The organism is Pseudonocardia sp., from assembly GCF_025465255.1.
Lineage (GTDB): Bacteria > Actinomycetota > Actinomycetes > Mycobacteriales > Pseudonocardiaceae > Pseudonocardia.
The window spans coordinates 54,961-147,842 of sequence record NZ_JAODNI010000092.1 but is presented as its reverse complement, the minus strand read 5'-3'; the positions used below and the strand labels follow the sequence as shown (position 1 = coordinate 147,842).

The 92,882-nt window shown below is 73.4% G+C and carries 85 protein-coding genes and 1 tRNA gene (1 of these 86 running past the window's edge); 27 read left to right on the top strand and 59 right to left on the bottom strand.

Annotated elements, in window-relative coordinates:
* Positions 1-137: 137 nt before the first annotated feature.
* Positions 138-1,511 (top strand): site-specific integrase, encoded by a 1,374-nt coding sequence (locus JWP64_RS10575; protein ID WP_297495333.1) that lies wholly within the window; start codon positions 138-140, stop codon positions 1,509-1,511.
* A gap of 79 nt (positions 1,512-1,590) precedes the next feature.
* Here the strand turns inward: JWP64_RS10575 and JWP64_RS10570 are convergent.
* Both JWP64_RS10570 and JWP64_RS10565 read right to left on the bottom strand, forming a co-directional pair.
* Positions 1,591-1,664, bottom strand: a tRNA-Met gene (locus JWP64_RS10570).
* 408 nt (positions 1,665-2,072) lie between these two features.
* Positions 2,073-4,997 (bottom strand): UPF0182 family protein, encoded by a 2,925-nt coding sequence (locus JWP64_RS10565; RefSeq protein ID WP_297495371.1) that lies wholly within the window; start codon positions 4,995-4,997, stop codon positions 2,073-2,075.
* Positions 4,998-5,259: 262 nt separating this feature from the next.
* On the opposite strand from JWP64_RS10565, the gene JWP64_RS10560 reads away from it, so the two are divergent.
* A complete protein-coding gene (locus tag JWP64_RS10560) occupies positions 5,260-6,774 on the top strand; it encodes a zinc-dependent metalloprotease (protein ID WP_297495331.1) in 1,515 nt (504 codons plus the stop codon).
* Between the two features lie 54 nt (positions 6,775-6,828).
* On the opposite strand, the gene JWP64_RS10555 is transcribed toward JWP64_RS10560, so the two are convergent.
* The gene (locus JWP64_RS10555) at positions 6,829-7,413 is read right to left on the bottom strand and encodes a M48 family metallopeptidase (protein WP_297495327.1); all 585 of its coding nucleotides are present in this window, start codon (positions 7,411-7,413) and stop codon (positions 6,829-6,831) included.
* A 138-nt stretch (positions 7,414-7,551) separates the two neighbouring features.
* On the opposite strand from JWP64_RS10555, the gene JWP64_RS10550 reads away from it, so the two are divergent.
* Both JWP64_RS10550 and JWP64_RS10545 read left to right on the top strand, forming a co-directional pair.
* Positions 7,552-8,559 (top strand): hypothetical protein, encoded by a 1,008-nt coding sequence (locus tag JWP64_RS10550; protein WP_297495325.1) that lies wholly within the window; start codon positions 7,552-7,554, stop codon positions 8,557-8,559.
* A complete protein-coding gene (locus JWP64_RS10545) occupies positions 8,556-9,881 on the top strand; it encodes an AarF/ABC1/UbiB kinase family protein (RefSeq protein ID WP_297495321.1) in 1,326 nt (441 codons plus the stop codon). The genes JWP64_RS10550 and JWP64_RS10545 overlap by 4 nt, the downstream gene beginning before the upstream one ends.
* Positions 9,882-10,010: 129 nt before the next feature.
* Here JWP64_RS10545 and JWP64_RS10540 read toward each other — a convergent pair whose 3' ends face one another.
* The 4 genes from JWP64_RS10540 to JWP64_RS10525 all read right to left on the bottom strand — a co-directional run bounded on the left by JWP64_RS10540 (position 10,011) and on the right by JWP64_RS10525 (position 13,341).
* On the bottom strand, positions 10,011-10,241 hold the full coding sequence (locus JWP64_RS10540) for a hypothetical protein (RefSeq protein WP_297495319.1): 231 nt from the start codon (positions 10,239-10,241) through the stop codon (positions 10,011-10,013).
* Positions 10,242-10,309: 68 nt separating this feature from the next.
* Positions 10,310-10,603, bottom strand: a complete 294-nt coding sequence (locus JWP64_RS10535) for a WhiB family transcriptional regulator (protein WP_297495368.1) — start codon at positions 10,601-10,603, stop codon at positions 10,310-10,312.
* Positions 10,604-10,853: 250 nt separating this feature from the next.
* The gene (locus JWP64_RS10530; RefSeq protein WP_297495316.1) at positions 10,854-11,114 is read right to left on the bottom strand and encodes a hypothetical protein; all 261 of its coding nucleotides are present in this window, start codon (positions 11,112-11,114) and stop codon (positions 10,854-10,856) included.
* Positions 11,115-11,274: 160 nt separating this feature from the next.
* Positions 11,275-13,341 carry an ATP-dependent DNA helicase UvrD2 gene (locus JWP64_RS10525; RefSeq protein WP_297495313.1) on the bottom strand — a complete coding sequence of 689 codons (2,067 nt, stop codon included), beginning with the start codon at positions 13,339-13,341 and terminating at the stop codon, positions 11,275-11,277.
* A 123-nt stretch (positions 13,342-13,464) separates the two neighbouring features.
* On the opposite strand from JWP64_RS10525, the gene JWP64_RS10520 reads away from it, so the two are divergent.
* The gene (locus JWP64_RS10520) at positions 13,465-13,707 is read left to right on the top strand and encodes a mycoredoxin (RefSeq protein ID WP_297495310.1); all 243 of its coding nucleotides are present in this window, start codon (positions 13,465-13,467) and stop codon (positions 13,705-13,707) included.
* 84 nt (positions 13,708-13,791) lie between these two features.
* Here the strand turns inward: JWP64_RS10520 and nudC are convergent, their stop codons facing one another.
* The 10 genes from nudC to JWP64_RS10470 all read right to left on the bottom strand — a co-directional run bounded on the left by nudC (position 13,792) and on the right by JWP64_RS10470 (position 24,030).
* Positions 13,792-14,802, bottom strand: coding sequence for an NAD(+) diphosphatase (gene nudC, locus JWP64_RS10515; RefSeq protein ID WP_297495307.1), 1,011 nt, complete (start codon positions 14,800-14,802; stop codon positions 13,792-13,794).
* Positions 14,799-16,193, bottom strand: a complete 1,395-nt coding sequence (locus tag JWP64_RS10510) for a pitrilysin family protein (RefSeq protein ID WP_297495305.1) — start codon at positions 16,191-16,193, stop codon at positions 14,799-14,801. The genes nudC and JWP64_RS10510 overlap by 4 nt, the downstream gene beginning before the upstream one ends.
* Positions 16,190-17,497 carry a pitrilysin family protein gene (locus JWP64_RS10505; RefSeq protein ID WP_297495302.1) on the bottom strand — a complete coding sequence of 436 codons (1,308 nt, stop codon included), beginning with the start codon at positions 17,495-17,497 and terminating at the stop codon, positions 16,190-16,192. Before JWP64_RS10505 ends, JWP64_RS10510 begins: the two co-directional genes overlap by 4 nt.
* A 10-nt stretch (positions 17,498-17,507) precedes the next feature.
* Positions 17,508-18,116 carry a hypothetical protein gene (locus tag JWP64_RS10500; protein WP_297495299.1) on the bottom strand — a complete coding sequence of 203 codons (609 nt, stop codon included), beginning with the start codon at positions 18,114-18,116 and terminating at the stop codon, positions 17,508-17,510.
* Positions 18,117-18,162: 46 nt separating this feature from the next.
* Positions 18,163-19,401 (bottom strand): aldehyde dehydrogenase family protein, encoded by a 1,239-nt coding sequence (locus JWP64_RS10495; RefSeq protein WP_297495296.1) that lies wholly within the window; start codon positions 19,399-19,401, stop codon positions 18,163-18,165.
* A gap of 94 nt (positions 19,402-19,495) precedes the next feature.
* A complete protein-coding gene (locus JWP64_RS10490) occupies positions 19,496-20,119 on the bottom strand; it encodes a class F sortase (protein WP_297495293.1) in 624 nt (207 codons plus the stop codon).
* 4 nt (positions 20,120-20,123) lie between these two features.
* Positions 20,124-20,870 (bottom strand): DUF4142 domain-containing protein, encoded by a 747-nt coding sequence (locus JWP64_RS10485; RefSeq protein WP_297495291.1) that lies wholly within the window; start codon positions 20,868-20,870, stop codon positions 20,124-20,126.
* Between the two features lie 124 nt (positions 20,871-20,994).
* Positions 20,995-22,386 (bottom strand): aldehyde dehydrogenase family protein, encoded by a 1,392-nt coding sequence (locus tag JWP64_RS10480; protein ID WP_297495288.1) that lies wholly within the window; start codon positions 22,384-22,386, stop codon positions 20,995-20,997.
* Between the two features lie 50 nt (positions 22,387-22,436).
* A complete protein-coding gene (locus JWP64_RS10475; RefSeq protein ID WP_297495285.1) occupies positions 22,437-23,279 on the bottom strand; it encodes an exodeoxyribonuclease III in 843 nt (280 codons plus the stop codon).
* A 34-nt stretch (positions 23,280-23,313) separates the two neighbouring features.
* Positions 23,314-24,030: a hypothetical protein gene (locus JWP64_RS10470; RefSeq protein ID WP_297495282.1), complete on the bottom strand. Its 717-nt coding sequence runs from the start codon at positions 24,028-24,030 to the stop codon at positions 23,314-23,316.
* A 90-nt stretch (positions 24,031-24,120) separates the two neighbouring features.
* Between JWP64_RS10470 and JWP64_RS10465 the strand changes: the two genes are divergently transcribed.
* Together JWP64_RS10465 and JWP64_RS10460 are read left to right on the top strand one after the other, a co-directional pair.
* Positions 24,121-24,786 carry a response regulator transcription factor gene (locus JWP64_RS10465; protein ID WP_297495279.1) on the top strand — a complete coding sequence of 222 codons (666 nt, stop codon included), beginning with the start codon at positions 24,121-24,123 and terminating at the stop codon, positions 24,784-24,786.
* Positions 24,783-26,102 carry a HAMP domain-containing sensor histidine kinase gene (locus JWP64_RS10460; RefSeq protein WP_297495277.1) on the top strand — a complete coding sequence of 440 codons (1,320 nt, stop codon included), beginning with the start codon at positions 24,783-24,785 and terminating at the stop codon, positions 26,100-26,102. The genes JWP64_RS10465 and JWP64_RS10460 overlap by 4 nt, the downstream gene beginning before the upstream one ends.
* 24 nt (positions 26,103-26,126) lie before the next feature.
* On the opposite strand, the gene JWP64_RS10455 is transcribed toward JWP64_RS10460, so the two are convergent.
* Positions 26,127-27,125 carry a TrkA family potassium uptake protein gene (locus JWP64_RS10455; protein ID WP_297495274.1) on the bottom strand — a complete coding sequence of 333 codons (999 nt, stop codon included), beginning with the start codon at positions 27,123-27,125 and terminating at the stop codon, positions 26,127-26,129.
* Between the two features lie 160 nt (positions 27,126-27,285).
* On the opposite strand from JWP64_RS10455, the gene JWP64_RS10450 reads away from it, so the two are divergent.
* Positions 27,286-27,678, top strand: coding sequence for a MauE/DoxX family redox-associated membrane protein (locus tag JWP64_RS10450; RefSeq protein WP_297495270.1), 393 nt, complete (start codon positions 27,286-27,288; stop codon positions 27,676-27,678).
* 14 nt (positions 27,679-27,692) lie between these two features.
* Here JWP64_RS10450 and JWP64_RS10445 read toward each other — a convergent pair whose 3' ends face one another.
* The 4 genes from JWP64_RS10445 to JWP64_RS10430 form a co-directional block, all read right to left on the bottom strand.
* On the bottom strand, positions 27,693-28,799 hold the full coding sequence (locus JWP64_RS10445) for a saccharopine dehydrogenase NADP-binding domain-containing protein (protein WP_297495267.1): 1,107 nt from the start codon (positions 28,797-28,799) through the stop codon (positions 27,693-27,695).
* 99 nt (positions 28,800-28,898) lie between these two features.
* Positions 28,899-32,246, bottom strand: coding sequence for an ATP-dependent helicase (locus JWP64_RS10440; protein WP_297495365.1), 3,348 nt, complete (start codon positions 32,244-32,246; stop codon positions 28,899-28,901).
* Positions 32,247-32,284: 38 nt separating this feature from the next.
* A complete protein-coding gene (locus tag JWP64_RS10435) occupies positions 32,285-33,220 on the bottom strand; it encodes a glycoside hydrolase family 16 protein (RefSeq protein ID WP_297495264.1) in 936 nt (311 codons plus the stop codon).
* A 195-nt stretch (positions 33,221-33,415) separates the two neighbouring features.
* Positions 33,416-36,940, bottom strand: coding sequence for an ATP-dependent DNA helicase (locus JWP64_RS10430; RefSeq protein ID WP_297495260.1), 3,525 nt, complete (start codon positions 36,938-36,940; stop codon positions 33,416-33,418).
* Between the two features lie 79 nt (positions 36,941-37,019).
* Between JWP64_RS10430 and JWP64_RS10425 the strand changes: the two genes are divergently transcribed.
* Both JWP64_RS10425 and JWP64_RS10420 read left to right on the top strand, forming a co-directional pair.
* On the top strand, positions 37,020-37,784 hold the full coding sequence (locus tag JWP64_RS10425) for an alpha/beta hydrolase (protein ID WP_297495257.1): 765 nt from the start codon (positions 37,020-37,022) through the stop codon (positions 37,782-37,784).
* Positions 37,777-38,058 carry an MGMT family protein gene (locus JWP64_RS10420; protein ID WP_297495253.1) on the top strand — a complete coding sequence of 94 codons (282 nt, stop codon included), beginning with the start codon at positions 37,777-37,779 and terminating at the stop codon, positions 38,056-38,058. The genes JWP64_RS10425 and JWP64_RS10420 overlap by 8 nt, the downstream gene beginning before the upstream one ends.
* Before the next feature lie 85 nt (positions 38,059-38,143).
* Here JWP64_RS10420 and JWP64_RS10415 read toward each other — a convergent pair whose 3' ends face one another.
* From JWP64_RS10415 to JWP64_RS10375, 9 genes are all read right to left on the bottom strand, one after another.
* Positions 38,144-38,866, bottom strand: coding sequence for a sirohydrochlorin chelatase (locus JWP64_RS10415; RefSeq protein ID WP_297495250.1), 723 nt, complete (start codon positions 38,864-38,866; stop codon positions 38,144-38,146).
* Positions 38,859-40,022, bottom strand: coding sequence for a uroporphyrinogen-III synthase (locus JWP64_RS10410; RefSeq protein WP_297495247.1), 1,164 nt, complete (start codon positions 40,020-40,022; stop codon positions 38,859-38,861). The genes JWP64_RS10415 and JWP64_RS10410 overlap by 8 nt, the downstream gene beginning before the upstream one ends.
* A gap of 46 nt (positions 40,023-40,068) precedes the next feature.
* Positions 40,069-40,413: a nitrite reductase small subunit NirD gene (gene nirD, locus JWP64_RS10405; RefSeq protein ID WP_297495244.1), complete on the bottom strand. Its 345-nt coding sequence runs from the start codon at positions 40,411-40,413 to the stop codon at positions 40,069-40,071.
* Entirely contained in the window at positions 40,410-42,944 is a 2,535-nt protein-coding gene (gene nirB, locus JWP64_RS10400; RefSeq protein WP_297495241.1) for a nitrite reductase large subunit NirB, read from the bottom strand. Before nirB ends, nirD begins: the two co-directional genes overlap by 4 nt.
* Positions 42,945-42,999: 55 nt before the next feature.
* On the bottom strand, positions 43,000-44,358 hold the full coding sequence (locus tag JWP64_RS10395) for a nitrate/nitrite transporter (RefSeq protein ID WP_297495362.1): 1,359 nt from the start codon (positions 44,356-44,358) through the stop codon (positions 43,000-43,002).
* Positions 44,359-44,653: 295 nt separating this feature from the next.
* On the bottom strand, positions 44,654-45,481 hold the full coding sequence (locus JWP64_RS10390; protein ID WP_297495238.1) for a TIGR02569 family protein: 828 nt from the start codon (positions 45,479-45,481) through the stop codon (positions 44,654-44,656).
* A 128-nt stretch (positions 45,482-45,609) separates the two neighbouring features.
* Positions 45,610-48,030 (bottom strand): hypothetical protein, encoded by a 2,421-nt coding sequence (locus JWP64_RS10385; protein WP_297495235.1) that lies wholly within the window; start codon positions 48,028-48,030, stop codon positions 45,610-45,612.
* 443 nt (positions 48,031-48,473) lie between these two features.
* Positions 48,474-49,646, bottom strand: a complete 1,173-nt coding sequence (gene moeZ, locus JWP64_RS10380; RefSeq protein ID WP_297495232.1) for an adenylyltransferase/sulfurtransferase MoeZ — start codon at positions 49,644-49,646, stop codon at positions 48,474-48,476.
* Between the two features lie 92 nt (positions 49,647-49,738).
* On the bottom strand, positions 49,739-50,725 hold the full coding sequence (locus JWP64_RS10375) for an alpha/beta hydrolase (protein WP_297495229.1): 987 nt from the start codon (positions 50,723-50,725) through the stop codon (positions 49,739-49,741).
* A gap of 198 nt (positions 50,726-50,923) precedes the next feature.
* Between JWP64_RS10375 and JWP64_RS10370 the strand changes: the two genes are divergently transcribed.
* The 3 genes from JWP64_RS10370 to JWP64_RS10360 all read left to right on the top strand — a co-directional run bounded on the left by JWP64_RS10370 (position 50,924) and on the right by JWP64_RS10360 (position 54,962).
* The gene (locus tag JWP64_RS10370; protein WP_297495226.1) at positions 50,924-51,856 is read left to right on the top strand and encodes a hypothetical protein; all 933 of its coding nucleotides are present in this window, start codon (positions 50,924-50,926) and stop codon (positions 51,854-51,856) included.
* A gap of 2 nt (positions 51,857-51,858) precedes the next feature.
* Positions 51,859-54,213 carry a heavy metal translocating P-type ATPase gene (locus tag JWP64_RS10365; protein ID WP_297495223.1) on the top strand — a complete coding sequence of 785 codons (2,355 nt, stop codon included), beginning with the start codon at positions 51,859-51,861 and terminating at the stop codon, positions 54,211-54,213.
* A gap of 125 nt (positions 54,214-54,338) precedes the next feature.
* Positions 54,339-54,962 carry a TetR/AcrR family transcriptional regulator gene (locus tag JWP64_RS10360; protein WP_297495221.1) on the top strand — a complete coding sequence of 208 codons (624 nt, stop codon included), beginning with the start codon at positions 54,339-54,341 and terminating at the stop codon, positions 54,960-54,962.
* A 64-nt stretch (positions 54,963-55,026) separates the two neighbouring features.
* Here JWP64_RS10360 and JWP64_RS10355 read toward each other — a convergent pair whose 3' ends face one another.
* From JWP64_RS10355 to JWP64_RS10345, 3 genes are read right to left on the bottom strand one after another with little or no spacing between them, the layout of a single operon-like run.
* Positions 55,027-55,938 (bottom strand): alpha/beta fold hydrolase, encoded by a 912-nt coding sequence (locus JWP64_RS10355; RefSeq protein WP_297495218.1) that lies wholly within the window; start codon positions 55,936-55,938, stop codon positions 55,027-55,029.
* Positions 55,935-56,849: a diiron oxygenase gene (locus tag JWP64_RS10350; RefSeq protein ID WP_297495215.1), complete on the bottom strand. Its 915-nt coding sequence runs from the start codon at positions 56,847-56,849 to the stop codon at positions 55,935-55,937. The genes JWP64_RS10355 and JWP64_RS10350 overlap by 4 nt, the downstream gene beginning before the upstream one ends.
* Positions 56,846-57,748: an SDR family NAD(P)-dependent oxidoreductase gene (locus tag JWP64_RS10345; protein WP_297495212.1), complete on the bottom strand. Its 903-nt coding sequence runs from the start codon at positions 57,746-57,748 to the stop codon at positions 56,846-56,848. The genes JWP64_RS10350 and JWP64_RS10345 overlap by 4 nt, the downstream gene beginning before the upstream one ends.
* 70 nt (positions 57,749-57,818) lie before the next feature.
* On the opposite strand from JWP64_RS10345, the gene JWP64_RS10340 reads away from it, so the two are divergent.
* Genes JWP64_RS10340 through JWP64_RS10330 form a run of 3 tightly spaced genes read left to right on the top strand, consistent with a single transcriptional unit; the run spans position 57,819 to position 59,672 of the window.
* Positions 57,819-58,559, top strand: coding sequence for a TetR family transcriptional regulator (locus JWP64_RS10340; RefSeq protein ID WP_297495209.1), 741 nt, complete (start codon positions 57,819-57,821; stop codon positions 58,557-58,559).
* Positions 58,552-58,896, top strand: a complete 345-nt coding sequence (locus JWP64_RS10335) for a DUF4873 domain-containing protein (protein WP_297495205.1) — start codon at positions 58,552-58,554, stop codon at positions 58,894-58,896. Before JWP64_RS10340 ends, JWP64_RS10335 begins: the two co-directional genes overlap by 8 nt.
* Before the next feature lie 47 nt (positions 58,897-58,943).
* Positions 58,944-59,672: a GntR family transcriptional regulator gene (locus JWP64_RS10330; RefSeq protein ID WP_297495202.1), complete on the top strand. Its 729-nt coding sequence runs from the start codon at positions 58,944-58,946 to the stop codon at positions 59,670-59,672.
* On the opposite strand, the gene JWP64_RS10325 is transcribed toward JWP64_RS10330, so the two are convergent.
* The 3 genes from JWP64_RS10325 to JWP64_RS10315 form a co-directional block, all read right to left on the bottom strand.
* Positions 59,665-60,915 (bottom strand): NRAMP family divalent metal transporter, encoded by a 1,251-nt coding sequence (locus JWP64_RS10325; RefSeq protein WP_297495199.1) that lies wholly within the window; start codon positions 60,913-60,915, stop codon positions 59,665-59,667. The genes JWP64_RS10330 and JWP64_RS10325 overlap by 8 nt on opposite strands.
* Positions 60,916-61,109: 194 nt before the next feature.
* Entirely contained in the window at positions 61,110-61,334 is a 225-nt protein-coding gene (locus JWP64_RS10320; RefSeq protein WP_297495196.1) for a DUF3107 domain-containing protein, read from the bottom strand.
* A gap of 101 nt (positions 61,335-61,435) precedes the next feature.
* Positions 61,436-62,083, bottom strand: a complete 648-nt coding sequence (locus JWP64_RS10315) for a ferritin-like fold-containing protein (RefSeq protein ID WP_297495193.1) — start codon at positions 62,081-62,083, stop codon at positions 61,436-61,438.
* A gap of 460 nt (positions 62,084-62,543) precedes the next feature.
* On the opposite strand from JWP64_RS10315, the gene JWP64_RS10310 reads away from it, so the two are divergent.
* Positions 62,544-64,247, top strand: coding sequence for a DEAD/DEAH box helicase (locus tag JWP64_RS10310; RefSeq protein WP_366889709.1), 1,704 nt, complete (start codon positions 62,544-62,546; stop codon positions 64,245-64,247).
* Between the two features lie 84 nt (positions 64,248-64,331).
* A complete protein-coding gene (locus JWP64_RS10305; RefSeq protein ID WP_297495191.1) occupies positions 64,332-65,567 on the top strand; it encodes a hypothetical protein in 1,236 nt (411 codons plus the stop codon).
* Between the two features lie 18 nt (positions 65,568-65,585).
* Here JWP64_RS10305 and JWP64_RS10300 read toward each other — a convergent pair whose 3' ends face one another.
* The 5 genes from JWP64_RS10300 to JWP64_RS10280 all read right to left on the bottom strand — a co-directional run bounded on the left by JWP64_RS10300 (position 65,586) and on the right by JWP64_RS10280 (position 68,429).
* On the bottom strand, positions 65,586-65,885 hold the full coding sequence (locus JWP64_RS10300) for a hypothetical protein (RefSeq protein ID WP_297495188.1): 300 nt from the start codon (positions 65,883-65,885) through the stop codon (positions 65,586-65,588).
* Positions 65,882-66,688: a PD-(D/E)XK nuclease family protein gene (locus JWP64_RS10295; protein ID WP_297495357.1), complete on the bottom strand. Its 807-nt coding sequence runs from the start codon at positions 66,686-66,688 to the stop codon at positions 65,882-65,884. Before JWP64_RS10295 ends, JWP64_RS10300 begins: the two co-directional genes overlap by 4 nt.
* 77 nt (positions 66,689-66,765) lie before the next feature.
* Positions 66,766-67,629, bottom strand: a complete 864-nt coding sequence (locus JWP64_RS10290; protein WP_297495185.1) for a PHP domain-containing protein — start codon at positions 67,627-67,629, stop codon at positions 66,766-66,768.
* Between the two features lie 52 nt (positions 67,630-67,681).
* Complete coding sequence (locus tag JWP64_RS10285; RefSeq protein WP_297495182.1) at positions 67,682-68,266, bottom strand: PH domain-containing protein; 585 nt, start codon at positions 68,264-68,266, stop codon at positions 67,682-67,684.
* 4 nt (positions 68,267-68,270) lie between these two features.
* Positions 68,271-68,429: a hypothetical protein gene (locus JWP64_RS10280; protein ID WP_297495179.1), complete on the bottom strand. Its 159-nt coding sequence runs from the start codon at positions 68,427-68,429 to the stop codon at positions 68,271-68,273.
* A 237-nt stretch (positions 68,430-68,666) separates the two neighbouring features.
* Here JWP64_RS10280 and JWP64_RS10275 point away from each other — a divergent pair, with 237 nt between their 5' ends.
* Positions 68,667-69,071: an NUDIX domain-containing protein gene (locus tag JWP64_RS10275; RefSeq protein WP_297495177.1), complete on the top strand. Its 405-nt coding sequence runs from the start codon at positions 68,667-68,669 to the stop codon at positions 69,069-69,071.
* Between the two features lie 72 nt (positions 69,072-69,143).
* On the opposite strand, the gene JWP64_RS10270 is transcribed toward JWP64_RS10275, so the two are convergent.
* Positions 69,144-69,647, bottom strand: coding sequence for a MaoC family dehydratase (locus JWP64_RS10270; protein WP_297495175.1), 504 nt, complete (start codon positions 69,645-69,647; stop codon positions 69,144-69,146).
* A 360-nt stretch (positions 69,648-70,007) separates the two neighbouring features.
* Here JWP64_RS10270 and corA point away from each other — a divergent pair, with 360 nt between their 5' ends.
* Positions 70,008-71,075 carry a magnesium/cobalt transporter CorA gene (corA, locus tag JWP64_RS10265; RefSeq protein ID WP_297495354.1) on the top strand — a complete coding sequence of 356 codons (1,068 nt, stop codon included), beginning with the start codon at positions 70,008-70,010 and terminating at the stop codon, positions 71,073-71,075.
* Positions 71,076-71,140: 65 nt separating this feature from the next.
* Entirely contained in the window at positions 71,141-72,136 is a 996-nt protein-coding gene (locus JWP64_RS10260) for a DUF5914 domain-containing protein (protein WP_297495172.1), read from the top strand.
* 2 nt (positions 72,137-72,138) lie between these two features.
* Here the strand turns inward: JWP64_RS10260 and JWP64_RS10255 are convergent, their stop codons facing one another.
* Positions 72,139-73,074 (bottom strand): class I SAM-dependent methyltransferase, encoded by a 936-nt coding sequence (locus tag JWP64_RS10255; RefSeq protein ID WP_366889705.1) that lies wholly within the window; start codon positions 73,072-73,074, stop codon positions 72,139-72,141.
* 70 nt (positions 73,075-73,144) lie between these two features.
* Between JWP64_RS10255 and JWP64_RS10250 the strand changes: the two genes are divergently transcribed.
* Together JWP64_RS10250 and JWP64_RS10245 are read left to right on the top strand one after the other, a co-directional pair.
* On the top strand, positions 73,145-73,792 hold the full coding sequence (locus JWP64_RS10250; protein WP_297495170.1) for a metallophosphoesterase: 648 nt from the start codon (positions 73,145-73,147) through the stop codon (positions 73,790-73,792).
* The gene (locus JWP64_RS10245) at positions 73,792-74,631 is read left to right on the top strand and encodes a chromosome partitioning protein ParB (protein ID WP_297495168.1); all 840 of its coding nucleotides are present in this window, start codon (positions 73,792-73,794) and stop codon (positions 74,629-74,631) included. Before JWP64_RS10250 ends, JWP64_RS10245 begins: the two co-directional genes overlap by 1 nt.
* 117 nt (positions 74,632-74,748) lie before the next feature.
* Here JWP64_RS10245 and ugpC read toward each other — a convergent pair whose 3' ends face one another.
* From ugpC to JWP64_RS10205, 8 genes are all read right to left on the bottom strand, one after another.
* Positions 74,749-75,951 (bottom strand): sn-glycerol-3-phosphate ABC transporter ATP-binding protein UgpC, encoded by a 1,203-nt coding sequence (ugpC, locus tag JWP64_RS10240; RefSeq protein WP_297495165.1) that lies wholly within the window; start codon positions 75,949-75,951, stop codon positions 74,749-74,751.
* A gap of 12 nt (positions 75,952-75,963) precedes the next feature.
* Positions 75,964-76,845, bottom strand: coding sequence for a carbohydrate ABC transporter permease (locus JWP64_RS10235; protein WP_297495163.1), 882 nt, complete (start codon positions 76,843-76,845; stop codon positions 75,964-75,966).
* Positions 76,845-77,726 (bottom strand): sugar ABC transporter permease, encoded by an 882-nt coding sequence (locus JWP64_RS10230; protein ID WP_297495352.1) that lies wholly within the window; start codon positions 77,724-77,726, stop codon positions 76,845-76,847. Before JWP64_RS10230 ends, JWP64_RS10235 begins: the two co-directional genes overlap by 1 nt.
* Positions 77,727-77,830: 104 nt before the next feature.
* Entirely contained in the window at positions 77,831-79,216 is a 1,386-nt protein-coding gene (locus tag JWP64_RS10225; RefSeq protein ID WP_297495160.1) for an ABC transporter substrate-binding protein, read from the bottom strand.
* A 210-nt stretch (positions 79,217-79,426) separates the two neighbouring features.
* A complete protein-coding gene (locus JWP64_RS10220; protein WP_297495157.1) occupies positions 79,427-79,948 on the bottom strand; it encodes a general stress protein in 522 nt (173 codons plus the stop codon).
* Positions 79,949-80,123: 175 nt separating this feature from the next.
* Positions 80,124-81,320, bottom strand: coding sequence for an acyl-CoA dehydrogenase family protein (locus JWP64_RS10215; protein ID WP_297495154.1), 1,197 nt, complete (start codon positions 81,318-81,320; stop codon positions 80,124-80,126).
* A 42-nt stretch (positions 81,321-81,362) separates the two neighbouring features.
* Positions 81,363-82,331 (bottom strand): CoA ester lyase, encoded by a 969-nt coding sequence (locus JWP64_RS10210; RefSeq protein WP_297495152.1) that lies wholly within the window; start codon positions 82,329-82,331, stop codon positions 81,363-81,365.
* Positions 82,332-82,512: 181 nt separating this feature from the next.
* A complete protein-coding gene (locus JWP64_RS10205; RefSeq protein ID WP_297495149.1) occupies positions 82,513-83,382 on the bottom strand; it encodes a PhzF family phenazine biosynthesis protein in 870 nt (289 codons plus the stop codon).
* A gap of 42 nt (positions 83,383-83,424) precedes the next feature.
* On the opposite strand from JWP64_RS10205, the gene JWP64_RS10200 reads away from it, so the two are divergent.
* Complete coding sequence (locus JWP64_RS10200) at positions 83,425-84,759, top strand: CBS domain-containing protein (protein WP_297495145.1); 1,335 nt, start codon at positions 83,425-83,427, stop codon at positions 84,757-84,759.
* Positions 84,752-85,288, top strand: a complete 537-nt coding sequence (locus JWP64_RS10195) for a DUF1003 domain-containing protein (RefSeq protein ID WP_297495142.1) — start codon at positions 84,752-84,754, stop codon at positions 85,286-85,288. The genes JWP64_RS10200 and JWP64_RS10195 overlap by 8 nt, the downstream gene beginning before the upstream one ends.
* Before the next feature lie 11 nt (positions 85,289-85,299).
* Here the strand turns inward: JWP64_RS10195 and JWP64_RS10190 are convergent, their stop codons facing one another.
* Complete coding sequence (locus tag JWP64_RS10190; protein ID WP_297495349.1) at positions 85,300-85,761, bottom strand: MarR family transcriptional regulator; 462 nt, start codon at positions 85,759-85,761, stop codon at positions 85,300-85,302.
* Between the two features lie 223 nt (positions 85,762-85,984).
* On the opposite strand from JWP64_RS10190, the gene JWP64_RS10185 reads away from it, so the two are divergent.
* A complete protein-coding gene (locus JWP64_RS10185; RefSeq protein WP_297495139.1) occupies positions 85,985-87,139 on the top strand; it encodes a P-loop NTPase in 1,155 nt (384 codons plus the stop codon).
* An 82-nt stretch (positions 87,140-87,221) separates the two neighbouring features.
* On the opposite strand, the gene JWP64_RS10180 is transcribed toward JWP64_RS10185, so the two are convergent.
* From JWP64_RS10180 to JWP64_RS10155, 6 genes are all read right to left on the bottom strand, one after another.
* Complete coding sequence (locus tag JWP64_RS10180) at positions 87,222-88,478, bottom strand: aminotransferase class III-fold pyridoxal phosphate-dependent enzyme (protein ID WP_297495136.1); 1,257 nt, start codon at positions 88,476-88,478, stop codon at positions 87,222-87,224.
* Positions 88,479-88,599: 121 nt separating this feature from the next.
* Positions 88,600-89,526 (bottom strand): AEC family transporter, encoded by a 927-nt coding sequence (locus tag JWP64_RS10175; protein ID WP_297495131.1) that lies wholly within the window; start codon positions 89,524-89,526, stop codon positions 88,600-88,602.
* A 150-nt stretch (positions 89,527-89,676) separates the two neighbouring features.
* Positions 89,677-90,399, bottom strand: a complete 723-nt coding sequence (locus tag JWP64_RS10170; protein ID WP_297495128.1) for a GntR family transcriptional regulator — start codon at positions 90,397-90,399, stop codon at positions 89,677-89,679.
* A gap of 7 nt (positions 90,400-90,406) precedes the next feature.
* Positions 90,407-91,138 (bottom strand): maleate cis-trans isomerase, encoded by a 732-nt coding sequence (locus JWP64_RS10165; protein WP_297495125.1) that lies wholly within the window; start codon positions 91,136-91,138, stop codon positions 90,407-90,409.
* 51 nt (positions 91,139-91,189) lie between these two features.
* Positions 91,190-91,975 carry an Asp/Glu racemase gene (locus JWP64_RS10160; RefSeq protein ID WP_297495122.1) on the bottom strand — a complete coding sequence of 262 codons (786 nt, stop codon included), beginning with the start codon at positions 91,973-91,975 and terminating at the stop codon, positions 91,190-91,192.
* A 26-nt stretch (positions 91,976-92,001) separates the two neighbouring features.
* Positions 92,002-92,514: a DUF3830 family protein gene (locus tag JWP64_RS10155; RefSeq protein ID WP_297495119.1), complete on the bottom strand. Its 513-nt coding sequence runs from the start codon at positions 92,512-92,514 to the stop codon at positions 92,002-92,004.
* A 156-nt stretch (positions 92,515-92,670) separates the two neighbouring features.
* Between JWP64_RS10155 and JWP64_RS10150 the strand changes: the two genes are divergently transcribed.
* Positions 92,671-92,882 carry the start of a D-2-hydroxyacid dehydrogenase gene (locus JWP64_RS10150; RefSeq protein ID WP_297495117.1) on the top strand. Its footprint extends 727 nt past the window's final position, so only the first 212 of its 939 coding nucleotides appear in the window; its start codon is at positions 92,671-92,673; its stop codon lies beyond the right edge, outside the window.

The following is a 92,882-nucleotide window of genomic DNA, read 5'->3' as shown; positions in this document are numbered from 1 at the left end:
ATCAGCCGCTCGGCCGCGTACCGGTACACGACCACCGGCGACCTTCCCACCCGCCGCCTCGGCGGACGCGTCTACATCGTGACCGCGCTGCTGGTCGATCTGGTCTCGAGCGCCGACAACGGAAACGAGGCTGCCTGATGGCGGGCACGAGTCGTCGCCGGGTCCCCGGGATCACGGTCTACGCCCGCGGGAGGAAGTGGTCGTACACGATCTACGGCGAGCCGCACATCCTGACCGGCAAGCGCGAGCGGTTCAACGCCGGCGGGTTCGAGTCCGAGGACGACGCGTGGACGGCGGCGCTGCGCAAGCACGGCGAGATGGATCGCGGCCGCAACGTGAAGCCGTCCACCCGGACCGTCGAGCAGTTCCTCACGGAGTGGCTGGCCAGCGTCAAGCACTCGTTGAAGCCTTCCGCGTACGCCAACTACGTGACGAACGTGAAGGCGTACGTCCTCCCGCAGATCGGGCACCGGAAGCTGCAGGACGTCTCCGTGCCGGTCCTGAACGCCTTCTACGTCCACCTGCTCGAAGCCGGCCGGGTCAAGAAGGACGGCAACGGACGGATGTACGAGTACTGGCGCGACCACCGAGAACTCCGCAACGGCCTCGGCCCGGGGCCTATGGAGCTGAGCAAGGCGTGCGGCACCTCGTATCAGTCGGCGAAGGAAGCCGTGACCCGCTACAGGCGGGGGCGCATCCCCGTCGACTACGTTGCCGGCCTCTCCCCGAAGTCGGTCCGCAACGTCCATCGGCTGCTGCATCGCGCGTTGAGCGACGCCGTCGCGTGGGACTACCTCGTGTTCAATCCGGCCGAGCACGCAGCGCTCCCCCGGGCCCGGCGGCGAGGACGCACGACCCCGGAACCGTGGACGATGGACGAGCTCGCGCGGTGGCTGCGCCACGCGCAGCAGGACCGGTTCGCGGCCCTCTGGGTGCTCGCCGCGACAACCGGGATGCGGCGTTCGGAGTTGCTCGGAGTCCGCCGCGACCTGCTCGATCTCGACGCCGGCACCCTGAAGATCGACGACACGTTGATCTCCGTGGGCGGGCGTGCAGAGGAGTCGGACGGCAAGTCCGACGCCGGCGTCCGGGAGGTTTCGCTCGACGCCTTCACCGTGGCCGGTCTGCGGGAGCATCTCGCGATGCTCGACGAGGAGCGGGAGGCGTTCGGCCGCGCCTACGCCCCTGGCGGTTGGCTGTTCGTCTGGCAGGACGGGCGCCGGCCCCATCCGGACTCGGTCACGGACAGGTTCAACCGGCTCGTCGACGCCGCCGGCGCCCGGCGGATCCGTCTGCACGACGTCCGCCACGCGTACGCGACGCTCGCGCTGAACTCGGGTGTCGAGCCCAAGATCCTCAGTGACCGCGTCGGGCACTCGACCCCGGCCGTCACGTTCCAGATCTACACACACCGCTCGACAGGGCTGGACCGGCCCGCGGCGGACCTGATCGGGCGCATGATCGAGGAGGCGGTGAAGCGCTCGCAGGACGACGTCCTCGGCACCGGCTGAGACCGCTCGTACTACCGGTCTTACTACCGAGACATGAGAACGGCCCCCAGGACGATGTCCTGGGGGCCGTTCTTCCTAGTAGCGGGGGTAGGATTCGAACCTACGACCTCTGGGTTATGAGCCCAGCGAGCTACCGAGCTGCTCCACCCCGCGCCGCTGAGTCCCGAAGGACTCTGGTGTTTCTATGTTGTTGTGTTGTTGCTGTGTTGCTCTTGTAGGTAGAACATTACACCCCGGAAAACAGTCCGCGCACGGGGGGTCGGTTTACCGGTTTACCGCCCCTGACCTGCGGCGATGCTCCGCCCGGGACGCCCCTGACGACGTTTCCCCTGGTAAGGCCCCCGACGGAGACTCTCGTGGCGCTGCTCACAGGCCGAAGCATGATCGCGATGCAGGGAGCAGCACCGACACCACGGGTCGCTCCTGCTCCCGACTTCGCGATCACCGCGCCGTGACCACAGCAGGGATCGGTGCGCCTCGGCGGGGCCGCGCCGCCCCGGAAACGCCGAACGGCACCCTCGGGGCGACTAACGCCCCGAGGGTGCCGTTCTCGAGCTGTGATCAGCCCCCCGGCGAGGCGGGGGTGGCCGGGGCCGGCGTCGCCGCGCCCTGGGCCGCCTGGAACTTCTTCACGGCCGCGTCCAGAGCGGCGAGGGCCTGACCCTGGGCCGCGAAGTCACCGGACGACTGGGCCGCCTTGAGCTGTGTCAGCGCGCTCGAGATCTCCGCAGCCGCGGCGGCCTGGGTCGCCGCGCCCCCCGTCCCCGTCGGCACGGGTGTCGTGGGCCTGTTCGGCGTGGTGCCGCCCCGCGGGGGCGTGCCGCTCGCCGCCGCGCCCGCGCCGGGCCCGAAGACCTGGTCCAGGGCCGTCGCCAGGTTGGCGTCGTAGCCGACCCGGCCGCCGAAGCTCACCAGCACGCGGGCCAGCTGCGGGTAGGACGAGTCCTGTCCCGCCCGCTCGATGTACACGGGCTCGACGTAGAGCAGACCGCCGGCCACCGGCAGCGTCAGCAGGTTGCCGTAGTCGATCGTCGTCTGGTTCTGCCGGAGCAGGTTGAGCTCGGACGACACCTGGGGCGAGCCGAGGAACTGCGCCTGGACCTGCTGCGGGCCGAGCGTCTGGGTGTCCGCCGGTAGCTGCAGGACGGTGATCTTGCCGTAGTCGTCCGGTTCGGAGCTGGCCGTCATGTAGGCGGCCATGAACTGGCGTCTCAGGCTGACCAGCGCGCTCGTCAGCTGGAATCTCGCGCCCTGCTGGTTGGGCAGGCCGGTGAGCAGGTAGTACGGGGGCTGGGCGTCCTGCGAGGCGCCGGTGTTGCCCTGCACCGTCGGGTCCGAGGGGACGTCCCAGAACGAGACCGTGGAGAAGAACTCACCCGGGTTGCTGACGTGGTACCGGGTCAGCAGCTCGCGCTGGACCTTGAACTGGTCCTCCGGGTAACGGAAGTGCGCGCGCAGCGAGTCGGTGATCGCCGAGGCCGGCTTCACCGTGTCCGGGAAGGCGCTCATCCAGGTCTTCAGGACCGGGTCGTTCTCGTCGAACGCGTAGAGCGTGACCGTGCCGTCGTAGGCGTCGACGGTCGCTTTCACCGAGTTCCGCAGGTAGCTGACGGTCTCGTTCGGCAGGCGCTGCCCCTGTAGGCCGAGCTGGCTGTCGTTCGTGGTGTCCCCGAGCGGCACCTGCGCGGCGTACGGGTAGTTCTGCAGCGTGGTGTACCCGTCGAGGATCCATTGCACCCGGCCGTCGACGACCGCGGGATACGGGTCGTTGTCCACCGTCAGCCACGGCGCGGCCTTCTCGACACGCTCCCGCGGATCACGGTTGTACATGATCTTCGAGTTGTCGTTGATCGAGCTGTTGAACAGGATGTTCCGCTCGCCGTAGTACAGCGAGAAGGCGAGCCGGCTGAAGATGTTGCCGATGGACACCCCGCCCTTGCCGTTGTAGGTGAACTGGGCGCTGTCCGTGTCGTACTCGCGGGGCGCGTCGCCAGTCCCTGCCCCGACGATCGAGTAGTCCGTGATCTTCTCGCCGTAATAGATCCGCGGCTCGGTGACCGGGATGTCGCCCTGGGTCGTCGTGTCGCTGACCGTGAAGTTGGGCAGGCCGCCCTGGCCGCCGGTGTCCTCGAGCGCGGCGTTGACCTGGTTCGCCGGCGCGGCGACGAACCCGTTGCCGTGGGTGTAGACGAGGTGGCGGTTGATCCAGTCCTGCTGGTTGCCGGTCAGGGCGCTGGAGTCCAGCTCGCGGGCGGCGACGATGTAGTCCTGCTTCGTCCCGCCGACGGTGTAGCGGTCGATGTCCAGCTTGTCCGGGAAGCCGTAGAAGTTCCGTCGCTGCTGGAGCTGGGTGAATGTCTTCGCCAGCTTGCTCGGGTCCAGCAGGCGGATGTTCTGCACCGTCGCGGCGTCGTCCCGGATCTGCGTGGAGGTGGCCGCCGACGTGCCGCTGTAGGGCTGCACGGTGACCTTGTCGTCCGTCAGCCCGAAGGCCGCACGGGTGGCGGTGATGTTGCGCTCGATCGACGGCGCCTCGCGCTCGTTCGCGTTGGGCGCGACGACGAACTGCTGCAGGACGGCGGGCCACGCCGCACCGACCAGAACGCTGGAGAGCACCAGCAGCACCACCGCGATCGTGGGCAGCTGCAGGTTCCGGCGGAACACCGCGCCGAAGAACGCCGCGGCGCAGATGATCGAGATGAAGAGCAGGATCAGCTTCGCCGGCATCACGGCGTTGAGGTCCGTGTAGGTGGCGCCGTTGAAGTTCGGGTTGCGGTCGGAGAACAGCAGCTCGAAGCGGTCCAGGTAGTAGGCGACGGCCTTGAGCAGCACGAAAACGCCCGCGAGGATCGCGAGCTGCGCGCGGGCCGCGGCCGAGACCTGACCGGAGCGGCCGCTGAGCCGGATCCCGCCGAAGACGTAGTGCGTGACGACGGCGACGACGAAGCTCACCGCCACGGTCACGAACAGCCAGTCCAGCAGCAGCCGCAGGAACGGCAGCTCGAAGGCGTAGAAGCTGATGTCGTAGCCGAACTCGGGATCCGTCTGGTTGAACGGTGTGGAGTGCAGGAACATCTGCACCGTCTGCCAGTCCCCCTGCGCGGCGAGCCCGGCGATGATGCCGACGGCCACCGGGATCCCGATGCCGAACAGCTTCAGCCTCGAGATGATCACCGTGCGGTAGCGCGCGATGGGGTCCTCGGGCCCGGTGACCGGCACGAACACCGGCCGGAACCGGTAGCCGATCCACAGGGTGAGCGCGACGGCGCCGCCCATGAGGAGGCCGCCGACGATGAACTCCACGATCCGGGTGAACAGGACCGTGGTGAGGACGCCACGGAAGCCCACCTCGCCGAACCACAGGAAGTCGACGTAGAAGTCGACCACCCGGGAGCCCCCGAGGAGCACCACCACGAGCACGGCGGCCGCGATGAGCAGAATCCTGGTTCGGCGGGAGAGAGACGGGGCTCCCACCGGGGGCCGCATGGCCACGGGCACGCTCCTACAGGTCGGGTCGGACTCGGCCGGACGTCACCGTCGGACCCGGCTACGACGGCGGGAGGAGGCGCACCCGGGTGTCGTCCCGCCTACCGCAACGCCGGGCCCAGTGGCGTGCCCTGCTGGGACAACTCTACGGACGGCCTGTGGAGTTCCCGTGTGAGGGGACCCCGTGACCGGCGCTTTCGCGCCCGGCGAAGCCGGGCCGGGAAGCCGCCGGGACCGTCCGGACCCGCGTACCGTGGACGCCATGAGTGACGTCCCGTTCGGCTTCGGCCCTTCCGACCGCGACCCGGATCGCGACCGCAATCGCCCGCGGGACGAATCGGGCGACAAGGGAGATAACACCCCGGATGGACCCAATGATCCGTTCGGCCTCGGCAACCTGCCTGGTGGCGGCCAGTTCCCGGGTGGGATCCCCGGTTTCCCGGGTGGTCTGCCGGGCATGCCCGGCGCGGGCGGCCCCGGCGGCTTCGACGTCAGCCAGCTCGGTCAGATGCTGACCCAGCTCGGCCAGATGTTGAGCAGCGCGCAGGCCTCCGGCGGCGACGGCCCGGTCAACTACGAGCTCGCCGCGCAGATGGCCTCCCAGCAGCTCGCGCAGACGACGTCGTCGCTCACCGACGCGCAGCGCGCCGCGGTGTCCGACGCCGTCAAGCTCGCGGAGCTGTGGCTGGACCCGGCCACGAACTTCCCCGCCGGCGCCACCGAGACCGTCGCGTGGACGCCGACGGAGTGGGTCAAGGAGAGCATGCCCACCTGGAAGCGGCTGTGCGACCCGGTGGCGCAGCGCGTCTCCGGCGCCTGGGTCGAGGGGCTGCCCGAGGAGGTCCGCGCCGCGGCCGGGCCGATGCTGGCGATGATCGGCCAGATGGGCGGGTTCGCGTTCGGCTCGCAGCTCGGGAGCGGCCTGGGCCAGCTCGCGGCCGAGGTGTTGACGTCCACCGACATCGGCTTCCCGGTCGGGCCGGGCCGCACGGCGGCGCTGCTGCCCGAGGCCGTCGAGAGGTTCACGCAGGGCCTGGACCGCCCGGCCAGCGAGGTCATGATCTATCTGGCCGCCCGCGAGGCCGCGCACCACCGCCTGTTCGCGCACGTCGGCTGGCTGCGGGAGCGGCTGCTCGGCGCCGTCGAGGAGTACGCGCGGGGCATCACCATCGACACCTCACGGATCGAGGAGATCGCCCGGGACATCGACCCGGCGAACCCCGCCTCCATCCAGGAGGCCATGCAGTCCGGCATGTTCGAGCCGCAGACCACGCCCGAGCAGAAGGCGGCGCTGGCCCGGCTGGAGACCCTGCTCGCCCTGATCGAGGGCTGGGTGGACGCCGTCGTCGCCGAGGCCGTCGGCGACCGGCTGCCCGGCGCGGAGGCGCTGCGGGAGACGCTGCGCCGCCGTCGCGCCTCGGGCGGGCCGGCCGAGCAGGCGTTCGCCTCGATCGTCGGGCTGGAGCTGCGGCCGCGCAAGCTGCGCTCCGCCGCCGAGCTGTGGCGTCTGCTCACCGAGGAGCGCGGGATCGAGGGCCGGGACGCCATCTGGGCGCACCCGGACCTGCTGCCCGTCGCGGACGACCTGGACGACCCGGCCGGGTTCGTGTCCCACCGGGACACGAACGACCCGATCGCCGAGCTGGAGAAGCAGTTCGCGGCGGACGCCCGGGCCGCCGCCGAGGCGGAGAAGACGTCGGGCTCCTCGTCGGACGAGCCGAAGGACGCCTCGACGGAGGACGACGGACCGGACGAGCCCCCCGCCCCGCGCAGCTGAGCACGTCACGGACGGGCCGCCGGGATCTCCCGGCGGCCCGTTCGCGTGCGCGGGTCAGGCGGTGACGGCGGACTGCTCGTCGTCCCCGAGCGCCGGCGTGGGCTCGCCGTCCGTGCCGACCATCCCGAGTCCCGCGGCCGCGGAGAGCCCCTCGAGGTAGCCCATGGCCCGCTCGGTGCGCGGGTAGTGGCGCACCAGGGCCCAGAAGGCGCCGTCGTGACCGGGTTCCAGCAGGTGCGCGAGCTCGTGGACCAGCACGTAGTCCACCACCCAGCCGGGCACGTCGCGCAGCTTCTCGCTGATCCTGATGGTGCCGTCCGCGGGCGTGCAGGACGCCCAGCGGGTGCGCATCGGGGGCACCCAGCGGACGGTCGTGGGAGTCGCCTTGCCGCCCAGGTACCGCCGGGACAGCTCCAGGCATCGTCGGCGCAGGGCGTCGTCCCCGTGCCGGCCGGGCGACCGCCGTTTCGCCTCGCTGCGCTCGAGGCGGCGGACCATCTCGTCCACCCAGCGCCGTTCCTCGGACTCGCTCATCCACCCCGGGATGAACACGATCACCGTGTCACCCTCGCGCCGGGCGCTGACCATCCGACGTCGCCGGTCACTACGCCTGACCTCGACGACCGCAGGGCTCGCCATCACCCCACCCTAGGCGTCGCGGCGCCCCGGCGGGCCGTCCGGTCCGCTGTGAGAAGTTGTCCACAACGGTTGCCCACAGGGGGAAGGATCTGTGGACGGACGTTCGCGCCGCGCGACGACGCCGGGGACGGTGGGTCCGTGCTGCCGCCCCGGATCGTCCTCGCCCCGCACCTTCCCCTGCTCACCCACGGCGGTCACGGCCGTCGGATCGGCCTGGACCCCGCGCGCTCGCTCGCCGTCGACGACCTGGCCGAACCGCTGGCCCTGCTGCTCGACGGGCTCGTCGCGCCCGTGGCGACGGAGGCCTGGCTGGCCGGGGCGACGGCCCGGGGCGTCCCGCCGGACGACGCCCGGTCGCTCGTGCGGGACCTGCTCGACGCCGGCGCGCTCGTCGACGCCGCGGAGCCGGAGCGTGTCGCACGACACCGCGCGGCCGGCACGGTCGTCGTCCGCGGCGACGGGCCGCTCGCCGCGGGGATCGCCGGCGCGCTCGCGCGGTGCGGGATCGGCACCGTGCACGTCGCCGCGGCGGGGGTGGTCCCGGGCGCGGACGTGGGGTGCGGGTACGGGGACGCCGACGTCGGCCGGTTGCGGTCCGAGGCCCTCGCCGACGTCGTGCGCCGGGTCGCGCCGGAGACGTGCACGGGGCCGCCGCCGCGCGGCCTCCGCCCGGATCTCGTGGTGCTGGCGGACGCCGTCGTACCCGATCCGCTCGTCGTCACCCGGCTGCTCGCGAACCGCACGGACCATCTCCCGGTGCTGGTCAGGGACGGTCTCGGGCTCGTCGGACCGCTGGTGCTGCTGGGCCGGACCCCGTGCGTGCGGTGCGTGGAACTCGATCGGGCACAGCGCGACGAGGCCTGGCCGGAGATCGCCGCGCAGCTCGCGGGCACATGCGGCAGCGCGGACCCCGCGACGCTCGCGGCCACCGCCGCGCTCGGCGCCGCGCAGGCGCTCGCGGCGCTCGACGGCCCCTCGGGCGGCAGCCCGGCCCCGCCGTCGATCGGGGCCACCCTGGAGCTCAACGCCCGCTCCGGCACCGTCAAGCGCCGGCTGTGGGACGCGCATCCGGACTGCCCCTGCGGGGCGGGTGCGACGTCGGCTACGTGGCCGACTCCGCGGCTTCGGGAGACAATCATGAGGTGAGCGACATACCACGCCGTACGGCGTCACGAACGGCCAAGCTCGCGAGCCTGCCGCTCGGGGCGGCAGGGCGGGCCGCGGCCGGATGGGGTCGCCGGATGGCCGGCGGGGATCGCGAGGAGATCTCCGCGCAGATGATGGCCAAGAGCGCCGAGCAGCTGTTCGCGGTGCTCGGCGAGCTCAAGGGCGGCGCGATGAAGTTCGGCCAGGCGCTGAGCGTCTTCGAGGCCGCGGTGCCCGACGAGATGGCGGAGCCGTTCCGCGAGGCGCTGGTGAAGCTGCAGACCGCGGCGCCCCCGATGCCGGGCGCGGACGTCCATCGGATGCTGGCCGAGCAGTTCGGCCGCGGCTGGCGCACCCGGTTCCGCGAGTTCGACGAGACCCCGGCCGCCGCCGCGAGCATCGGCCAGGTCCACCGGGCCGTCTGGCGCGACGGCCGCGAGGTGGCCGTGAAGGTCCAGTACCCGGGCGCCGAGGCCGCTCTGGTCTCGGACCTGCGGCAACTGTCCCGGATGAGCCGGCTGCTGGCCCCGCTCGCCCCCGGCATGGAGATCAAACCCCTCATCGCGGAGCTGCAGGACCGGATGGTCGAGGAGCTGGACTACCGGGACGAGGCCGCGAACCAGCGGGCGTTCGCCGCGGTGTTCGACGGCGACCCGGAGATCAAGGTGCCGGCCGTCGTCGCGTCGGCGCCGAAGGCCATGGTCAGCGAGTGGGTCACCGGGCGGAAGCTGTCCGACGTCATCCGCTCCGGTACCACCGAGGAGCGGGACCACGCGGGCGCGCGGCTGGCCGCCTTCCACTACTCCGCGCCGTACCGGGCCCATCTCCTGCACGCGGACCCGCATCCGGGGAACTTCCAGATCCTGGGCGACGGGAGGTTGCTCGTCGTCGACTACGGCGCGGTGGCCCGGCTGCCGGAGGGCCTGCCCGGGCCGCTGGTGCAGATGACGAAGTTCGCGCTGGAGAACCGGCCCGAGGACCTGATGGACCTCATGCGGAACGAGGGGTTCGTCCGCGCGGGCACGGAGATCACCGCGGCGGAGGCGCTCGGCTACCTGGCGCCCTTCACCGAGCCGCTGCACACGGAGCGGTTCCGGTTCACCCGGGCCTGGCTGCAGGCACAGGCGGGACGGGTCGGGGACCTGCGCAGCCCGGAGTTCGACACCGGCCGCGCACTCAACCTCCCGCCCCAGTACCTGCTGGTGCACCGGGTCACGCTCGGCACGCTCGGGGTGCTCTGCCAGCTCGAGGCGGACGTGCCGCTGCGCGGGATCGTGGGGCACTGGCAGCCGGAGCTGTTCGAGGCGGACGCCGCGACGTAGTCCGAGGACATGACGACGCCCGCCCGGGCGGTAGCGAACCGGGCGGGCGTCCTCTCGTACCGCGACGGGGCCCCGACGAGGTGGCGCACCACGGCGCCGGGCCACCGGCCGTCGCGGGCCCGGGCGACGTCAGCCGGTCACGCGGGCGCGCTCGGCCCGGCGGGCGGCGTAGGCCGCGAGCCGGGACCAGAGGCGCCCCGCGGTCAGCTCGCGCGCCTGGCGGTACCTGCGCGCGGCCTCCTCGGCGTCGTGCTGTCGTGATCGAGCGAGGGCTTCTTCGAGCAACATGACGTTCTCCAGCGAGGTGTGGGTCGGCACGCGGGTGTCGGACGGGCGGGTGCGGAAGGTGAGGTAGTTCATCGGAGGTCTCCTCAGATCGGTGATCGGCCCCGGGGGGCGGTCGGTGTCGAGCGCGGCTTTCGGGTGGATCAGGCGGATGCGGTCGCGGCCCAGGCCCTGTCCCGGGCGAGGTCGGCCTTGCTCGGCCGGCCCCTCGGCCTCTTCCGAGGGACCACGGCGCCCCGCTCGAAGATCTCGCCGCCCCACACGCCCCAGGGCTCCTCCCTCCGCAGCGCCCCGGCCAGGCACTCGCTCCTGATCGGGCACCGGGAGCAGAGGCCCTTCGCCCGCTCCAGCTCCGCGGGGGACTCCGCGAACCAGAGGTCGGCGTCGCCGCTGCGGCACGGCAGGTCGAGTTCCGTCTCCGGGACCGCGCTCAGCAGGCCGCCGAGGGGTGGGACGAGGTCGTCGTCCTCCAGCTCGGCCGTCGAGCCCCCGCCGTCGAACGGGGTTGATCTGACTAGCACCACTACCTCCTGGGGTGAGAGACGTCCTTGTGGTGGGAGGACTTGCTGTTCCATCTGGTGAACCGGTCCTGTCCGAGCGCAGGGGTGCTGTTCTGAACACAAAAAAGGGGCCGCGGACCCCTTGGTGTGGGTTCCGCGGCCCCGAAACTCGTCGGCCGGTGCGCAGCTACGTTCGATGTCGATGCAGCTGCCCTGGAACGGACACACCTGTGGACTTGTGCGAGAGCGGGGAATCGATCGTCAGCGGCACCCACTTCTGCTCCTCGACCCGACGCACGCCCGCGATGCGGACACGTCCGGTCACGGTGGAGACGCCACCGAGGAGGAGCGCGCGACCGCGAACGACAGCCGTGCCCGCGAAGGCGGAGACGGGGACGACCGCGCACGCGTAGCCGGTGCTGCCGGTGCTCATCGTGTTGGTCTCCATGTCGCCCACCTCCTGTCTGCGGATCGGTGTCGTTCGAGTCGTGTCATGCCGGAGGACGGGCTGCCGTGTTCCGTCCGTGTGAAGAGACTAGAAGGACCGCTCGGAGCGGCACAACCGAATTAATCCGTTGATTTGAGAAGAAGTCTCTGGGCTGGCCGGATCACTCGCTCGCCTCGCTGACCAGCGCAAGGACGGCCCGGCCGTACCGGTCCAGCTTCCGGGCGCCGATCCCGGGGATGCCGACGAGCGCCGCGACGTCCGCCGGCCGGTGCTCGGCGATCGCGGTGAGCGTGGCGTCGGTGAAGACGACGTAGGCGGGGATCCCCTGTCCCCTCGCCTCCTCGCTGCGCCACACCCGGAGCCGGTCCAGCAGCTCCGTGTCCACATCGGACGGACAGTCTCCGCAGCGGCGGAGCTTCATCGCGTCCGTCCCCATGAGGGGGCCGCCGCAGATCCGGCAGCGCGGCTTCACCCCGCCCTCCGACGGCCGCCCGCCCTGCGGGATCCGCGAGGCCGGGTGCTCGTCCGGAATGAGGCCGTAGAGGAAGCGGCTGCGCCGGCGGTGCTTGCCGCGCCCCGGCGAGCGGGACAGCGCCCAGGACAGGCGCAGGACGCGCCGCGCCCGGGTGACGCCGACGTAGAGCAGCCGGCGCTCCTCCTCGATCGCCGCCTCGTCACCCTCCGCGTGCTGGATCGGAAGCGTCCCGTCGACGAGACCGACCAGGAAGACGCAGTCCCATTCGAGGCCCTTCGCCGCGTGCAGCGACGCGAGGGTGACGCCCTGGACGACCGGCGGGTGCGACGCGTCCGCCCGGGTCTGCAGCTCCAGGGAGAACCGGCGCAGGTCCGCCTCCGGCTCGACGGCGACGAGTTCCTCCGCGAGCCCGACGATCGCGAGCAGGGACTCCCACTGCGCACGCTGGCTCGCGCCCTGGGGCGGCTCGTCGCTCAGGCCGATCTGGGCGAGGACGCGGCGGGTGGTGTCCACCAGGTCCGTGTCCTGCCCGCTCGCCCCGGCGGTGCGCAACGCGATCATCGCCCGCCGCACCTCGGGGCGGAGGAAGAAGCGTTCGCCGCCGCGGACCTGGTACGGGATCTTCGCCTCGGTGAGCGCCTGCTCGTAGGCCTCGGACTGGGCGTTGATCCGGAAGAGGATCGCGATCTCGCCGGCCGGGGTGCCGTCGGCGATCAACCGGCGGATCTTGGCGGCGACGGCCGCGGCCTCGGCGGGCTCGTCGTCGTGCTCGGAGAAGTCCGGGTCCGGTCCCGGCGGGAGCTGACCGACGAGTTTCAGCCGGCTCCCGGCGACCCGGCCGCGGGCGGCGCCGATCACGGTGTTGGCGGCGGCGACGATCTGGGGCGTGGACCGGTAGTCCCGGGTCAGCCGCACGACGGTGGCCTCCGGAAAGCGGCGCGGGAAGTCCAGCAGGTACCGCGGGGTGGCGGCGGCGAAGGTGTAGATCGTCTGGTTCGCGTCACCGACGACCGTCAGGTCGTCCCGGTCCCCGAGCCAGGCGTCGAGCACGCGTTGCTGCAACGGCGTGACGTCCTGGTACTCGTCGACGACGAAGCAGCGGTAGCGGTCCCGAAACTCCTCGGCGACGGCGCCGTGCTCCTCGAGGGCGGCGGCGACGTGCAGGAGCAGGTCGTCGAAGTCCAGGGCCTGGGCGCGGTTCTTCAGCAGCTCGTAGCCCGCGAAGACCTGGGCGACCTGCTCGGCCGGGCCCGGCACGTCCCGGCGCAGCCTGGCCACCGCGGCCGGGTAGTCCTCCGGGGTGATCAGGCTGGACTTGGCCCATTCGATCTCGTTCGCGAGGTCCCGCAGCGAGTCCGAGTCCGTGCCGGCCTTCGCCCGCGCGGCGGCCTGGCCGACGAGCCGGAGCTTGCCGTCCAGCAGCTGCCACGGCCGCTCCTCGCCCACGACGCGGGGCCAGAAGTAGCGCAGCTGGCGCAGGGCGGCGGCGTGGAAGGTGCGGGCCTGGACCCCGGAGGCGTCGAGCGCGCGGAGCCGGGTGCGCAGCTCGCCGGCGGCCCGCGCGGTGAAGGTGACGGCGAGGACCTGGCCGGGCGCGACGTGCCCCTGCCGGACGAGGTGCGCGATGCGCTGGGTGATCGTGCGGGTCTTGCCCGTGCCGGCCCCGGCCAGGACGCACACCGGGCCGCGGGGAGCCGTGACCGCCGCCGTCTGCTCCTCGTCCAGTCGGGTGTCCAGCAGCGTCTCGGTCACCCGGCCATCCTGACAGGCGCCCCCGACAGCCGGAGGCAGGGTCTCGAACACGCGTGCGGACGAGTGATCCACGGCACAATGCCGGTCGGAAGGCCGTCCCGGGCGTGGAGCGTTGAGGAGGGTATGGCTCAGCTGACGATGTACTCGACCACGTGGTGCGGCTACTGCCGCCGTCTCAAGCTCCAGCTCGACGAGGCGGGGATCGCCTACCGTGAGATCGACATCGAGCGGAACCCGGACGCGGCGCGTTTCGTCGAGGGTGTGAACGGCGGCAACCAGACCGTCCCCACCGTCCTCTTCCCGGACGAGACCACCGCGACGAACCCGAGCTTCGCCGACGTCAGGAAGAAGCTCACGGTCGTCTGACGGCTGCTCACGCACGAGTTCGCGGGCTCGCGCACATGTTCCAGCATGCGCGTGGGCCCGCGAACTCGTGTGTCAGCCCCTGGGTCAGCCCTGCGCGGCCCAGGACTCGAGCATCGACCGGGCGATCGAGATGCTGCCGGGGAGCAGGACGAGGCGTTGCCCGGGCTCCGGTTGCGCCGCCCAGTCGCCCTTCTCCATCGCCTCCCTGACCTCGGCGCGGGTGACCCAGATGGCCTCCTCGATCTCGCCGTCCGCGGGGCGCAGGGGCTGCGACGGGTCCGCGAGGGCGTGGAAGCCGACCATCAGCGAGCGCGGGAAGGGCCAGCCCTGACTGCCGAGGTAACGGATGTCCGTGACGTCCAGGCCGACCTCCTCGCCGACCTCCCGCACCACGCACGCCTCGAGCGACTCGCCGGCCTCGACGAAGCCCGCCAGCACCGAGTAGCGCCCCTGCGGCCACACCGGCTGCCGGGCGAGCAGGACCTGGTCCGCCCCGTCGTGGACGAGGCAGATGATCGCCGGGTCCGTGCGCGGGTACTCCTCGTGCTGCTCCGCGGTGCACCGGCGCGCCCAGCCCGCGTTGTGCGGGACCGTGGGCGAGCCGTCCCGGGAACAGAACCGGGCGGCGTCGTGCCAGTTCAGGACGGCGACGGCACCGGTCAGCAGGCCCGCGCCCAGCGCGTCGAGCTCGGCGCCGACGGCGCGCAGGTCCGTCCACTCCGAGGGGTCGTCCCCCGCGACGAGGTCCGGGCCGCCGCGCATGGCCCAGTAGGCGACGCCGTCCTCCTCGCCGAGCACCACCGCGTCGGCCGGCGGGGCGTCCGCGACGTCCCGCGCCGCGCGTGTCTTGAGCCGCGCACCCGTCCCGGTGGCGGCGTCCCACGCCGCGGCGTCGCCCTCGCGGAACGCGCTGGGCGGCGGCGTCGTCCACTCGACGGGCGTGCGGCCCTTCTCGTCCACGACGACGACCCGGGCGTTCGGCCAGCCCGCCTTCTGCCGTTCGACGTCCAGACGCAGCGGCTCGTCCCGCGCCACCGTGGAGCGGGACAGCACGGGGGGCTGGACCAGCTTGAAGTCTCCTGCAGCCTTCGTCACGCGATTCCTCCAGTACTGATCCCGCCCAGGGCCCGCAGCCGCGGCCCGACGACCTCGGCATCGCCCACGATCACACCGGTGAACCGGCTGGGCGCGAAGAACTCCAACGCGATCTCCGCGACCTCCTCGGGCGTCACCGCCTCGAGCCGGACCGGGCGCTCGCGGAGCCAGTCGACCGACAGCCCGTCCGCGTCCAGTGCGGCGAGGGTGGAGGCGAGGCCGCCCTGGCTGTCCAGCGAGATCAGCAATGCGCCGATCGCGTAGCGGCGGGCGGCGTCGATCTCGTCGACCGTGGGCGGGACGGCCGTCATCCGGCCCAGCTCGTAGCGGGTCTCGAGCAGCGCGGCGGCCGTGACGTCGCTCGCGACGTCCGTCTCCACCCCGAGCACGGCCCCGCCGGGCAGGAACTCGACGCCCGAGTGCGCCCCGTAGGTGTAGCCCTTGTCCTCGCGGATGTTCTCCATCCAGCGCGAGGAGAAGTACCCGCCGAACACCAGGTTGGCGAGTTGGAAGGCGGCGTAGCGCGGGTCCGCCCTTCGCGGCGCGGGCGCCGAGAGCCGCAGCTGCGACTGCACGGACCCGGCCCGGTGGACGAGCTCGAGATCGCTCGGCGCGGGCATCGGCGGCGCACCGAGCTCGTGGGCCCGTGCGGACGACGTCCAGCCGGCCAGCTGCTCGGTGACGGCGGCGATCGCCGCGTCCGGGTCGATGTCCCCGACGAGCACCAGGGTGGAACCCCGCGGGACGATGCCCGCCCTGTGCAGGGCGCGCACCTCGATGGCCTCGACGGCGGCCACGGCCTCCCCGGTCGGCATCTCCAGGGCGACCGGGTGGGAGCCGAACCGCTTTCGCTGCAGCGCCTCCCGGGCGACGGTGCTCGGCTGGGCGCGGGCGACGCTGATCCGCTCGACGAGCCGCTCGCGCTCCCGGACGACCTCGCGGTCCGGGTAGGCCGCGGCGGTGAGGACGTCCGCGAGCACGCCGACCATCACGGGCAGGCCCGCGGCCAGGCCGGAGCCGTGCACGAGGACCCGCTCGGGATCGACCGCGACTCCGAGGTCCGCGCCGACGGACGCCAGCTCGTCGTCGATGCCCACGCGGTCCCGGGTGGCGGTGCCGGTGAGCATCGTCGACGACAGCAACTCGGCCCGGGCGGTGAACGCCGGGTCCGCGGTGTCCCCGGGCGCGGCGAACGGGACCCGCAGCCGCATCTCGACCATCGGCACCCCGGAGCGGTGTGCGGCGAGCACGCGCAGGCCGTTGGGCAGGGTCGTCGTGGTGACGTCCGGGAGCGGCACCTCACGGGTGTCGCCCAGCGGCGGCAGCGGCCGGGGCCCCGTTCCGGTGCGGCCGATCTCCTCGGCGGTGCGGTGCGTGGTGGGCGCGCTCACGCGTCCCCTTCCTCTCCGGCGGCGGGTTCGACGAGCAGCACGGCGCGTCCGGCCGAGCGCAGTGCCTCGGCGGCGGCCCGGACCTGCTCCGGTGTGACGGCGGCGATCCGGGCGGGCAGCTCGGTGGCGATCTCGGCGCGGCCGTACAGCAGTTCGCGCGCGCCGAGGCCGAGCATCCGGTACATCACCCGGTCGTCCTCGTGGTGCAGCGCGGCGGCCCAGCGGGCGGACTGGCGGGCCAGCTCGTCCGTGCTCGGGCCCTCGGCGGCGAGCTTGTCCAGCTCCTCGTCGATCGCGCCCAGCACCCGGTCCGGGTCCACGGTCCCGGGGTGCACCGCGGTGATCGTGAAGGTGTCCGGGTCCCGGGCGTCGAGCGGGCCGCCCATCAGGCCATTGCTGGCGGAGACGTCCGTGACCAGCCCGTCCGCGTGCACCAGCCGGCGCTGAAGGCGGGCCGCCTCGCCCTCGCTCAGGACCGACGCCAGCAGCGAGTGCCCCAGGTACCCGTCGAGGTCGGTGGTGGGGTCCGGCACCCGGTAGCCGACGGCGAGCGCCGGCAGCGGGGCGTGCGCGTCCGGCACGGACTGCCGCTTCTCGCTGCCCGGGACCGGCTCGCCGAACGACGGCCGCACCGGGGTGGGCCTTGCGGGGATGTCCCCGAAGTGCTTCTCGACGAGCGCCATCACCCCGTCGACCCCGCCGGCCGACCCGAAGTCACCGTGCACGGTGACCATCGCGTTCCCCGGGGCGTAGAAGGTGTCGAAGAAGGAGGCGGCGTCGTCGAGGCTCGCCTGTTCCAGCTCGGAGAAGTCCCCGTAGCCGTTGTGCGCGTTCGGGAACGTGTCGTAGAGGACCGGCGGCAGGAGGATCCACGGAAATCCGCCGTAGGGCCGGTTCAGCACGTTGAGCCGGATCTCCTCCTTGACGACGTCGACCTGGTTGCGCAGGTTCTCCTCGGTCAGCTTCGGTGCGCGCAGCCGGTCCGCCTCCAGGAACAGCGCACGCTCGAGCGCCGCGCCGGGCAGGACCTCGAAGTAGTCCGTGTAGTCCTGGTGGGTGGAGCCGTTGAAGATCCCGCCCGAACCCTGGACGTGCCGGAAGTGCGCCAGTTTCTCCAGGCTCTCGCTGCCCTGGAACATCAGGTGCTCGAACAGGTGCGCGAACCCCGTCCGGCCCTCGGGCTCGGACCGGAAGCCCACGTCCACGTGCACGGCGACACCGACGACGGGGGTGGCGGGGTCCGGGACCAGGAGCACCCGCAGCCCGTTCGGCAGGGTCACGCGGTGAAGTTCTGTCGCTGACACGGATCCGACCCTAGCCCGGCACACCGACGACCCGCCTGCGGACGGGGTGGTCAGCCCGGACGCCGCTCCGCGGACCGGGCACCCCGATCAGCACGACGGCGACGACGGCGACGACGAGCGCGAGGATCCCCGCGGCCAGGACCAGCAGGCCCCCGCGCCCGGCCCGACCGTCTGCTCGATCTCGACGGCGCCCGCCGACCTCGGCGCCGAGCCCCGGAACCGCACGTAGGCGGTGGAGTTGCGCGCGGCGGCGTTGATCGTCAGCCAGATCATGAGGGTGGCGGCACCAGGATCCCTGCGCCCGCCGCGCCCAGGGCCCGAACCACAGTCCCGCCACCACGAGGAGAACCGCGCCGATCACCAGAGGCAGGCCCTGCAGGTTCGAGGTCATCCCGTACCCGCTCGCCGGCTCGACCGTGTCGCGCCACCCGAAGACCGACCCGAGCTCGGGGAAGTTGGCGTGCGCGTAGGCGCCGAGGAACAGCCCGAGGACGAACCAGACCGAGACCAGCGTCATCACGGCGTCGGTCCGCCGGGTGGCGTGAATCCGCGGCTGACCCGAGTCCCGGAACAGCGGCCAGGTCCGAGCCGCCTCGCGGCGTTCCGTCGTGTCCGCCATGGTGGCTCCTCCTCGAGAGAACGCCGCCCTGCGGCCGGGACCGATCCTAGGCGGGCGGCAGCACCACGAACTGGCGCAGCGCCAGGTCCGGGTAGGTGACCGGCCCCCGCGGGCCGGGCGTGTGGTCCACGTTGATCCCGGTCTCGGGCAGGCCGAGCAGCTTGTAGCCGTCGAGCAGGCGGGTCGGGGTGTTCCAGAACGCGCCGGTGCCGGTGTAGGCGTCGAGGAAGCGGTGCGCGACCGCCTCGTCCTCGGCGCAGATGCATGCGGCCAGACCGGACGTCTCGCGCGCTGCGGTGAGGGCCGCGTCGACCGCGCCGTCGACGGGCGCGACCGTCACGTGCGCCTCGTTGCCGGAGTCGAGCGCCCACTCGTGGCCCAGGGCGTGCGCGTGCGGGGGCAGGCTGAGCGCGATCCCCCGGTCCCGCAGCACCTTCTCCGCGACCGGCAGCAGCCGGTCGTAGACGGGCCGGTCGATCAGCAGCAGGTTCAGCCGGTTGCAGACGCCGAGCCGGTCCGTGCTGTCGTGCACCAGGCGCTCGACCACCGCATCGTCCGCGCTGGAGTCCAGGTAGAGCACCCCGCCACCGTCGGCGTGGGCGAGGACGCGGGTGCCCGCGGCGGCGCCGAGCGCGGACAGCTTGCGGGTGACCTCCCCGCTGCCCCGGACGACGACGAGCGGCACCAGGTCCGGCAGCCCGACGAGCGCCTCGGCGCCCGCGTGCCCCGGCAGCGGGACGAGCTGGACGGCCGCGGCGGGGATGCCGTGCCTCTCGAGGGCGGGCGCGATCACGAGCTCGACGAGGGCGGTCGCGCTGCCCAGCGCGGCGGACCCGGTGCGCAGGACGGCGGCGCTGCGGGCCTTGAGGACCTGCGAGGCCACGTCGATCGTCACGTTCGGGCGGGCCTCGAAGACCGCGCCGATCACGCCGACCGGGATGCGCCGCTCGAACACCCGCTCCCCCGACGGCAGCGTGCGGACGAACCGCTCGACGTCCGGTTCGGGGGTGTCCGCGAGGACGTCGAGCTGGGTCGCCATGTCCGCCAGGCGCTCCGGGGTGAGACGGAGGCGGTCCAGCAGGCCGGCGGCCATGCCGGCGGCGGTGGCGGCGCCGACGTCCGCGGCGTTGGCGGCCAGCAGCTCCGGGGCCCGGCTGCGGAGCAGCTCGGCGGCGGTCCGCAGGGCGGCGTCGACGGCCGGTCCCCCCGCGGCGCGAACCCCCGGCGCGGCCGCGGCGGCCCGCTGCGCGGAGGTACGGACGGCCTCGAACTCTTCGGAACTCACGCCCCCAGATTACGGCCCCCGCTCAGGCACGGGTTCACGCGCTCGCGCACAGGTCGGAACCTGTGCGCCGACCCGTGAACCTGTGCGTGAGCGGTCAGGGGACGGGCTCGGCGTAGACGACGATGTTGTCCTCGTAGCTCCGGATCCTGCTGTCGAAGCGGCCGCCGCAGGTGATGAGGACGAGCCTCGGCGCGCCGGTCCGATCGAAGGTGTCCGGCGGCAGCGCGGCCTTGACGAACTCCCGACGCGCGACGACCCGGTACCGCAGCACGGCGCCGCGCTCGCCGGTCAGCACGGCCTCCTCCCCGACCGTCAGGACCGGCAGGACCGCCAGTGCGCCGATCCCCTCGAGCCGGGAGTCCACGTGCCCCGCGACGACGACCGTCCCGGAACCCGAACCCGCCAGCGCTCCCGGTGCCCACCAGCCGACGGTCTGCGGCGGGTCCGGGATGACGAGCGCGCCGTCCGGGCCGGTGCCGACGGGCACGACCGGCGCGGTGACGGCGCGTCCGGGCAGGTCGAGCCGGGCGGGGACCTCGCCGACGAAGGCCCGCGGCGCCGCGGACGCGCTCGTCGTCGCCAGCGGGACGTCGCCGACGGACGTCGCCTCGACGCGCGGGGCCGCCTGGCCGTCCACGAACAGCACGACGCCGGTGACCAGGAGCGCCGCCCCGCACAGGGCGAGGAACGCGGCCGGCCACCGGCGCCGCGGGCTCACCGGGTCAGGCGTCGGAGCGGGAGCGGCGCGTCCATGCGGCGGCGCCACCGATCAGCACGATGCCGAGCCCGCCGACGGCGAGCGGGAGCACCGGGGCGCTCTCCGCGGACGACGCTGCGGCCTGGCCGCCCGTCCCCGCGTTCACCGAGCCGGGCGTCGAGGCCCCCGCGGACGAGGACGCCGACCCGACCTGCGCGGCGAGCGCGTCCAGCCTGGCGAGCGCGTCCCGGGCCGCGGCCTTCGCCTCGGCAGAGGCGTTCGGGTCGTTCAGCACGGTGTTGGCAGCGGTGCGGGCCTGCTCGATGAGCGAGTTCGCGGCCTGCAGCCAAGCGGTGTCGAAGGGCTGCCCCGAGCGCGACTGAAGGTCCGCGACCAGAGCCTGCGTCTGCGCGTCGAGCTGGTCGCCGAGGGCGACACCCTGGGCCGTGGCCGCCTGCTTGATCTGGTCGAGCAGCGCCTGTCCCTGGCTGGTCACGTCCGGCGCGAGGCCCTTGACCTGGTCGCCGACGCCCTTGTCCGTGCCGAGGCCGCCCAGCGCGACGAGCGCGAGCGCGCCCTGGTTGGCCTGGCCGAACGCCTGGCGGGCCGCGTCGGTGGCCTGGCCGGTGGCGTCGCCGGGGTTCGGCGGCGCGACGGCGCCCGGCGTCGGTGCGGCGGGCGCCTGCTCGCCCGACGAGCAGGCCGCGGCCCCGGTCAGCGCGACCGCGACGAGCAGGGTGCCGGCCGTGAGGCGGGCCGAGCGAGTGGTCATGTGGTTCCCCCGAGTTGTGCTCACGGCCGATGGGTACGCGGCGCGACGGCTCCGCGCAACTCCGTGGCCTCCATCGGGTGGACCAGTTGGTCCACCCGTTTGCGCCACCGCCAGGAGGGGTAACTCACGGCCCCGGCGGTGCGATGTGGACGACGGTCGTGGTCGTCATCTCGTCCAGGAGCTCGGGCCCGTAGCCGAAGCCCTGCCCGCTCGCCCGGCGCGGCTGCGCGGCGCCACCGGGAGCGCCCCCGAACGCAGCGTTGATCTTCACCGTGCCGACCGGCAGCTCCCGCCAGGCCCGCTGCGCGTGCCCCATGTCCGGGGTCAGCACCACGGCCGCGAGCCCGTACCGGTCGTCGGCGGCCTCGCGGAGCGCGGTGTCGAAGTCGGGGACGACGCGGACGGGCGCGACCGGGCCGAAGGTCTCCTCGCGCAGCACCGCCATCGAGGGGGTGCAGCCCGTCAGGACGGTCGGCGGGTAGTAGGCACCGGGCCCATCCGGCAGCTCGCCGCCCGTGCGGACCTCGGCGCCCTCGGCCACCGCAGCGCGGACGTGGTCGTGGACGTGGTCGCGCTGCCGCCGGTCCACGAGCGGTCCGATCCGGTCCGCCCACTCCCCCGCCCGGGCGGTCAGCTCGGCGAGGAACGGCTCGGCGACGTCCTGGTGCACGTAGATGCGCTCGACGGAGACGCAGATCTGCCCGGCGTTCGCGAAGGACCCGAGGGCGGCCTGCTCCGCCGCCCAGGCCGGGTCCACCCCGGTGTCGACGACCATCGGGTCGTTGCCGCCGTTCTCCAGCAGCGCGCGGGCACCGGTGCGGGCGCAGGCCTCGGCGATCGCGCGGCCGGCCGCCGTGCTCCCCACGTGCGCGACGACGTCGACCTCGTCGCTGCGGGCGAGGCGTGCGCCGACCGTGCCGTCCCCGTCCAGGATGCGCAGGACGTCGTCCGGCAGGTGGTCCGCGAGGATCTCGGCGAACCGGCGGCCCGTCGCGGGACAGCGCTCGCTCGGCTTGTGGACGACCGTGTTGCCGGTGACGAGCGCGGCGCCGAGCAGACCCGCGGCGACGGCGACGGGGTCGTTCCACGGGGTCAGGACGGCGACGACGCCGCGCGGCACCGGGACCATCAGGTCCGTTGCGCCCCATCCGCCCTGCAGGCTGCGGCCGCGGTGGACCGGTCCCAGCTCGGCGTACTGCTCGAGGGTGCCGGCTCCGGCCTCGATCCCGCCCCGGGCGTCGTCTCGTGTCTTGCCGGTCTCCCGGGTGTTGAGCTCGGCCAGCTCGTCCGCCGCGGCGCGCACCGCGGCCGCCGCGGCCCGCAGCGCCGCACCTCGTTCCGCGGCGGGGGTCCGGGCCCAGCCGGGCTGGGCGGCCCGGGCGGACGCCAGCGCGTCGGCGACGGCGGGCTCGTCCGCGACGGGCAACTCCGTGGCGACCTCGCCGGTGCTCGGGTCGAGAACGGTGAGGACACGGTCGGACGGGTCGGCCAGGGGGCGCTCGGCGATGTCGGTCACGCCAGGTGCTACCCGCTGCCGGGGAGTTCAACCGCCCGGACGGGCCCCGGTCACCGCCGGGCGCTGGGCGGCGGGACGACCGGCCCGATGTCCCCGTCCGGTGCCTCGTCCAGGTCCACGATCACCGGTGCGTGGTCGCTGGGGCCGGTACCCTTCCGCGCCTTGCGGTCGATCCAGGCGGCCTGCACCCGCCCGGTCGCCGCGTCCCCGGTGAGCACCAGGTCGATCCGCATCCCGAGGTCCTTGTGGAAGCGGCCGGCGCGGTAGTCCCAGTAGGAGAAGACGCGCTCGTCCGGCCAGCGGTCCCGCACGACGTCGCGCAGGCCGGTCGCCTGCAGGGCGGCGAGCGCGTCCCGCTCGGGCTTGGTGACGTGCGTGGACTCGACGAACAGCTCCGGGTCCCACACGTCCGCGTCGGTCGGGGCGATGTTCATGTCCCCGGCGACGACCGTGGTCGCGGCGTCGCCGGCCGCGACCATCGTGCGCAGGGCCTCGAGCCAGCGGAGCTTGTAGGCGTAGTGCGGATCCTCGGGGGCGCGGCCGTTGGGCACGTACACCGAGGTCACGCGCAGTCCCCCGCAGGTCGCGGTGACGGCCCGGGCGTCCGGTGCGGCGTCCTCGTCCGGGAACCGGGGCTCGTCCGGGAGGCCGCGCACGACGTCGTCGAGGCCGACCCGGGAGAGCAGCGCGACCCCGTTCCAGCGGCCCTGCCCGTGGTGGGCGACCTGGTAGCCGCGCTCGGCGAGAACCGCGTCGAAGGTCTCCGCGAAGTCCGCGTCGGACAGCTTGGTCTCCTGCAGACAGACGACGTCCGGGGCCCGCTCGTCGAGCCAGGGCAGGAGCCGCGGGAGCCGGGACTTCGCGGAGTTCACGTTCCAGGTCGCCAGACGCACGGTCGTCGACCCTACGGGGTGCGCCGTCCCGCCGTCAGGGAGTGACGGGCAGCGTGCGGGAGGTCTCCGCCTTGAGGACCGTGCCGTTCTCGGTCGGCGTGCCCGTGAAGAGCGCCAGCGTGCCGACGGCGGGCTTGTCGGTCAGGCCGGAGACATCGACCGTCCCGGTGAGCCCGCCCGCCTCGACGACGGTGGCGCGGTCCCCGGTGAGGGCGGTGACGGTGCCGGTCAGCCGGGCCTTCGGGGCCTGGACCGCCACGGCGGTCGCGGTGTCCCCCGTCCCCGTCACCCGGACGACGACCCGCTCGCCCGCGGTCAGGTCGGCGAGCGCGGTGGCCGTGCCGCGGACCCGGGTGCGGTCGTCGGTCCGGACGGTGACGTCCCCGCCGCCGTCCCGGGTGACGACGAGGCTGCCGCTCGCCGTGCTCTTCACGACGCCGACGAGGAGGGTGTCGTCGCCGGTCCCGCGGGTGTCGCGGTCCCGGCCGCCGCCGCGGCGGTCCTCCCCCGGCCCGGTGCCGAGGAGGTCGGAGCCGCCCAGGTCGTCCTCGGCGGCCGTCAGCCCGACGTCACCACCGCGGGGGCCGCCGCGTCCGTGGCCGCCGCCGGGGATCACCAGTGCCGCGACCACCCCGCCGAGGATCAGCACCGCCAGCACCGCGCCGCCACCGATCGACCAGCGCTTCGACGGACGTCGGCGGCGGGCGGCCGGGGCCGCGACCTGTTCGGCGGGTTCGTTCTCACTGCTCATGACCTCAGCGTCGGGCGCCCGCCTGAGCGGAACCTGAAGGCGCGGGTGTCCTTCAGCCGATCTTCAGGAGGGGCAGCGGAGAATGGCCGGGTGGGAGCCCGGGTGCTGGTGGTCGAGGACGCGGAGGCGATCCGTGCCGCCGTCCTCACGGGACTCGCGGAGGCCGGTTTCGACGCCACCGGCCGCCCGGACGGGCGCACCCTGGAGGACGATCTCGACGGCTACCGGCCCGATCTCGTGGTCCTCGACGTGATGCTTCCCGGCCGCGACGGGTTCGCCCTGCTGGAGGTGGTCCGGCGCACCAGCGACGCCGGCGTCGTCATGCTCACCGCGCGCGACGGCGTCGACGACCGGCTGCGCGGGCTGCACGCCGGCGCGGACGACTACGTGGTCAAGCCGTTCGCCCTGGCCGAGCTCACCGCCCGGGTCACCGCGGTCCTGCGCCGGATGGGGCGCACCCCGAGCACCGTGGAGATCGGGGACCTCGTCGTGGACGCCGCGGCCGGATCGGTGCGGCGCGGCGGGCGGCCGGTGGAGGTGACGGCCACGGAGCTGCGACTGCTGGAGTACCTGGCCGCGCAGCGCGGCCGGGTGGTCAGCAAGACGCAGATCCTGACCCGGATCTGGGGGTACACGGACTACGACCCGAACCTCGTCGAGGTGCACGTCTCGGCGCTGCGCCGCAAGCTCGGCGAGCCGCGGCTGCTGCACACCGTGCGCGGCCTCGGGTACGTGCTGCGCACGGACGCCCCGTGAGCAGGCCCTCCGCGCTGCGCACCGTCTCGCTCCGCCGCCGGGTCACCGCGCTGAGCATGGTCGTGCTCGCCGTCGTGCTCCTGGTCGTCGGGGTGCTGACCGACGTCCTCGTGGCCGCCCAGACCAGGTCCGACCTCGACACCCGGCTGCAGGCCCGCGCCGGGGTCGCCGCCCAGCTCGTCGAGCAGGGGGTGCGGCAGGGCGAGCTCGTCCGTCAGGTCGAGAGCCCCGGCGTCCGCGCGTTCGTGACCGGCAGCGACGGCACGATCTACCGGGACGGCCCGGGAGGCGGCGGCCGCGGGCGGGTCCCGGATACGCGCAACGGGGACCGGGTCGTGCGGAGCGCCCTGCCGGACGGTTCCACGCTCACCCTCGTCGGCGACGAGGACGAGGTCTCCACCGTCCAGCGACGGCTGCGCCGCACGTTGTTCCTGCTGAGCGTCGGCGCGCTGGTCCTCGCCGGGCTGATCACCCTCGCGACGACCCGGGTCGCGCTGGCCCCGCTCGACGCGATGACCGGGCTCGCCCGCTCGATCACCCGCGGGGACCGGGGCAGCCGGCTCGCCCCCACCCGCACGGACACCGAGCTCGGCCGCACGGCCGCGGCCTTCGACGCGATGCTCGACGAGCTGGAGGGGGCGGAGGCGACCGCGCGGGCGTCGGAGGCCCGGACCCGCCAGTTCGTCGCCGACGCCGCGCACGAGCTGCGCACCCCGCTGGCCGGGGTGCAGGCCGCCGCGGAGGCGGCCATCGCCCCCGGGCTGGCGGCGGAGGACCGGGACCGGTTGCACCTGCTCCTGCTGCGCGAGACCCACCGCGCCGGCCGGCTGGTCGACGACCTGCTCGTGCTCGCGCGCCTCGACGCCGGGATCGAGCTGCGACGCGAACCGGTCGACCTGCTGGAGCTGGCCCGCACGGAGGTCGAGCGCGTGCGGCTGCTGGCCCCGCAGGTGGCCGTCGAGCTCGAGGGGGATCCGGTGGTCGTGCCCGGGGACGCGCCGCGCCTGGCCCAGGTGCTCGCGAACCTGCTGGACAACGCCCGCCGGCACACGACCGGCCGGATCGAGGTGCGGGTCCGGGCGCCGGGGATCGTGACCGTCTCCGACGACGGTGCCGGGGTGGCCCCCGCCGATCGGGAACGGATCTTCGAACGCCTCGTACGGCTCGACGAGGCGCGCTCGGCGGACGACGGCGGCGCGGGCCTGGGCCTGGCGATCGCCCGCGGGATCGCGCGGGCGCACGGCGGAGATCTGGGGTGCGTCGAGCCGGTCGACGGTCGCGGGGCGGCATTCGCGCTCCGGCTCCCCCGGGCCTGAGGGCTCAGTCCTCGTCGGCGGGGCTCAGTCCTCGTCGGCGGGGCTCGCCTTGCGGACGTAGAGGAGCCGGTCCCCCCGCTCCAGGGCGTCGACGGTGGACGCGTCGACGCGGTGCAGCTTGTCCCCGCGGACCACGCCCAGCACGATGTCACCGAGGTGCCGCGGGGAGCCCCCGACCTCGGACTCCTCGATCTCGCGCTCGCTGATCGCGAAGCCCGCGTCCGGCGTCAGCAGGTCCTCGATGACCTCGACGACGCTCGGCGTGCGCGTCGCGACCCCGAGCAGCCGGCCCGCCGTCTCCGCCGAGACGATCACCGATGTCGCCCCGGACTGGCGCAGCAGATGCACGTTCTCGGACTCCCGCACCGAAGCCACGATCCGGGTCTTGGGCGCGAGCTCGCGGGCGGTCAGGGTGACGAGGACGGCGGTGTCGTCCCTGTTCGTCGCCACGACGATGGCCGACGCGTGGTGGGCGCCCGCGATCCGCAGGACGGACGACCGGGTGGCGTTGCCGGTGACGGTGACCAGGCCGAGCGCGGAGGCGGCGTCGAGCTGGGCGCGGTCGGTGTCCACGACCACGATGTGGTCCGGCTCCGTACCGTCGCCGAGCAGCGTCTCGACCGCGGCCCGGCCCTTCGTCCCGTAGCCGACGACGACGGTGTGGTCGCGCACGCGTGACCTCCAGCGCTGGATGCGGAACGACTGCCGGGAGCGCTCGGTGAGCAGCTCGACGGTGGTACCGACGAGGACGATGAGGAAGAGCAGCCGCAACGGCGTGATCACGATCGTGGTGAGCAGCCGGGCGGTCGCGGTGTACGGGACGATGTCCCCGTAGCCGGTCGTGGAGAGCGACACCGTGGCGTAGTAGAGGGCGTCGTTGAACGAGATCGCGCCCTCGCCGTTGTTGTCGACGTAGCCGTCGCGACCGACGTAGACGATCAGCGCCGCGCCGAAGAGGGCGGCGAGGGCGATCAGCAGCCGCTTGACGAGCGCGAAGACCGGGCCCTCGGCGGAGTCGGGCATGCGGATGACCCCGACGATCTGCTGATCGACGGGAGTACGGCTCGGCCGATCACGCACGGCGCGGAGACTAGCGGCAGTTCGTCCCCCTCGCGTAGTTGACCCGCCCCTCCTCGGAGTCCCTCGGCCGGCACGACGTCGCGGCGGTGACAGCATCGCCGCGATGAGCAGCCGATCGAGATCATTCCGGCCCGCGGCGGCAGCGCTCGCCGGGCTACTGGGCGTCTCGGGGGTCGGGCACTTCGCGCGGCCGGGCTTCTTCGACGCGATCGTGCCGAGGTCGCTGCCGGGCGAGCCACGCTCCTGGACGTACGCGTCGGGGGTCGCCGAGTTGGGCGTCGCCGCCGCGCTCGCCGTGCCGCGCACCCGACGGCTCGGCGGGTATGCGGCCGCGGCCCTGTTCGTCGCGGTGTTCCCGGCCAACGTGTCCATGGCCCTGCGCTGGTCGGGCCGGTTCCCGCGGGAGCGGGCGATCGCCTACGGCCGGCTCCCGCTGCAGGTCCCGCTGGTCGTCTGGGCGCTCCGGATCGCCCGTCCTCCGGAGGGCCGCCGGTAGCGCCGGGGCGCTTCCTAGCCCTCGGGAACGATCCCGGCCTCGGCCGCGCCCTTCTCCAGCACGTCGAGCCCGAAGGCGGCGACCGGGTCGAGCGTGCCGGTACCCTGTACCCCGCCCTCGAGCGCCCGGCCGGCGCCCCACGCGAGCAGGTCCGCGGTGATCGCGTAGGCCTCGGGGGCGACCAGCCGGGTGCGCGCGAGCAGCGCGCCGGTGGCGTCGAAGACCTCGGCGACGAAGTGCGAGGTGCTGCGGGCCAGGTTCTCCGCCGACGGCGCCGCCGAGGCCCGGGACGCCGCGAGCCGGGCCACCCGCGTCGCGGCGCGACCCAGAGCCGGGACCCGGTCCAGCAACGGCGTGATCCGGCTGGCCGCGTGCACCACCGGGCTCGCCGGGCCGAACCAGCCCAGGTAGACGTCGACCGTCGAGAGGCCGGGGGCGAGCGCGGGCAGCGCGAACTGCTCGGTGGCACCGATGGTGACGCCCGGACGCTGCCGGCCGGCGACCTCGAACGAGCGCATCCGGACGCCGGTGGGCTCGGCCGTCAGGCCGCCGTTCCGCCACGCGTACGCCCGCTCCGTCGCGACGCCGATCAGCGAGTCCAGCGTGCCGCGGGAGAACGGCTGGCCGCGGCCGCCGCCGGCGATGAAGTACCCGACGTCGACGCGGTCGGCCTCCGGTCCCGCGTCCCGGAGCGCGAGGGCACCGGCGAGGACCCCGGGCACGTAGTCGTTGCCGAAGGCGGGGATCAGCGCGGCGCCGCTGCGCTCGGCCGCGGGCCCCTGGAGCTCGAACACCTCCCGGATGAACGGCGGCTCGCCCGTCGAGTCCAGGTAGGTGGCGCCCGCCCGGACGACCGCCGCCAGGGCCGCCCCGCCGAGCTCCGCGAACGGCCCGACCGTGCTGACCAGGACGTCCTCCCCGCCGACGAGCGCCCGTACCGACGCGACGTCGGTGACGTCCGCCCGGGCCGTCTCGAGTCCGCCGAGCCGGGCGGCGAGCGCGTCGAGCCTCGCGGGGTCCCGGCCGGCGAGCACGGGCGCGAGGCCCCGGGACACCATGGCTTCCGCGGTGCGGCCACCGGTGTAGCCGGTGGCTCCGAACAGCACGATCTTTCCGGTCACGAGCGCGAGCGTAGGGCTCCCTCGAACCGCGACGCGGTTCGAGGCGGTCGTCCCGGACGGAACCGTGGGATTCGCCGAGCTCCGCGGCCGGGCCGGTGACTATCCCCCGGTCTCCGGAAGGGAACGGAGCAGCGCGTGGAGCCCGGGCGCGTCCAGCATGTCCGCGGGCCGGAGCGTGACGTCCGGGCGGACGTAGTGGAAGGCCGCCCGGACCGTCGACGGGTCCACCCCGGCCAGCGCGGCCCAGGCCAGCCGGTACACCGCGAGCTGCACGCTCACCGCGGGCAGCCGCGCGTCCTCCGGGACCGCCCCGGTCTTCCAGTCCACGACGGTGAAGCCGCCGTCCGGGTCCGCGAACACGGCGTCCATCCGGCCGCGCACCGCGACCCCGGCCAGCACCGTCTCGAACGGGACCTCGGCCTCCAGCGGCACCCGGTCCGACCAGGCGGACGCGAGGAACGCCTCCTGCAGCTCGACGAGGGTGTCGTCCCCCGCGGCCTCCTCGTCCGCCGCGCCGGGCAGCTCGTCGAGGTCCAGCAGGCGTTCGGCGCCGAAGCGCTGCTCCAGCCATGCGTGGAAGGCCGTGCCGCGCCGGGTGTGCGGGTTGGGCGGGAGCGGGAGCGGCCTGCGCAGCCGGGCGGCCAGCGCGTCCGCATCCGCGGCGAGCTCGACGAGCTGGCTCACCGACACCTGCGCGGGCAACGCCACCGACGGCCGGGCAGCCGCGGCGGCGCGCTCGGCCAGCAGCACGTCCACGTCCGCGGCCCAGCCCTCGGGATCCGGCTCCTCCGACGGCTCGAGATCCTCCAGCTCGAAGCTGAGCTGCGGTTCCTCGGGCTCCCGTGAGCGGCGACGTTCCGCGCGGCGGGCCCGTTCGCGCGTCCGTAACGCCTCGCGGACCATCTCGGCACCCGCGTGGACGTCCGGCGATCGCACGCCGAGGGGATCGATCGGCCACTCGGCCGTCACGATCTCGGCAGTGACGGGATTGACGTCTTCCGGCTCGGGCTCGGGCGCCCACTGCTCCACCCCCTCCGCCCCGACGACCTCCCGCAGCTGCTCCAGGAACGCCGACGGCCGGCGCGGCTTCTCCCCCGTCGCGCCCCAGCGGTGCCCGGAGCAGAACAGGACGTGCTCGGAGCGGGTCAGCGCGACGTAGAACAGCCGCCGCTCCTCGACGAGCCGGCGCGCGTCCAGCCCGGCGTCGTGCTCCTTGAGGGCCTGCTCGATCTGCTTGCGGTCCGGCGCCGGCGGAAGGTAGAGGCCGGGGAGGTCGTCGGCGTCCCCGCGCAGCGGGACGGGCAGCTCGGACGGGTCCTTGAGCCAGCTGCCGGACATCTTGCGGCCGGGGAAGACCTGCGCGACGAGGTGCGGGACGGCCACGACCTCCCACTCCAGGCCCTTCGCGGAGTGCACGGTGAGGATCTGCACCCGGTCCGGCGCCACCTCGACCTCGCCCGGGGAGAACCCGTCCTCCGCCTTCTCGGCGGTCTCCAGGTAGTCCAGCAACGCAGGCAGGCTCGCGACCTCCGCGCCCGCGGCGAAGTCCGCCACGACTCCCGCGAACGCGTCCAGGTGGGCGCGCCCGACGGGCCCCGGACGCGAGACGGTCTCCGCGTCCAGCAGCAGGATCCGCTCCGCGTCCGCAACCAGGTCCGTGAGCGGCGCCGACGCGCGGGAGCGCAGCCAGGACAGCTCGCGGGCCAGCCGCCGGATCCGCTCGAACCCCGCCGCGGAGTAGCGCTCGGCGTCCCCGGGGTCGTCCAGCGCGTCGACGAGCCCGGCCTGTTCCGCCTGCTCGCCCGGCAGCGCGCCCAGCGCCAGCTCCGCCGGGGACAGCGGTCCCGGACGCGACGGCAGGGCGGGGACGAGCTGGCGCGCCCGGGCCCAGAGGGCCGCCAGGTCCGCGACCCCGAGCCGCCACCGCGCGCCCGTCAGCAGCCGGACGGCAGCGGGTCCGGCGAGCGGGTCCGCGACGATCCGCAGCGCGCTGACCAGGTCCCGGACCTCGGGGGTGTCCAGCAGGCCGCCCAGCCCGACGACCTCGACGGGCAGCCCGCGCTCGCGCAACGCGACCGCGATCGCGTCCATGTCCGAGCGGCGGCGGACGAGCACCGCCGCCGTCGGCGGGGGCTCGCCCGCGTCGACCCGGCCGTGCCAGTGACCCGCGATCCCGTCCGCGAGCCAGGCGACCTCGGAGGTGACGTCCGGCAGCAACGCGATCCGGACGTCGCCCGGGCGGGCCGCGGGCCCCGGCCGCAGCTCCCCGACGGCGACGGCCCCGGGTTCGGTGCCCCCGCCCGACGCACGCAGCGGCTCGGAGACGGCGTTGGCCAGCGTGAGCACCTCGGGCGGGTTGCGGAAGCTCGTGAGCAGCCCGTACTCCTCGGCGGGGCGGCCGTCCGGCTGGGGGAAGTCCGTGCGGAAGCGGGCGAGGTTGCCCGCGCTCGCGCCGCGCCAACCGTAGATCGACTGGCACGGGTCTCCGACCGCCGTGACGGAGAGCGGCTCGTCCCGCGGCGCGGTGCCGGGTACCCGGCCGAACAGCGACCGTAGCAGCACGCGCTGCGAGTGGCCCGTGTCCTGGTACTCGTCGAGCAGCACGGCCCGGAACTGCGAGCGCTCGATCTCCCCGACCTCGGGCCGGCTCTGCGCGACCTTCGCCGCGATCGCCATCTGGTCCGCGAAGTCCATCGCCCGTTCCGCCCGCTTGCGCGACGCGAACGCCTCCACCAGCGGCAGCAGCTCGACGCGCAGCCGCTGGGCGGCCATCCACGCCTTGTAGCCCTGCGACGGCTCGGCCTTCTGCCCCTTCCCGCGGGGGGCGTTCTCCATCATCGCGACCAGGCGTTCGGCGTGCCGGCGCACGTCCTCCGGCTCGACGAGGTGCTCCCCCAGCTCACCGGCGAGCGAGAGCAGGTAGCCGGTGACGGTGGCCGGGACGCGGTCGACGTCCAGGTCGTCCGCCCAGGTGGAGACGACGCGGTGGGCGAGCTGCCACGCCGCCGTCTCCCCGAGCAGCCGGGACGCGGGCTCCGTCGGCAGCCGCAGCGCGTGCTCGCCGACCAGCCGTCCGGCGTAGGCGTGGTAGGTGGAGATCGTGGGCTCGCCCGCGAGCAGCGCGGCGCGCAGGCTGCCGCCCGGGTCCAGCTCGTCGAGCAGCGGGGAGCCGGCCAGGCGGCGCAGCCGGGACCGGACGCGGGCGCCGAGCTGCTGCGCGGCCTTGCGGGTGAACGTGAGGCCGAGGACCTGTTCGGGCAGCACCTGCCCGGTGGCGACGAGCCAGACCACGCGGGCGGCCATGGTCTCGGTCTTCCCGGCCCCGGCGCCGGCCACGACCAGGGCGGGACGGGGCGGGGCCGCGACCACCGCGGCCTGCTCGGGGGTGGGTGGGGGCAGGCCGAGGGCCCGCGAGAGAACCGCGGGCTCGAGGGCCACCTCCGTCAACGTCACGCGCCCTGTCTACCCGACCGCACCGACAGGAATCAGGGGGCCTCGTAGATACGGAACCAGTCCACCTGCAGCTTCACCTCGGCCGGCGTCGACTCGTCCGGCCCGTCCATCCAGTTCGCCTTGGGGCCCTGGTCCAGCTGGATCGTGGGGTGCATCGGCTTCGTCGGGATGACCGTCCTGTCCGTGGTCTCGAAGCGCTTGACCCCGTCGACGTACCAGGTGATCCGGTCCGGCAGCCAGTCCATCCGGAAGGTGTGCCACCGGGTGTAGTCCCCCGGATGGGCCCCGTGCACGGAACGGTCCGAGTCCCCGACCGCGTAGTGCACGAAGGTGTGCGCGACGTCCCGGTTCGGCGTCGGGGCCTCCATGATGTCCAGCTCGCCGTCCCGCGGCCATTGCTCGGAGTCCGGCCAGAGCAGGATCGCCGCGCTGAAGCCCTTGCCGCGGTCCGTGCGGGCCCGGAACTCGTAGCGGCCGTAGAGCTGCCCGTCGGCGTAGCGGACACCGCCGGAGACGCCGTCACCCTCGTGGGCCGTGCCCGTGATGGTCAGAATCCCGTTCGCCTGGCTGACCGCGTCGGGCTTGCGCAGGCCGTTGCCGAACCCGCCCCCGGAGTCGTAGGCGCTCCAGGTGCCCTTGTTCAGGGCTCCGCCGAACTCGTCCCCGCCTGCCGGCCGCCAGGCGACCGGGTCCGCCTCGGCCGCCGCCGGCACGGCGACCGGCGTGCGCTCGGTCGTGCTGGTCCGGGGCGGACGGCTGGTGGTGCTGCGCGGGGTGGTCGTGGTGGGCGCCGCGGCGGTGGTCGTCGGCGCCGGGGTGGGCGCGGCGGTGGTGGTGGGCGCAGCCAGCACCTGCCCCTGGGGAACGGGTCCCGTGGGCAGCTCGGGCGCGTTGCCGCAGCCGGTGAGCAGCGCGGCGAGGGCCACGACCAGGCCCGCGCCGAGTGCGCGCGGACGAGGGGAGAACACGGGGGACCGCCTCCTTCTGGCGCCGAGGAGGCGGCCGGGGGAGAACGGCCGCGCGAGGTTCGGGGGAGCGCCTCGGTGCCGGGCCACCGTACCCCGCCCGACGATCATCGCCTGTCACGTTTTCGCTGGTCGGAGGCCTAGCAGCGACGAAAGGGAGCAGGCGGCGTGACCCCGGAAGGTTGCCTCACGAGTGGCCTAACTTGATACGACCGAACGGCCGCTTGACACCGCAGGGCAACTAGTCCGAACGGGGCAACGTTCGCAGTCCGGCCCGACGCGCGCGACGAAGGCCGTCCCGGACGTCTCCTCTGCGCACCGCCACACGACGTCCCGCCACTCGGCGGCCGTCTCGGAGTCCAGGGGTTCCTGCATCGGCTCCTTGGGCCTGCCCGACGCGTAGCGGTCCGCGACGTAGACGAGCCGCGCTCCCCCGGGCGGTGCCTCCCCGACCAGATCCGAGAAGGCGCCCAGGGCCGTCGCGAGCTGGTAGACGGCGAGCTGGGGATGCTCCGCGGCCGTCTTCGCGCTGACCGCGGTCTTCCCGGTCTTGACGTCGACGACCACCGGCCGGCCCTCCGCGTCGACCTCGAGGCGGTCCACCCGGCCGCGCAGCCGCACGCTGCGCCGGGTCGGCGGCTCCTCCTCCGTCCCGGCACCGTCGTTCCCGGGGTCGTCCCCCGCGACGTCCGGCTCGGCCGCGATGTCCAGCTGCACCGCCTGCTCGACGGCGACGAGCCGCAGCCCCTCGGCCCGGCTCTCGGCGAGCCAGCGGTCGAACCCGGCGAGCATCTCCCGCACCCGCGCCAGCTCACGGCGGCCGTACCAGGGCGCGCCGGCGTCCAGCCGGTCCCAGGCGGTGCGCAGCGCGGCCTCCAGCTCGGCGGGATCCGCCCCGGCCGCGCCGGCCTGGACCAGCGCGTGCACGAGCGAGCCGGTGACCGCGGACAGCGCGCCCGTCTCGTCCCCGCCGTGGCGCTGCAGCACCCAGCGCAGCGGGCAGGAGTTGATCAGCTCGATGTCCGAGGGCGAGATCGGGACCAGCGCCCCGGGGGCGCGCAACGGCGCGTCCGACGACGGCGGCGCGACCCCGTACCACTCGTCCGGATGCGCGCCGGGCACGTTCTCGGCGGCGAGCCGGGCGAGCTGGGCGGCCGCGCGGGCCCGGCTCGCGGCCGCCTCCGGGTCACCGTGGTCCGGCGCGGTGACGGCCCGGCGCAGCTCGCCGACCAGCTCGGCGAGCACCAGGGCGCGGCCGGGCCGGTGCACCGTCCGCCCCTCCAGCGCGGAGGCGGGCACCGGATCCAGCTCGTCCAGGAAACGGGAGGGCTGCTCGTCCTCCCCCTGGACCGCGCTGACCAGCAGCCGCGACCTCGCCCGGGAGCACGCGACGTAGAACAGCCGGCGTTCCTCGGCCAGCAGCGGCGCGACCCGGGAGACCGTCCCGTGCGCGCCCGCCGGCTCGGCGACCCCCGCCACCAGATCCACCAGGCGCTCGTTGCCGAGCAGGCTGCCGCGCAGCCGCAGGTCCGGCCAGCTGCCCTCCTGCACGCTCGGCACCGCCACGACCTCCCACTCCCGCCCGCGCGCCGCGTGCGCCGTGAGCAGGGCGACGGACTCCCCGCGGGGTGCGCGGTCCGCGAGCGTGTCCCCCGGCAGCTGCTGGTCCGTGAGGTAGGACGTGAAGCCCTCGACGTCCGCGCCCGGCAGTCGGTCCGTGTAGCGGGCGGCGGCGTCGAAGAGGGCGAGGACGGCGTCCAGGTCCCGGTCCGCGTGCGCGCCGACGGGGCCGCCGCGGGAGCTGGCCTCGCCCCAGCGCTTGGCGAGCCCCGACTGCCGCCAGACCCGCCAGAGCACCTCCTCCACGCTCTGCCCCTCGCGGATCGCGCCCGCGGCAGTGGCGAGCAGGCGGGAGACCGCCCGCAGGGGCGCGGAGTCCCCGGGGGGAAGGGCCGTCAGCGGGTCCGGCCGGCCTGCCGCGGCGGACCGCAGGGCGTCGACGAGCAGGGGGTCGCTCCCGGCGCGCTCGGCGTCGTCGGGGACGGGGTCGTCGGCGGCGGACGCGGGGCGCTCGCCGACCGGCTCACGGCCGTGATCACGATCCTGGGAGTGGGAGGTACCCGGGATGGCGGTGCCGCTCCCGGGATCGGGATCGAGCGGCGGCTCCGCGGCGCGACGTGCCGTCCGGGCCGCGGCGTGCAGCTTCAGCAGGCCCCGGCGCAGCCGCCGCATCCGCATCGGGTCCCCCGAGCCGAGGGACGACGTGAGCAGGGCCGTCGCGACGTCCGCGTCGATCTCGTCCGGGCGGGTGGCGCAGCGCAGGATGAGCAGCAGCGGCAGCACCGCCGGCTGGCGGGCCAGCGGCAGCTCGTCCGGCGGCGCCGCGATCGGCACCCCGGCCGCGACCAGGGCCCTGCGTAGCGCGGGCAGCGTGCGACGCGCGGAGCGGGACAGGACCGCCATGTCCGACCACGGCACCCCCTCGACGAGGTGGGCGCGGCGGAGCCGGTCCGCGATCCACCCCGCCTCCGCCGCGGGCGAGGAGAACACCCGGACCAGCACGGACCCCGGATCCGGCTCGGGTGCGCCCGGGTCGACCGGCGGCGGGACCCGCACCCGCCCCTCCCCCGACCCGGCCAGGCTGCGCGCCAGCCGCGCCGACGCCGCGCGCACCGCGGGCGCCTGCCGGTGATCGACGGTGAGCACCGCCGTGGGCGCCTCGACCGCCCGCAACCCGCCCGGATCGGCGCCCCGGAAGTTGAGCACCGCCTGGTCCGGATCGCCTGCGAGCAGGGTGCTCTGCGCGGTGCGGGCCAGCACGCGGACCAGCTCCATCTGCTGGGGATCGAGGTCCTGCGCGTCGTCCACGAAGAGGTGCCGGACCCGTCGGCTCTCCGCCGCGAACAGCTCCGGGTCCGACGCCAGCGCGTCGAGCGCCGCGGAGACCAGCTCCGCGGAGTCCAGCGCGGGCGCGGTGGCCTGCGGTGCACCCCGGCCCGCGGCGCCGCGCAGCAGGATCACGTGCTCGTAGGTGCGGAAGAACCGCCCGGCCGCCACCCACTCCGGCATCTCGTGCCGCTCGCCCAGGGTGAAGAGCTCCTCCGGACCGAGGCCGCGCTCGGCGGCGCGCAGCAGCAGCTCCCGCAGCTCGTTCGCGAAGGCGGGCAGGCCGATCGCCGGGCGCAGCCGCTCCGGCCAGCCCGAGTCCGGCACGCTGCCGTTCCAGTTCGCGAGCTCCCCGCCGAGCAGGTCCCGGACGACGGCGTCCTGCTCGGCTCCGGCCAGCAGCCGCGGCGGCGGGTCGTCGTTCCGCGCGGCATGCAGGCGCAGGACGCCGAAGGCGTAGGAGTGCACGGTGCGGGCGAGCAGCTCGCGGGATGTGCGCGCGTCGAGCGCGGCCGGATCCGGCAGCCCGCCGTGCAGCAGCCCGGTCAGGCGTTCGCGCAGCTCGACGGCCGCACGCCGGCTCCCGACGAGCAGCAGCATCCGCTCCGGGTCCATCCCCTCCCGGACCCGCTTCGCCACCGCCTCGAGCAGCAGCGCGGTCTTCCCCGTGCCGGGGCCGCCGACCACCCGCAGCGGGCCGCGATCGTGCTCCAGGACCGCGCGGGCCTGCTCGTCCCACCGGGGGACGCGGACCTCCGGCCGCGGCGCGCGAACGAGGAGCGGACCGGGCCGGGCCACGGCCCGGCCGCCTGCGGGTGCGCTCTCCGTCCGGGCCATGTGTCGATTCGACCACGCGACACCGACAGTTCCGCCGCGGGCTCCGGAATCGTCGGACCGGGCTGGCACGATCCCTCCCATGTCGCTCCACGTCCACGAGCTCGGCGCGCCGGAGGGCCGCACCGTCCTCGCCCTGCACGGCGTCACCGGGCACGGGCTGCGGTTCCGGCCGCTCGCCGCCGCGCTGCCCGGGCTGCGCTGGCTGTGCCCCGACCTGCGCGGCCACGGCCGCTCCCCGTGGGCTCCGTCGTGGGGCCTCGAACAGCACGTCGCCGACGTGCTCGCCGTGCTCGACCGCGAGGGGCTCGCCGAGGCCGTCGTGGTCGGGCACTCGTTCGGCGGAGCCGTCGCGGCGCATCTGGCCCGGCGCGCACCGGAGCGGGTGTCCCGGCTGGTGCTGCTGGACCCCGCGATCGGTCTCGACCCGCAGGACATGCTCGAGGCCGCCGAGAGCACCCGGCCGGACGAGGTGTTCCCGGACGAGGACGTCGCGCGGGCCGACAAGGCCCAGAGCTGGAAGAACGTGCCGGACGCGCTGCTCGACGCGGAGATCGCGGACCACCTCGTCCCGCGCGGGGAGGAGTGGGCGTGGCGCTTCTGCCGGGCGGCCGTCGTCGCGGCGTGGAGCGAGATGGCCCGGCCCGCCGTCGTCCCGCCGGTCGGTGTGCGGACGCTGCTGCTCCCGGCCGCGCAGGAGGACTTCGTTCGGCCGGAGTGGGTCGCGGCGTGCCGGGCCGAGCTGGGTGACGCGTTCACCCTCACCGAGATCGACGCCGGCCACATGCTCTACCTCGAGCGCACCGCCGAGGTGGCGGACCGTGTGCGGGCGTTCCTGGATGGATGAGGAGGTCCTCGAACGGGTCCGGGAGGTGGTCGCCGCGATCCCTCCGGGCCGGACGTCGACCTACGGCGAGGTCGCGGCGCGGGCGGGGATCCGCTCGGCCCGGCTCGTCGGCCGGATCCTCGCCGAGGACGGCCACGACCTGCCCTGGCACCGGGTCCTGCGGGCGAACGGCACCTGCGCCCCGCACATCGCGCAGGAGCAGGCGGCACGGCTCCGCGCCGAAGGTGTCCTCCTGGTGGACGGCAGGCTCCCGAAGGAACACCGGCGGCGCTGAGCCGCGGCACTCATGCCGCTTTCGTGCTGCCGCGCGGCATCGAAGCCCCACGAGTGCCCGGAGCGGTCCGGGCGCGAGTGCCGGGTCAGGCCGCCGCGGCCCCCGCCTCGACTCCCGCGCGGTAGCGGGCGACGACCGCTCCCACGACGTCCTCGTGTGCTCCCAGCGGCGCCCCGACCACGTCCGCACCCCCGTCCTCGATCCGGCTGTGGAACACCCCCGGCGCGAGCAGCCAGGAGGCGACCGCGATCCGGTCCTCCCCGGCCCGTCGCAGGCCGTCGACCAGCGCGTCGATCTTCGGGGCGGCGGTGGCCGCGAAGCCGACCCTCACGCGTCGACCGAGGAGCGAGCCCAGCATCCGGCCCGTCGCGCGCACCTCGGCGAGGGCTGCCGGGTCCGACGAGCCCGCGGCCGCGAGCACGACCGCGTCCCCCGGACGCAGGCCCGCGTCCCGCAGCCGGGCCAGCGCGGCCTCGGCGAGCAGGCGATCCGGGCCGAGCGCGGGCGTCACCACGAAACGCGACGGGTCCGCGCCCGCCTCGGCGAGCTGGGCCGGCAGGTCCGTCCGCACGTGGTAGCCGGAGGCGAGGAACGCCGGGAGCACCACGGCGCCGTGCAGACCGTCCGCCCGGAGCCCCGCGACAGCGTCCGCGACGGTCGGCGTGCGGACGTCCACGTAGGCGACCCGCACGTCCGCGCCGTCCAGCCGCTCCCGGGCGGCCGCGGCGATCTCGCGGACCACCTCGTCCGCCGCCGTGCTCCGGCTCCCGTGCGCCACCAGCAGCAGCGACGCGTGCGGTTCAGACACAGTGACCACCGGTCGGTGCGGGCCCCGCCCCGGGGTCCAGGGCGAGTCGGTAGCCGCGCTTGACCACGGTCTGGACCAGCTTCGGGGTGCCGAGCGATGACCTCAGCCGGGTCATCGCCGTCTCGACCGCGTGCTCGTCGTCGCCACCGCCGGGCAGCGCCCGGAGCAGCTCCGCGCGGGTCACGACCCGGCCGGCCCGGCGGGCGAGGACGCGCAGCATCGACATGCCGGTGGGCGGCACGCTGCGCAGCTCGCCGTCGACCAGGACGGCGTGGCCGCGCAGCTCCAGCCAGTGCCCGGCGACCGGCAGCCGGCGCGCCCGGGTCGGCGCCTCGGCCTCCAGCGTCCGGACCATCGCGCCGAGCCGTGAGCGGGCGGGCTGCAGGGTCGGGATGTCCACGGCCTCCAGCGGCGCCGCCGTCACCGGGCCGACGCACAACGCCAGGACGGGCCCGCGCATCGCCTCGACGAGCTCGTCCTTCACCCCGCGTTCGGCGGCGCGCGCGAGCAGGCTCGCGGCGGCGGGCGCGCTCGTGAAGGCCAGCATGTCGACGCCGCCGGCCAGGACGGAGTCCGTCAGCCTGTCCATCGGGCCGAGGTCCGCGGGCGGCACCCAGCGGTAGACCGGCACCTGGACGACCTCGGCGCCGGCCAGCTCGAGGGCCTCGACGACGTCCGGGAGCGGCTCGCCGTGCAGCTGCATCGCGATCCGCAGGCCGTCGACTCCTTCCTCCAGCAGGTACTCCAGCACCTCCGCGGACGACTCGGACGGCGGCGACCACTTCTCCGTCAGCCCGGACGCCCGGATCGCCCCGCGCGCCTTGGGCCCGCGGGCGAGCAGCTCGCCCTTGCCGAGCGCGGCGAGCAAAGCCTCGCCGATGCCCCAGCCGTCGGCCGCCTCGACCCAGCCGCGGAAGCCGATCCCGGTCGTCGCGACCGTGACGTCCGGCGGGTTCGCGACCAGCGCACGGGTGCGGTCGAGCAGGTCCGCGTCGTCCGCCAGCGGCACGATGCGGATGGCGGGGCCGTGCTGGACGCACGCGCCGCGGCGCTCGAGCATCGTGCCCAGCTCCTCGGCCCGGCGCGCGGCGGTGACGCCGACGGTGAAGCCCGCGAGCGAAGGGACGGGCGCCGGCTCGGTGGTGGCAGCGGTCATCGCACCATTGTCCGCGCTGGCGCCGGGGTCCACCGCGTAACCGCCCTCACGGTAACCCGATCTGAACACGGTGATCGTCGACGCGGACGGCGTAGACGGCCACGGCCACGTCCGGCTCGTCGAGGCAGTGGCCGTCGAGCAGGCTGAACGCCTGCTTGTAGACCGGCGACGCGACGACGGGCACGCCGCCCTTGTCCCCGACGATCCCGCGGGAGAGGACGGCGGCGCCGGAGAACGGGTCGATGTTGCCGATCGCGTGCACCGAGTCGTCGTGCAGGCGGAAGACGGCGACCTGCCGGCCCTCGACCAGCGCGGCGGCGCCCCGCTCCGGCTGCAGCCGCTCCAGCAGGCAGACGGTCTCCCAGCGCAGGCCGGTCTCGACAGCGGTCATCGGGAGACCCCGTTCATCGCAGGCATCCCGACCAGCACCGGATCGCCTTCCCGCCGGGCGGGGATCGGCTGTCCCCGCTCCGTGATGAAGCTGATCGTCGGGTCCGGCGTCTCCGGCGCGTTGACGAAGGAGACGTAGCGTTCGAGCTTCGCCGGGTCCTCCAGCACCCCCCGCCACTCGTCCGCGTAGTTCTCGACGTGTGTCGCCATCGCCGCCTCCAGGTCCGCGCAGATGCCGAGGGAGTCGTCCACGACCACCTCGCGCAGGTGGTCCAGTCCGCCCTCCAGGGCGTCGAGCCAGGCGGCGGTGCGCTGCAGCCGGTCCGCGGTACGGATGTAGAACATCAGGAACCGGTCGATGATCCTGACGAGCTGCTCGGAGTCCACGTCCTGCACGATCAGGTCCGCGTGCCGCGGGTTCGCGCCGCCGTTGCCGCCCACGTAGAGGTTCCAGCCCTTCTCCGTGGCGATGACGCCGAAGTCCTTGCTCCGGGCCTCGGCGCACTCGCGCGCACAGCCCGAGACACCGGACTTGAACTTGTGCGGGCTGCGCAGCCCCCGATACCGCAGCTCCAGCAGCACGGCCATGCCCACCGAGTCCTGCACGCCGTACCGGCACCAGGACGAGCCGACGCACGACTTCACCGTGCGCAGGGACTTGCCGTAGGCGTGCCCGGACTCGAACCCGGCATCCACCAGGCGCTTCCAGATCTGCGGCAGCTGCTCGACGCGGGCGCCGAACATGTCGATCCGCTGGCCGCCGGTGATCTTGGTGTAGAGCCCGAAGTCCCGGGCGACCTCGCCGATCACGATCAGCCCGTCCGGCGTGATCTCCCCGCCCGGGATGCGCGGGACGACCGAGTAGGTGCCGTTGCGCTGCAGGTTCGCGAGGAAGTGGTCGTTGGTGTCCTGCAGCGCGGCCTGCTCCCCCTCCAGGACGTGCCCGTTGCCGAGCGACGCCAGGATCGAAGCGACGACCGGCTTGCAGAGGTCGCAGCCGCGCCCGGTCCCGTGGCTCTCGACGAGCTCGGAGAACGTCCGGATCCCGGCGCCGGCGATGATCTGGAACAGCTCCGCGCGGGAGTACGCGAAATGCTCGCAGACCGCCTTCGACACCTCGACGCCCGCGCCGAGCAGCAGGGTCTTCAGCATCGGGATGCAGGACCCGCAGCTGGTGCCGGCCCGGGTGCAGGACTTCAGCGCCGGGACGTCGTGGGCGCCGTCGTCGATCGCGGCCTTGAGCGCGCCCTTGGTGACCGCGTTGCAGGAGCAGATCTGTGCGGAGTCCGGGAGGGCGTCCGCGCCGAGCTCGACGCCGCCGGGCGCGATCATCGCGACGGGGTCCGCGGGCAGCGCGGAGCCGACGAGCGGGCGCAGGGTCGCGTACTTCGAGGCGTCCCCGACGAGCACGCCGCCGAGCAGGGTGCGCGCGTCGTCGGAGACCACGATCTTGGAGTAGGTGCCGGCGACCGGGTCGTTCACGACGACCTCGAGCGCGCCGTCGGTGGCCGCGTGCGCGTCCCCGAAGCTCGCGACGTCGACGCCGAGCAGCTTGAGCTTGGTGGACATGTCCAGCTCCGCGGGCTGCATGCTGCCCGACCCGCCGAGCAGCCGGTCCGCGACGACCTCCGCCATCGCGTACCCGGGCGCCACCAGGCCGTACGTGCGGCCCTCGAGCGCGGCGCACTCGCCGATCGCCCAGACGCATCCGTCGGGGGTGCGGCACGCCGCGTCGACCAGCACGCCGCCGCGTTCCCCGACGGGGAGGCCCGAGCTGCGGGCGAGCGAGTCCGCGGCCCGGATGCCGGCGGAGAAGACGACCAGGTCCGCGTCCAGCTCGATGCCGTCCGAGAGCGTGGCGACGAGCCTGCCGCGATCTTCCGAGACCGCCGAGACCGCGACGCCGCAGCGCACCGCCATGTCCTGGCGCTCGACGAGGTTCCGCAGCAGGGCACCGCCGCCCTCGTCGACCTGGACGGGCATCAGCCGCGGCGCGATCTCGACGACCTGCGGGGACAGCCCGAGCAGCCGCATCGCGCGGGCGGCCTCCAGGCCGAGCAGCCCGCCGCCGACGACGACCGCGGAACGACGGCCGGGGCCGGGTCGCGCGACGGCCGCCGCGGCCGCCGCCTTGATCGCGTCGAGGTCGTCGAGCGTGCGGTAGACGAAGCAGTTCGGGAGGTCCCTGCCCGGCACCGGCGGCACGAACGGGACCGATCCCGTGGCCAGGACCAGGGCGTCGTAGGTCAGCTCGGCGCCGGACGCGGTGACGACCCGCCGGGCGCCGCGGTCGAGGGTGACGACGGGATCCCCGAGCCGGAGCTCGACCCGGTCGTCGAGCTCGGGGAGGCGCAGGTCCTCCTCGGAGCTGCCGTCGACGTACGTGGAGAGCCCCACCCGGTCGTACGCCGGGCGGCCCTCCTCACCGAGCACCGTGATCCGCCACGCGCCCGCGGTGTCCCGCTCGCGCAGCGCGGACACCAACCGGTGCCCGACCATCCCGTTGCCGACGACCACCAGGTGCCGGGCCATGCCGTACCTCCTCGCCCCCGCCTCGCGGGGGTCGTTCGTGTTCTGGTCGTGCCGGTCAGACGCGGGCGAGCGCGGACCGGTCCGGAGCGGCCCGGACCGTGGCCTTCTGCTTCGCGTACACCCGGTAGGTGACGACGGCGCAGACCAGGTAGAAGGCGAGGAAGGCCCAGAAGGCCGGGACCCCGCTCTTCGTCGCCGCGAACGACTGGCGGAAGGCCAGGTTGATCGCCAGGCCGCCCAGGGCACCCACCGCCGAGATCAGGCCGATCGCGGCACCGGAGACGCGGCGGGCATGCAGCATGGTCGGGCCCTCGGCCGCCCCGGCCGCGATCCGGCCCAGCGCCTGGCGGCGGAAGATCGCCGGGATCATCTTGTAGGTCGAGCCGTTCCCGATGCCCGAGAACACGAACAGCAGGATGAAGCCGAGCGTGAACAGGGCCAGCGAGTCCGCCCCCGACGCGAGGATGCAGACGAGCGCGGCGACGGCCATCAGGACGAAGTTCCACTGGCTGACCCGGGCGCCGCCGAGGCGGTCCGCGAGGTAGCCGCCGAGCGGGCGGATGAACGAGCCGAGCAGCGGGCCGATGAAGGTGACCGCCGCGGCCTGCAGTGGGGTGCGGCCGAACTGGGTCTGCAGCACGAGCCCGAAGGCGAAGCTGTAGCCGATGGACGACCCGAAGGTGCCGATGTAGAGGAAGGACATGATTCCGGTGTCCTTCTCGCGCAGGGCGAGCTTCATGGCGCCCTTGTCGTTGCTGACGCTGGAGAGATTCTCCATGGAGAACGCCGCCACCACCGCACAGACCACGATCAGCGGGATGTAGATCATCAACAGGATCTTCGGCTGTCCGGCGCCCGCGGTCGCGATGGTCAGCAGCGCGAGGAGCTGGATGAGTGCGACACCGAGGTTGCCGCCGCCGGCGTTGAGGCCCAGCGCGGTCCCCTTGCGGCCCTCGGGGAAGAAGGCGTTGATGTTGGTCATCGACGACGCGAAGTTGCCGCCGCCGAAGCCGGCGAGCGCGGCCATGACCACGAAGACGGCGTAGGGCGTCCCGGGCTGCAGGACGAACGCCGCGGCGATCGTGGGGATCAGCAGCAGCAGCGCGCTGACGACCGTCCAGTTCCGGCCGCCGAAGCGGGCGACCGCGAAGGTGTAGGGCACCCGCAGGATCGCGCCGACGAGCGTGGCCGTCGCACCGAGGAAGAACTTGCCGGCCGCGTCGACGCCGTACTCCGGGCCCATGAACACGACGAAGACCGACCAGAGGGTCCAGACGGAGAAACCGACGTGCTCGACGAGGATCGACGCCCACAGGTTGCGGTTGGCGATCTTCTTACCGGTGCGCTCCCAGAAGCCGGGGTCCTCCGGCTCCCAGTGCCCGATCCAGCGACCCTGCACGAGGCCACGGTTCACGGTGCCGGTCTCGTCACCGCCCGTCGTGTCCGTCGAGCCTTCTGCGGTGGCTGTCACGCCGTCCTCCAGTGGGTCTGTCGCATCCGAGGGAATGCGCAGACCGTAGGAAGGACTCATTACCCCGCCGTGGCCCCGTGTGACGCCGACGCAAAGCGGTCCTCACGTGCGGTGAGGTGCAGCGTGAGATCACCGAGCCAGGACCGGCCCCGTGAAGCCACGCCCGCGTTGTGGAGCCGCAACGCGAATTTCGGGGCCGCCCGGCCGCGCCATGGCTCCATGACGCGGCTTCCGGGTGTCAGAGGCGGGCGGCGACCAGGCCCGAGGCGCGCTCGAGGCCGGGGAGGCTCCGGGCGGAGGCGTCGGGGTGCTGGGCGTGCAGGGCCAGCCGGTACAGGACGGCGCGCAGCAGCGCCTGGGGCCACTCGTCGAGGTGCGACCACCGGTCCAGCAGGCCCTCGTCCGCACCGCCCCACGCCACGGCGTCGACGGCGACGACCGCCGCCGCCCACTCGGCCGGGCGCCAGAACGGGACGAGATCGAGCACCGCGGGCACGCCGTCGACGTCGAAGAGCACGGCACCGAACAGCTCGCCGTGCACCACCTGCGGGGAGAGCCTGACCGGACGGCGGTGGGCCGCGAGCTGCTCGAACAGCTCCCCGCCGGTCCCCGGGTCCAGCACGAGGCGACGCTCCCCGAAGGCGGCGGCGGCGGAGCGGGACAGCAGGTCGTCGCGGTCGTCGAGGAGGCGGGGACGCAGCACGGTGGAGGTGGCGGCGTGCAGGCGCAGTGAGGCGGAGATGACGTCGTCGTGGCGCGGTTCGGAGGAGCCCGCCAGGTTGCGGGATCCGGCCCAGCCGGCGACGACCCAGCGGCCGTCCGAGGACCGGACCGGGCGGGCGAGCCGCACGGCCTCGACCTCGAGGCTGTCCAGGACCCCGGCGGACCACGCGGCGACCGCGTTGTCCGCGACCGGGCGCAGCAGGACGTCCCCGCAGTGCCAGGCGCGCTGACCCGCCCACACCACCGGCCGCGGCACGACGTCCTTCACCCCGAACGCGACGCGCACGTGGTCGGGCAGGGCGATCGCCGCTTCGCTGGTCGGGACTACGGGAGCTGCCGTCACGACCGGCACGGTACCTGCGTCGCCGCCGGGATCACGGTCGCCACGCGGAGAGATCCCCGAGCAGGACTTCCGGAATCAGGCTCGGCGGTGCCGGGCGGCGTCGTCCGCGGCCGGCGCCGAGGAGCGCCTCAGCTCGACACGTCCGCGGCCAGGGCCTCCGCGTAGACGCGCACCTCCTGCTCGGACGGGGTCCCGCCGCCGCTGCTCGCGCTGTCGGCGACCGTACCCGAGCCGCCCGACGAGGAACTGCTGCTCCGCTCCGTGGTGCCGGAGCCCGAGGAGCCGCCCGGCCCGGCCCCGGCGCCCGTGGACCGGCTGGATCCGCTGCCGGAGCTCTCGCTGCGCGGGGTGGTGGTCCGCGAGCCGCTGTCCGACGCGCTGTCCGAGGTGCCGCCCGCCCGGGTCGCGCCCGTCGGCGAGCCGCCGCCGGACCCGGTGGTCCTCGAGCTGCTGCTCGAATCGCTGCCGCTGCCGCTCGCACGGGCGCCGTCCGAGCTCCGGGACGCGCCGCTGCTGCGCACCGAGCCGCTCGCGCTGGAGTCCTGCCCGCTCGCCGCGCCTGCGGAGCCCGAGCTCCCGGTCGAGCGCGAGGTGTCCGCCCCGGACCGCCCCGAACCGTCCGAACCGGAGTCCTGCGGCCCGGTCTCCCGGGTCGACGCCCCGGCGGCGCCGCGCTGCCGGAGCTGCTCCTGGATCTGCCGGTCCGCCTCGCGGTCCGCCAGCCGGAGTGCCCCGTCGATCTGCGGCGCCGCGAGCCCGCCGGTCATCGTGTTGATCATCGGACCGGCGACGGCGCCGGCGATGCCGGAGCTTTCCCCGCCCACGGGACGCGGAGCTTGGGGGTCGGCGCCGGTCCCCGCATCCTGCTGCCCGACGGACCGGCGCGCCGGGGCGCCGCCTCCGCCCTGCTCGGCACGCTGCCGGGACGCGTCGGCCCCGCTGCTTCGGTCGACGCGGCCCGGCGACGGCACGGCCTCGACCCGTTCGGTGCGAGCCTGTGCCGAGCCGCCCTGGTCCGCGCCCTGCCCGGCCCGACCGGTCTGTCCGGACGCCCCGCGCCGATCCTGCTGGGATGCCCGGCCCTGCGCCGACGCCTGCCGGCCGCCGTCCAGACCGAGGGTTCCGCCGACGCCGTCGACGGTGTCCGACACCGCACCCGTTACGCCACCCCGCTGCGCACCCTGCCGCCCGGAACCCTGCTGCTGCCCGGAGCCCTGCCGCTCCTGACCGCCCGGCTGCCCCCGGCCCTGGTCCTTCCGGTCTCCCGAGCCCTGGTCCGGCCGGCCGCCCTGCTGGCCGTTCAGCCCGAGCGTCCCGCCGACGCCGTCGACGGTCCCCGACACAGCGCCGGTCGGCCCGCCACGATCAGGTCCCGAGCCGACCGCGCGGGCATCCCCGGAATGGTCGTGCTCCGGCGTCTCCTCCGCGTCGTCCCCCGGCCCGCGCGGGTCCGGCGGGCCGCTCGTGCCGACCTCGCCCGACGGGCGGCTCTCGTCCTGGTCGCGGCCCTGCACGACCGGCGGCCGCTCGTCCACCCCCTGCGACGGCGTCGGACTCGGCGTGGGGTTCCTCGCGAGCCGGAGCACCTCCTCCCGCACCCGGTCGGTGCGGTCCGCGTCGTTCGGCAGCGGACTGCGGGTGGCGGTTCGCACGCCCTCCGACAGGTTCTGCACCTGGCTCGCCACCGCTTCCCGGTGTCGGGCCCGCAGGTCACGCTGCTCGGACAGGGCCGTGGCCCAGGAGGTGTCGGCGGCGGAACGCGACGGCGGGGCGGGGGCGGCGTCGAGCAGCCGCTGGATCTCGTCGAGCCGGCTGTCCGCCTGCCGGAGCTCGTCCGAGGTGCGCTCGAGCTCGCGGTAGGTCTCCAGCTGGGACTGCAGCGTCGCCCGCTGCTGCTCGAGCACCCGCCTGCGTTCCTGCAGCTGCCGGACGGCGGAAGGGGCGGTCCCGACCTGCTGCGCGGCCGCCGTCGAGTTCCAGGCCTGCTCCGTCTCGCCGATCGTGTCGAGCTGCTCGTTGACCGCGACCAGCGCGAGCTGCGCCCGCCGTGCCCACTCCTCGTCCGTGGTCCCCTCCGGCATCGTCACCGTCGGCGGGGAGGGATCGGGGGACGCGGACGAGGTGGTCAGCGCGTAGCCGCCGACCAGCACGGCCGTCGCGCCCAGCACCGCGATCGCGCGCCGCCGCCGCGCCAGCCCGGCCATCCACGACGACCGCGCACCCGGGAGCTCCCCGGGCTCCGGTTCGGGCTCCTCCCGCCCGGGTGCGGCGACGCGCGCCGGCACGGCTCTGCTCCGGACGGGCGGCCCCTCCGGCGTCTCGCGCAGCCAGGGCAGCGTCTCGGTCAGCCGCTCGTCGCCGGCGGCCTGCGCCGCGGCCCGTCGCTCACGCCGCGCGGCCACCCGGTGCGCGGCGGTGCAGTAGATCTTCCCGGGCCGGTCGGGCGTCTCCTCGACCAGCGCATCGCACCCGGGGAGCGCGCACCTGCGCCGCAGCGAGGGCGACCCGGACCCGTCGGAGCCGAACCGGTCCACCCCGAAATCGTCCACCCCGAAATCGTCCACCACAGTCGACCCCCATCGCAGTCACCGGGAGCGCGTGCCCGTTCAGCACGACGTCCCCGTCGGGGCCACCGAGGCGGCGCTCACGCGCCCCCGACACCGCGGCGTCCGAAGGTCCCCGCTTCCCTGGCCCCGTTCGGATGACGGGACACGACATCCACCGAGGCAAAGGAGGCTACCCAGGCCGATGATCGATTGTCATTGCTCCAGTCGGACGTGCTCCCCCGGGTCAAAGGCACGGAGCGTCACATAACAGCGTGATCGCCACGGACCGTCGTGGTGGAGGCGCCCGCCGTCACGGACCGCGACAGGGGGTTGCTCATATGTGACCCACAGCACAGGAACGTCTGCGCAGTGTGATCCACAGACGCAGACCGCCCGCCCTCGCGAACGAGGACGGGCGGTCGGTACGGCTCTACGGGGATCGTGGGTCAGTACGTGGGAAGCGAGGGGTCGACCTGCTTGGCCCAGGCCAGCACGCCGCCCCCGACGTGCACCGCGTCCTTGAAGCCGGCCTTCTGCAGCGCCGCGAGCGTCTCGGCCGAGCGCGCCCCGGACTTGCAGTGCAGGACGATCGGCTTGTCCTGCGGGAGCTCCGAGAGCGCCTCGCCGGAGAGGATGCGGTCCTTCGGGATGAGCACCGAACCCGGGATCCGGACGATCTCGAACTCGTTCTGCTCGCGGACGTCGATCAGCGCGAAGTCCTTGCCCGCGTCGATCATCTCCTTGAGCTCGAGCGCGGTGATCGTGTTGCCGGCCGCCGCGGCCTGGGCGTCATCGGAGACGGTGCCGCAGAACGCGTCGTAGTCGATCAGCTCGGTGATCTCGGGCGTGGCCGGGTCCTTGCGGATCCTGACCTGCCGGTAGGTCATCTCGAGGGCGTCGTAGACCATCAGCCGGCCCAGGATCGGCTCGCCGATGCCGGTGATCAGCTTGATCGCCTCGTTCACCATGATCGAGCCGATGGACGCGCAGAGGACGCCCAGCACGCCACCCTCGGCGCACGACGGCACCATCCCGGGGGGCGGCGGCTCGGGGTAGAGGTCGCGGTAGTTCAGGCCGAGCCCGTTCGGGGCGTTCTCCCAGAACACCGAGGCCTGACCCTCGAACCGGAAGATCGAACCCCAGACGTACGGCTTCCCGGACAGCACGGCGGCGTCGTTCACCAGGTAGCGCGTGGCGAAGTTGTCCGTGCCGTCGAGGATGAGGTCGTAGTCGGCGAAGATGTCCATCACGTTCGACGAGTCGAGCCGCACCTGGTGCAGCCGGACCTCGACGAACGGGTTCGCCTCCTTGATCGAGTCACGGGCGGACTCGGCCTTGGGGCGGCCCACGTCGGACTGGCCGTGGATGATCTGGCGCTGCAGGTTGGACGAGTCCACCTCGTCGAACTCGACGATGCCCAGCGTGCCGACACCGGCCGCGGCCAGGTACAGCAGCGCGGGCGAGCCCAGACCACCGGCGCCGACGACCAGCACCTTCGCGTTCTTCAGCCGCTTCTGCCCGGTCATCCCGACGTCGGGGATGATGAGGTGGCGGCTGTAGCGCTCGACCTCGTCCTTGGTCAGTTCGGCGGCCGGCTCCACGAGCGGCGGTAGCGCCATGTCAAAGCTCCTCGGTGCTGTCTTGCGTGTCGATCGTGCGTGCGTCCCGCTGGTGCCAACGCACTCGTCGGGGCCTATCTTCCCATCCGGGCTCAGGAAGGGCACTCGTCCCAGAGTGCCGCGACACAGGCCGCCACCCGGTCCGGCACCTCGATCTGCGCGATGTGCCCGACGCCGTCCAGCATCAGCAGCCGCCCGTCCGGGAACGTGCGCGCCGCCCGCGCGGCGAGCCGGGGCGAGATGAGCCGGTCCCGGTCCCCCCAGACCACGAGCGTCGGCACCGGGACGCGTGCGGCCGTCGCCCAGAGCCCGCGACCGGCCCAGCTCACGAACATCCCCTTGGTCGAGCGGGACACGGCCTCCCCCGCCCAGGGCTGACGCCCGCGGGCCGCGATCTCGGCGGCCGTCTCGTCCAGGCGGGCGTCGGTGGCGCGGCCGGGGTCCCCGAAACAGAGCGCCATGACCTGCTCGGCCCGCGCCCGGGGCGACGCCGCGGCCAGCTGGGCCCGGGCCCTCTTCCCGATGGCGGGGATCATCGCCAGCGCCATCCGCGGATCGGACATCCGGCGCGGGTCCGGCCGCCGGTCCGGGAATGCGGGCGAGACCAGGGTGAGCGTGCGGACGAGCTCCGGCCGGCGGGCGGCCACCATCGTCGCGACCATCCCGCCGAGCGAGTTGCCCAGCAGGTGCACGGGCCGCCCGCGGCCGGCCAGCCAGCAGAGCAGCGCGTCCGCGTGGCCGGACGGCGAGTAGTCCCGCGACGGCAGCGGCTTCGAGTACCCGAACCCCGGCAGATCGACGGCGACGCCCGCGGCCCGCGGCGCGAGCAGGCCCGCGAGGTCCGTCCAGTTCGTCGCGGAGCCGGAGAGCCCGTGCACGTAGACGGCCTCGGTGCCATCGGCGCCGGGGGTCTCGCGGACGTGCAGGGTCACCCCGCCGGACGTGACGTCGCGGCCCGGCCACGCGGGCCAATGCTCGTCGTCCGGCAGGACCGGGAGGTCGGCCGGGTCGACGGTGCCCGCGGGGCGAGGGGCGGAGGTGTTCCGCGGGTGAACCAGCGGGAGCGCGACGGAGACCACCCGACGAGCATGGCCTGAACCCGCCCGTCCCGACCACCTCGGGTGACCCGCACCATCCGGTCCCCGGCGACGCATCGATACCCCCCTGGGGTAGCTTCACCGTGTCGGACGGCCCGTTCGTGCGTTGTACCCCCCGGTGGCGCGCCGCGTCGAACGCGCACGACAGCCCCGCGAAGACGAGCCAGGGAGACGGAACACATGCAGACCGCGGTGCGGCTCGGCAGCTACCTCGCCGTGCTCTGCGTCGTGTTCGGGGCCGCATGGGGGGCGGGGGCCGCGTTCGGCGGGTCCGGCGACGGCCCGGCCCCGGCGGCGGCGCACGAGCCGGGGATGGCCTCGATGGCTCCCCCGCCGGCGGCCGCCGGCCCGGATCCCGCGGATCCGCTCGGCCTCTCGGCCACCGCGGCCGGCTACACCTTCGTCCCCACGACGACGTCGTTCGCCGTCAACAGCCCCACGACGTTCAGCTTCCGCATCACCGGCTCGGACGGCGCGCCCGTCACGGCCTTCGACGTCGCCCCGGACCAGGAGTTCCGGCCGGGCGAGCGGATGAACCTGCTGGTGGTGCGACGGGACGCGGCCGGCATGCAGGACCTCTCCCCCACCATGGGTCCCGACGGCACGTGGAGCGTCCCGTTCCTGCTCCCGGCGGCGGGGGTGTGGCGGGCCTACGCGGACTTCGTCCCCACCGGCGGCCCGCGGCTCGCGCTGGGCACGGACCTCTTCGCGCCCGGGGAGTTCGACCCGTTCACGTTCCCGGACTCCCGCATCTTCCCGCCCACGGGCGCCCCGGCCGCGGTGGACGGCTACCAGGTCCGGATCGACGGCCGGCTGGTCCCGGGGGTCCCGTCGGCGATCTACACGACCGTCGGGCGTTGGGGGCAGCCGGTCACCGAGCTCGAGCCGACCCGGGGCGGTTTCGGCCGGCTCGTCGCGGTCCGCGAGGGGGACCTGGCGTACGTCCGGGTCCGGCCGGAGACCACACGGCCACTCCCGACGGACCGAGCCGGCCCGGCGATCGCCTTCACCACCGAGGTCCCGACGGCCGGGACCTACCGGTTCTTCCTGGGATACCGGCACGAGGGCCGGACCGGGACGGCCGAGTTCACCGTCTCCACGGCAGGGAGCTGAGCATGACCACGCCGAGCACGGCGACGAACGAGGAGCGGACGCGCATCGAGCTCGCGATCGGCGGCATGACCTGCGCGTCGTGCGCCAACCGCGTCGAGCGCAAGCTCAACAAGCTGTCCGGCGTCGAGGCGTCGGTCAACTACGCGACGGAGAAGGCGCGGGTCAGCTACGCCGCCGACGTGACGCCCGAGCAGCTCGTCGCGACCGTCGAGGCCGCCGGCTACACCGCGGCACTCCCCGCGGCGGAGGACCCCGGCACGGCCGAGGAGCACGCTCGGGACCTGCGGGAACGCCTCGTCGTCAGCGCGCTGCTGGCCGTCCCGGTGATCGTGGTGTCGATGGTCCCGGCGTGGCAGTTCCTCTACTGGCAGTGGGTCGTGCTGGGCCTCGCGGCACCGGTCGTGCTGTGGGGCGCGTGGCCCTTCCACCGCGCCACCTGGACGAACCTGCGCCACGGCAGCGCGACGATGGACACCCTGGTCTCCCTCGGCACACTCGCCGCGCTCGGCTGGTCCGTCTACGCCCTGGTCCTCGGCACCGCGGGCATTCCGGGAATGACGCACCCGTTCGAGCTGACGGTCTCCCGCGGCTCCGGCGCGGACGCGATCTACCTCGAGGTGGCCGCCGGGGTCACCCTGTTCATCCTGGCCGGCCGGTACTTCGAGGCCCGGTCCAAGCGCACGGCCGGCGCGGCGCTGCGGGCGCTGCTGGAGCTCGGCGCGCAGGACGTCGCCGTCGTGCGGAACGGGCCGGGAGGGATCAGCACCGAGGAACGGATCCCGGTCGACGAGCTGGCCGTCGGGGACCTGTTCGTCGTCCGCCCCGGCGAGAAGGTCGCGACGGACGGCACGGTCTGTGAGGGCACGTCGGCGGTCGACGTGTCCATGCTGACCGGCGAGTCCGTCCCGGCCGAGGTCGGCCCGGACGATTCGGTGGCCGGCGGCTGCGTCAACGCGGGCGGCCGGCTGGTCGTGCGGGCCACCCGGATCGGCGCGGACACCCAGCTCGCCCGGATGGCGCAGCTCGTCGAGGACGCGCAGAGCGGGAAGGCCGCCGCCCAGCGGCTCGCGGACCGGATCTCCGGCGTGTTCGTGCCGATCGTGATCGCGCTGGCCGTCGGGACGCTCGGGTACTGGCTCGGGACGGGTGCGGGGGCCACCCGGGCGTTCACCGCGGCCGTCGCCGTCCTGATCATCGCCTGCCCGTGTGCGCTGGGCCTCGCGACGCCCACGGCGCTGCTGGTCGGCACCGGCCGCGGCGCGCAGCTCGGAGTGCTGATCAAGGGGCCGGAGGTCCTGGAGTCCACCCGCCGCGTGGACACGATAGTCCTGGACAAGACGGGCACGGTCACCACCGGCGTGATGACGCTGCTCGCGGTGCACGCGGCCGCACGCGAGTCCCGGGACCAGGTGCTGCGGCTCGCCGGCGCGGTCGAGAACGGCTCCGAACATCCCGTCGCCCGGGCGGTCGCGACCGCGGCGCGCGAGCGGTTCGGCGAGCTGCTGCGCGTCGGCGAGTTCGAGAACCGGCCCGGCCTGGGCGTGCAGGGGCTCGTCGCGGAGCTCGCGCAGCTGCCGGGTCTGCCCGCGCCGCTGCGGTCCCCGGCCGGTCCCGAGCCGCTGACGCCCGCGGGGGGCAGCGACCGGATCGTCGCGCACGCCGTGGCGGTCGGGCGGCCCGCGCTGCTGGCCGAACACGGCATCACGCTGCCGGAGTCCCTCGTCGAGGCGAAGGAGAAGGCGGAGTCCGAGGGCCGCACCGCCGTCGCCGTGAGCTGGGACGGGAAGGCGCGCGGGATCCTCGTCGTCGCCGACGCGGTGAAGCCGACGAGCGCCGACGCCGTCCGCCGGCTGCGGGACCTGGGCCTCACGCCGGTCCTGCTGACCGGGGACAACCGGGCCGCCGCCAGGTCCGTCGCGGCCGAGGTGGGGATCGATCCGAACTCGGTGATCGCCGAGGTCATGCCGGAGGACAAGGTCGCCGTCGTCGAGCGGCTGCGGGCCGAGGGCAAGGTCGTCGCGATGGTGGGCGACGGCGTGAACGACGCGGCGGCGCTCGCCACCGCGGACCTCGGGCTGGCCATGGGCACGGGCACGGACGTCGCGATCGAGGCGAGCGACCTGACGCTGGTCCGCGGGGACCTGCTCGCGGCCGTCGACGCGATCCGGCTCGCCCGGCGGACCCTCGGCACGATCCGCGGCAACCTGTTCTGGGCCTTCGCCTACAACGTCGCCGCGCTCCCGCTGGCCGCGGTGGGCCTGCTCAACCCGATGATCGCGGGGGCGGCGATGGCGTTCAGCTCGGTGTTCGTGGTCACCAACAGTCTCCGCCTGCGGCGGTTCCGCGGCACCGTCTGACGATCTCCCACATCGACCGCGGCCGAACCGGGTACGCCCCGTACAGGAAGTCGCGCGTTCTTCACCCCGTCGGGAGTTACCTGCGGGTAGCATCACCGCGCACGGCCTGCAGTGAGGAGTACACGATGACCGAGACCACCGCACCCGTGCAGCGGGGAGCCCGGCTGTCCCGAAGCGCACGGCGCGCCCAGCTCCTCGTGGCCGCCCGGGACGTCTTCGCCGCGCACGGCTACCACGCTGCCGCGATGGACGACATCGCCGAGAAGGCGGGCGTGAGCAAGCCGGTGCTCTACCAGCACTTCCCCGGCAAGCTCGAGCTGTACCGGGCGCTGCTCACCACCTACGCCGCCGAGCTCGTCTCCCGGGTCCGCGAGGCCATCTCCGAGACCGCGGACAACCGGGCCCGCGTGCATGCGGCCGTCGCGGCCTACTTCGACTTCGTCGCGGGCGAGGGCCACGCCTACCGGCTGGTGTTCGAGTCGGACCTGCGCGGCGAGCCCGAGGCCGCCGCCGTCGTCGACGGGGCGCTGACGAACTGCATCGACGCCGTCGCCGAGGTCGTCACGCAGGACGCGGGCCTGGACGAGGCCCGGGCGCGACTGCTCGCGGTCGGGCTGGTGGGCCTGAGCCAGGTCACCGCGCAGTACTGGCTGGACTCCCAGCAGGGCATCCCGCGGGACGAGGCGATCTCACTCATGTCCATGCTGGCCTGGAAGGGCCTCGCGGGCTTCCCGATGGTGCACGACTAGAGCTCAGCGGTGAGCCCGCCCCGTCCGTCGCGAGAGCCCTGCGACGGACGGGGCGGTCCCGTCCTCAGGCCGCCGACGAGCGCGTGGCGGCGGTGCGGGCCAGCGCGTGCAGGCGCGCGGACACCCCTGCCACCCGCTCGACCGGCAGCATGTGCCCGGCCTCCGGGAAGATCGTCAGCGACGCGTCCGGCAGCGCCTTGCGGATCCGGCGGGAGAACGACGACGGCGTGAGCCGGTCCTCGGACCCGACCATGATCTCCACCGGTACCTGCGCGAACGCGGCCAGCGCGGCGTCCCGCTCGTGCGCCTCCAGGGTCGGCCGGAAGCCGGAGACCGTGCTCGGCCGGCACTCCGCGACGACCTTCGTGGTCAGCCGGACCGCGCGGGCGTCCGCGTCGCTGCCCAGCAGCAGCCACTTCATCCCCGGCCGCAGCAGCCACGGGTGCCTGCTCAGGGCACGGCGGGTGTCCCAGCCGCGTGAGGCGTACATCCGGCGCTCGGCACGGCGGAACAGCTCGAGCTGCGCCGGCCGCAGGCCGAACGTCGCGTCCGCCAGCCCGCCGCTGGCCGTCGCGACGAGGGCGACGCCGGCGAGCCGCGCGGCCACGAGCTCCGGATGCCGCTCGGCGAGCGCCATCACGGTCATGCCGCCCATCGAGTGGCCGCCCAGGACCAGCGGCCCGTCCGGCGCGACCTGCTCGATCAGCGCCGCCAGGTCGTCCGCGAGCTGCTCGATCGTCAGCGTCGACGGGTCGGCGGTGTCCGAGCGGCCGTGCCCCCTGTGGTCGTAGCGGACGACGCGCACCGGGAGCCCGGCCCCGACCAGCGAGTCGGCGACGGGCTCCCAGCAGCGCGAGTCCAGCGTCCAGCCGTGCGCGAGCACGACGGTCACCGGGGCCTCGGTACCGGAACTTCCCCTGGCTGCCCCGGTGACCTCGGCGTGCAGCTCGAGGCCGTCCGCGGACCGGACCCTCATACCAGGTAGGCCTTCCGCCACAGGACCTCCGTCGGGCCGCCGATCAGGTCCTGCTCGCGCAGGAACGCGACGCACTTGCGGGCGGACCAGCGCAGGGTCTCCTGCCAGTTCGGGTTCGCCAGCGCGGCCTTGCGGCCGACCTCGGGGTCGATCCCGACGCTGCGGTAGACCTCGGGGTGGATGATGTTCCGCGCGACGACGAACGCGATCCGCGAGAGCAGGTAGCGCCCGATCTCCTTCTGCACCCGGCTGGTCTTCGGCATGATCCGCGCCAGCTCCTCGCGGGCGTAGCGGACGTGCCGCGCCTCCTCGGTCACGTGGATCTTGTTGACCATGCGTGTGAGCGGCTGCACCGACTCGTCGCGCATGCTCCTGCGCTGCATCTGGTCGAGGATCTCCTCGACGAACAGCGTGCCGCCGAACATCGCGGGGCCGTAGCCGACCGTCTTGAACAGCCGGCCCAGGTTGTGCGTGAGCCCGGTCGGCGCGTAGTCCGGGACGCCGTAGGCCTCGGTCATCTTGGCGAACATGATCGAGTGCCGGCACTCGTCCGCGATCTCGGTGAGCGCGTACTGGATGTGGCTGCGGCGCGGGTCCCGGTCGTAGGCGTAGCGCAGCAGCATCTGCATGAGGATCATCTCGAACCACAGGCCGATGCGCGCGACGCTGCACACCTCGTGGATCGTCAGCGTCCGCCGCTGCTCCTCGGTGAGCCCGTCCCACAGCTCGGTGCCGTAGAGGCTGGACAGCTCGGGCGAGATGCCCCACTTGCCCTCGACGAGCGGGGCGTCCCAGTCGATGTCCAGGTTCGGGTCGTACGAGTGGTCGACCGAGGACTTCAGCAGCCGCTCGGCCGTGGCCTCGCGGTCGTTCAGGGTCTTCGTGGGCTTGTCTGCGGTGGGGGCGCTCATGAGGTGCTCCTCTCCGTCGCGGGGGCGGTCTCCTGCACTACTGCGGGGACGTCGCGGCCGGTCAGCCTGCGGACCAGGCCCGCCGCGACGGGCGACGAGTCGAAGTGGCCGGTGGCGGCCTGCTTGCGCAGGCGCCGGACGACGCCTGAGCCGACGATCGTGGGGATGTGCCGTCCGGCCCAGAGCTCGAGCTGGCCGGCGCGGGTGCCGGCGGTGTCCCGCGGCGGCCGGGTGGCCGCGAGCGCGCGGACGACCGTGCCGACGATGTCCTCGACCTCCTCGCGGCGGACCTGCCCCTCCAGGGCGAGCCCGACCTCGCGGCCGGCGTCGTGGATCGGCGTCCGCACGTAGCCCGGGTACACCGTGCTGACGTACAGCTCCGTGCCGTACTCGAGGCGCAGGGCGTCGGCATAGGCGGCCATCCCGCGCTTCGCGACGCTGTAGGCCGAGACGAACGGGAGCGTCAGGTAGGCGAGCTCGCTGGACACGAACACCACGCGGCCCTTGGCGCCCCCACGGTCCGCCCGGCCCGCCATCAGCGCGGGCAGCGCCGCGGCCGTGACCCGCCACGCCCCGAGCAGGTTGGTGTCGATGACCTTCATCGCGTCCGGCTCGAGCGGGCCGCCCGCGTCGTTCGGCGTGCCGATGCCGGCGTAGTGCACCACCGCGTCCAGGCCGCCGAGCTGCTCGACCGCGGTGGCCACCGCCTGGTCGACCGCGGCCTCGTCGGTGATGTCGCAGGCGACGATTCCGTCCCCGGCGACCCGGTCCAGCCCCACGACCTTCGCACCCTGTTCACGCAGCCGCTGCACCGTCGGCGCACCGAACCCGCCCGCGGCCCCCGTGATCAGCACACGGGAGCCCGGGGCCACCGCTCGTCGGGATCTGGGATGAGACACCGTCGGCTCTCCTCTCGTCGAAGGCCACCGGCGCTTGCTGTTACCGCCGGTAACTGTTACCACTGGTAACGTGCCGCACGACACGCCAGCTGTCAAGAGGAACGACCGCTCCGTCCGCAACACCGAACGTCGGGCCGAACGCCGCGCCGAGATGGTCGACGCGGCGATGGACGCGGTGCGCGAGCACGGCGCGGGGGTCTCCGTCGCGGATATCGCGAAGCGCGCCGGGATCACCAAACCCGTGCTCTACCGGCACTTCGCCGACCGCGCGGACCTGCAGCGAGCGGTCGGCGAGAAGAGCGCCGAGCTGCTGATGGAACGCATCTTCACGGCGCTGGAGGCCGCGGACTCGGAGGCGGACGAGGCCGCTCTGATCGCGCACATCGTCGATGCGTTTCTCGCCGGCATCGAGGACGAGCCGGAGCTCTGGCGCTTCGTCGTGCACAACACCGCCGAGCGCGAGGCCGGCAGCGAGATCGTCGAGGACGTGCAGGAACGGATCGCCCGGCTGCTCTCGATCCTGATCGGCGAGCGGCTGCGCGCGGCGGGCCTGGACTCCGGTGGCGCCGAGGTGTGGGCGCTCGGCCTCGTCGGGATGGTGAAGAACGCTGGCGACTGGTGGCTCGAACGCCGCACCATGAGCCGCGCCGCGCTGACCAGCTACCTGACCACGCTCATCTGGGGCGGACTGGGCGGCGTGCTCGCGGCCGCGGCCCCGACCCGTGGCACCCCAGCTCCCGGCACCCCGGCTCCCGACACCCCGCTCCGCGCCGTGCCCGACCCCCGCGAGAAGGAGAGAGACCATGCCTGAGACCCACGCAGAGCAGGTTGAGCACGACCACGACGAAGCGGGTTACACCGGCGCCGCGACCCTGACGCTTGACGGCGAGGAGGTGCCGGTCCGGGTCCAGATCCTGGTCCAGCACGAGCCCCACGACGGCCGGTTGCACTGGTTCGGCCGGGTGGACCGGACCGAGCGGCTCACCGACCTGCTGGGCGGCCGGGGCGGCGACGTCGAGTTCCGGACCGAGCACGGCAGCGCGGCCGCGACGATCGGCGACGTCGACCTGTGGGGCCGCTACCGGCTCAGCGGGACGGGCCGCCCGCCGTTCCCCCTCGACGAGCCGCCCCCGCCCGAGGACGACTGACCCGGCGAATTGTCGGACGATCCGACAGCGCCCGCTAGCCTGGGCGCATGCCCGCCAGCACGCCCCGCGCCGGATGGACCGCCTCGCTCTCCCGGCAGCGCGAGACGCTGCACGCGGCCTCGACGGCGGCGCGCGTGGCGGACCTGCTCCGCGCCCAGGTGCTCGACGGCGAGCTGCGCCCGGGCGTGCAGCTGGGCGAGGAGGCGCTCGTCGAGGCGCTCGGCGTCTCCCGCAACACCATCCGCGAGGGGCTGCAGATCCTCGGGCACGAGCGACTGGTGGAGCACCGGCGGCACCGCGGCGTGTTCGTCCGGCAGCTGAGCCGTGGCGACCTCGCGGACCTGTGCGGGCTGCGCCGTTCCCTGGAGACCGGTGCCCTGCGCGAGGCCGCGGCACTCGACGGCCCGCTCGATCCCGAGCTCGTCGCCGCGGTGCAGGCCGCGGCGGCGGAGGGTGTCGAGGCCGTCGCCCGGGAGGACTGGACGGCCGTCGGAACGGCCAACTCCCGCTTCCACCTCGGGCTGGCCGCGCTGCCGGGCAACCCCCGCATCGACAGCGCGATCCGCAGCCTGCTCGCCGAGCTCCGGCTGGCGTTCCTGCTGGTCGCGGACGCGCGGGAGATGCACGAGCGCTACGTCCCCGCCCACGTCGAGCTCGCCACGCAGATCGCCGCCGGACGGCTCGACGACGCGGCGGTGACCCTGGAGCGGTACCTGCGCCGCTCCCAGCGCCACCTGATCGCGGCCTACGCCGCCGCCGTCGAGCAGATCAGCTGAAGATCTTCGGCAGGTCCGCCAGCGAGCGGACCCCTGCGTAGACGGTGAACAGCCAGGCCGCGACGCCGACCAGCAGGATCCAGCGCGGGTAGGTCGCCCCCTGCAGCAGGTCGCGCCGGCGCCAGGCGATCCACAGCATGATGCCGAGTCCGAACGGCAGGATCAGGCCGTTGAACGCCCCGGCGAACACGAGCAGCGCCGCGGGGGTCTGGCCGACGACCAGGTACAGCACGGTCGAGACCGCGATGAAGACGCTGATGCTCAGGTTGAACCGGCGCGCGACGGGCGGGGCGAGCGTCTTGAGGAACGTCGCCGAGGTGAACGAGGCGCCGATGGTGCTCGTCATGCCCGCCGTCCAGAAGACCAGGCCGAACAGCGCCAGCCCGACCGGTCCGACGGCCGCGGCGAACGCCGAGCCCACCGGGTCCGACGTGGACAGCACCGCACCCGCGGTGACGGCGCCGAGGATGCCCAGGAACAGCAGCAGCCGCAGCGCCCCGGTGATCAGGATGCCGTTGACCGAGCCGCGGGCGATCGCCTTCAGGTTCTCCGGCCCGGTCGTGCCGGACTCGATCAGCCGGTGCGCCCCGGCGTAGGTGATGTAGCCGCCGACGGTGCCGCCGATGAGCGTGAGGACGGGCAGGAAGTCCAGCCCGACCGGGGCGAACGTGCGGACGACAGCCTCGCCGACGGGCGGGGTGGTGACGACGCAGATGTACGCGATCAGACCGATCTTGATCGTGCCGAGGACGATCACGGCCTTGTCCAGCGTCCCGTCCAGCGCCTTGTAGGAGAAGATCAGGATCGCCAGCGCGGCGCTGAGCACCACCCCGATCCGGGGCTCGAGCCCGAAGAGGTTCTTCAGCCCCTGCCCGGTCGCGCTGAGGTTGCCGGTGCAGAAGACGAGCCCGCCGAGGGTGATCAGGCCGGCCAGGACGTATCCGGAGCCGGGGACGACCTTGTTGGCCAGGTCCTGGGCCCGGAGACCCGAGAGCCCGACGACCCGCCAGACGTTCAGCTGGATGGCGACGTCGATGACGATGCTGGCGACGATCGCGGCGGCGAAGGACGCGCCGTAGCGGGCGGTGAACGTGCCGGTCTGGGAGATGAAGCCCGGTCCCGCCGCGGACATCGCCATCAGGAACATCGCGCCGACGACGGCGATCGTGCGCTTCGGGTCGTACGCCCTGGCCGGGGCGACGGTCGTGTCGACGTCCGGTCCGGCACTGTCCGGATGACCCATGGAATCTCCCTGCTCGTGTCGACGTCGGCCACGGCCGTGAGCCCAGTCGCACCGGTTTCGTTGAGCGTAAGGATTGTTCAACAATCGGTCGACGCAGGGGTCATTACCGCTGTGTTTCGGGATTCGCTGGTCAGGCCCGGGAAACACGAACGGCCGGCCCCCGAGGGGACCGGCCGTTCGAGGGGACTCGGGTGTCAGGAGCCGAAGCCGACCCGTGCCGGCGACGCGGGAGCGATCTCGATGTAGGAGATGCGCGCGGCGGGCACGAGGAAGCGGCGCCCCTTGTCGTCGACGAGGGCGAGCGTCCCGTCGGCGGACTTCATCGCCTCGTTGACCAGGGCCTCCACCTCCTCGGGCGTCTGGCCGCTGGACACCACGAGCTCCCGCGGGCTCTCCGCGATGCCGATCTTGACCTCCACCGGGGAACCTCCTGGTGACGATGATGGGATGACGAACGTCAGGCTAGTCGAGCCGGCGGCGCGGGCGCGGCACGGGCCGTCCACCGTGGGCGAACGCGTCCTCAGTTCAGCCCGAGTGCCGCCATCCGCTTCCCGTGATTGGACTGCAGCCGCTTGATCAGCGCCGCGATCCCCGCGATGTCCCCGGACCCCCGGACGATGAAGTCCGCGAGCTCGTCCCGCTCCGCCACGATGTGCTGGGCCTGGGTGACCGCCTCGCCGAGCAGCCGGCGGCCCCAGAGCGCGAGCCGGTCCCGGACCTGCCGGTTCTGCGCGCAGGCGGACCTGACCTCACGCTCGGCGAACGCGCTGTGCCCGGTGTCCGCGAGAACCTTCTCGACCAGCTCCCCCGTCGGGTCGTCGACCCAGCCGGCGACCTCGCGGTAGAAGTCCGCGGCCAGACCGTCGCCGACGTAGGCCTTGACCAGGGACTCCAGCCAGGTCCGCGGCCGGGTGGAGGCGTGGTAGGCGTCCAGCGGGGCGACGAACGGCGTCATCGCCTCCTCGACCGTCACGCCGAACCGCTCCAGGTGCTCCTCCAGCAGCCGGAAGTGCCCCATCTCCGCCGCGGCCATCACCGAGAGCTGACGGCGTCCGCTCAGCGTCGGCGCGGTGCGCGCGTCCGCGGCGAGGCGGTCGAACCCGGAGAGCTCGCCGTAGGCCAGGACACCGAGGAGGTCCACCGTCGCCCGGGAGGTACTGCCGTTCACCCTGTTCTCCGTACGCTCGTACCCACCGTCGGAGACGGTGCCGGACTCGCCCACCATGGTCAGCGAGCGTAGCCGTTCGATCAGGCGGCGCACGTCACCCGGCCCGAGCGGCCCGCAACGTGCCCCGACGTGGCCTTTCGGGGTACCATCGGGTCAGCGATGCGCGATCGGGGTCGCAACCCCGGGGCCTCCCGAGGCTCCTTTTCTTGCCCCGTAGCGCCGCGCACACCGAGCGAACCGCCGGGAAACGGGTCGGCGCCACCGGCGCCCGACTCACCGGCATCTCGCACAGACATGGTGCGTACAGCGCCTCGACGGCTCTCCCACCCGGGCTCCCAGGTGGTCGGACGAGCCGCTCCAGGGAATCTGTACGCGGAGAGAGGCGATCATCCTGTCCGTTCCGAGCGATTCCTTCGGCGAGTCCGCCGAGATCGACATTCCCGACACACTGGACACAACCGTGGAGGCGGGCACCCCGGACCCGGAGGCCCTCGACGAGGCCCACCCGCTCCAGGGCGGCGCTCCGGTCAAGAAGGAGTCCCCCACCTTCGCCGAGCTGGGCGTCCGCCCCGAGATCGTGCAGGCGCTGGCCGAGGCCGGCATCGAGCGCACGTTCGCGATCCAGGAGCTCACCCTCCCGCTGGCCCTCGCCGGCGAGGACGTCATCGGCCAGGCCCGCACGGGCATGGGCAAGACCCTCGGCTTCGGCGTTCCGCTGCTGCAGCGTGTGACCCCGCCGTCGGAGCAGCCCGCCGCCACCGCCGAGGGCGACGCCGCGGACCGTACTCGCGACGTGCCGCAGGCCCTCGTCGTCGTCCCCACCCGTGAGCTGTGCGTCCAGGTCGCCAAGGACCTCGCGGACGCCGGCAGCCACCTCGGCGTCCGGGTCACCGCGATCTACGGCGGCCGGGCCTACGAGCCGCAGCTCGCGGCGCTGCGCAAGGGCGTGGACGTCGTCGTCGGTACCCCCGGCCGCCTGCTGGACCTCGCCGAGCAGCGCCACCTGGTGCTCGGCCGCGTCAAGGCACTCGTCCTGGACGAGGCGGACGAGATGCTCGACCTCGGCTTCCTGCCGGACGTCGAGCGGATCATGCGCATGCTCCCCGACGAGCGGCACACGATGCTCTTCTCGGCCACCATGCCGGGCCCGATCATCGCGCTCTCCCGGGCGTTCCTGAAGCAGCCGACGCACATCCGCGCCGAGGAGTCGGACCAGGGTTCGGTCCACGAGCGCACCCGCCAGCTCGTCTACCGCGCGCACGCGATGGACAAGGTCGAGCTGCTCACCCGCGTCCTGCAGGCCAAGGACCGCGGCCTGACGATGATCTTCGCGCGGACCAAGCGCACCGTGCAGCGCGTCGCGGACGACCTCGCGGACCGCGGGTTCGCCGCCGCCGCCGTGCACGGAGACCTCGGCCAGGGGGCCCGTGAGCAGGCGCTCCGGGCGTTCCGCGCCGGCAAGGTCGACGTCCTGGTGGCCACGGACGTCGCGGCCCGCGGCATCGACGTCACCGACGTCACGCACGTCGTGAACTACCAGTGCCCCGAGGACTCCAAGACCTACGTCCACCGGATCGGCCGCACCGGCCGCGCCGGCAAGGAGGGCGTCGCGGTCACGCTCGTGGACTGGGACGAGATCCCGAAGTGGAAGATGGTCTCGGACGACCTGAAGCTCGGCCTCGACGAGCCGGCCGAGACCTACTCCACGTCGGACCACCTGTTCACGGACCTGGAGATCCCGACCAACGCCACCGGCCGGCTGCCGCACTCCAAGCGCACCCGCGCCGGGCTCGAGGCCGAGTACGTGGACACCGAGGGCGACCACGGCGGCCGGAACAAGAAGCGCAACGGCCGGGACGACCGCCGCGCCGCCCCGGCCCCGGAGGCGGAGGCGGACCGTCCGGCCCGTTCGGACCGGGCCACCCGCCAGCGCACCCGCCGCCGTTCCGGCGTGCCCGTGGCCGGCGAGGCCCAGCCCGTCGCGGCGGGCGTCGCCGCCGGCCCCGAGGCCGCTCCCGCCACCGGCCCGGAGGTCACCGCCTCCACCGGCACGGACGGCGAAGGCGCCCCGCGCCGTCGTCGTCGCCGTGGCGGTCGCCGCCGCGGTGGCTCCGGCGAGGGCACCACGGCGGGAGTCGAGCAGCAGGACGCCGCCGCCAGCTGACCCAGCAGGACATGACACCGGCCCGGCCCCCACCTCGGGGGCCGGGCCGGTGTCGTGTCCGCTCCTGTGTGGCAGGGTGCTGAGGTGCTCCGCCGCAGGCCGATCCGCCCCGAACGCCGGCGTCCTGCGGACGTCGTCGCGGCCGTCGCGATCGTCGTGGTGCTCGTGGTCGCCGCGGTCGTCTACGGCACGCACAGTCCCCTCGCCGGGACGGACTCCGTTCCCGCCGCGGGCCCCGGCACCGCGCCGGAGGCCCCGCTGGACGTCCCGGACGCGTTCGCCGAGGCCTGGCGCGCGCCCAGCTCCGCCGCGCCGCTGCCCGTCACCGCCGGCCCGGGCGTCGTGACCGCGGACGGCGGGACCGTCACCGGCCGGGACGCCGCCACCGGGGCCGAGCGCTGGCACTACACGCGGGACCGGCAGCTGTGCACCGTCGCGGAGGGCTTCGGCCGGGTTCTCGCGCTCTACCACGACGACGAGCACTGCAGCGAGCTGGCGGCGCTCGACGGGGACCTCGGCACGCGCAAGGACCAGCGGACCGTCGACGCCCGGCCCGGCGCCCGGCTGCTCACCAGCGGCAGCCAGGTCGTCGTCACCGGCCCGGACCACACCGAGGCCATGCGCTCGGACCTGGTCAAGACCCTGGAGTACGGCGTGATCACCGCGCCCGCGCAGCCCGGACGGCAGCCCCGCAGCGGCTGCACGTACCACTCGTTCGCCGCGACAGCCGGTCGGCTCGGCGTCGTCGAATCCTGCCCGACGGACACCGCGGACCGGATCACGGTGCTGCGCCCGGACGGCGGCGGGGACGCCGACACCCCGCAGATCACGTTCTCCAGCCAGCTCCCGACGACGGGTGCGCAGGTCGTCGCCCTCTCCGCCGAGCGCACGGCCGTGGTCCTGCCCGGCCCGCCCGAGCTGCAGATCCTCGACGCCAAGGGCGCCCAGGTCTCGCTCGTCGGGCTGGACATCCCGGAGTCGGAGGTCGCGCCACCCCCGGACGGCGTGGCCGTGACCGCCTCGGACACGCAGCGGACCTACTGGTGGAGCGGCTCGAGCACGATCGCGCTGGACCGCACCGCACTGGCCCCGCTGTGGACCCTGAAGGGCACGCTGGGCCCCGGGACGAGCTACGCGGGCCAGTGGCTGGTCCCCGTCCCGCGCGGCCTCGCCGTCGTCGACCCGACGCGGGGTGTGGTGCGCCGGACCGTGCCGGTGGACCGGGGTGACTACTCGGGGCCGGTCGCGCTGGCGACCAAGGGCGACGTGCTCGTCGAGCAGCGGGGCACCGAGGCCGTGGCCCTGCGGCCCGCGGGCTGATCAGACATGTGTACCGGGTCAGAACAGCCAGTACCAGGCCACGACCGCCGAGACCAGCACGATCGCCGCCCAGGCGGCCAGCACGCCCGCCCGGTCCCGGCGCCGGTCCGCCACGACCTGCGCGACGACGGCCACCACCGCGGCCGCTCCGTGCCCCAGCAGCATCCCCGTCCCCGGACCCGCGGTGCCCGTCCGCGTTGTCGTCGCCCAACCCGCCAGCAGGATCACGGTGACCCCGACGAGCCCGGCGGCGAGCACCCCGGACACGCCGCGCAGCAGGCGCCCGGCGCGGGAGGTGCGGGTACGGGACGTGGTCACGGCGCCAGCAACGCCCACGGGTCGAGCTCGGGCGCGGCGGCCCGGCCCTCGGGGCAGTGCCGCCGGACGGGGCAGGTGGAGCAGTGCGGCGCCGTCCGCGGCGGGTAGCCGCCGCCGTCCGCCGCCGCGGTGATCTCGGCGGCCGTCGCCTCGGCGCGGGCGACGTGCCCGGCCAGCGACGTGTCGTCGTGCTCCCAGGCGGCGACCCGCCCGCTGGGCAGGTGGTGCAGCTCGACGCGGGTGCAGCCGCGGCGCAGCGTGTGCGCCGCGGCGACGGCGTAGAGCGCGAGCGCGGGCGAGTCCCGGGCATCCTCGGGTTCGGGCACCCGGCGCCCGGTCTTGTAGTCGACGATCACGGCGTCGCCGTCGCGGGAGTCGATCCGGTCGACCCGCCCCTCGGCGACGATCGAGCCGACCGCCCCGGACACCCACCGCTCGACGGCCAGGGGTTCCTCCGCGTCCGGCCCGGTCACGTGCTCGGCGCAGTACTCCGCCAGCCAGTCCCTCGCCCGTTCCCGGTACTCGGCCTGCTGGGCGTCGTCCCGGTAGCCCTCGCCGGACCAGTTCCGGTCGACGAGCGCGGCGGCCGTCTCCGGCGTGCGCCGGGCGACCGGCAGCGCGTGCAGAGCCCGGAGGGCGAGGTGGACGACGGCGCCGAGCGTGCTGTGCGCCCAGGCTCCGCCCCGGGCCGGCGCGGGCCGGTCGACGTAGGTCATCCGGTAGCGCCGCGGACAGGCCTCCCAGGTGGCGAGGCGGGCGGGGGTGACCCGGACCAGCGGCCGGACCCAGTCCGTGTCGTCCAGGAGGTCGAACCCGAGCTGCTCACCGCCAGATCTGTCGCGCGCGGCACCCACGCGGCAACGGTACCGAGCGCAGCTGCTCAGCCCGTCAGCGGCTCGACCCCGCTCGCCTGCGCCAGCAGCGCCTCGAGCGCGTCCGGCGCGGTGGTCTCGGCGCCGATCGGGGTCGTCTTGTTGGTCCCGTGGTAGTCGCTGGACCCCGTCGTGACCAGGCCGAGCTCGCCGGCGAGCCCCCGCAGCGTCGCGCGGTCCTCCGGGGAGTGGTCCGGGTGGTCGACCTCGACGCCGCCCAGGCCCTCCTCCGCGAGGTCCGCGAGCACCGACGTCTCGATCACGCGGCCGCGCTTGCGGGCCAGGGCGTGCGCGAAGACGGGCACTCCGCCGGCCTCGCGGACCATCCGCACCGCCGTCTCGACGGGGGTGTCCGCCTTCTCGACGTAGTACTTGCTGTCGTTGTGCAGCAGCTTCGCGAACGCCTCGTCGACCGACGCCACGATGCCGGCCCGGATCAGCGCCTGCCCCAGGTGCGGGCGGCCGGGTGTGGTGCCCTCGGGCAGGTCAGCGAACACGGTCCCGGGATCGACGGGGTAACCGTCCTCGGCGAGCTTGGCCACCATCTTGACCAGCCGCTGCGAGCGTTCCTCGCGCAGCCGCGCCTGCTCGTCGACGATCGCGGGATGCTCGGGGTCGAACAGGTAACCGAGCAGGTGGACCGAGACCGTGCCCCCGCGCCCGTCCGGGCTCACGCAGGAGAACTCCGCGCCGCGGACCAGCTGCATCCCTGCGGAGAGCGCCGCGGCGGCGCGGGCCCAGCCGCCAGTCGTGTCGTGGTCGGTGAGCGCCAGGGTCGTGATGCCGGCGGCCGCCGCGGTCGCGACGAGCTCCTCGGGCGTCTCGGTGCCGTCGGAGACGACGGAGTGGGTGTGCAGATCGATCCGGGTCACCTGCCGACCCTAGACCGGGCGTCTCGATCACGGCCCCGGCCGGAAGGACCGGTCAGCCCCGGCGCCAGCGTGGACGCGCGAGCATGCCGGTGGCGCGGGTCTTGCCCTTCTCGCCGAAGACGAGTTCGGAGAGCGCCTCGTAGATCTCCTCGGGGCGCGGCATGTAGTCGATCCGGTTCAGCGCCTGGATCTGGCCCGCGGACTCCACGACGAGCGTGCCGTAGCCGAGGATCCGGCCGCCGAAGCTGCGCTGGAAGGTCAGGTCCGTGACCTTGCCCAGCGGCATCATGCCGACCTTGTGGGTGATGATCCCCTGGGCGAGCATCACGCGCTTGTCCGTGATCACGATGCGCTCGATCCACCACAGGATCGTGTTGATCGTGAACCGCGCGACCGCGACCAGCGCGAGGTAGAACGTCAGGTTGTCCACGACGCGCTCGCCGATGGCGAGCGACCCGTCCGAGGCGGAGCCGCCGCCGAGGATGCCGTCGAGGTACCGCTCGATCACCACCATCGCCAGCACGAACAGCGCGGTCTGGACGATGTGCTTGGCCATCACCGCCCAGTGCTGGCGCACGCGGATGACGCGCCGCTCCGTGGGGAGCAGGTACTCGTCGATCTCGCGGGGCGCCAGCACGGGGTCAGAACAAGTTGGTGAAGAAGGTGGTGACCGACTGTGCGGAGTTGTACAGGATGTTGCCGATGTTGCCCACCGACTCGGACGCGCCGTTCGGATTGGTCAGGATGAAGAACACCACAAGAGCAACGACGAGGAGCGTCACGAGCTTCTTGACGTTCACACGACCACCGTTCAGGCCCGAGGACAGGTTGCAAGATCATGTCTACCGGAGACCGGCCCGGACGGGTACCGGCCACGCGGGGAGCGTACCGCTCCGGGCGACGACGCACGGTAGCGAAACATCACCTATCCAGGGGTTTTTCGGGCAGATCCTCGTCGGCCGGCCCGATCCCCGGGTCCGAGCGGCCGATCTCCTGCATCGATCCATCCGGCCGGCCGTCGAGTAGCGTCCCGTCCGATGTCCGGCTCCGAGCGACGCGTCCCCTGCGTGGGCGGTCTCGTCTTCGACGCCCGCGGCCGGCTGTTGCTGATCCGCCGCGGCCACGATCCGGGCCGGGGCCTGTGGTCGCTGCCCGGCGGCCGCGTCGAACCCGGCGAGGACGACGCCGCCGCGCTGGTCCGTGAGATGGCTGAGGAGACGGGCCTCGTCGTCGTCCCGGGTCGGCTCGTCGGCACGGTCGTCCGCGGCGGCTACGTCATCGCGGACTACCTCTGCGACGCGGTCGGCGGCGAGCTGACCGCGGGCGACGACGCGGACGAGGCGAGGTTCGTCGACGCGGCGGAGTTCGCGGCGCTGGAGAAGGTCGACCTGCTCGCGGAGACCCTCGCGGAGTGGGCCGTCCTCCCCCGCGCCTTCCCGTGACACCCCTCCCCCGTCACGCACGAACGGCACCCTCGTGCGGTAGGTCCGCACGAGGGTGCCGTTCGTGAGAGATCAGGCCTGCGGCACCGGGCGGCCCGGCTGCTCCCCGCCCCGCGCCTCGCCGTAGCTCAGCTTCGGGACCATCACCTTGCGACGGAACGTGCAGACGACCGTGCCGTCCTGCTTGTACCCGCGCGTCTCCACGTACACGACGCCCCGGTCGTCCTTGGACTTCGACGGCGTCTTGTCCAGGACCTCGGTCTCGCCGTAGATCGTGTCCCCGTGGAACGTCGGCTTCGTGTGCTTGAGCGACTCCACCTCGAGGTTGGCGATCGCCTTGCCCGACACGTCCGGCACGGACATGCCCAGCAGCAACGAGTAGATGTAGTTGCCGACCACGACGTTCCTCTTGAAGTCGGTGGTCTCCTCGGCGTAGTTCGCGTCCATGTGGAGCGGGTGGTGGTTCATCGTGAGGAGGCAGAAGAGGTGGTCGTCGTACTCCGTGACCGTCTTGCCGGGCCAGTGCTTGTAGACCGCGCCGACCTCGAACTCCTCGTAATACCGACCGAACTGCAACGTCAACGCCTCCATCGCCGATGAATCTTCCGGAGGCGTAATCTAGCCGGTGGCCCGCGCTCCGGCGGGCGGCCCTGATCACAGGCCCGGGGGTTTGCCGGCCGTGCGATCGGGGACGGTGGACGAAGGAGGTGGCGCGATGGATCCCGCTCCAGGGTGCAGTACCGAGCGCGTCCCCGTCGTGACCACCGTGTGGAGCAGCTGAGCCCACGCAGCACGGCGAGGAGGCGCGACGAGCTCACCGGGTCGCCGCCGCCGAGCGGAGGACGACCCGTGTCCACTCTCCGCACGACCTCGACCCGTCGAGGTCCTCGTCGCAGGAGGTACCCCGTGCCGCCCCTGTCCTCCTTCCGCCCCGTCATCCGGGCCGCGGGCAAGCTGAACGGCCGTGCCGGTCAGGCCGTGCTCCCCCGCCTGCGGGTCCCCATGTCCGCGTACGTCGTGGACTGCGGCGTGTACGTCGACGGCGTCCGGCTGCCCGGTCGCTTCACCCACGACGCCGCGATCGACGAGGTCCGCGAGCGTGGCGAGGGTTTCGTCTGGATCGGCCTGCACGAGCCCAGCGAGGAGCAGATCACCGGCATCGCGGAGACCTACGGGCTGCACGAGCTGGCCGTCGAGGACGCCGTGCACGCGCACAACCGGCCGAAGCTCGAGCGCTACGACGACACGCTCTTCATGGTCCTCAAGACCGTCTGTTACGTCGGTCATGCCGAGCCCACGACGGCGAACGAGATCGTCGAGACCGGTGAGGTGCAGGCCTTCGTCGGGCGGGACTTCGTCGTCACCGTCCGGCACGGCAAGCACAGCGGCCTGCAGCAGGTTCGGCGCGCCCTCGAGGAGGACCCGGAGCAGCTTGCGCTGGGCCCGTCCGCCGTGCTGCACGCGATCGCGGACCACGTCGTGGACTCCTACCTCGAGGTCACCGAGGCCATCGAGGACGACATCGACGAAATCGAGGCCGAGGTCTTCGCCCCGCGCTCGACGATGGACCCCGAGCAGATCTACGTGATGAAGCGCGAGATCCTCGAGCTCCGCCGCGCCGTGATGCCGCTGCTCAAGCCGCTCCGCAAGATCACCGAGGGCTACAGCTCGCTGATCCCGCACGAGGTCCGCTCCTACTTCCGCGACGTGGAGGACCACCTCTCGACCGTCGCCGAGCGCGTCGCGGGCTTCAACGAGCTCCTGACCACACTGGTGGACGCGGTGCTGGCCAAGGTCTCGATGCGGCAGAACTCGGACATGCGCAAGATCACCGCGTACGCCGCGTTGATCACCGTGCCGACGATGGTGGCCGGCATCTACGGGATGAACTTCGACTACATGCCCGAGCTGCACTGGAACTTCGGCTACCCCGCCGTCCTGCTCCTCATCGCGGTCGCCTGCGGGCTGCTCTACCGCAACTTCCGCCGCAACAACTGGCTCTGACCCGCCCGCGGATCGGGCCCCACCGTCGAGTCGCAGAGCCGGCGGCGCGGTCCTAGTCTCGGCGCGTGGAGCAGCGTCAAGCCCGAACTCCGTTGCGCCGGCTGCGGATCCCACCCTGGGCCGAACAGGAACCGTCGTGGCGGGACGCGTCATCGGCCCTCATCCGGGCCGCCACCGAACGGGCGGCGGCCCGGCCGTCCGGCGGCTGGTTCGTGCTCGCCGGCAGCCGGGAGGTCCGCGGGGACCGCGCCTACGGGCGCGTCGTCGCGGGACGTGAGGTCGTCGCGTGGCGGGACTCGGCCGGCGCGCTGCACGCCGGTCCCGGCGCGTGCCCCCACCTCGGCGCCGCCCTCTGCGACGCCCCGGTGCACGACGACGCCCTGGTCTGCCGCTGGCACGGGATGCCGCTCGGCCCCGGTGGCCGGCCGGGCTGGGCCACCTTCCCGACCTTCGACGACGGTGTGCTGGCCTGGGTCCGCCTCGACTCCACCCTGCCCGACGGCGAGCAGCCCACGGAGCGTCCCTTCCTCGGCCCGCGCCCGCCCGGGGCCGGTGCGTTCGACGCCGTCGCCACGGTCATCGGCCGCTGCGAGCCCACGGACGTGCTCGCGAACCGGCTCGACCCCTGGCACGGCGCCTGGTTCCACCCCTACTCGTTCGCCACGTTGCGCGTGCTCAGCGCCCCGCGTGCGGACTGCCGGCCGGCCGAGGACCGATTCCTCGTCGAGGTCGCCTTCAAGGTCGCGGGCCCGTTCGGGGTGCCGGTGCACGCCGAGTTCAGCTGTCCGGACCCGCGCACGGTCACCATGGAGATCGTCGACGGCGAGGGCACCGGATCCGTCGTCGAGACGCACGCGACGCCGCTGCGCCCCGGTCCGGACGGGGCGGCCCGGACCGCCGTGATCGAGGCCGTCGTGGCGTACTCGGGGCGGCCCGGCTTCGCGCACACGAAGAAGGTCGCGGCGGCGCTGCGGCCGCTCGTCGCGAGCACGGCGAGGCGGTTGTGGCGCGACGACATCGCCTACGCGGAGCGGCGGTACGCGCTGCGCGCCGACCGCTGAGGTCAGGACGCCGCGGGGCTGCCGGCCGGCGGCGTCTCCGTGTCGTCGCCGAAAGCCGTGGCGTCGCCGTACCCCATGTCGTCCGCGCCGCCGTCGCGCGCGGTGTAGTCCGGCGTGTGCCGCGGCCGCGGGCTCGGCCGGGGCCCGGCGCCCTCCGACGGCGTCGGCACCGGGTCCCGGAGGACGGCGTCCTCGGCCGGCCGGCGCCCGAGGAACGTGTGGACGACGTGCTGCTGCCAGCCCGGCATCGTCTGCACCCGGATGTCGGTGAACCCGGCCTTCGCCATCCGCGCGGTGAAGGCCTCGACGCCGTCGAAGCGCCGGACGCTGCGCCACAGGTAGCGGTAGAGGCCGGTGTCCCCGCTGCGGATCTTCGCCATCGGGATGATCACGGACCAGGACACCAGGTTCCACACGATCCGGCTGCGCACGTGGTCCCGCACCGAGTACTCGTGGATCGCGACCGGCGCACCCGGCTCGAGCAGGTCGAAGATCTGCCGCAGCCCCGCGTCCGGGTCCGGGAGGTTGCGGACGAGGTAGGCCGCCAGGATGGCGTCGAACGGGCCGCGGACGCCCTTCGCGGGTAGCTCGCTCAGCGTGGAGTGCACGAACTCGACGCCCGGGGGCCAGTTCTTCATCTTCGCCTGGCGGAGCATGCCCGCCGACGCGTCCACCGCGACGACGTCCGAACCCGGTGCGGCCCCCAGCAGGGCCTCGGTGGACGCGCCCGTCCCGCAGCCCAGGTCGAGCAGGTGCAGCCCCCGCCCACGCAGGCCCATCCGGCGCGCGGAGAGCCGCAGGTGCTCGTGGTATCCGGGGTTCGCGCCGACGAGCTTGTCGTAGCTGTCGGCCTGCTCGTCGAAGGCGTGCGCCATCGTCGAGGGTCCCGGCGACTGCGACGGCGGCGACTGGGGTGTCACGGACTCCTGACCGGTCACGCCCCAATCCTGACCCATCGGCGCTCCGACCGCACCCAAGGACGACCCGCGCGCCGTACCCTGACCCGCAATGGTCCGAACCCTGGCCGTGAGCGACGAGGAGGTCGCCGGGCTGCGCACCGCCGCTGCCCGGCGGTACGACGTCGCCCTCGTCCTGGGCGCCGGGGACCTGCCGTCCGACTACCTCGCGGACCTCGCGAACACACTGGACCGCCCGGGCGTCATGGTTCCCGGCAACCACGACCAGGACCTCAGCGGCTTCTCCCAGCGCCGCGGCCTGTGGATGCGCGCGGGACACCCGTGCGACTGGCCGGGGCCGGCGGGGTTCGAGAACGCGGACCTCAGGGTCGTCGACGTCGCGGGGCTGCGTATCGCGGGCCTCGGCGGCTGCCTGCGCTACCGCCCGGGGCCGAACCAGTGGAGCGAGGCCGAGCAGGCCCGGCGCGCCCGCAGGCTGGTCCGGATCGCGCGCCGGGCGCGGCGGAAGGACGGCCGGGCCGTGGACGTCCTGCTCACCCACGCTCCCCCGCGGCACTGCGGGGACCGGGAGGACGGGCCGCACCGCGGCTTCGAGTGCCTGCACGCGCTCGTCGAGGCGTTGCGGCCGCGGCTGCTCGTGCACGGGCACATCCATCCGCACGGCGAGCCGGTCCCGGACCGGATGCTGGGCTCCACCAGGGTGGTCAACGTCGTCGGGCGCAAGGTGGTGGACGTCTAGTGGAGACGGGTTTCCCGCAGGCGGACGCGGAGCACGACTTCCTGCGCACCCGTCGCCGTCAGGTGCTGTCCCGCCTCGCGTCCTGGCTGCGCCGCGAACCCGACGACGTCTCCGACATCCTGCCCTTCGACGAGGTGGTGGCCGCGCTGGGCCGCACCGGTGAACGCCGGCTCGGGCTCCAGGTGATCGCGCTGGAGTCGATCGTCGGCAGCGTGGATCGCACGAAGGACTTCGACCGCTCCTTCCGCCCCCGTACGCCCCGAACCCGCGAACGCTGGGAGCGCCTCGCCCGGGCGCAGCGGCGCGGGGAGACGATCCCGCCGATCGACCTGTACCGGGTCGGCGGGCTGCACTTCGTCCGGGACGGCCACCACCGCGTCTCGGTCGCGATCGCGCTCAACCTGCGCTCGATCGAGGCGAGGGTCACCGAGGTGACCACGAAGATCGACCCCAACGGAATCGTGCACCGCGGGGACCTCATCACGAAGGACCTGCGCCGCGTCTTCGTGGACCGGGTACCGCTGCGCGGCAGGGCGCTGGAGTCCATCGAGGTCGCGGCCCCCTGGGCCTACGCGGAGCTCAGCCAGGCCGTGGAGGCGTGGGGGTTCCGGCTCATGCAGCACGAGAGCCGTTACCTGGACCGCGAGACCGTCGCGCGGCGCTGGTGGTCCGAGGAGTACAAGCCGGTGGTGCGGATGCTGCGCCAGGCCGACCTCATCGGGGACCGCTCGGACGCCGACGCCTACCTGCAGCTCGCCTGCCAGCGCTACCGCCTGCTCCGTACCCACCGCTGGGACGACGAGGTCGTCGACCAGCTCCGCGCCCACCCCACCGCCTGACCCCCGCGAGTCGGCACCCCCCGTCGCGCGAGTCGGCACTTCCGGTCGCGCGAGTCCGCGATCCCGGAGATCTCCCGGGATCGCGGACTCGGACGACCGAAGGTGCCGACTCGCGGATCAGGCGGTGACGGGGGCGGCCTCGCGGGTGGTGAGGTTCTTTCCGCTGTTCGGGTCGAACACCTGGATCTTGCTGGTGTCCACCCACACCTCCGTCGACCGGCCCTCGGTGGCGGTGGAGGCCGCGGAGAGGCGGGTGGTGAGCGTCCCCGCGTCCCCGCCCGGGACGTCCGCCGTGCCGGCGTCCGCGGCGAGGTCCGCGAGGTCGTCGGACATGGCCTGCTCCCCCTGCACGGTGAAGTAGGCGAACTTGTCCGAGCCCATGGACTCGAGCACGTCGACCTCGGCGGTGAAGACCGAGCCCTTCGGCCGCTGGTGCTCCTCGACGAGCGCGGCGTCCTCGAAGTGCTCCGGCCGGATGCCGACGATGAGCTCGCGCGGCGCGTCGGACGCCTCGAGGTTCCGGCGCAGCTCGTCGGAGAGCGTCAGGTCCCCGAGCGACGTCCGGAACACGCCGTCCTCCAGGGTCGCCGGCAGGAAGTTCATGGCCGGCGAGCCGATGAACCCCGCGACGAAGAGGTTGTTCGGGCGGTCGTAGAGCTTCTGCGGCGAGCCGATCTGCTGCACCACCCCGCCCCGCATGACGACGATCCGGTCCCCGAGCGTCATGGCCTCGGTCTGGTCGTGCGTGACGTAGACGGTCGTGGTCTCCAGCCGCTGCTGCAGCTTCGAGACCATCGTCCGCATCTGCACGCGCAGCTTCGCGTCGAGGTTGGACAGGGGCTCGTCCATGAGGAACGCCTTGGGGCTGCGGACGATCGCCCGGCCCATCGCGACGCGCTGGCGCTGGCCGCCGGACATGTTGGCGGGCTTGCGGTCCAGGTGCTGGGTCAGGTCCAGGATCTGGGCGGCGTCGTTGACCTTCTTGTCGATCTCGGCCTTGTCCATCTTGGCCAGCTTCAGCGGGAAGGCCATGTTCTCCCGCACGGTCATGTGGGGGTAGAGGGCGTAGGACTGGAACACCATCGCGATGTCCCGGTCCTTGGGCGCCTTCTCGTTCACCCGCTCGCCCGCGATGCGCAGCTCGCCGTCGGAGATGTCCTCCAGGCCGGCGATCATGTTCAGGGTCGTCGACTTCCCGCAGCCGGACGGGCCGACCAGGATGATGAACTCGCCGTCGGCGATCTCGATGTTGACGTGGTCGGCGCCGAGCGTGCCGTCCGGGTACCGCTTGACCACGTTGTCCAGGACGATGTCAGCCATGTCGGTTGCCCCTTAACCCTTCACTGCGCCGGAGGTCAGGCCGGCGACGATCCGGCGCTGGAAGAACAGCACGAAGATGATGATCGGAATGGTGAGCAGGACGGCCGCCGCGGCGATCGAGCCGGTGGGTTCGGCGAACTGCGAGGCACCGGTGAACTGCGAGATCGCGACCGTCGCCGTCTGGGACCGCGTCGTCGAGGTCAGGGACACGGCGAAGAGGAAGTCGTTCCAGCAGAAGATGAACACCAGGATCGCCGTGGTGAACACGCCCGGCGCGGCCAGCGGCACGATCACGGAGCGGAAGGCCTGCAGCGGCGTCGCGCCGTCCATCTGCGCGGCCTTCTCCAGCTCCCACGGGATCTCGCGGAAGAACGCGGAGAGCGTGTAGATCGACAGTGGCAGGGCGAACGTGATGTAGGGCAGGATCAGGCCGGGCCAGGTGTCGAACAGCCCGACCGCCCGCTCGATGTTGAACAGCGGACTGACCAGGGAGATCTGCGGGAACATCGCGATCAGCAGCGAGATGCCGACGAGCACCTTCTTGCCCGGGAAGTCCAGCCGCGCGATCGCGTAGGCGGCCATCGTCCCGATGACGACCGCGAGCACCGTCGAGATGATCGCGATCCCGATCGAGTTGATCAGCGCCGACGTGAAGAGGTCGATCGCGAAGACCTGCGCGTAGTTCTCCAACGTCCAGGCCCGCGGGATGAAGTTCCCGTCCGTCACCGTGTCCGCGGTCTTGAACGACAGGCTCAGGATCCACAGCACCGGGATCAGCGCGTAGAGCAGCACGATCAGGTTGGCGATGGACCACCAGAGCTTCTTGTTGTCCGCCGTGCCCGACGAGCTCGCCGAGCGAGCCCGCCGGGGCTCCGTGGCCGTCGCGGTGGCCATCAGCGCTTCCCCTCGTCGGATCCGGGTGCCGCGGCCCCGAATATCTTGATGAACAGGAACGCGATCACCGCGACCGCGATGAAGATGAGCACGCTGATCGCCGAGCCGATGCCGAGGTTGAACGCCTTGAACAGGTTGTCGTAGCCCAGCATCGAGACGGACCCGGTTCCGTTGGAGCCCTGGGTCAGGATGTAGATGTTGTCGAAGACGCGGAACGCGTCGAGCGTGCGGAACAGCAGCGCGACCAGGATCGCCGGCTTCATCATCGGCAGGATGATCTTCGTCAGCCGCTGCCAGGCTCCGGCGCCGTCGACCTGGGCGGCCTTGAGCAGGTCGTCCGGCACCAGGGCCAGGCCCGCCATCAGCAGCAGCGCCATGAACGGCGTCGTCTTCCACACCTCGGCCAGGATGATGATCGCCAGCGCCGCCACCTGGTCCGTCAGCGGCGCGGCGCCCTCGGGAAGCAGCGCCGCGAGGTAGCCCTTGTCCGGGGTCCAGGCGAACTGCCAGCTGAACGCCGCGACGACGGTGACGATGCCGTACGGGATCAGCACGACGGTCCGGGTCAGTCCACGCGCGACGATCGTCCGGTGCATGATCAGCGCCAACGCGAGGCCGAGCACGAACTCGATCGCCACCGAGATCACCGTGATGATCACGGTGACCAGGAACGCGCTCCACCAGTAGCTCGACGTGAGCACGGCGGCGTAGTTGGTCAGCCCGGCGAACTGCTGCTCACCGGGGAACCGCAGGTCGTAGCGCTGCAGCGAGAGCCACACCGCGTAGATGATCGGGTAGGCGGTGACCAGCACCATGATGATCGCCGCCGGTGCGCAGAGCAGGAGCCCGAGCTTGCGCTCGGCCTTCTTGCCCTCGGACAGCGCGGGCTTGCCCGGCTTCCGGTGGGCCGCCGGCGACGAGGGCGCCCGTTCGGGAGGGGCGGCGGGTTCGGTGCGCTGTGTGGACGGTTCGTTCGCAAGGTCGCTCACGGGACCAGTCCCTCCGAGTTCTCCGCGCGGACGACCTGATCGGCCATCTCCCCGACGACCGCCTGCGGGTTGATCTGCGCGGGCGGGTTGAGCAGGTCCGACAGGACGATCGAGATGCTCTGGTAGGCGGGCGTCTTCGGCCGGACGCTGGCGTCGTCCAGCGACTCCTTGATCGCCTGCCAGGCCGGGTACTCCTGCTGGAACGAGGGGTCGCCGTACAGCGCCTCCAGCGTCGGCGGGACGCCGGCGTCGGTGGCGTTGCGCAGCTGGTTCTCCCTGCTGCGCAGGCACTGGACGGCCTCGTAGGCGAGGGCCGGGTGCAGCGACGTCGTGCTGACGGCGAGGTTCAGGCCGCCGATCGTCGGCTTCGCGGGGGTCCCGGGCGTCACCGACGGGTAGGGCGCCCACGCGAACTCGTCGATGACCTTCTTGCCGGTGTCCGTGCCCGCCGGCCTGCCCTGGTCGTCGATGAACGTGCCACCACCGCCGCCGTCGGGGGGCGGAGTGTTGATCGACGCGTAGACGAACGGGTAGTTGATCTGGAAGGCGGCCGTGCCGGCCTCCATCGCGAGCCGGCCGTCGTTCTCCTTCGCCACGGACAACGACGGATCCGACGCCGGTGAGGCCGCCACCCGCTGCATGATCGTCGCGGCCTTCTCGGCGGCGCCCCTGCTCGGCTCCTGGCCGATGAGGACGGTGCCGTTCTCGTCGACGATCTGACCGCCGGCACTGTTGATCATCGTGTTGAACCAGACCGAGAGGCCCTCGTACTGCGCGCCCTGCACCTCGATGTAGGAGGGCAGGCCCTTCTGTTGCAGGGCCTCCGACATCGAGATCATCTCGTCCCAGGTCTTCGGCGGCGTCGGGGCGAGGTCCTTGCGGTACCAGAGGATCTGGGTGTTCGTGTTGAGCGGGGCCGCCCAGAGGGCCCCCTTGAACGTCGCCGTCTCCAGCGGGCCCGCGAGGGTGCCCTGGGTGACCTGCGCGGCGACGTCCTCGGGCAGCCGGGTGATCCAGCCCGCGGTCGCGAACTCCGCGGTCCAGGTGACGTCGATGCCCATGATGTCCACGGCGGTGTCCCCGGCGACGAGCCGGCGGGCCAGCTGCAACCGCTGGTCGTCCGCACCCTTGGGCAGGGTCTGCGGGACGATCGTGTAGCGGCCGTTCGCCTGCGTCGTGCAGTCCGCGGCCGCCTCGCCGTACTGGGTCGCGGCGTCCGCGGGCGTGTAGAAGTTCAGGACCGGCGGCCCGACCGCGCCGCTGGAACAGCCTGCGATGGCGGCCGACGACAGCAGCGCGGCACCCGCCGCCGCCCACGTGCGCCGTCTGCCGGCCCGCGTCCTGTCCGGGCCATGGGCCCGGCCTCCCGGCGGCTGCCCCATCACGGCCTCCCGTTCACGGCCACCGCGTGCCCGCGATCGCGGCAGCCCGGCGACACACTCCGTCGTGTGACTCCGGTCACGGAGGGCGACCGGTACGCCGCAACCTATGTCCCCCGAAGCGGCCTCGCAATCGGGGGAGACGGGCGATACCGGACCGAGACGTGAAAGGGCGCGTCCGGTCCGGACGGACCGGACCGAAAGGGCCGGAGCTCAGGAGGAGGTTCCGGAATTCCCGCTCATCGCGAGCTTCGCGAGCACCTCGCGGGCCTTCTCGGCATTGCGCGGCTGGCACAGCACGTCGTAACGGCCGGCGACCATCTGGCTCGCCGAGGTGAAGTCCCGACGGCCGTGCGTCATTCCGTAGCCGACTGCGGCGAACGCCAGGCCGAACACGGCGCCGCCCGCCGCGACGAGCAGCGCGAGGCCCAGCCCGGCGCCGCCGGCGAGGCCGAACACGAGCCCGACGAACAGGCCGAACCAGGCGCCCGACAGCGCACCCTGGAGCAGCACACGGCCCCAGGTGAGGCGTCCGATCACGCGCTCGACGAGCATCAGGTCCACGCCCACGATCGTCACGTCGCGGACCGGGAAGTCCGTGTCCGCCAGGTGGTCGACCGCCCGCTGCGCCTCCTCGTAGGTGGCGTAGGAGCCGACCGGCCAGCCGGTGGGCGGGGTGGGCAGGTTGGGCAGCCCGGGCGCTTGGCGTCCGGGGCCGCCGAAGGGGGTGGTCACGGGCTCTCTCCTCGAAACATCGGGCACCGGGGACATCCGGCCCCACATCATCTCAACGACCGACCCCACCCCGCAGTGCCCAGCACGCGATCACGATCGGGCCACAAGCCGGAAACGGACGAACGGCACTCTCGTCCCAACCTACGGGGCGAGAGTGCCGTTCGTCCGACCTGGGTCAGCCGCGGAGCTTGTACTCCTTCAGCAGGCCCCGGCTGATGATCGTCTTCTGGATCTCGCTGGTGCCCTCGCCGATCAGCAGGAACGGCGCCTCGCGCATGAGCCGCTCGATCTCGTACTCCTTGGAGTAGCCGTAGCCGCCGTGGATGCGGAAGGCCTCCTGGGTGACCTCCGCGCAGTACTCGCTGGCCAGCAGCTTGGCCATGCCGGCCTCGACGTCGTTGCGCTCGCCGCGGTCCTTGAGCCGGGCCGCGTTGACCATCATCAGGTGGGCGGCCTCGACCTTGGTGCCCATCTCGGCCAGCTTGAACGCGATCGCCTGGTGCTCGGCGATCGGCTTGCCGAAGGTCGAGCGCTGCTGGGCGTACTCGGCCGCGAGCTCGAAGGCCCGGATGGAGATGCCGCAGGCGCGGGCGGCGACGTTGACCCGTCCGACCTCCACGCCGTCCATCATGTGCGAGAAGCCCTTGCCGGCCTCCCCGCCCAGGATCGACGACGCCGGGATCCGGAAGCCGGAGAACACGGCCTCGGTGGTGTCGACGCCCTTGTAGCCCATCTTGTCGATCTTGCCGGGGATGGTGAGCCCGGGCGCGACCTCCCCGAAGCCCGACGGCTTCTCCACCAGGAACGTCGTGAGGTTCTGGTACGGCTTGGGCTTGCCCTCGTCCGTCTTGACCAGCAGCGCGATCAGGTTCGACGAGCCGCCGTTCGTCAGCCACATCTTGGCGCCGTCGATGACGTAGTCGTCACCGTCCTTCTTGGCGCGGGTCTTGATCGCGGCGACGTCCGAGCCGAGGTCCGGCTCCGACATGGAGAAGGCACCGCGGGTCTCCCCCAGCGCCATCGCGGGCAAGAACTTCTGCTTCTGCGCTGGAGTGCCGTGGTGCATCAGCATGTACGCCACGATGAAGTGGGTGTTGATGACGCCGGAGACGCTCATCCAGCCGCGGGCGATCTGCTCGACGACGAGGGCGTAGGTCAGCAGGGACTCGCCCAGGCCGCCGTACTCCTCGGGGATGGTGAGGCCGAAGAGCCCCATCTCCTTCATCCCGTCGACGATGTCCTGCGGGTACGCGTCCGCGTGCTCGAGGGCGGTCGCGTGCGGGATGATCTCCTTGTCCACGAACGTCTTGACCGTGGAAAGGATCTCTTCCTGGATGTCGGTCAGGCCGGCGGTCTGGGCCAGGCGGGCCATGGTGTGTTCCTCCTCGTCGGATGCGTCAGCCGGTCGGGGTGCTCACGCCTCCGGCGGAGTCCACTTGTCGGTGCGCTTCATGCCGGCGGCCCGGCCCTTGCCCGAGATCACCAGCGCCATCTTGCGCGAGGCCTCGTCGATCATCTCGTCACCGATCATCGCCGAGCCCTTCTTCCCGCCCGCCTCGGACGTGAAGTACTCGTACGCGTCGAGGATGTTCTCGGCGTGGTCGTAGTCGCTCTGCAGCGGGCTGTACGTCTCGTTGGCGGCGTCGATCTGGCCGGGGTGCAGGACCCACTTGCCGTCGAAGCCGAGGGCGGCGGAGCGGCCGGCCACCCGCTTGAAGGCGTCGACGTCCCGGATCTGCAGGAACGGGCCGTCGATGGCCTGCTTGTCGTGCGCGCGGGCCGCCATCAAAATGCTCATCAGGATGTGGTGGTAGGCGTCGCCGACGTCGTAGCCGGGCGGCTGCTCGCCCACGACCAGGGACTTCATGTTGATCGACGCCATGAAGTCCGCCGGGCCGAAGATGATCGTCTCGACGCGCGGGCTGGCCGTCGCGATCGCGTTGACGTTGGTGAGGCCGAGCGCGTTCTCGATCTGCGCCTCGATGCCGATCTTCCCGACCTCGTAGCCCATCGACTTCTCGATCTGGGTCAGCAGCAGGTCCAGGGCGACGACCTGCTCGGGCGTCTGCACCTTCGGCAGCATGATCGCGTCGAGGTTGGCGCCTGCGCCCTCCACGACCTCGGTGACGTCGCGGTAGGTCCACTCGGTGGTCCAGTCGTTCACCCGGACCACGCGGATCTTGTCGCCCCAGCCGCCCTCGTTGAGCGCGGCGACGATGGTCTTGCGGGCACCGGGCTTGGCCAGCGGCGCGCACGCGTCCTCGAGGTCCAGGAAGACCTGGTCCGAGTTCAAGGTCCGGGCCTTGTCGATGAACTTCTGGCTGGAGCCGGGAACGGCCAGGCAGGACCGGCGGGCGCGAAGCTGGGTGCTCTCGGACGTCACGGGCGGGACTCCTCGTCGAGTGCTCGGATCAGGCGGTGCGGAACTGCGTACCTGAAGACTGCCCTGGATGCTGACACGTCCGCGACCCCCGGTGCGCCCTCAGGTGATTGGTTTCTCACCCACGCGAGGTGGACCGGGGTTACCGGCGGGTCGCCTCCTCCGACCGAAGGAGGCCGTCCGGTCAGGGCAGCGCCACCAGTTCACCTCGGGAGACGGCGACGACTCCGCCGCGGACGGCCGTCCCGACCGCGCGGCCCCCCTCGGCGCGGACCGTGACGTGCAGCGTCGAAGGCCGCCCGATCTCCGCGCCCTGCGAGACCGTGAACGCGGACTCCCCGTCCGGCTCCAGCAGCCCGCGGTCCACGAGGTGGACGGCCAGCGCCACGGCCGCGGAGCCGGTCGCAGGGTCCTCGGCCACCCCCACCTCGGGCGCGAACATCCGCAGATGCACCCGTGTCGCGTCCGCGGAGAGGCTGTAGACGGCGAGGCCGACGAGCCCGTCGGTCTGCGCGCTCAACGCCTCCGGGTCCGGCTCCAGGCGCGCGACGGCGTCGTCGTGCACGGGGAGGAAGGCGAAGGGGATCCCGGCGGCCGCGACCCCGGGGGCCGCGGCGCCGTCGACGTCGTCCGGGCTCAACCCGACGGCGGTGGCGAGCAGGGCCGCGTCGAGGTCGTCGCCGACCTCGGGCGAGCCGCCTGCGACCTGAGCCCCGGCCTCGCGGACGTGCACCGGGAGCAGGCCCGCACCGCACTCCTGGACGACGTCGCCGCGCCGGATCACGCCGTCGCGGGCCAGCACCCAGGCCGCACCGACACTCGGGTGCCCGGCGAACGGCAGCTCGCGCGCGGGGGTGAAGATGCGCAGCCGGTAGTCCGCGCCCGGCCCGGTCGGCTGCAGCGCGAAGGCGGTCTCGGACAGGGCGAACTCGGTCGCGACCGCCTGCATCTGCTCAGGCGTGAGGGAGTCCGCGTCGTGGACGACGGCGAGCGGGTTGCCGGCATAGGCCCGGTCGGTGAACACGTCGACGACGTCGAATCGCAGGTTCGGCACGGACGGACACCCTAGGGCGTGTCACCGCTCTAGGCTGCGCCCATGGGGTCCGCACGCATCTTCGTCGCACGCATGGCGGGGCTCGCCGTGTTCGGGCCCGACGGTGAGCGGATCGGCAAGGTCCGGGACGTCGTGGCCACGCTGCGGGTGGACGCGACACCGCCGCGGGTGCTGGGGCTCGTCGTCGAGCTGTCCACCCGGCGCCGGATCTTCGTGCCGATGCTGCGGGTCGCCGACATCGATCCGACGGCCGTCACGCTCGCGTCCGGCTCGGTCAGCCTGCGGGGCTTCCACCAGCGCCCCAACGAGACGCTGGTGCTGGGCCAGATGCTCGATGCGCCGGTGCGGTTGCGGGACTCGGGCGAGGAGGCCGTCGTCGTCGACGCGGCGATCGAGCCGCTGCGCTCCCGGGACTGGGTGGTCGGCCGGCTGGCCGTGCGCGCCCGGCGGCTGCGGCTCACCCGCCGCGCGCAGGTGCAGGTGCTGCCGTGGAGCGCGGTGCAGGGGCTGACGCTGTCGGACCGGCAGGGCACCGAGGGCCTGCTCGCCGTCTTCGAGACGATGCGCCCCACGGATCTCGCCACAGCGCTGTCCGAGCTACCCCGCAAACGCCAGCACGAGGTCATCGACAGCCTGGACGACGAGCGGCTCGCGGACGTCTTCGAGGAGCTGTCCGAGTCCGAGCAGCGCACCCTGCTGGGCCACCTGGACTCCGAACGCGCCGCGGACGTCCTGGAGGCCATGTCCCCGGACGACGCCGCGGACCTGCTGCACGAGCTCCCGGACGAGGAGGCCCGCCGGCTGCTGGGACTGATGGAGCCCGAGGAGTCCGAGCCGGTGCGGCGGCTGATGAGGTACTCGTCGGACACCGCCGGCGGCCTGATGACCCCGGAGCCGATCATCCTTCGCCCCGACGCCACCGTCGCCGAGGCGCTGGCGCAGATCCGGAACCCGGACATCCCGCCGGCGCTGGCCAGCATGGTGTTCGTCTGCCGGCCGCCGACCGCTACGCCGACGGGCCGGTACCTCGGCTGCGTGCACGCCCAGCGGCTGCTCCGCGAGGCGCCGTTCGAGCTGGTCGCGGGCGTGGTCGACGCCGAGCTGGACCGGCTGGCACCCGACGCCACGCTCGGCGAGATCACCCGCTACTTCGCCGCGTACAACCTGGTCGCGGCCCCGGTGGTCGACGGGGAGGACCACCTGCTCGGCGCCGTCACCGTCGACGACGTGCTGGACCACCTGCTGCCGATCGGCTGGCGGGACCGGATGAACGAGCCCGGGGGCGGGGCGGGCCGGGGCGGCGCCGTGGTGGACGGGGTCCTGGCCGCCGTGCCCCCGCCTCCACCCGCGGACCGGAACGGAACGGACCATGCCTGAGCAGCAGACGTCCCGGCGGCTGGACCAGCCCCGGCTCGGCCGCCGCCGGTTCGAGCTGGACCCGGACGGCTTCGCCAGGCTCTCCGAGCGGGTCGCCCGCTACCTCGGCACCGGGCGTTTCCTCGCGATCCAGTCCGTGGTCGTCGTGGTCTGGATCGGGCTGAATCTCGTGGCGTGGCGGATCCGATGGGACCCCTACCCGTTCATCCTGCTCAACCTGGCCTTCTCCACCCAGGCCGCCTACTCCGCCCCGCTGATCCTGCTCGCGCAGAACCGGCAGGACGACCGGGACCGGATCGCCCTCGAGGAGGACCGCCGCCGCGCCGAACGCACGAAGGCGGACACCGAGTACCTCGCCCGCGAGCTCGCGGCGCTGCGGATCGCGGTCGGCGAGCTCGCCACCCGGGACTACCTCCGCGGCGAGCTGGAGCGGTTGACGGCGACCCTGCAGGCCGCCGTCGACGGTCAGCCACCCGCGCGCGACCGCGACCGTTCCCGGCGGGCGGGCCGCTCGGCGGCGGGTGACTGACCGGGGCGCTCCTACTCGGTCGCCTTCCGGCCCGGCGGGTCCTGGCCGGCGGCCAGCGTCCGCCCGATCCGCTCCATCGTGGCCAGGTCCGCCGGCTCCAGGTGCCGGACGAAGTGGCGTGTCACCCCCCGCAGATGGGTCCGCGACGCCGTCCGCAGCCGGTCCAGTCCGGCGGGGGTGAGCAGCGCGGCGACCCCCCGGCCGTCGTTCGCGACCCGTTCCCGCCGCACCAGGCCGGAGCGTTCGAGCCGGTCCACGAGCCGGGTCACCCCGGAGCGGGACAGCAGCACGGCGTCCGCGAGCTCGGTCATCCGCAACCTGCGTTGCGGCGCCTCCGCCAGCTGCACCAGCACGTCGTAGGCCGCCAGCGAGAGTCGCTGCTCGGCCTCCAGTTCGGTCTCGAGCGCCCGGGTGATCGTGGCGTGCGCGCGCAGGAAGGCCCGCCACGACGCCAGCTCCTCCAGGGAGGGCACCGTGCGCGGCGCCCTCCCCGGATCCTTGCTGTTCCCCCCGTGCGCGGACCTGAGTAGCCCCTGTGGGGCGTCAGCGATGTCCGTCACGTCCACAGATGCTACGGATGCGCGGGCCGACGCGGGGCCGGACGTAGCATGGAACGAGCCCACCGGGCGCGAGGGAACCACCACGTCGCCACGTACCCGGGCATGCGTCGCAACGGAAGGTTCAGCGGAGACCCAGATGTCCGTCATGGGAAACACCAGCACCGAGACGATGGAGCAGGCCGTCCGGGCCGCCCTGACCAAGGTCGAGGACCCCGAGATCCACCGGCCCATCACGGATCTCGGCATGGTCAAGAGCGTCGCCGTCTCGCCGGACGGCGTCGCGGCCGTCGGCGTCTACCTCACCGTCGCCGGCTGTCCGATGCGCGAGACGATCACCTCCCGCGTCACCACCGCCGTCATGGACGTGCCCGGGATCCGCGACGTGCGGGTCGAGCTGGACGTGATGAGCGACGAGCAGCGCACCGCGATGCGCAAGAGCCTGCGGGGGGACTCCGAGGAGCCCGTCATCCCGTTCGCCCAGCCGGGCTCGCTGACGCGCGTGTACTGCGTCGCCTCCGGCAAGGGCGGCGTCGGCAAGTCCTCGGTGACGGTCAACCTCGCCGCGGCGATGGCTGCGAAGGGTCTCAAGGTCGGCGTCGTCGACGCGGACATCTACGGCCACTCGGTGCCGCGGATGCTCGGCACGGACGCCCGGCCCACCAAGGTCGACAACATGATCATGCCGCCGCAGGCGCACGGCGTGAAGGTGATCTCCATCGGGATGTTCGTGCAGGACAACACCCCGGTGGTGTGGCGCGGCCCGATGTTGCACCGCGCGCTGCAGCAGTTCCTGGCGGACGTGTTCTGGGGAGACCTGGACGTCCTGCTGCTGGACCTGCCGCCCGGCACCGGTGACATCGCGATCTCCACCGCGCAGCTCATCCCCAACGCCGAGCTGATCGTGGTGACGACGCCGCAGCAGGCCGCGGCCGAGGTCGCGGAGCGCGCGGGCTCGATCGCGCTGCAGACCCGTCAGCGCATCGCCGGCGTCGTCGAGAACATGTCCTGGATGGAGATGCCCGACGGCTCGCGCATGGAGGTCTTCGGGTCCGGCGGCGGCCGGACCGTCGCGGACTCGCTGACGAAGGCCCTGGGCGCGCCGGTGAAGCTGCTCGGCCAGATCCCGCTCGAGCCGCGGCTGCGGGAGTGCGGGGACTCGGGCACGCCGATCGTCCAGGCACAGCCGGAGAGCCCCGCCGCCCAGGCGCTGCTGGGCATTGCGGACACCCTCACGGTGCGGAGCCGGGGCCTGGCGGGGATGAGCCTGAACATCTCCCCCGTCCGCAAGTAGTCTCCTGTCGATCTACACGAACGGCACTCTCGCTCAGACCTGCTGAGCGAAAGTGCCGTTCGTGCGTTCCCCCGGGGGTCGGTCAGCCCACGGCGTCGCCGAGGGCCTTGGTCCAGAGCGCGACGCCCTCGTCGATCTGCTCGGCGTTCACCACCAGCGGCGGGATCATCCGCACGACGTTGCCGAACGGGCCGCAGGTCAGCAGCAGCAGGCCCTGCTCGGCCGCCGCGGCGTGCGCCCGCACGGCCGTGGCGGCGTCGGGCGTGCCGTCGGGGGCGGTGAACTCGATGCCGACCATCAGACCGAGCCCGCGCACGTCGCCGACGACCGGGACGTCCGCCGCGGCGGCGCGGACGGCGTCGAGCAGCTTCCTGCCCTGGGTCGCCGCGTTCTCGACGAGCCCCTCCTCCTGCACCACGTCCAGGGTCGCGATCGCGGCGGCGCAGGCCACCGCGTTGCCGCCGTAGGTCCCGCCCTGCGAGCCCGGGCGCGCCTTCGCCATCAGGTCCCGCGGCGCGGCGATCGCGGACAGCGGGAAGCCGCTGGCCAGGCCCTTGGCGGTGATCAGGATGTCCGGGGTGGCGCCGGCGGCGTGCTGGTGGCCCCAGAACCTCCCGGTGCGGCCGTAGCCGGTCTGCACCTCGTCGGCGATCAGCAGGATGCCGTGGCGGTCGGCGCGCTCGCGCAGGCCCTGCAGGAAGGCCGGCGGGGTCGGCACGTAGCCGCCCTCGCCGAGGACCGGCTCGATGATGAACGCGGCGACGTCCGCGGCGGGCGCGGTGGTGACCAGCTGCCGGTCGAGCTCCTTGAGCGCGAACTCGACGGCCTGCTCCTCGGACCAGCCGTAGCGGTACGCGTACGGGAACGGCGCGAACGCGACGCCGCCCATCATCGGGCCGATGCCGGAGCGGATCTTCGCGCCGGAGGTGGTCAGCGCGGCCGCGCCCATGGTGCGCCCGTGGAAGCCGCCGTCGAACGCCAGGATCAGCGGCCGGCCGGTGGCGTGCCGGGCGAGCCGCACGGACGCCTCGACGGCCTCGCTGCCGGAGTTGGCGAAGAACACGCTGTCGATGCCCTCGGGCAGCACCTCGCCGAGCCGCTCGGTGAGCGTCAGCAGGGGCCGGTGCATGACCGTCGTGTACTGGCCGTGGATCAGTGTCGCGACCTGCTCCTGGGCCGCCGCGACGACCTTGGGGTGGCAGTGTCCGGTGCTGGTCACGCCGATGCCCGCGGTGAAGTCGAGGTACCGGCGGCCGTCGGTGTCGTAGAGGTGGACGCCCTCGCCGCGCGCGGCCTGGACCGGGGTGGCCTGGGTGAGCATCGGGGACAGCTGTGCCATGAAGAGGGCTCCCTGGACGGATCGAGCAGTACGAGCTAGGCAGATGATTGTCGGGTTGTCGACAATCTGGGTCGATGGAACCATGGGACGTCGCTTGCGGCAAGACGAGACCGGCCGCCGCTCAGGCCAGGATCGCCACGATCGCGATCAGCACGGGCACGCTGAGGATCGTCGTGGTGAGCGCCGCGTCCCGGCCCAGGACCACTCCCTGGTCGAACCGGACCGCGTAGCCGAAGACGTTCTGCGCGGTCGGTAGCGCCGCCAGGACCACCACCGCGAGCAGCGCGTGCCCCTCCAGGCCGAGGATCGGCCCCGCGATCAGGTACGCGATCAGCGGGTGCAGCACGGTCTTGATCAGCACGATCGACAGCAGCAGTGGCCGGGACTCCCCCGAGCCGGGCCGCGCCGCACCCCGCAGCGAGATCCCGAACGCCAGCAGCATGCCGGGCACGGCGAGGTCCGCGATCAGCTGGATCGGCGCCATCACGGGTTCGGGCGGGTGGAAGTCGACGAGCGACGCGACGATGCCGATCCCGCTCGCCACCGCCAGCGGGTTCCGCAGCGGCGCGATGATCGTCCGCATCCGGGAGGGGCGTTCCCCGCTCGAGGACACGACGTCGAGCACGGTGGAGAACAGCGGCGTCAGCACGGCGAGCTGGAACAGCAGCACCGGGGCGACCTCGGCGGCGCTGCCCAGCGCGTACGTCGCGATCGGGATGCCGAGGTTGCCCGCATTGACGTAGCCGCTGGCCATCGCCCCGATCGCCGTCTCGCCCGCCGGGCGTTTGCGCCACCAGCGCCCGATCGGCACGTACAGCAGGCAGGCCAGCGAGCTCGACCCGGCGGTGACGATCAGCGCCTCGGAGAACACCGCCCGGACGTCCGCCGCCTGCAGGGTGACGAACAGCAGGGCCGGGCTGGCGACGAAGAACGCGGTGCGGGACAGGACCTGGGTGGCCGACGGGCCGAGCACCCCCGCGCGCCCGATCAGGTAGCCGACGCCCACGACGACGCCGATGACGAGGAACCCCTCGAGGATGCCGCTCACCGGAGGTCGCTCGCGGCGGAGATCACTGGGCCGTCACGCCTGACCAGGTTACGGCGGTTCCCCGGGTTCAGGGCCGCCGGGGAGGACAGACCACAGGTCACCGGGGGTCGTGCGCGGGGAACCTCGTTCTAGCGAGGTTCCCCGCACAGGTCAGGCGGGGACGGCTCCGGTCGGGTCGGGTTCGTCCGTGGTCAGGTCCGCGACGGCCGTGACGTCCAGGATCCGCGCGACCGCATCCGCCATGTGCGCCTCGAGCATCCCCACGAACCGGGCGGCGTCCCCGTCCCGCAGCGCGTCGCGGAGCGTGCGGTGCTCGTCGAGCAGGTCCTCCGCCGGCGGGGCGGTCTGCTGCAGCGCGGCCAGGCACATCCGCGTCTCGACGAGCAGTGCGCGGGCCATCCGGTGCAGCCGCGGGCTTCCGGACGCGGCGACGAGCTCGGCGTGGAAGTCGTGGTCCGCGTCCGCCAGCGCGACGGCGTCCCCCGCGGCCGCGGCGGCCTCCATCGTCGCGAGCGCCGCGGTGAGCCGCGCGACCGCGGCGCTGCGGTCCCCCTCGGCGAGCAGCAGCAACGCCGCGGCCCGCTCGACGGCGGTCCGGGCCGTGTAGACGTCCTGCACGTCCGCCGCGTCGAGGTCCCGGACGAACAGCCCGCGGTGCCGTTCGCTGCGCAGCAGCCCCTCGGCGACGAGCCGCTGCATCGCCTCGCGCAGAGGCCCGCGACTCACCCCCAGGCGGTTCGCGAGTTCGACCTCCCCGAGCTGGGTCCCGGGCGGGAAGGTCCCGCGCATGATCGCCGTGCGGATGCGGTCCGCGACGATCGCCGCCGTCGACCGCCGCTCCAGGGGCTCCAGCCCGCTCGTGTCCAGCTCCATGAGCCCCTCAGTTCCCGGCGAACAAGGCGCCGAAGCCGTTCCGCCGCTCGTCCTGCCCGGCGAGTCGCAGACCCTGCCAGATGCTCACCTGGTTGGCCGTCAGCACCGGCTTGCCCACCCGCGCGTCGAGGGCGTCGAGCAGGTCGACCGTGTGCAGCGCCGTGTCCGGCAGCAGGACGGCCTGCGCGTCCGCGTGGTCCGCGGCCGCGGCGAAGTCCAGCACCAGGTCCCCGGGCAGCGTCCCGACCTCGGCGGCGGTGACGATCCCGCGCGCCGAGAGGGTCAGGACCGTGATCCCGGCCTTGCCGAGGAACTCGACGAACCGCTGCGCCACGTCGTCCGGGTAGGTGGCCCCGACGGCGACCCTGGTGACCCCGAGCCGCCGGCAGGCGTCGACGAAGGCGAACGACGTGCTCGACGCCGGCACCCCCGCCACCTTCCGCAGCGCGTCGACCTGCGCCGCGGCGCCGTCCCAGCCGAAGACGAAGCTGCCGGACGTGCAGGCCCAGATGATCGAGTCCAGCGGCCCGGCCTGCTCCGCGACGGCCCGGGCACCGTCCGCGAGGATCTCGTCCCCGCCGACGTCCAGCAGCGCGTCGACGCGGTGCGCGTCCTCCCGCATCAGGGTGTGCACGAGCGGGAGGCGGGCGTCGCCGAGGAGCTGCTCGGCGCGCGGGTAGTCGTCCTCGGCGGAGAAGCCGGGGTAGAGGATGCCGACGGTCGGCGTGCCAGTGCTCATGCCCTCATGATTGTCGACAACCGGACAACATGTCGAGTCCCTCGGCCTGTGTCACGCCATCGACAGCTGCTGCCCGGGCGCGGAGAGCAGCCGGCCGCCGCCGACCGCCTGCCGGCCGATCGCCCGCAGCGACGCCCACATCGTCACCTGGTTCGCCGTCAGCACCGGCTTGCCCAGCGCCTGCTCGAGCGGCTCGATGATGTCGTAGGTGGGCAGGTTGGTGCAGCTGATGAACAGCGCTTCGGCCTCCGGCCGGTCCACCGCGCGGACGATGTCGACGACCTGGTCGTAGCTCACGCGCCAGATGTTGCCGAGCAGCCCGAGCCCCTCGCTCGCCACCGTCGCCACCCCGTGGTCCGCGAGGTAGGTGACCAGCCGGGTCGTCACCGCCTCGATGTACGGCGTCGCGATCGCGAGCCGGGTGACGCCGAGGAGCTGCAACGCGTCGATCAGCGCCCCGCTCGTGGTCGACGCGGTGGGCGCGCCGGCCTCGAGCATCGTCCGGCGGAGCACGTACTCGCCCTGGACGCCGCTGACGAAGCTGCCCGACGTGCACGCGAACGTTACGGTGCCGGGCCGCGGCGTCAGCACGTCCCGGGTCGCCCGGCGCACCGCCCGGCGGTCCCCGACCGCGACGGCCATCTGGACCGTCACCGGCGTCGTGAAGAACGGCAGCCGGGTCAGGTAGAGGGAGACGTCCTCGGGCACCCAGCGCCACAGCTCGCGATCCAAGGCGAAGTCGAACGGCGCGACGACGCCGACGCCCGGCGCGTCGGGATCGGCGGGTCTCTCACCGTGCGCGGACTCGACGAGGCCGACGGAGAGCTCAGCGGGCACGGGGACTCCAAGAGAAGGTCCGAGCGCTACTCGGACGACTGCTCGGGGGCACGCTCGTAGACGAGCCGCTCCCCCACACTGCCGGAGCGCCACACGTCGTGGCACGCCTCCGCCATCGCGTCGAGATTCTCCACGATGGTGGCGTAGACGTTCCCGGGCACCCAGCCCACATCGCCGTTGAGCAGCAGGTTGTTCCGGCCGTAGAAGATCGCCAGGTCGATCCCGCCCTGGGCCTGGTCGATGTCCTGGTCCTGCTTGAACGAGGCGTCGAGCATGCCGCCGTGGAAGTCGAAGTAGCAGACGTCGCCGGGGATCGGGGTGACCGTCGGGTGCTCCTGGCCGATCGTCGGGCCGAACCGCGGGACGATCGAGTAGACCTCGTTGCGCGCGTACTTGGCGTGCTGGGCGGGCCCACCCAGCGGGCCGTCGGCCAGCGCCTCCCACACCGCGGCCGCGGTCCGCGGGGCGTCCTTCTCCAGCAGCTCGGCGACACAGGAGACGCCACGGCGCTCGAGGGAGATCCTGATGAACTTCGGCAACGCACACACCTCGGAGAAGCGGTCGGGAGCACGGGGACGGCCACGCAGGTGATCTCCACGCGGATTGTTGACAATCATACGAGCGCTTCCTAGCGTGTCAATCGCCTCCCCGCCTCCGGAAGGATCTTCTGCGTGCCCGTTTCTGCAGGTCAACCGGTGATTGCCGTGCTCACCGGCGGCGATCGGCCGGCCGGTCTGGAAGAACGCGCGGACGGGGCCGAGATCCGGTTTGCGAGCGAATCGACCCTCGCCGCCGCGCTGCCTGGGGCGGACGTCCTGCTGACCTGGGATTTCCTCTCCCACGCCGTCCCCGGCGCCTGGCACGCCGCGGACTCGGTCCGCTGGGTGCACACCGCGAGCGCGGGCGT

Coding starts and splice junctions, on each gene's coding strand:
- JWP64_RS10575 (WP_297495333.1), top strand. CDS start 138: ATGGCGGGCACGAGTCGTCGCCGGGTCCCCGGGATCACGGTCTACGCC.
- JWP64_RS10565 (WP_297495371.1), bottom strand. CDS start 4,997: ATGCGGCCCCCGGTGGGAGCCCCGTCTCTCTCCCGCCGAACCAGGATT.
- JWP64_RS10560 (WP_297495331.1), top strand. CDS start 5,260: ATGAGTGACGTCCCGTTCGGCTTCGGCCCTTCCGACCGCGACCCGGAT.
- JWP64_RS10555 (WP_297495327.1), bottom strand. CDS start 7,413: ATGGCGAGCCCTGCGGTCGTCGAGGTCAGGCGTAGTGACCGGCGACGT.
- JWP64_RS10540 (WP_297495319.1), bottom strand. CDS start 10,241: ATGAACTACCTCACCTTCCGCACCCGCCCGTCCGACACCCGCGTGCCG.
- JWP64_RS10530 (WP_297495316.1), bottom strand. CDS start 11,114: ATGGAGACCAACACGATGAGCACCGGCAGCACCGGCTACGCGTGCGCG.
- JWP64_RS10520 (WP_297495310.1), top strand. CDS start 13,465: ATGGCTCAGCTGACGATGTACTCGACCACGTGGTGCGGCTACTGCCGC.
- JWP64_RS10500 (WP_297495299.1), bottom strand. CDS start 18,116: ATGGCGGACACGACGGAACGCCGCGAGGCGGCTCGGACCTGGCCGCTG.
- JWP64_RS10485 (WP_297495291.1), bottom strand. CDS start 20,870: ATGACCACTCGCTCGGCCCGCCTCACGGCCGGCACCCTGCTCGTCGCG.
- JWP64_RS10470 (WP_297495282.1), bottom strand. CDS start 24,030: ATGAGCAGTGAGAACGAACCCGCCGAACAGGTCGCGGCCCCGGCCGCC.
- JWP64_RS10455 (WP_297495274.1), bottom strand. CDS start 27,125: ATGCCCGACTCCGCCGAGGGCCCGGTCTTCGCGCTCGTCAAGCGGCTG.
- JWP64_RS10450 (WP_297495270.1), top strand. CDS start 27,286: ATGAGCAGCCGATCGAGATCATTCCGGCCCGCGGCGGCAGCGCTCGCC.
- JWP64_RS10430 (WP_297495260.1), bottom strand. CDS start 36,940: ATGGCCCGGACGGAGAGCGCACCCGCAGGCGGCCGGGCCGTGGCCCGG.
- JWP64_RS10425 (WP_297495257.1), top strand. CDS start 37,020: ATGTCGCTCCACGTCCACGAGCTCGGCGCGCCGGAGGGCCGCACCGTC.
- JWP64_RS10420 (WP_297495253.1), top strand. CDS start 37,777: ATGGATGAGGAGGTCCTCGAACGGGTCCGGGAGGTGGTCGCCGCGATC.
- JWP64_RS10410 (WP_297495247.1), bottom strand. CDS start 40,022: ATGACCGCTGCCACCACCGAGCCGGCGCCCGTCCCTTCGCTCGCGGGC.
- nirD (WP_297495244.1), bottom strand. CDS start 40,413: ATGACCGCTGTCGAGACCGGCCTGCGCTGGGAGACCGTCTGCCTGCTG.
- nirB (WP_297495241.1), bottom strand. CDS start 42,944: ATGGCCCGGCACCTGGTGGTCGTCGGCAACGGGATGGTCGGGCACCGG.
- moeZ (WP_297495232.1), bottom strand. CDS start 49,646: ATGGCGCTACCGCCGCTCGTGGAGCCGGCCGCCGAACTGACCAAGGAC.
- JWP64_RS10370 (WP_297495226.1), top strand. CDS start 50,924: ATGCAGACCGCGGTGCGGCTCGGCAGCTACCTCGCCGTGCTCTGCGTC.
- JWP64_RS10365 (WP_297495223.1), top strand. CDS start 51,859: ATGACCACGCCGAGCACGGCGACGAACGAGGAGCGGACGCGCATCGAG.
- JWP64_RS10360 (WP_297495221.1), top strand. CDS start 54,339: ATGACCGAGACCACCGCACCCGTGCAGCGGGGAGCCCGGCTGTCCCGA.
- JWP64_RS10355 (WP_297495218.1), bottom strand. CDS start 55,938: ATGAGGGTCCGGTCCGCGGACGGCCTCGAGCTGCACGCCGAGGTCACC.
- JWP64_RS10350 (WP_297495215.1), bottom strand. CDS start 56,849: ATGAGCGCCCCCACCGCAGACAAGCCCACGAAGACCCTGAACGACCGC.
- JWP64_RS10335 (WP_297495205.1), top strand. CDS start 58,552: ATGCCTGAGACCCACGCAGAGCAGGTTGAGCACGACCACGACGAAGCG.
- JWP64_RS10330 (WP_297495202.1), top strand. CDS start 58,944: ATGCCCGCCAGCACGCCCCGCGCCGGATGGACCGCCTCGCTCTCCCGG.
- JWP64_RS10325 (WP_297495199.1), bottom strand. CDS start 60,915: ATGGGTCATCCGGACAGTGCCGGACCGGACGTCGACACGACCGTCGCC.
- JWP64_RS10275 (WP_297495177.1), top strand. CDS start 68,667: ATGTCCGGCTCCGAGCGACGCGTCCCCTGCGTGGGCGGTCTCGTCTTC.
- JWP64_RS10250 (WP_297495170.1), top strand. CDS start 73,145: ATGGTCCGAACCCTGGCCGTGAGCGACGAGGAGGTCGCCGGGCTGCGC.
- ugpC (WP_297495165.1), bottom strand. CDS start 75,951: ATGGCTGACATCGTCCTGGACAACGTGGTCAAGCGGTACCCGGACGGC.
- JWP64_RS10235 (WP_297495163.1), bottom strand. CDS start 76,845: ATGGCCACCGCGACGGCCACGGAGCCCCGGCGGGCTCGCTCGGCGAGC.
- JWP64_RS10225 (WP_297495160.1), bottom strand. CDS start 79,216: ATGGGGCAGCCGCCGGGAGGCCGGGCCCATGGCCCGGACAGGACGCGG.
- JWP64_RS10215 (WP_297495154.1), bottom strand. CDS start 81,320: ATGGCCCGCCTGGCCCAGACCGCCGGCCTGACCGACATCCAGGAAGAG.
- JWP64_RS10200 (WP_297495145.1), top strand. CDS start 83,425: ATGGGGTCCGCACGCATCTTCGTCGCACGCATGGCGGGGCTCGCCGTG.
- JWP64_RS10195 (WP_297495142.1), top strand. CDS start 84,752: ATGCCTGAGCAGCAGACGTCCCGGCGGCTGGACCAGCCCCGGCTCGGC.
- JWP64_RS10185 (WP_297495139.1), top strand. CDS start 85,985: ATGTCCGTCATGGGAAACACCAGCACCGAGACGATGGAGCAGGCCGTC.
- JWP64_RS10180 (WP_297495136.1), bottom strand. CDS start 88,478: ATGGCACAGCTGTCCCCGATGCTCACCCAGGCCACCCCGGTCCAGGCC.
- JWP64_RS10170 (WP_297495128.1), bottom strand. CDS start 90,399: ATGGAGCTGGACACGAGCGGGCTGGAGCCCCTGGAGCGGCGGTCGACG.
- JWP64_RS10165 (WP_297495125.1), bottom strand. CDS start 91,138: ATGAGCACTGGCACGCCGACCGTCGGCATCCTCTACCCCGGCTTCTCC.